Raw genomic sequence first — 115,343 nt, 5'->3', positions numbered from 1 at the left:
CTGCTGGTGGCGACGCCGTTTGTGCCAGGCCTGGGCGAACTGATGCTGGCCTACACCGCCTATCAACTGACGGACGAAGTGGTCGAGGGTATCGTCGATCTGGCCGAGGGCCATTTTGCCGAGTTTGCAGAACAAGTCATCAGCGTGCTGGAAAGCGTCGTCCAACTGGGCGCATTTGCGGCGGGTGGCGCAATCGGTAATGTCGCGCGAGCGAAACTCTCACCGTTCTTCGAGGGGCTGAAACCGGTGCAATTGGCAAACGGTGAGACGCGTTTGTGGAACCCTGACCTGACCCCGTACCAGCGACCCGATGTAGTTCTTGCGGCTGACGCCCAGCCGGATGGACAAGGTATTTACCAGCATCAAGGCCGGCGCATCTTGCGCCTGGACGATCAACACTTCGAAGTGCTGGACGACCCGGTCACAGGGCAACAGCGCATCCGCCATCCGCAGCGGTTCGATGCCTATGCACCGACACTGCGTCACAATGATCAGGGTGCCTGGGTCTGTGAAACGGAAAACCCGCGCGAGTGGGAAGGTTCGACATTGATGAGGCGCATTGGTCATACAACCGATGCCTTCAGCGACACGCAACTGGAGCAGATCCGTCAGATCAGCGGTACCGAAGAAGCCGAGCTGCGCCGGATGCACATCGAGCACGCCCCGCCCCCCCCCCTGCTGACCGACACCCTGCAACGCCTGGGGGCACCGGTGAATCCGCCTCCTGCGCTGCCCCCGGAAATGGCCGCACTTTTCAGCGGCTATCCCGAATTGCCTGAAACCGTCGCGCAAAAGATCTTCGCCGGTGCCACCCCGTCGGAGCGCCAGCAAATGACCCGGCACAAGCGCCTGCCCTTGCGCCTGAAAAGCCAGGCCCGGGAGCTTCAGTTCGAGACCCAGGCGGTCCGCGCCGCCCACGGCCTGTACGACGACGCGTTGGTCAGCGGCGATACCGAACGCCTGGTGCTGGGCACCTTGCGCATGCAAACCGATATCTTCGGCAAGCTGCGCATCGAAATCCGCCAGGGCACGTTCGACGGCGAACTGCGCTGCAGCGCCGGACCCGAGGATGCAACACAAGTACGGGTCATGGTTCGCGACGAATCCGGAAAATATGCAGTGCGTGACGCCGAGGACCGTCAGATCCATGCAGCCGATGATCTTCTTCCCGCGCTGCTCCAGGCCATGGGCGGGGATGGACTGAGAGCGTTGGGATATCGACCGGGCGATACCGGGCTCTTCAAGCAATGGGTCATTGCCAAGATCGAGACGCCGGGCGAGCGCCGGACAGTTCTGGCCACGCCACCGATTCGTACCGTGGCCGAGCATGAGACCGTGCTGTTGGTGCGCGGTGCCGGGACCAGCCGTTCAGGCGCGACACTGCACGAACGGATTCAAGACCTGCATCCACATTTCAGCGAAAACGAGGTAGACATTTTTGCCCAGGCCCTGATCGAAAAGGGCGAGCCGATGAAACTTCTCGACGAACAGGAAAAAGACCTCGACGAACTACGCCGGACTGTCGAACTCTGGGAGCATCAATTCGCCGGGCTGGATGCCGATAATCCGATGCCGCTACGCGGCACGCGCCTGCACATTGCAGAGCGCCTGCTTGAGTGTTTCGAGCGAAAGAACAGTGAACTCGGCAACCGTGCCAATCCGGATGGCTATGCGCTGGATCTGTCACGGGAGCTTTCATCCGTGGATCTGGAAGCCTCATGGCCAAAACGACCGGAGCTGAAAAAATTCCTGGATAAAGTGACGGTACTGAAGCTCGACAACACGCGCTTCAAGGCAACGCCGGATGGCTTGCTGCAAGACTTCCCCAATCTGCGCGAACTCAGCGCCCGGCGTTGCGAGCTGAAGACGCTACCCGACAGGATCGGCGCCATGCAGCGGCTGGAACGCCTGCAGTTGAGCGACAATGCCATTGTGCTTGATGCCGATGCAGTCCAGCGCCTCAAGCCACTGACCTATCTGGAAATACTCAGGCTCGATAACAACCCCTTGGCGATGGCGCCGGACATTGGGCGCATGCCCAGGCTCAAGCTTGTGGCCTTGAAAAACACCGGCCTGACCACCTGGCCCGACGGCACCCTGGGCAAAACCCGACCAAGGGGTTTTCTCCTGGACCTGCGGGACAATCCTCTCGGCGTTATTCCCGAGGTAGTGCCCGGCAGACCGCAGGCCTGGGTCATTGCCCGAACCCGACTCAACGTCGGTGATTTGTCAGAGACGAACCAACTGCAATACCAGGATATTCGTCACTCAGTGGGATTGCCTCCCGAGCCTCTGGTGATTTCTATCCCGGCGAATTACGGGGCCACTGCCAACGATTGGGCCAATGTACCGGGGTTGGGAGTAGAACGGATCAGCACTTTCCAGGAACTGTCCGACGACCCCCGGTCCCATGCGTTTATCGAAGTCCTGATCAACCAGGAACACTCGTCTGACTCTGTCGCTGGTGGCCCTGCTCGCCAGCAATTGGTACAGCGCATGGCACGCATGCTCGATGCCGTGCATATCGACACTCAGCTGCGCGAGCAGCTCTACACCATGGCCATCGCCCCCGTCGATTGCGCCGATGCCGGCGCGCAATTGTTCAACAGCATGGGCATTCGCGTACTCGCCTCCGAGGCCTATTCATTCACCACTGACCGTGCAGCGCTTCAGCGCAAACTGGTGACCCTGGCCAAAGGTGCCGCACGACTGGATCACGTCAACGAAGTTGCCCGGGCCGATGTCGCCAGTCGTGGCGGCAACCCTGATGACGTTGAAGTCTACCTGGCGTACCAGACCGGTCTCGCCTCGCGATTGAACTTGCCGTGGCAATCGCAAGGCATGTTGTACCGACCGGTTGCCGGCGTAACTGACGCCATGATTGATCAGGCGTACGACACGGCTCTGGCCTTGGGTGAAGGCGATGGCCTGATCAACACGATGCTTGAACAGGATTTCTGGGAGCACTACTTGCGTGAAACCTGGCCGACTGAAAAGGAGGCGAACAAACGACTGTACCAGAGCAAATACGAGAAACTGGAGACCCTGCGTACAATCCAGCTTCAGTGGCTCGAGGCGACGCAGGACGTTCGCAAAGCCGACCTGCGCAACCAGCTCAAGGTACTCATGAACGATCTGCCGGTGCTGCCCACGGTAGTGTTTGCCGATGAGCCGATCAGCGAAGCAAGCTTCGACCGAATGCTCGTCGACCTCGGTAACAACGAAAAAGAACTGGCGAGACGCCTGACCCGAGAGGCCCTGCGCAAAGCTGGCCAATAATGGCCAAAGGCAGCCTGACCCATCAGGCTGCCGCACATCAAGGCGCTGCCGCGATGAATATCACTCGCACATTGCCGTAATAAACACCTGGTTTGTATCCGCCGGCGGGCACTTTCGGCTGGATCTCCAGCGGGAAGCGTCCACCGGCCCTGGCCTGGGCTGCCGATACCACTTCGCGCGGTTGCGGATCATGGCTCAACTCCAGGCCATTGAAACTGACGCGCAAAGAGATGTTCTGCTCGTCGCGCCCGTTGGACAAATAGGGTTCGGCTTCCAGCCGTGCCTCGATCGCGCTGGAGTCATGCTTGACGTCGAAGTTCTTGCGCATCCCCTCCAGGGTTTTGCTGTGAATGTTCCATGGTAATATCTGTTCGCGATGTATCCAGTCCGTTTCGGCCGGGATCACGTAAAACCCCAGTGTCGGAATGTCCACCGAGACATAGAACCGGTGTTCTTCCCGCGCCGCGAACGCCAGGGAACCCGCCAGCGCCATCACGCCAGCGCACATGCCGATGGCTGATTGCTTGATCATGTCTGCTACCTGCTACGTCAAAAACAAAATCGCGAGCAAGCACATGCCACTCGCCCCTGCGCTGTTACTGGCTGGCAATGCGCAACGCTTTTTTCGACGCGCCCTCGACCAGATTGAAACGGTACTCACGACCGGGTTTCTTTTCGAATTCGAAGGTTTTTCCCGCCAGAACGTGATGCTTGGTGACCGGCTCACACTCGGTTTCGTTTTTCAGCGAGCAGTTGCGAAACTCATCGATCAGCACCACGGTGTTGCCGTTGTTACGCAAGCGGTAAACACTGGCGCTGTCATCGATTACGCTGTCGAAGCGGCTGTTTTTCGGACGTACGAAAAACACCGTACCGAAACCGGTCATGACGTTGACCCCCGCCGACAAGTTCTCTTTGTAGGCTTCGCGCTCTTCACTCGACACGGCGAACTCGTCTTCTTTCTCCGGCACCACCGGCACGAAACGCACGCGAAAATAACGCTCGGTGTCACGGTCGCCCATGTGTAACAGGCGCGTGCCCTGCATGCCCTTGGCCGGCACGATCAGTCGCGCGGGGCTGGCCATCAAGCCATCCCGGCCACTACCGTCCGCTTGCGTCCTGACCGGTATTTCCTGGTGACCACCCTCGGCGTCGTAAACGATTTCGAGGATGTTGACCTTGACGAACGCCGTGCTGTCACCGCTGTTGAACACGCGCTTGAGGTAGGTGCTCTTCTCCCCGTCCAGATAGTCATACACCGTGCCGACGTTAATCTGCGGTCCGGCCGAAATGGCCAGGGAAAAACCGCTCAAACCCATCAACAGCAACAAACGCTTCATATCCATGAACCTCTTCACATTGAACAAAACACAACCTCCCTGTATCGATACGCGGCCCATCAGACTTCCGAGTCCCAGATCACCGTGACCCGACCTGCATAGTTGCCACCTCTGCCGGGCTGCAACATGAATTCCATAACGTATGGCGGTACTTCGAAATGCAGGATGCCGGGTGCCCTGTCCACGAAAAAGCCGGGCTGGAACTGTTGCGCGTTGGCTTGTCCGGTACGCAAGCGACGCCGCTTGACCGGTTGCCCGGACATATCGGTCAAGCCATCGGGCAGGCTGACGCTGACTTGCAGTTCCACCGCGTACTTGGTGACGGGGTCTCGAATCTGGCAATCGGTGACAATCCCTGGCGTCTCGCACTCCAACTGCATCTTGAAACGCGACGAGGCGGAGATCTTGAACGTCTGGTCTCGGAGCAGGCTCACTGGCCGACGCCCGGCCTGCAACCAGCTTTGCCAGCCGCCCGCCGGAACCAGTTGGACGTTTTCACCACCGGGAGGAATCTCTACCTGGAGGGTGTGCTCAACATCGAGATTGAAGTTGATGGTCAGGCTGTCATCGCTGGGCAACATGATGTCGCCCATGTCGAAATCACGTCCGGGACCGACCCCGTAGGTGTGGCTGCCGACATAGCGTCCCGGGGACATTTTCAGCGGATTGGGGGTGCGCAGCTCGTAGCCGATCTGAAACATGTCATAGCGCAGGCTTTCAATCCGGTAAGCGGCCGTCGGGACACAGCTACTGCCTGGTCGCGTCAACCAAAAAAACGAACGCCACGTCGGTTCGACAAACATGCCTCCGGTGTAGCCACAGGGTGCGGGCGGATAAGTCCAGTTGTACCCACTCCACAGCATCGCGTGCGCGTCCGGATTACTGTCGGGCGCGCCCTCACCGATGATGTTTTGAACCCGGTCCGGCAGGTAGTAGCGGCCGCCAATCGATGCTATGCGCACCTGCAATATCGACGGCTCTCCGGTCTCTTGATGAACAACCTGTAGTGACGCCCACTCGGTCGGGGGCTTGAACATCGCACCTTTGCGCATATCGCTGTGCCGGGCTTCGATCGGGCCATTGGAATTGAATTCGATCGGCACCTGGATGCTGAAGATGGATAGCCCTTCGCAAAATGTCGGGTAAATGGAGCAGTGCCCGGTATACGGCGTCGTATTGATAAATTCGTTACGCATCGGGTTGCCCGGATCAGGCTTGAATGAAGCCGTGACCTCAATGGAGGCGGCCTGCGCCGACACCGAAACCACCAGACTGAAAAGCGCCACGAAAGAACGTAACAACCACCGTTCAATCCCATTGCAAGTCTTCACACTAAAACTCCCTGTAAAAATGACCCGTGTGGCGAACATCGGCCAAGGATGGCGGCGTGCTTGATCGCAGCGCGCACCTTCAGATTTCCGAATCCCAATACACCTTGACAGTGCCCGCATACCTGCCGCCGCTACCGGGTCGCAGCATGCCTTCCATCGAATGGGGCGGTACTTCGAAATGCAGGGTTCCCGGTGCTCGATCCACATAGAAACCGGGTTTGAAATACAGCTCATTCCCCGCACCCGTCTTCAGTCGCAAACGCCTCACAGGTTGTCCGGAAAGGTCGGTTATGCCATTGGGCAGGCTGACAAAGACGAACAGCTCGACTCGTCTGTTCAACTCGGAGTTTTCCAGTGCGCATTCGTTATTAATTCCAGGCCCGCAATCTATTAGCATCTTGAAACGTGACGACGCCGAGATGTTGAAGGTCTGATCGCGGAACAGGTTCACCGGACGCCGCCCTGCCTGCAGCCAGCTCTGCCAGCCACCGGCGGGCACCAGCTGGATCCTTTCGCCGCCGGGCGGAATCTCGACTTTGAGGGTGTGCTGAACATCCAGCACGAAATCCAGGGTCAGGTCCGAGTCGTTCGGAATCATGACATCGCCAAAGTCGAAGTCTCCGTTAGGGCCCAGGCTATAACTCAAGCTTCCGGTATATAGTCCCGATGACATGCCTAGCGGGTTGGGCGTACGCAGTTCATAGGCAAAATCCAGATAGTCATAGGTGATGGCCGGGATTGGAAAATTGGCCACTTTTACGCAAGCGCGTTCATCTGGGGTTTTCCAGAAAAAAGCGTACGTTGTCGCCCCGAGAAAACCCATCCCAGTGGTTGTACAGGGGGGCGCTGGATACACCCAGCCTGCGCCTTTCCACAACCGACCGTGGCCTTCCGCTGGACTCGAGGCTCCGGTCAGATTGGCGGCCGTATCACTCAAGATATAATTGGAACCAACGCCGGAAATACGTACTTCGACTGTTTCAACGTCCCCCGTTTCCGCATTGATGACCGTCAATGAACGCCACCCCCCCGGCACCTTGAACATTGCGCTTTCGCGCGGTCCGGCATCGGCTTGAATCAGCTTGTTTGATACGACGCGCGTCATCAACCGGATGCTGAAGGTATCGCTATTACGGCAGATATCCGGGTAGTCCCCACAGTAGCCAGTGGATGGTGTCTGATTGATAAACTTGTTGCTTTGCGGGTTCGCGGAATCAGGTGTGAACAACGCCCTGATTTCATGATTCACCGCCTCGGCCGGTGTCGCCACAAACAACGCCAGCACGCACAGCCATTGCGGCATCCAAGTCTTGAGATTCACCATTCAACTGGCCTCCTGTCGAGTAAATGAGGCATCCGCCAAGGTGTCCGGCGTGCAACGCAAATCCCCGATCATCAAGACGTTGTTTTCACTGCGGTGTTTGTCGGTATCGAGCCGGAACTGGCACAGCAACTGATCGGCGTAACGCACTTCCAGGGTTGGCGAACCGGCATGCATTTCCATCGAGAAGAAGCCATCGACTTCACTCACGCCACGGCTGGCGTGGTTGATCACGTGGTGGCCCTTGAGCGGCCGGCCTTGCGGGTCGATCAGGCGCCCCAGCACGGTCAGGGTTTTCATTACGCGGACCTTGCGGTACTCCACGCCGCCCTTGTTCAGGTGATAGCGAGTACGACCCGGTTCGATACTGGCCGCCGGCGCGTGATTGCCTTCGAAGTCGAAGCTCACCGAACTGTTTTTGTAGGCGGTGAGCGGAATGAAATTGCGCCCCGGGCGCAACGCCGCGCTACCACCGCTGAGGTCGTCGGCCCGCAAGGCGATGCCGTCGATATCGGACTCGACGTCGACGATCATCCCCGCCCCTCGCCCCTGATGCTGACTCGTCAGGGCCATGCGTTGAGCACCGACGATCACCGAACTGTCCAGGTTCAAGCCTCCGGTGTAGTTACCGTTGAACGACGAACGCTGGATAAATCCGTCGCCGTTGATGGCATCGGTGCGAAAGTTCGCCAGGCTCGACAAGCCGACGCCATAGGTGTCGGTGAGCGCGGTCACCAAGACGTTTTGCAGTACGTGGTCTTGCAGGTCTTGGCGAAAACCGATGGAGCCATTGTTGTCACGGCTGCCATCACGGGCGGTGCGACTGCCGATGCTGCCGGAGATCTGCTGGCCCGGACGACCCAACGCCATATTGATACTCAGGTCGACCCCACGATTGCGCGCATTGCCGCTGCTGTAGCTGCCCGGACGATCAAACAGCGACAACCGCCAGTTGGCATCGCTGCCAAACAACTCGGTGCGCTGCGCCCAGCCCAGATCAACACCGACACCTTCAACGTTGCCTTCACTGTGCGAGACCCGCGCATTGAGCGAACTCTTGCGGCTGATCCGATGGTTCAACGCCAGCGATGAATTGCTGGTCTCGCCAGTGAACACATTGCGTTGGCGCACACGAGTGCCGTCGGGCAGCGTGTCATAGGTGTTGGTGGTGTCCAGCCAGCTGCGGTTGTGGCTCACCACCAGACTGCCGGAGCCATAGTTGTACAGCGCCTGCAAATCGACGCCGGTGCCGTGGTCTTCGGTCTGATAAACGTTGGCATACAGGCTGACGCTGTTGGCCAGGCTCCAATCGATGGAACTGCCATACTGCAGCGTGTTGCGAACCTGCCGCGCGGACAGCCCGAGAATCACCCGTGGGTGCAGCAGATAGTTGATCGCAGCGCCTGCCGTCGCGTCGCCACTGTCCTGCTGGTCCCAATTACTGAGCAGTTTGCTTTCCTGCCCGGCGAACAGGTTGTAGCGCCAGCGCTCATCAAAGTTGCGCCAGTTATTCGGCTTATAGATCAACTCCTGGGTGGTGGACGTCACCTGACCGTCTTCGATCAGCCGCACTTCCACCTCATAAATACCGCCGGGCAAGGGTCGCGTATCGAGCGTTTGCAAACCCGCCGGCACCGACTGGGTGTTGATCAGCAAACCATCGCGATAGATCTCCACGGAGCCCTGACGGTTGGCCGTGACGTACACCGGATACACGCTGGGCTTGGGGCTGTCGATCGCCAGACTGTCGGAGCTGCCATACATCACCCCCACAGCGGTATCAGGGCTGGTCCCGAATGAGCGGGGCTGGCGCGTCAGGCCTTCGGAGTTGGGGGTGAAGTAACCCAGACGAAAAAAGCTCCCTTCCAGTTCGCGCTGTGTGTAGAGCTCATGCACGGCGTGATAAAGCTTGTCGTCCGGGCCGCCAAGGCGAGACAGTTGCATGTTGAAGGCCTGTGTCCAGTTGCCCAGGCTGCCGCTGGCCTCCAGGCCAAAACGACCGCCCAGGTCCTGGTCCTGGCCGCCGTTGAGATTGAGCTGGTTACGCACCATCAGGCCGCTGCTGCCGCCTTGCGGTTGCTCGTAATAACGTTTGGCTTCGCTGTCGCGCTCGGCATTTTCGGTGACGATCGACAGCAATGAATTTTCAAGGTTGTAGTGCGCCGCCAGCATTTGCTCCGGGCATTGCCCGCTACATGAGCCAAGCGCCACGCCGGGTTTGAGAATATCGGCCCAGGCTTCGCGCTCACCTGCACTGAAGCGGCTTTCGCTGGTATCGGTGAAATCGAGCAACGTCACCCGGTCATCGCGGGACAACACAATCATCGCCTCGCCGAGGGGTTGCTGGTCGAGCTCGACCCGAACCGCCAGCGGTACATCGAAGAAATGTTCTTCGAATTCGGCCGGCAGGCCCTTGGCCTGTGCCAGCAAACTTCGTGGCGTGTTATCAATGGAAGTGGGCGCCGCAAATGCACTGCTACATAACAGCAGCGCAAGCGCCGCCGCGATGGGCGTCATCGGGAACATGAACGAATACTCTGATTACGAAGAAGTCAAAACACGGTCGACAAACCGGAAAGTTTGCCGACCGGGTACGTTACCTGGAACAAGTAAGCGTATTAGTGTCGAAAGTCTTGTTTAGACAGAAGGCTCAACGACCAACATGACAACACCGGTGTATTCGCCTGCATCAGGTTTGCCGCTGGTGATTGCACTGATTTTGAAAGGTGCGCGGTAGCGTGTATTGGAATCAGTATCTCCGACAACTTCCTGCGAAGTGGTATTCAATGTCTTGCCATTGAGCTCGACTTTCAAATCAATGGTTTTACTACCGGCGATCAACTTTGGAACGCCTTCGAGTCGTGCGTTGACCTTACCGGCGGTGTGAAGGACGTCAAAGTGCCCGTCGACGGTTTTCATGGCGTCGATGCCTGGGTTGTAGCTCATGTCCTGATCCTTGTTGACCAGGTCGAAATCAACCGGCACCGCGTAGAAGTCATCGGAGTTGACAGTTGCCTTCAAACTGATGGAGTGCCGGGCTTCGGTGGCGGCAAACGCCATCGAGGAACTCAGGGCCAGAACAGCCAGGGGAGCAGCAAATGCGATTTTCTTGAACATCTTTCAGTACCTGTCTTTAAAAAGGATGGTGTGCTGAAAGTTCATGTTGAGTAAAAACTGTCACGAGCAGCCATTTGCCCAGCTGAACTTTCAACGCCGAAAGATGATCGACCAATTGTTCTTGAAAGTAAGCAGGAAGGTTCCTGCGAATGCGTAGCCAAAGTGCCATTAACGCAGAAAGAAAAAAGCAGAAAAACATATAAAGCGAATGTTTGACTGTAAGAGAAATACTACAAATAGCGTTTTAACAGCATGACCTGCGAGATATTAACCAAGTAGCGTCTGTAAGACTAATACCACACTACCCGTAAACAGTGGACAAGGACAATAGATTAGAGAGTTAACACTAATCTTGACCTTTTGACCCGCTCCGCTGATCACTATTTTTTGGGGTTTGACGCTGATTTCCATTTTGCAGTCAGGAGTGGCCGCTGGTCGGGAGGGCTTGCCATCCGCTTAAGATATATCTTAAGTTACATCTAAAGACGACGAGAGAACGCAAAAATGAGAGACCATCATTCCCCCCACCGCGAACACGGCGACGGCCGTGACGGCTTCGAGAAACGCTCCCCCCGCGAACGCGGTGGCCGCGGCCCCCGGGTGTTTGCCCCCGGTGACCTGAAATTGTTGCTGCCGGCCTTGATCGCCGAACAGCCGTGCCACGGCTACGACCTGATCCGCCAGATCGAAGGCATGTTCGAGGGCGCCTACTGCCCCAGCCCTGGGGTGATCTACCCGACCCTGACGTTCCTGGAAGAAAGCGAACTGATCCTGGGCGACGCCGAAGGCGGGAAAAAACGCTACACAATTACCGACGCCGGACGTCTATTCCTGCAAGAGCAAGCCGTTGCACTGGATGGCGTGCGGATGCGCATCGACGTCAGCAAGCGTTCGCTGCGCGGCCATGATCGTCCGGCGGAAATCCACGAAGCGGTGCATAACCTGCGCCACGCCCTGCAAATGCATCATGGGCGCTGGAGCCCGGAAGAAATCCTGCGGGTCCGTGACCTGCTCAACGACACCGCCAAGGCCATCGTCGACGGCCCCGCCGTTCAACCCGTTCAGGAGAAAGCCGAATGACTGAAGTGATCAGCACCATTCACCGTGTCATGCACGAAATCAAACGCCGTCGCCTGGAGGTGTTGCGCGTGGTCGACCTGACCCCGCGCATGCGCCGGATTACCCTGGGTGGCCCGCAATTGGCAGGCTTCGTCAGCCTGGGCACGGACGATCACGTCAAACTGTTGTTCCCGCAGAACGCCGAGCAGGCTGCCGCTCTGGAAACCCTGGTGCTGGGCGCCGGCAAGGACAACGGCCCGCTGCCGGAAATGCGCGACTACACCCCGCGCCGCTACGACCTCGATAGCCTGGAACTGGACATCGACTTCGTGCTGCACGGTGACGGCCCTGCCTCGACCTGGGCGGCGCAAGCCCAACCGGGGCAGTTCCTGCACATCGGCGGACCGCGGGGTTCGATGATCGTGCCGGACATCTTCGACAGCTACTTGCTGATCGGCGACGAAACCGCCCTGCCCGCCATCGCCCGGCGCCTGGAAGGCCTGGCGGCCAACCGCCGTGCACTGGTGATCGTGGAAGTGGAGAACGGCAAGGAGCAGCAAGTGCTGCACAGCGCGGCCGAGGTCAATGTGATCTGGGTATTGCGCGAAGGCGGCAAAGAACATTTGTTGAGCACCGTGCGCCAAATCAAGGTGCCAACCGGCAGCCTGTACGCGTGGGTGGCGACTGAGAGCAAAGTGTCGCGGCAGATTCGGCGGGTGTTGCTGGATGAGCATGGGCTGGACGAGCAGTTCGTCAAGGCGGTGGGGTACTGGAAACTGGATGACAGCGCCGAGGAGTGATTGGCGTCACTATGTGGCGAGGGGGCTTGCCCCCGTTGCGCCGCGAAGCGGCGCTAAAACCTGCGACCGGTGGTGGCCTGGCACACCGCGTTTACCTGTTTTGCGACTGCTTCGCAGCCGAACGGGGGCAAGCCCCCTCGCCACAAAAAAGCATTCCACAGCGCCATAGCCGTGGTTACCTTCGAGCCCGCCACCGATCCACCCCGATCACCACCAACGCAATCACCAAAAACCCCGCCAACAACCCGCCTGCATTGATGAACACCTGTGGATAACCCAGTTTGTCCACATCCACGAAGGGATACGGATAAACCGCCAGCAGATGCCCGCGCCACAGCGCATAGGCAAAGTACAGCAGCGGATAAATCACCCACACCGCGATATGCCACAGGCGCAGGGTGCCCTTGGGCACATAGGCCCACCAGTACCCCAGGAACAGCAGCGGCACGATGTCGTGCAACAGTTCATCGGCCAGCCATTGCCAGCCTTCGGGATGCCACAGGTGGCGCAGCAGCAGGTTGTAGGCGAGGCTCACCACGGCGATGCTCACCGCGATCGCACTGCTGACCCAGGGCTGCAGGAACCAGCGGCGCGCGGCTGACTCGCGGGATGTCCATTCACAGGTCAGCACGGTCGCCACCAGGGTATTGGTCAGCACGGTGAAGTAGCTGAAAAAGCTCATCAGCCCGCCGATCAGACTGGCACCCAGCGTCCAGCGTGAATGGAAAATCAGGTACATCTGGATGCTCAAACCCGCCCAACCGAGCGTGGCAGCCACGGCCACAAAATGACGGCGAAATCCGGACGGGGCGATCATGTTCAAAGCGGTCGCTTGGTACGCATCAACTTCACGTACAGGCGTTCGACCTTCTCCCGCGCCCACGGGGTTTTGCGCAGGAACGTCAGGCTCGACTTGATGCTCGGGTCGCTCTTGAAGCAGCGGATATCGATACGCTCGGCCAGCCCCGACCACTCGTAGTGATCAACCAGTGCGTTGAGGATCTGTTCCAGCGTCACGCCATGCAGCGGGTCGGTGTTGTGTTCGGTCATGCCGGGCCTTCATGCAGAGAGGGAATTGGAAGCCGCGCACCTTAGCCGAGGGTTTCGTCGGGTGGAAGCGATCTATCAAATGTAGGTGATCTTGGGATGCTGGAATCCTGTAGGAGCGAGCTTGCTCGCGAAAAACGCAACGACGCCGCTGGTATCTGGTTTGACGCGTTATCGTTCACGACCATCGCGAGCAAGCTCGCTCCTACAAAGAGCTGACTGTTACCGATTCCGAAAGGCTGCATGTCAGCAAAAGCGCTTTCTCTATTTGTAACAGAACATTATCCTTGCGCCCGCCTTGGCTGAAACGCTTCTGCACCGAGCTTTACGCCGCTGTTTTCGTTATTCCCCCAGAAAAAGATCAAGAACTTCCTCTCTATGCCTGATTTTAAAACTCCGCGAGACAGCGCTGTCTCAACATCTTTTGCCAGTCCAAACGCCTTGGCGCTGATCGGCGGCCTCACGGCGCTGGGCCTCGCCTCCTGCGTTCAAGCCGCGCCTGCCTTCGATAGCGACTCACCGTGGATGCTCGGTGACTGGAACGGCACTCGCACCGAACTTGCGGAAAAAGGCTACGACTTCAAAGTCGATTACACGGGTGAAATGGGCAGCAACCTGCATGGCGGCTACGACCACGACCGCACCGCGCGCTACAGCGACCAGTTCGGCCTCGGTACGCACCTGGATCTGCAGAAAATCCTCGGCTGGAATGACGCCGAGTTCCAGCTGACCCTCACCGAACGCAGCGGCAACAACATCAGCAATGACCGCATCAACGACCCGCGTGTCGGCGGCTTCACCTCGGCTCAGGAAGTCTGGGGCCGCGGCCAGACCTGGCGCCTGACGCAGATGTGGTATCAGCAGAAATTCCTCGATGAAAAACTCGACATCAAGGTCGGCCGATTCGGTGAAGGCGAAGACTTCAACAGCTTCCCCTGCGACTTCCAGAACCTGGCGTTCTGCGGCTCCCAGGTCGGCAACTGGGCGGGCGACATCTGGTACAACTGGCCGGTCAGCCAATGGGCGCTGCGGGTCAAATATCACCTGACGCCAGAGCTTTATGCACAGGTCGGCGCGTACGAGCAGAACCCGTCGAACCTTGATCGCGACAACGGCTTCAAGCTCAGCGGCAGCGGTACCCAGGGCGCGGTCCTGCCGGTGGAGCTGGTGTGGACGCCGAAACTCAACGGCCTGCCAGGCGAGTACCGCGCCGGTTACTACTACAGCAGCGCCAACGCCACCGATGTCTACAAGGACAGCAATGGCCAGCCTGCCGCCCTGAGTGGCGAAGCCTACCGCAGCGCGTCGAGCAAGCACGGCGTGTGGCTGGGCCTTCAGCAGCAGGTCACCAGCCTCGCCAGCGACCACTCTCGCGGCCTGAGCCTGTTCGCCAACGGCACGATGCACGACAAGAAGACCAACGCCATCGACAACTACGTCCAGGCCGGCCTCGTCTACAAAGGCCCGTTCGACGCGCGCGCCCGGGATGACATCGGCTTTGCCATGGCCCGCGTCCACGTCAACCCGGCCTTTCGCAAGAATGCCGAGGCGACCAACCAGGCCAATGTCGTCTTCGACTACGACAATCCGTCCTACCTGCCGCCCCAGGACACCGAATACAGCGCCGAGCTCTATTACGGCGTGCACGTGACCAACTGGCTGACCGTGCGCCCGAACCTGCAATACGTCCGCCATCCCGGTGGCGTGAACGAGGTCGATGACGCGCTGATCGGCGGGATCAAGGTCCAGTCGTCGTTCTAAAAAACACCACAAAACCCCTGTAGGAGCTGGCTTGCCAGCGATGGTCGTCAACGATAACGCTGCGAACCTGATTCCCCGCGGCGTTCTCGGGTTTTTCGCGAGCAGGCTCGCTCCTACAGGACCACACCGTTTTTTTATGAACCCTGCCCGCGCCGGATCGTCATCTACAGTGAACTTGCGCGGGACTCTATGAAACGTCACGGAGAATCACACTATGAGCACTGATAGTGCCTTGAGTCGAAGCCGTCTGTTGCCGACCCTGCTCGGCATTCTGCTTCTGCTGATGGGCCTGGCCATGCTGGCCGGGGGGATCAAGCTGAGCATGCTTGGCGGCTCGCTGTATTACCTGCTGGCCGGTATCGGCTTCGCGCTGAGCGGCGTGTTGCTGATCGCCGCGCGCCGCGCGGCGCTGGGCCTGTACGCACTGGTGCTGTTCGCCAGTACCGTCTGGGCGCTGTGGGAAGTCGGCCTGGATTGGTGGCAACTGGTGCCGCGCCTGGCGCTGTGGTTCGCCCTCGGCGTGGTGATGCTGCTGCCGTGGTTCCGTCGTCCATTGCTGATCAACGGCCCTGCCCCCATGGGCACTGGCGCCTTGGGCGTGGCCGTGGTCCTGGCTGGCGCCACCGCCTTGGCCAGCCAGTTCACCCATCCGGGCGAGACCCTCGGCGAGTTGGGTCGTGACTCGACTGACATGACCAGCACTGCACCGCAGATGCCCGAAGGCGACTGGCAGGCCTATGGCCGCAGCGAATTCGGTGACCGCTATTCGCCGCTCAAGCAGATCACCCCGGCCAACGTCGGCAAGCTGCAAGAAGCCTGGCGCATCCAGACCGGCGATCTGCCAACCGCCGATGACCCGGTGGAACTGACCAACGAAAACACCCCGCTCAAGGCCAACGGCATGCTCTATGCCTGCACCGCCCATAGCAAGGTGCTGGCGCTGGACCCGGACACCGGCAAGGAACTGTGGCGTTTCGACCCGCAGATCAAGAGCCCGGTGGGCTTCAAGGGCTTCGCCCACATGACCTGCCGTGGTGTGTCGTACTACGACGAAGCGGCCTACGCCCAGTCTGAAAACGCTGCCTCCGCAGTGATTTCCGAGGCCGGCAAAGCCGTCGCCCAGGCCTGCCCGCGTCGCCTGTACCTGCCAACCGCCGATGCACGCCTGATCGCACTCAACGCCGACACCGGCAAAGTCTGCGAAGGTTTCGGGAAAAACGGCGTGGTTGACCTGACTCAAGGCATCGGCCCGTTCACCCCCGGTGGCTACTACGCCACCTCGCCCGCAGCGATCACTCGTGACCTGGTGATCATGGGGGGCCACGTCACCGACAACGAGTCGACCAACGAGCCATCCGGCGTGATCCGTGCCTTTGACGTACACGACGGTCATCTGGTGTGGAACTGGGACAGCAACAATCCCGATGCGACCGAACCGTTGCCAGAGGGCGAACACTACAGCCGCAACTCGGCCAACATGTGGTCGCTGGCCAGCGTCGACGAAAAACTCGGCATGGTCTACCTGCCACTGGGTAACCAGACCCCTGACCAGTGGGGCGCAGACCGCACCCCGGGCGCCGAGAAGTTCAGTGCCGGCCTGGTCGCGCTGGACCTGGCCACCGGCAAGGTGCGCTGGAACTACCAGTTCACTCACCACGACCTGTGGGACATGGACGTCGGCAGCCAGCCAACCCTGCTGGACATGAAAACCGCCGACGGCATCAAGCCGGCTGTGATCCAACCGACCAAGCAAGGCAGCCTGTACGTACTCGACCGTCGCGACGGCACGCCGATCATCCCGATCAAGGAAATCCCGGTTCCGCAAGGCGCCGTGAAAGGTGACCACACCGCGCCGACCCAGGCCCGTTCCGACCTGAACCTGCTGGCCCCGGAATTGACCGAAAAAGCCATGTGGGGCGCCAGCCCGTTCGACCAGATGCTGTGCCGCATCCAGTTCAAGGAACTGCGCTACGAAGGTCAGTACACCCCGCCGTCGGAACAGGGCAGCCTGATCTATCCGGGTAACGTCGGCGTCTTCAACTGGGGCGGCGTTTCGGTCGACCCGGTTCGCCAGATGCTGTTCACCAGCCCGAACTACATGGCCTTCGTCTCGAAAATGGTGCCTCGCGCCGAAGTCGCGGCCGGCAGCAAGCGCGAGAGCGAAACAGCGGGCGTGCAACCGAACACGGGCGCGCCTTACGCAGTGATCATGCACCCGTTCATGTCGCCGTTCGGCGTACCGTGCCAGGCTCCGGCCTGGGGCTACGTCGCCGGCATCGACCTGACCACCAGCAAAGTCGTGTGGAAACGCAAGAACGGCACCAGCCGCGACAGCTCGCCACTGCCAATCGGCCTGACACTTGGCGTGCCAAGCATGGGCGGCTCGATGGTCACCGCCGGCGGCGTCGGCTTCCTCAGCGGCACGCTGGACCAATACCTGCGCGCCTATGACGTCAACACCGGCAGCGAGCTCTGGAAATCGCGCCTGCCGGCTGGCGGTCAGGCGACGCCGATGACCTACACCGGCAAGGACGGCAAGCAGTACGTGCTGCTGGTCGTCGGTGGCCACGGCTCACTGGGCACCAAGATGGGTGACTATGTGATTGCGTACAAGCTGGCGGAATAAGTTTCAGCGGCAGTAAAACCAAAGGCGACGCCCGTGAGGACGTCGCCTTTTTTTGTGCCACACAGCTCCCCCCTGTGGGAGCGGGCTTGCTCGCGAAAGCGGTGTGTCAGACAACATTTGCATCGACTGACACACTGCATTCGCGAGCAAGCCCGCTCCCACATTTTGACCGCGCACAGCCATGGTTCAGCTAACCTGTCTCTGCGCTGAACACGTCTGCGAAACACCGCGTTGCAGAAAATGACCGTTGAAACCACCGCCAACCTGCCCCATCTAAGACCCATACCCATTGCGCAGGTGCCCCCATGAGCGACCAGCAGGAATTCCCCGAAGACCCGAGCGAATACGCCGATCCGGTAAACGCACCGCAGCACAAACCTGGCAAAGGCCTGGCCCTGCCTGGCCAGAACCTGCCGGACAAGGTCTACATCATCCCGATCCACAATCGGCCGTTCTTCCCGGCCCAGGTGCTGCCGGTCATCGTCAACGAAGAACCGTGGGCCGAGACCCTGGACCTTGTAGCCAAGTCCGAACACCACTCCCTGGCCCTGTTCTACATGGACACGCCCCAGGAAGACCCACGCCACTTCGATACCTCGGCCCTGCCGCTCTACGGCACGCTGGTCAAGGTGCACCACGCCAGCCGCGAAAACGGCAAGTTGCAGTTTGTCGCCCAGGGCCTGACCCGCGTACGCATCAAGACCTGGCTCAAGCATCATCGCCCGCCGTACCTGGTGGAAGTCGAATACCCGCACCAGCCCACCGAGCCGACCGACGAGGTCAAGGCCTACGGCATGGCGCTGATCAATGCGATCAAGGAACTGCTGCCGCTGAACCCGCTGTACAGCGAAGAGCTGAAGAACTACCTCAACCGCTTCAGCCCCAACGATCCGTCGCCGCTGACCGACTTCGCCGCCGCCCTGACCTCGGCCACCGGTAGTGAACTGCAGGAAGTGCTCGACTGCGTGCCCATGCTCAAGCGCATGGAGAAAGTCCTGCCGATGCTGCGCAAGGAAGTCGAGGTCGCGCGCCTGCAAAAAGAGATTTCCGCCGAAGTTAACCGCAAGATCGGTGAACATCAGCGCGAGTTCTTCCTCAAGGAACAACTCAAGGTCATCCAGCAGGAGCTGGGGCTGACCAAGGACGACCGCAGCGCCGACCTCGAACAGTTCGAACAGCGGCTGGTGGGCAAAGTCTTGCCGGCGCAGGTGCAGAAACGCCTCGAAGAGGAAATGAACAAGCTGTCGATCCTCGAGACCGGCTCGCCGGAATATGCGGTGACCCGCAATTACATCGACTGGGCGACCTCGGTGCCGTGGGGCGTGTACGGCGAGGACAAACTCGACCTCAAGCACGCGCGCAAGGTGCTGGACAAGCACCACGCCGGCCTCGACGACATCAAGGACCGCATCCTCGAATTCCTCGCGGTCGGCGCCTACAAAGGCGAGATCAGCGGTTCCATCGTGTTGCTGGTGGGTCCGCCGGGCGTGGGCAAGACCAGCGTCGGCAAGTCCATCGCCGAATCCCTGGGCCGGCCGTTCTACCGCTTCAGCCTCGGCGGCATGCGCGACGAAGCCGAGATCAAGGGACACCGCCGCACCTACATCGGCGCCCAGCCGGGCAAACTGGTGCAGGCCCTGAAAGACGTCGAAGTGATGAACCCGGTGATCATGCTCGACGAGATCGACAAGATGGGCCAGAGCTACCAGGGCGACCCGGCCTCGGCGCTGCTGGAAACCCTCGATCCGGAGCAGAACGTCGAGTTCCTCGACCACTACCTCGACTTGCGTATGGACCTGTCGAAAGTGCTGTTCATTTGCACCGCCAACACCCTGGATTCGATTCCCGGCCCGTTGCTGGACCGGATGGAAGTGATTCGCCTGTCGGGCTATATCACCGAAGAAAAGGTCGCCATCGCCAAGCGTCACCTGTGGCCCAAGCAGCTCGAGAAAGCCGGCGTGTCCAAGGGCAGCCTGAGCATCAGCGACAGCGCGCTCAAGGCGTTGGTCGACGGTTATGCCCGTGAAGCCGGCGTGCGCCAGCTGGAAAAAAACCTCGGCAAACTGGTGCGCAAAGCGGTGATGAAACTGCTCGACGATCCAAAGGCGGTGATCAAGCTTGGCCCGAAAGACCTCGAAACGTCCCTCGGCAAACCGGTGTTCCGCAACGAGCAGGTGCTGTCGGGGGTCGGCGTGATTACCGGCCTGGCCTGGACCAGCATGGGCGGCGCGACCCTGCCGATCGAAGCCACGCGCATCCACACCCTCAACCGTGGGTTCAAGCTCACCGGACAACTGGGTGACGTGATGAAAGAGTCGGCGGAGATCGCCTACAGCTACGTCAGCTCGCACCTGAAGTCCTATGGCGGCGATCCGAAGTTCTTCGACGAAGCCTTCGTCCACCTGCACGTGCCGGAAGGCGCCACGCCGAAAGACGGCCCGAGCGCCGGCGTGACCATGGCCAGCGCCCTGCTCTCGCTGGCACGCAACCAGCCACCGAAAAAAGGCGTGGCCATGACCGGTGAGCTGACGTTGACCGGGCATGTACTGCCGATTGGCGGGGTGCGCGAAAAGGTGATTGCGGCGCGGCGGCAGAAGATTTTCGAACTGATTCTGCCGGAGGCCAACCGGGGGAATTTCGAGGAACTGCCGGAGTATCTGAAGGAAGGCATGACCGCGCACTTTGCCAAGAAGTTTGCGGATGTGGCGAAGGTGTTGTTCTGACGTTCCTGTAGCGCCTGTACCTGCGCTATCGCTGGCAAGCCAGCTCCTACAGGTTTTCTACCGCCGCCCTCTGTAATTGGATGGACTCGCCCAAGCCGAGGCGTCAATGCGCCACGGTGGCAGTCTAAACAGCCAACGACAGCGAGGGCGAGTCCATGAAAAATCATAGTTCGTTTGATCAATCCGTGTCTTCTTCCGATTTGTCGGCCTGCACAACCTTGGCGGTCGACTTGGCCAAACAGGTCTTTCAGGTCGCCGGTGAAGATATCCTCGGCCAGGTGCGCTACGAGCAGCGGATCAAGTCGCGCGAGGCGTTTTATGATTTTCTCCGACAGTTGCCGGCGCATGTCGTGGTTTTGATGGAGACCGGTCCGGGTGCCCAGGCCTGGGCCCGGCAGCTGCAAGAGCAAGGTAATCCGGTGCGGATTCTTCCAGCCGGTTTGGTGGCCACACATCGCAGCGGGCCTAAAAATGATCGCAACGATGCGCTGGCGATTCTGCGGGCCAATCGCGATGAAAAAATCTGCGCAGTACCGGTCAAAAGCGTTGCGGCGCTGGCAATGCAGGCGTTGCATCGTGCCCGCCAGGGCTATGTGCGTCGACGCACGGCCCTCAGTAATCAGATGCGCGGCCTGCTGCTTGAGCACGGCGTAGCCTTGGCACAGGGCGATGTTGCGATCAGCCAGAAAATCCCGCGGGTGCTGGAAGATGCCACCCAGCCGGTGCCGGGCCTGCTGCGTGAGCTGATCGACGAACTGTTGGCCGAGTGGCGCCATTTGGGCGAGCGCATCAGCGTACTGACGGGACGCCTGGAAGTGGCCGCCAACGCTGACATGACGGCGAAGCGGCTAATGACTGTGCGCGGCATCGGCCCGGTCACTGCCACGGCACTGGTGGCCAAGGAAACCAAGCCTGAGCGATTTCCCAATGCCCGCAAGTTTGCCGCGTACTTTGGCATGGTGCCTGACCAGCACAGCAGCGGGGAGACGGTCCGGTTGGGGGGCATGACCAAGCGAGGTGATGCTTATTTACGCAGCCTGATGATCCAGGGAGCCCATGCGGTGCTGCAACAACTACGACCTGATTCCCAGCAACCCGATGACCGCCGCTTGTTGCACTGGATGAGCCGGTTGGGCCGTAAGGAGGCTGCGATCAGGCTAGCCAACCGCAACCTGCGAATCGTCTGGGTGCTTCTACAGAATGACCAGACTTATCGTCGCCACGCGGGTGATGGCCAGCCAGCGACGATGGGCCACTGAGCGACAGAGTTCTGCCACCGAGGTACTAACCGTCTGACCCTCTGCTGAAAAAAATTGACCCCAGGTAAGACCGGCGTGGATTGATGCCTAAGCTCCTACTGGCCTTCGAGGCCTGACTGTAATCGGCATACCACGAGCTTTTCCAATTTTGGCCAGAAGCCGAAGACGGCTTCCACGAATAGGCCTAATACATAGATGCAACGGGGCAGCGGTTTTTCAAAAGCGGGTAGACAGTGGGGGCGAGTCCATACATAGGAGCTGGCTTGCCAGCGATGGCGTCAGCCCGAACGACACCGTCCCCCGCTGTCACAATTTGTCTCATCTCGGTTATGCTCGCCGTTCGTCGTGAACGCCGGAGCCACTGACCCTATGTCCCCCATTCGCCTGTTTGTCCCCCTCGCCCTCGCCTTGCTGGCCGCTTGCGCCACGCAACCGAAACACAACGTGACCGTGGAAAAACAAAGCGAATGCCCGGTGCAGCTCAGCAATGGGCAAAACCTGATCCTGACCCTGCCGAGCAATCCGACCACGGGCTATCGCTGGGCGATCCAGGATTCCGCCGGCGGTGTCTTGCACGCCCTGGGACCAGAGGTTTATCGAAATCCGGAAGATGCTGGCATCGTCGGCTCAGCCGGGGTCTCGACCTGGCGTTTTCAGGCCTTCGCCCCCGGCACCGGACGCTTGCGCCTGACCTCGCAGCAGCCATGGGCGCCGGAAGTGTTGCCGGTGGATTCCTTCGACTGCGCGATCTCGGTTAACTGACCGTGGGCTGGCTGATTCTGGCGCTGATGGGCGCGGTGACCTTTCTCTATGGCGTGAGCGTACATGCCTCCCTGCTGTGTCTGCTGGTGAAGCCTCTGCCCGTATTGGCCCTGCTCGGCTGGCTGCATGACGCACCACCAGGCGAGTATCGGCGCTGGATCAGCCTGGGGTTGATCTTCTCCCTGCTCGGGGATGTGTTGCTGGCGTGGCCGGGTGATTTGTTCGTGTTTGGCCTGGGTGCATTTCTGGTTGCTCATCTGGCCTATCTGAAAGCCTACTTGAGCGATTGCCGGCGTCTGGCGCTGCTGCCGCTGATCACTGCCCTCAGTGTGGGTGCAGTGCTGCTGGGAATCCTGATCAGTCATGGACTGGGGCCATTGCTGGTTCCGGTGATCGTCTACGGCCTGGCGATCAGCGCCATGCTCTGGCGCGCGCTCGCAAGGCTCGGCAGTGATGTGCCCAAGCGTTCGGCGCTATTGGCGGCGGCAGGTGCGGTGGCCTTTGTGTTTTCTGACAGCGTGATCGGCATCAGCCGGTTTGTGGTGCCGTTCGACGCAGCGCCTTATGTGATCATCCTCAGTTATTGGCTGGGGCAATGGGGGATCACTGCCTCGGCATTTTCCCAAAGATCACGCTAACCCCTGTGGCGAGGGGGCTTGCCCCCGTTGGGCTGCGCAGCAGCCCCAAAACCATTCAATCGAATAGTTTCAGATACACCCGATCAGCCGGAATTACGACGGCTACGCCGCCGAACGGGGGCAAGTCCCCTCGCCACAGGTGCCCCGCCAGCATTCAAACTGCGTCAGCCCCGCCGCTTTATCAGACAACCCGCGCATCCCCGCGCCAACTTGGCTAAAATGCCGGCCTTTTCCACCTACACCGCTGGAACCGCCGTGAGCAAAGAACCCGATCGCCTTTTCGCCCAGCCTTTGGCCCAGGTGCCTGACTTCGCCTTCAACGAGGACGTGGTGCGGGTGTTCCCGGACATGATCAAGCGTTCGGTGCCGGGTTATCCGACCATCGTCGAAAACCTCGGCGTGCTCGCCGCGCAGTTCGCCCAGCCGGGCAGCGTGCTCTACGACCTGGGTTCGTCGCTGGGCGCCGTGACCCAGGCCCTGCGCCGCCACGTGCGCACCGACGGTTGCCGCGTCATCGCTGTGGATAACTCGGCGGCCATGGTTGAACGCTGCCGCGAATACCTCAACGGCCAGGATTCGATGTTCCAGGAGTTGCTGCCGGTCGAAGTGATCGAAGGCGACATTCTTGCCCTGGAGTTCCAGCCAGCCTCGGTGGTCGCGCTGAACTTCACCCTGCAATTCATTGCCCCGGACCAGCGCACGGCATTGCTCGCGCGCATCCGTCAGTCGCTGTTGCCCGGCGGAGCCCTGATCCTCTCGGAAAAACTGCGCTTCGAAGACGAGCAGGAGCACGCGCTGCTCACCGATCTGCACATCGCCTTCAAACGCGCCAATGGCTACAGCGAGCTGGAAATTGCCCAGAAGCGCAGTGCCATCGAAAACGTCATGAAGCCCGACAGCCTCGAAGAACACCGCGAACGCCTGCTGGCCGCCGGATTCTCGAAAGTCGTGCCGTGGTTCCAGTGTCTTAACTTTGCCTCGTTGATTGCCTTGCCATGATTGATCTATCTCCCCTCGCCCGCCGACTGGCCGGAACCCCGCTGGCCGATTGGGCCAACACCCTGCAAGCGCAACTCGACAAGAAAATGGAGAAGGGCCACGGCGACCTGGAACGCTGGCAAAGCGCGCTGGACGCCCTGCCGAAGATACAGCCGAGCGAAGTCGATCTGCTCAATGGCTTGAAGCTCGACACCGATTGCAGCGACGAGACCCGCGCGCAAATGCGTTCCGCGCTGATGGGCCTGTCGCCATGGCGCAAGGGGCCGTTCGACCTGTTCGGCGTGCACGTCGACACCGAATGGCGCTCGGACTGGAAGTGGTCGCGGGTCGCCCCGCACCTGGATCTGAAAGGCAAGCGCATCCTCGATGTCGGCTGCGGCAACGGCTATTACATGTGGCGCATGCTCGGCGCCGGTGCCGACAGCGTGATCGGCGTAGACCCGAACTGGCTGTTCTTCTGCCAGTTCCAGGCGGTGCAGCGCTACCTGTCCGAGCCGAACGCCTGGCACCTGCCCTTCCCGTTCGAAGACCTGCCGCCAAACCTCGAAGGCTTCGACACGGTGTTTTCCATGGGCGTGTTCTACCACCGCCGCTCGCCCATCGAGCATTTGCTGGCGCTGAAGGATTGCCTGGTCAAGGGCGGCGAGCTGGTGCTGGAAACCCTGGTGGTCGAAGGCGACAAGCATCAGGTGCTGGTGCCGGAAGACCGTTACGCGCAGATGCGTAACGTGTGGTTCCTGCCGTCGGTGCCGGCGCTGGAGTTGTGGCTGCGCCGTGCCGGGTTCACGGATGTGAAGTGCGTGGATGTGAGCACCACCACGATCGAGGAACAGCGCGGGACGGAGTGGATGAAGTATCAGTCGCTGAGTGACTTCCTCGATCCCGAGGATCACAGCAAGACCGTTGAAGGGCTGCCGGCGCCGATGCGGGCGGTGATTGTCGCCCGCAAGTAAACGCCAATCTCCCGATCAACGGAGATCAAAATGTGGGAGCGGGCTTGCTCGCGAAGAGGGCGTGTCAGTCAACATTAATGTGTCTGACCCAGTGCTTTCGCGAGCAAGCCCGCTCCCACATGGGTTCGGTGATCAGTCTGCAGGTTTGGCGCGCCGCGCCTTGAAGAACTCGCTGAGCACCGCCCCGCATTCCTCCGCCAACACCCCACCCTCATACAACACCCGATGATTCAAAAAGCCCTGGGTAAAGAACTGCCCCTGGCTCTGTACGATCCCGGCTTTCGGCTCCAGCGCGCCATACACCACCCGGGCAATGCGCGAATGCACGATCAAGCCTGCGCACATGCTGCACGGCTCCAGCGTCACATACAGCGTACTACCCGGCAGACGATAGTTGCTCACGGCCTCGGCGGCGGCGCGGATCGCGACCATCTCGGCGTGGGCACTGGGATCGCTGGTGCTGATCGGGCAATTGAAGCCGCGACCGATGATTTCCCCATCCTGCACCAGCACCGCGCCCACCGGCACTTCGCCGAGGGCGGCACCCTGGGCGGCCAGGGCCAGGGCTTCACGCATGAAGTCGCGATCACGGCTGCGGTCGATGATGGCGGCGGGTCGAATCTGACGCATCACGCCACCTCGATGGCGGCCATCAGGCCGGTTTCCATGTGATCGATCACATGGCAGTGGAACATCCACACACCAGGGTTATCCGCCACCAGCGCCACTTGTGCGCGTTCGTTCTTGCCCAGCAGGTAGGTGTCGGTGAAGTACGGTATGACCTTGTGCCGGTTCGAGGCAAGGACCTTGAAGCTCATGCCGTGCAGGTGAATCGGGTGTTGGTACTGGGTCATGTTCTTCAATTCGAAAATGTAGCTCTTGCCCTTCTCCAGCTTGGCGATCGGCCGGTCGGCGCAAGTCTTGTCGGTGATGTCCCAAGCCTTGCCGTTGATCTGCCACAGGCTCGGCGGCTTGCCGTTGTCGACGTTGACCGACACCGAACCCACCCATTCGAAATTGAAGTTGAGTTTCTCGGCATTGGCCAGGTCCGGCTCCGCGATTGGATTGGCCGGCAATGCCGGCGGCCATTCGGTCGGCGCGTCGGTATTGGTCACCGAACGCAAGGTGCCCAGGCGCACCGGACCGTTGCGCAGGGACAACTCCTCACCGGCCGCTGGCGCCTTGATCGCCAGGCAAATGCGCATGCCCGGACCGAGCCAGTACTCCTTACCGAGCGGACGCGGCTCGATCGGATTGCCATCCAGCGCGTAGATCTGCGCTTCGACGCCGGGAATGTTCAGGCGATAGGTCAGGGTGTTGTCGAGGTTGAGAATGCGCACCCGGGTAATCTGCCCCGCCGGCAAATCAATCACTGCCTGCGGCACACCGTTGATCGTCGCCAGGCGCCCCGCCGTACCGCCACGGGCCGCTTCCCGGGGAATGCTGAACTCGACGAAATTGCCGACGTCGTCGACATGCCAGCTCTTCAGGCTCAAGGTCTTTTCGTACTTGAACCCGGTGGGTTCGCGCTCCTCGATGATCAACGGGCCGACCAGGCCACGGCCGAGTTCTTCGCTGCTGTTCACATGCGGGTGATACCAGTAGCTACCGGCATCCGGCACGCGGAATTTGTAATCGAAGTATTCGCCCGGCAGCACCGGCAATTGCGAGACGTAGGGTACGCCGTCCATTTCCAGCGGCAGGCGGATGCCATGCCAGTGAATGGTGGTCGCCACCGGCAGGTGATTGATGAAGCGCACCCGCAGCCATTCACCCTGGCGCACCCGCAACTCGGTGCCCGGCGCCGACGGGCCGAACGCCCAGGCCTCGGTCTTGTGCCCCGCCACCAGTTCGACGTCCAGCGGTGCGGCAATCAGCTCATAGTCGTGACCGGCATCCGCGTCGGCCATCTTGCCCAGCCAGTAACGCGACGCACCACCTGCCCCCACGCCAACGACTACAAGACCGGCCAGGCCACCGAGGATTTGGCGACGGGTAAAGGACATGAACTCAACTACCTCACTTGAACGCGGCAGGCCCTGGGCCCGCAAAAGGCGAATACGATACACCCGCAGTTGTGAAAGAAACAGCAAAGCGGGCGCGGCGACGGGCCGCAGGAAGCTACCGCAGTAATGCAAAAAGCCGTGTGAACTCAGGTTCACACGGCTTTTCATCCAACGATCAACCCCTCAGGGCCGGCGCGGGATCACTCCCACTCAATGGTCGCCGGCGGCTTGCTCGACACGTCGTAAGTAACGCGGGAGATGCCTTCGATTTCATTGATGATGCGGCCGGAAACGGTTTCCAGCAGTTCGTAAGGCAGGTGAGCCCAACGCGCGGTCATGAAGTCGATGGTTTCCACGGCACGCAGGGCCACGACCCAGGCGTAACGACGGCCATCGCCCACCACGCCAACCGATTTCACTGGCTGGAACACCACGAACGCCTGGCTGACCTTGTGGTACCAGTCGGCCTTGCGCAGTTCTTCGATGAAGATGTGGTCGGCGCGACGCAGCAGGTCGGCGTATTCCTTCTTCACTTCACCGAGGATGCGCACGCCCAGGCCCGGGCCCGGGAACGGGTGACGGTAGACCATGTCGTACGGCAGGCCCAGTTCCAGGCCCAGACGACGGACTTCGTCCTTGAACAGCTCGCGCAGTGGCTCGACCAGTTTCAGGTTCATCTCTTCCGGCAGGCCGCCCACGTTGTGGTGCGACTTGATCACGTGGGCCTTGCCGCTTTTCGCGCCAGCCGACTCGATCACGTCCGGGTAGATGGTGCCCTGAGCCAGGTACTTGATGTTTTCCAGTTTGTTCGACTGGGCATCGAATACGTCGATGAAGGTACGGCCGATGATCTTGCGCTTCTTCTCCGGGTCGGCTTCGCCGGCCAGGTTGTCGAGGAACTGATCTTCGGCGTTGGCGCGGATCACCTTGACGCCCATGTTCTCGGCGAACATGGCCATCACTTGCTCGCCTTCGTGCAGGCGCAGCAGGCCGTTGTCGACGAAGACGCAGGTCAGCTGGTCGCCGATGGCCTTGTGCAGCAGCGCGGCAACTACCGAGGAGTCAACACCGCCGGACAGGCCGAGCAGCACGTTGTCGGTGCCGACCTGGGCGCGAACCTGGGCGATGGCGTCTTCAGCAATCTTCGACGGGGTCCACAGGGCTTCACACTCGCAGATGTCGAGGATGAAGCGCGACAGGATGCGACCGCCTTGCTTGGTATGGGTCACTTCCGGGTGGAACTGCACGCCGTAGTAGCCACGAGCATCGTTGAACATACCGGCAATCGGGCAGCTCGGGGTGCTGGCCAGGATGTGGAAGTCTTCCGGCATGCGGGTGACCTTGTCACCGTGGCTCATCCACACGTCGAGGCCGAACAGGCCGTCGGCGTCGATGTGGTCTTCGATGCCGTCGAGCAGGCGGCTCTTGCCGACCACGTCTACGCGGGCATAACCGAACTCACGCAGCTCGGAACCTTCAACCTTGCCGCCCAGTTGCTCGGCCATGGTCTGCATGCCGTAGCAGATACCGAAGACCGGCACGCCCAGGTCGAACACCGCTTGCGGGCAGCGCGGGCTGTTGGCTTCGTGGACCGACTCCGGGCCGCCGGCGAGGATGACGCCTTTAGGAGCGAATTCGCGGATCGCATCTTCGTCCATGTCGAACGGATGCAGTTCGCAATACACGCCGATTTCACGCACGCGGCGGGCGATCAGCTGGGTGTACTGGGAACCGAAGTCGAGGATCAGGATGCGGTGGGCGTGAATGTCGAGGGCCATGATTCAGTCTCGTCTAAAAAATTCGGAAACAGTCGTGATTCAGAAACAACTCGGGGCTGAATAAAACAGCCCCGGTTGCTTAGCGTGTTGCTTGAAGGCTCAACCTACGCGGTAGTTTGGCGCTTCCTTGGTGATCTGCACGTCGTGAACGTGGGACTCGGCCATGCCAGCGCCGGTGATCCGCACGAACTCAGGCTTGGTGCGCATTTCTTCGATGTCGGCACTGCCGGTGTAGCCCATCGAGGAACGCAGGCCGCCCATCAACTGGTGGATGATCGCGCTCAGGGTGCCCTTGTACGGAACACGCCCTTCGATGCCTTCCGGAACCAGCTTCTCGGCGCCTGCCGAGGAGTCCTGGAAGTAACGGTCGGAGGAACCCTGGGCCTGGGACATGGCGCCCAGCGAACCCATGCCGCGATAAGCCTTGTACGAACGGCCCTGGAACAGTTCGATCTCGCCCGGTGCTTCTTCGGTACCGGCGAACATCGAGCCCATCATCACGCAGGAAGCACCGGCCACGATGGCCTTGGACAGGTCACCGGAGAAACGGATACCGCCGTCGGCGATCAACGGTACGCCAGTGCCTTCAAGGGCAGCGGCGACGTTGGCGATGGCGCTGATTTGCGGCACGCCGACACCGGCGACGATGCGAGTGGTGCAGATCGAGCCAGGGCCGATACCGACCTTGACCGCGTCAGCGCCAGCTTCGGCCAGGGCCTTGGCGGCAGCGCCGGTGGCGATGTTGCCGCCGATGACCTGCACTTCAGGGAAGTTCTGCTTGACCCAACGAACGCGGTCGATCACGCCTTTGGAGTGACCGTGAGCGGTGTCGACCACCACCACGTCAACGCCGGCAGCGACCAGCGCGGCAACGCGATCGCCGGTGTCTTTACCGGTGCCGACTGCTGCGCCAACACGCAGACGACCTTGATCGTCCTTGCTGGCCAGCGGGTAAGCCTTGGCTTTCTCGATGTCGTTGACGGTCATCATGCCCTTGAGGGCAAATTTGTCGTCGACGATCAGCACGCGCTCGATGCGGTGCTTGTGCAGCAGCTCGCGAACATCGTTCTTGTCGGCGCCTTCCTTGACCGTGACCAGGCGCTCTTTAGGCGTCATCACTTCACGGACAGTGGCTTCCAGACGGTTCTCGAAACGCACGTCACGGGAGGTGACAATGCCGACCAGGTCGCCATTGTGCAGCACCGGAACGCCGGAGATGTTGTGCATGCGGGTCAGTTCGAACAACTCGCGCACGGTGGCATCGGCGACGATGGTGATCGGGTCTTTGACCACACCAGCTTCGTAACGCTTGACCTTGCGGACTTCGGCAGCTTGCTGCTCGATGGTCATGTTCTTGTGGATGATACCGATACCACCTTCCTGAGCCATGGCGATTGCCAGACGGGCTTCAGTGACGGTGTCCATGGCAGCGGAAACCAGTGGAATATTCAGCTCGATGCCACGGGTAAGGCGGGTCTTGAGACTGACTTCGTTAGGAAGCACCTCGGAATAACCGGGCACTAGGAGAATGTCGTCGAATGTCAGAGCTTCTTGGCTGATACGCAGCATCGCGGGGGCTCCCGAGCGGGAAAATGGAAGCGCGCCATTATAGTCAGACACCCCCTCGGGTTCAATGTAAAACTCTGTCTATTATTGGCATTACTGATGTACGGGATGATATTGCTGCTTTTCTGTAGGAGCGAGCTCGCTCGCGATGGTCGTTAACGATAACGCGGGGAGTCTGGTTCCCCGCGGTGTTCTTGAGTCCATCGCGAGCAAGCTCGCTCCTACAGGTGTTCAGAGTTCGACTTTCACCCAACTGACAGGTTGATCGAGCCAATCGGCGAATTCGTCGAGAAAGCTCTGTTTGAACCCGGCTTCGGCCCAGTTGTTGAAGATGAAACCAAGGTTGGAGAATCCACACTCCTGCAGAAACAGGAAGCCGTTGATGTCGTCTTCATGCCCGCACTCCGGGCAGGTGAAGTTATCGGTGCGCCCCGGCATCCAGTCTTCCAGGCTTTCGAACAGGGCTTCACCGACTTCCTTGCGGCACTCGGCGCAGCCCGCTTCTTCAAGGAAACCCTTGGCTGGCGTGTAGATGCAGCGCTTGGTGACGATCTCCAGACCGTTGACCGCTTCGCCGAACGGCAGGGCCTCCGGGTGCAGGACCACGGCGCGGGCACCGTCGCCGATGGCATAAGCCATGCGATTGCCGGTGCGGCCGCAGGTGGTCAGTTCTTCCTCGATGATGTTCTTGCGCACCAGCCAGCGCACAATCGCCCGGGCCCGAGGCTCGTGCACCGGCAGGGTGGAGATTTTCGGCACGATGATGCTTTGCGAATTCATGGGGTACAGGCCTGAAGAATGACCTGTAGGAGCGAGCCTGCTCGCGATGGACTCAAGAGCACCGCGGGGAACCAGACTCCCCGCGTTATCGTTAACGACCATCGCGAGCAGGCTCGCTCCTACAGTGAAATGTGGCGAGCCTATAGAAGGTATAGGCCCGCCATAGCTGTTTTTACAGTTCTACGACAACCGCCTGCGAAGCACGGGTCGCCTTGGCGCGGGCGGCTTCGATCGACTCGTCGCGCGCCAGGGCCACGCCCATGCGGCGCTGGCCGTTGACTTCAGGCTTGCCGAACAGGCGCAGCGCGGTATCCGGCTCGCTCAGGGCAGCGCCCAGGTTGGCGAAAGCAGTCTGGGTCGACTGCCCTTCCACCAGGATCACCGCCGAGGCCGATGGCCCGAACTGACGGATCAACGGAATCGGCAGACCCAGAATCGCGCGGGCGTGCAGGGCGAACTGCGACAGATCCTGGGAAATCAGCGTGACCAGACCGGTATCGTGCGGACGCGGCGAGACCTCGCTGAACCACACCTGATCACCCTTGATGAACAGCTCGACGCCGAACAGACCACGGCCACCCAGGGCTTCGGTCACGGCTTTGGCGACACGCTCGGATTCAGCCAGGGCAATCGGGCTCATGGCTTGCGGCTGCCACGACTCCTGGTAGTCGCCCTTCTCCTGGCGGTGGCCGACCGGCGCGCAGAACGTGGTACCGCCGACGTGGCGTACGGTCAGCAGGGTGATTTCGTAGTCGAAATCGATGAAACCTTCGATGATCACGCGGCCTTTACCGGCGCGGCCACCTTCCTGGGCGTAGTCCCAGGCTTTCTGCACGTCATCGACGCTGCGCAACAGGCTCTGGCCCTTGCCCGAGGAACTCATGACCGGCTTGACCACGCATGGGAAACCGAGGTCTTCGACGGCCTTGCTGTAGTCCTCGAAGGTGTCGGCAAAGTGGTACGGCGAGGTCGGCAGGTCCAGCTCTTCGGCGGCCAGGCGACGAATGCCTTCGCGGTTCATGGTCAGCTGCGCGGCGCGGGCGGTCGGGATCACGGTGAAGCCTTCGGATTCCAGCTCCACCAGGGTCGCGGTGGCGATCGCTTCGATTTCCGGCACGATGAAGTGCGGCTTCTCGGCTTCGATCACGGCGCGCAAGGCAGCACCATCGAGCATGTTGATCACGTGGCTGCGATGCGCCACCTGCATGGCCGGCGCGTTGGCGTAGCGGTCCACGGCAATCACTTCAACGCCCAGGCGTTGCAGCTCGATCACCACTTCCTTGCCCAACTCGCCACAGCCACACATCAATACGCGGGTCGCGGTGGGCGACAATGGAGTTCCGATACGGGTCATCTGAAGGTCCTCAAGGAGCGGATCATCGAGGGACGCGTCGCCATGCGCGCTTCCCATGGGGAGAAAGCGCGGCATTTTACATGAACTTCAGCTGACGACAGCCTGTTTGCGCAGGCGCCAGGCCATGATCAGCCACACCGCGGTGACCCCGGCGAATTTCGAGCCCAGGGCGGTGAGGATCACCCCCGGTGTAAGGGCGTCGATCATGCCGAAGAAGATAAAGGTATCGAGGGGAATGCTCAGGGCCGAACTTATCCACAGGCGATCATGCAGCGGGCGTTTGGTGATGCTGAACACCAGCCAGTCGATGCACTCGGAAACCGCGAACGCCGTGGCGCTGGCCAGGGCGATGGACGGATCGGAGGTGATGTAAGACAGCACCAGCGCCACCAGCATCGCCACGAGGGCGCCATGGCCAAAGCGGGCTTGCACCATGTCGCGCAGGATAAACACCAGACCGCCCCAGGCCGACCAGATGATGTCCAGGTGTGGCGCGGTGGAGAAGGCGAAGTTGATCAGCACGACGCTGCTGATGTAGGCGATCAGGAAGAGCATGGGGGGGTGAAAGTACCTGTCAATTTTGTGCACAGGATACTTCATCTTCGGTACACAAATAACCTGTGGCGAGGTGATTTTGTGGCGAGGGGGCTTGCCCCCGTTCGGCGGCGTAGCCGTCGCAAATCCGGCTAATCGGGTGTATCTGAAGCTATTCGATTGAATGGTTTTGGGGCTGCTTCGCAGCCCAGCGGGGGCAAGCCCCCTCGCCACAAAAGCCCCTGCCACTCAGCGATCGGATTTGGAAGGGAGCATCCACACCAACCCACTGGCCTTGGCCCGCTCATGACACAACCCCAGCACCTTGCGCCGCTCGTCGTTGTCCATGCGGCTCCAGCGGGTGATTTCTTCCACCGTACGCTGGCAACCGGTGCAGATGTCATCGTCGTCCAGCGCACAGATATTCACGCAGGGCGATGCTACCGGGCGTTCGGTGGCGGTCATTGTTCCTGCTCGACCAGGTCGCGGGCATAACGCTGCGAGTTGTGCACGTAGTGAGCAGCGCTGGCCTCCAGCATCTTGATTTGCGGCTCGGTCAATTCGCGCACCACTTTGCCGGGCGAGCCCATGACCAGCGAGCCGTCCGGAATTTCCTTGCCTTCGCCGATCAGCGAGTTGGCGCCGATGATGCAGTTCTTGCCGATCTTCGCGCCGTTGAGGATCACTGCGTTGATGCCGATCAGGCTGTTATCGCCGACGGTGCAGCCGTGGAGCATGGCGTTGTGGCCGATGGTCACGCCGGTGCCGATGGTCAGCGGGTAGCCCATGTCGGTGTGCATCACGGTGCCGTCCTGGACGTTACTGTTCTTGCCAATCAGGATCAGCTCGTTGTCGCCGCGCAGCACGGCGTTGAACCAGACGTTGGCGCCCTCTTCCAGCTTGACCTTGCCCACCAGCACGGCATTGGGTGCGACCCAGCTCTGTGGATGGGTTTCGACGCGGGCGTCGCCCAGGCGGTACTTCATTGTTGTATTCCTCAGGGCTCAGGCAGGGCCATTCGAATGATGGCTTCAGATATTGATAAAGCTTTTGGGAGGTTGGTGCAGGCTGATTTTGGCGTCATACAGCAGGTTGATCAACTCGACGATCATGATCGCCGTCAGCCCCCAGATCTTGTATTCGCCATAGCGATAGCTCGGCACGTACCAGCTGCGGCCCTGATAATCGATGCGATGGGTATGTTCGCGGGGGTCTTTGCGGAAGAATTCCAGGGGCACGCTGAACACCGCGGCGATCTCGGCATCGTTGGCCCGGTATTCGACGAAATCCGGAATCACCCCGACATAGGGCGTGACCTGGATGCCATGCAGGCTGATCAGCGGGCTGAGCGGGCCGATCACCTCGACCAGTCCCGGCGGCAGGCCGATCTCTTCTTCGGCTTCGCGCAGGGCGGTGAAAATAAGATCGGGGTCTTCCGGGTCACGACGCCCGCCGGGAAAGGCGACTTCGCCACCATGGGTCGAAAGGCCGCTGGCACGCAGGGTCAACACCAGCTCAGGTTCGTCACTGCGAGTGATGGGCACTAGCACCGCGGCCTCGGGAAAACGACGGTCGGTCTCCAATATGCGTGGAGTGTAGTGACTAACCCGATGCAGTAGCTCGTCCAGCATGAGTGTTCTCGATCTGTGCCTTACCCGGCATCATGCACCAATCGCTGCGGCCGCCCAACCCCCGCAACAGCCCCATGTCGCGAAACGACAACTTGCCGACCGGCACCGCCGCACGCCAAGATAGGCGCAGCATTCAGGAACCCCAGCATGAAATTTTGCAGCCAGTGCGGTAACCCGGTGACCCAGCGCATTCCCGAAGGCGATTCGCGCCTGCGTTTTGTCTGCGACAGCTGTCAGGCCATTCACTACCAGAACCCCAACATCGTCGCCGGTTGCGTGGCGACCTGGGGCACCCAGGTGTTGCTGTGTCGACGGGCCATCGAGCCACGACGCGGTTACTGGACCCTGCCCGCCGGTTTCATGGAGAACGGCGAGACCATCGAGCAAGCGGCCATTCGCGAAACCGCCGAGGAAGCCTGCGCCCGGGTGCGCAACCTGAACATCTATACCCTGATCGACGTGCCACACATCAGCCAGGTGCATGTGTTCTTCCGCGCCGAGTTGGCGGACCTGGATTTTTCTGCCGGCCCCGAGAGCCTGGAAGTGCAACTATTCGACGAAGCGGACATTCCATGGGATGAGCTGGCTTTCCGCACAGTGGGCCGTACCTTAGAATGCTTCTTCGCTGACCGGCGGACCGAGGTCTATCCCGTACGGTCTGAATCGATCCCTCCGCTTGCTCAGCCTGCCATTATTTGATGCCGTATTGCTATCATTCGTAGCCGCTGAAAATCGCAGCCTGCGGCAGCTCCTACAAAAACATCTATAAATAAATAGTCGCGACACCTCCTGGGGAATCGTTTCAATGCGCTGGTTGCTTGCCCTGTTCTGCTTGTCGTTCGTCACGGTGTCCCAGGCTTCTGCCGTGGAAACCCTGAACGGCAAGGTCATCGAGAAAATCCTGGTTCTCAAGTCGTCCCATCAATTGCAATTGATCAATGACGGCAAGCCGCTCAAGACCTATCGCATTTCCCTGGGCAAGCGTCCCAAGGGCCCGAAACTGATGGAAGGCGACAAACGCACCCCGGAAGGCTTCTACTGGGTCGACTGGCGCAAGGTCAGTGATAAATTCAACCTGGCGATGCACATTTCCTACCCGAACATCAGCGATTCGGCCCGCGCCCGCCGTGAAGGTGTCGAGCCTGGCGGCATGATCATGATCCACGGCACCCCGGACACCGAAGACACCCCGGAAGACCTGTTCCACACCCTGGACTGGACCGACGGCTGCATCGCCATGCGCAACATGGACATGCGCGAAGTCTGGAACCTGGTGCCGGACGGCACGATGATCGAAATTCGTCCGTAACATTCCGGATAAGCGGGGGCTTCTGTGGCGAGGGGGCTTGCCCCCGTTGCACTGCGAAGCAGTGCTTAAAGCTGCAACCTAGGTCCACCAGACTCACCGGGGTGGCTGATTTTACGACTGCTTCGCAGCCGAACGGGGGTAAGCCCCCTCGCCACAGGTCCTCGCACTACCTTCTGTCGCCATCGCAAAAATAAATTCCAAAGATCGCAGCCAGCCGCAGCTTCTGCAGGGTGAATACCATTTCGCTCCGCGGGAGCGGCCGCAGGCTGCGATCGTTGTCGCTTTAAACCCCACCACTAATACCACTTCAAACCAACCCGCATCCAGCAGACCACAGCCGGCTCGTTTCCCTTCGCCAGCGGTAAAGCACTGGCGTTGACATGGTATTCAAGTGGTATTAGTTTTCGCCCATTCACGGGCAAAAACATTCCAACATCCGCCCCGGACACTCGCCATGAACGACCTACAGGCCCTGCGCCCCGACGACACCCAACCCACGCCGTTGTACCTGCAACTGGCGCGCAATCTGGAAGCGGCAATCCATGCCGGCCAGTGGAAAGCCGAACAGGCCATGCCATCGGAGCGCAATCTGAGCGAGACGCTGGGCATCTCCCGCGTCACCGCCCGCAAGGCGCTGGAAGTGTTGTTCGATCAAGGCCTGATCCGGCGCAACCAGGGCTCCGGCACCTTTATCACGCCGCGCCTTGAACAACCGTTGTCGCGCCTGTCCGGCTTCAGTGAAATGCTCCGTCTCAAGGGTTTCGTGCCCAGCTCGCAATGGCTGGAGCGGGAAATCACCCTGCCGACCCACGAAGAGCTGATCCGCCTCGGCCTGTCGCCCAACGACAAAGTTGCGCGCCTCAAACGCCTGCGCAAGGCCGACGACACGGTCATGGCCATCGAGATGAGCACCCTGCCCGCCTCGATCATTGCCAAGCCGCAAATGGTCGGCGACTCCCTCTACGAATTCCTCGACGGCATCGGCAAACCAATTGTCCGCGCCTTGCAGCACATCCAGGCGATCAACGCCTCGGACGAGTTCGCCGCGCTGGTCGGTATCGCCCCCGGCACCGCGATGTTGCTGATGACCCGGGTCGGCTACCTGGAAGACAACACGCCCATCGAAGTCACCGACACCTATTGCCGCAACGACTACTACGACTTTGTGGCAGAGCTTCGCCGTTAGAACGCTGCACCGCGAAACCGCCAAACCAGAGAACCGATCATGTCCGAAGACAACATCCTCACCGCCCACGGCTGGGTTCGCGGCCGACTGGTCCACGAACACGGCAAAGTCGTGTCGATCGAAGGCGTGCCCTGCGATCCGGCGGACAACGATCTGCCGTACCTGCTGCCGGGCTTCATCGACCTGCACGTTCACGGCGGCGGTGGCAAAGACATCATGGAAGGCGCGCCAGCCTTCGAAACCATCACCCGAACCCACGTGCGCTTCGGCACCACCTCGCTGCTGGCCACCACCATGACCGCACCGAGCGACGAAATCTCGCGCGTGCTCAAGGCCGTCGGCGAATTCTCTGAGCAGCGCCCCAAAGGCAGTGCCCGGGTGCTCGGCGTGCACCTTGAAGGTCCGTACATCAACCCCGGCAAGCTCGGCGCGCAACCCAACTTCGCCCATACGGCGCTGATGGCTGAAGTCGAAGCGTACCTGGCGCTCGCGCCGATCCGGGTGATCACCATCGCCCCGGAAATCGCCGGTCACGATGCCTTGATCCGTGACCTCAGCAGCCGTGGCATTCGCATGCAGATCGGCCACACCCTGGGCAGTTACGAGGAAGGCGTCGCCGCGCTGGAAGCCGGCGCCAGCAGCTTCACCCACCTCTACAACGCCATGAGCCCGCTGCATCACCGCGAGCCGGGGATCGTCGGCGCGGCGCTGGCCCACGCCAAATACGCCGAACTGATACCGGATTTACTGCACGTGCACCCCGGCGCCATTCGCGTGGCCCTGCGCTCGATCCCGTGCCTGTACTGCGTCACCGACTCGACCGCCGCCGCCGGCATGCCCGACGGCGAATACAAACTCGGCAGCCACACCGTGACCAAGTGCCTGGGCGGCGTGCGCCTGCCCGACGGCACCCTGGCCGGCAGCACCCTGACCATGGATCAGGCCCTGCGCAACCTGGTGAAGATCGGCCTGCCCATCGCCGAAGCCTCGCAGCGCTTGTCGCAATTCCCCGCCGACTACCTCGGCATCACCGAACGCGGGCGCCTGCAACCCGGGGCCTGGGCCGACTGCGTGCGGCTGGATCGCTCACTGAAACTGACCGCCGTCATGGTCGAAGGAGAAGACATTGACTTCAAAAATGCTTGAAGAGGCGCTGTCCTCGTTCGAGGCCGTGCAAGCCCAACTGCAAACACTCGACCCGCAGATGATCGAGATCGCCGGGCGCCTGCGCCGTCAGCCGCCGCAAGTGGCCATGACCGTGGCACGCGGCAGCTCCGACCACGCCGCCAGCTACTTCGCCTACCTGACCATGCAACTGCTGGGCATCCCGGTGGCGTCGCTGCCGATGTCGGTGGTGACCATGCAGCAGGCACCGCTGAAGGTCAGCGGCCAGGTGGCATTCGCCTTCTCGCAATCGGGGCAAAGCCCGGACCTGGTGAACAGCCTGCGCCTGTTGCGCAAGCGTGGCGCCTTGAGCATTTCGCTGGTCAATGCCGAAGACTCACCACTGGAAGCCGCCTGCGAATTCAGCCTGCCGCTGTGTGCCGGCACCGAAAGCAGCGTCGCCGCGACCAAGAGCTTCATCGCCACCCTCAGCGCCAGCGCCCGGCTGATTGGCCACTGGAAAGAAGACGCCGAACTGCTCGAGGCCGGTGCTGCCTTGCCCGATGGCCTGCGCCACGCCGCGCAACAGGACTGGAGCCTGGCCATCGACGCCTTGCGCGATTGCCAGCGGCTGATGGTGATCGGCCGTGGTGCCGGTTTTGCCATTGCCCAGGAAGCGGCGCTCAAGTTCAAGGAAACCTCGGCGATCCAGGCCGAAGCCTTCAGCAGCGCCGAAGTCCGTCACGGCCCGATGGCCTTGATCGGCGACAACTACCCGCTGCTGGTGTTTGCCCCACGGGGTGCCGAACAGGCCGGTTTGCTCAGCCTGGCCGCCGACATGCGCCAGCGCGGTGCCCGTGTCCTGCTGGCCGCACCGGATGACGTATTCGAACGCGACCTGCCCCTGACCTGCGCCGAACACCCGGCCCTCGACCCGATTCTGGCGATCCAGAGTTTCTACGTGATGGCCGCCGGCCTGGCCATGGCCCGTGGCATGGACCCGGACCAACCGCGACACCTGAGCAAAGTCACGCGTACGCACTGAACGCCCCCCTGTAGGAGCGAGCCTGCTCGCGATGGACGTCAACGATGACGCGTTCTTCCTGAATGCACGCGTTGTTCTCAGGTTCTTCGCGAGCAAGCTCGCTCCTACAGTGGGCGATCTGATCTGAACTTTTTATGAGACCGAGCCATGCACAACAACAATAAAGAGCTGACTTTAAGCGCCCCGCTCAGCGGCCCGGTGCTCACGCTCGCCAAAGTCCCGGACCCGGTGTTTGCCAGCGGCGCCATGGGTGACGGCATCGCCATCGATCCGCTCAACGACACCCTCCACGCCCCCTGCGCCGGCGTGGTGGTGCATGTCGCCCGCACCGGTCACGCGGTGACCCTGCGTGCCGACAACGGCGCGGAATTGCTCCTGCACCTGGGCCTCGACACGGTCGAATTGCAGGGCCAGGGTTTCTCGATGCTGGTCAAGGAAGGCGCGCGCGTCACCAACGGCCAGCCGCTGCTGCGCTACGACCTGGACAAGGTCGCGCAACAGTGCAAGAGCCTGGTCAGCCTGTTGATCCTCACCAACAGCCAGGACTTCCAGGCACGGCCCATCACGTTGAAATCGGTGAAAGTGGGCGAGCCGCTGCTGCACATCATTCGTCGACAGAAGTCGAGCGCGCAGGTCGATGCCGAGTTTGTCGGCGTCGAGATTGTCGGCCATGTGCGCATTGCTCACCGGGGCGGTCTGCATGCGCGGCCGGCTGCGTTGATCCGTCAGACCGCGCAGGGTTTCAAAAGCAAATCGCAGCTGCATTTCGCCGGCAAGTCGGCCACCTGCGACAGCCTGATCGGCCTGATGGGGCTGGCCGTCGGCGAGCAGGCGGAGGTCCAGGTCAGTTGCCAGGGCCCGGACGCCGAAGCCGCGCTGCAAGCCTTGCTGACTGCGCTGTCCACCGCCCTGGCCGAAGACAGCCACGCCGCCGCGCCAGCCACGATTGCCCAACTCAATCGCCCCGCCGAAGCCGGTGTGTTGCATGGCGTCTGCGCAGCACCCGGCCTGGTCGGCGGGCCGCTGTTTCGCCTGAATGCGATCAGCCTGCCGGTGGATGCTGGCAATCATGATCCGCAGCAACTACAAGTGTTGGACGCGGCACGGAGCCAGGTGCGCGGCGATATCGAGCACACGCTGGCCCTGGCGAAAAAACACAAGGACACTGCGGAAGAGGCGATTTTCGCCGCGCACCTGGCGCTGCTCGAAGATCCGGCCTTGCTGGACGCCGCCAGTCAATCTGTCGCCCTGGGCACGGCCGCGACTCACGCCTGGAGCCAGGCCATCGACGCGCAATGCGAGGTCCTCCAGCAAACCGGTAGCACGCTGCTGGCCGAACGCGCCAACGACCTGCGTGACCTCAAGCAACGGGTGCTGCGCGTGTTGCTCGGCGATACCTGGCATTACGACGTACCGGCCGGCGCCATCGTCGCCGCCCATGAACTGACCCCCTCCGATTTGCTGCAACTGAGCCAGCAAGGGGTCGCCGGGCTGTGCATGGCCGAAGGCGGCGCGACCTCCCACGTGGCGATTCTGGCCCGGGGTAAAGGCCTGCCATGCATGGTCGCACTGGGCTCGACCTTGCTTGATCAGCAACAGGGGCAAGCGGTAGTGCTGGACGCCGACGGCGGCCGCCTCGAACTGACTCCCAATGCCGAGCGCCTGACCGACGTACGCCAGTTACAGCAACAACAGCAACAACGCCGGGCCGAACAACAGGCCCAGGCGCACACTCCGGCGCTGACCACCGACGGCCTGCGCATCGAAGTCGCCGCCAATGTGGCGTCCAGTTCGGAAGCGACGGACGCACTGGCCAATGGCGCTGACGGCGTCGGCCTGTTGCGCACCGAATTTCTCTTCGTCGACCGCCACACCGCTCCGGACGAACAGGAACAACACCAGGCTTATCAAGCGGTGCTCGATGCCATGGGCGACAAGTCGGTGATCATCCGCACCATCGACGTCGGTGGCGACAAGCAACTCGACTACCTGCCACTGCCCGCCGAGGCCAATCCGGTGCTCGGTCTGCGCGGCATTCGCCTGGCCCAGGTTCGTCCTGAACTGCTCGACCAGCAACTGCGCGCGCTGCTGCACCTGAGCCCATTGTCACGCTGCCGGATCCTGCTGCCGATGGTCACTGAAGTCGATGAACTGCTGCACATCCGCCAGCGCCTCGACGCCTTGTGCGGTGAGCTCGGCCTGGCGCAACGCCCGGAGCTGGGGGTGATGATTGAGGTTCCGGCCGCCGCGCTGCTGGCCGAGCAACTGGCCGAACACGCGGACTTCCTGTCCATCGGCACCAACGACCTGTCGCAATACACCCTGGCCATGGACCGCGACCATGCCGGTCTCGCCGCCCGCGTCGATGCACTGCACCCGGCGCTGCTGCGCTTGATCGCCCAGACCTGCGCCGGTGCAGCACAGCACAACCGTTGGGTGGGCGTGTGCGGCGCCCTGGCGTCCGATCCATTGGCCACGCCGGTGTTGATCGGCCTGGGGGTCAGTGAGTTGTCGGTGAGCCCGGTACAGATCGGTGAAATCAAGGACCGCGTGCGTCATCTCGACGCCAGCGAATGCCGGCGCATCAGCCAGGGCCTGCTCAAGCTGAGCAGCGCCAGCGCGGTGCGTCACGCCTGTCACCAGCATTGGCCTCTGAGCTAAAGAACAACAAGAATCCACGGAGAAGCGCCATGTACCAACTTTTCATTGAAGGCCTGCAACGCCTCGGCCGCGCGCTGATGCTGCCGATCGCGATCCTGCCGATTGCCGGCCTGCTGCTGCGCCTGGGCGATACCGACCTGCTGAACATCGCGATCATCCACGACGCCGGCCAGGTGATTTTCGCCAACCTGGCGATGATCTTCGCCATCGGCATCGCGGTCGGTTTCGCCAAGGACAACAACGGTACGGCGGGGCTCGCCGGGGTGATCGGTTACCTGGTGATGATCGCTACGCTCAAGGTGCTCGATCCGAGCATCAACATGGGCATGCTCGCCGGGATCGTCAGCGGCCTGATGGCCGGCGCGCTGTACAACCGCTTCAAGGACATCAAGCTGCCGGAATACCTGGCGTTCTTCGGTGGCCGGCGCTTCGTGCCGATTGTCACCGGCTTCGCTGCCGTCGGTTTGGGCGTGGTGTTCGGCTACATCTGGCCGCCGATCCAGCACGGCATCAACAGCTTCGGCACGCTGATGATGGAGAGCGGCAGCTTCGGCGCGTTCATCTTCGGCGTGTTCAACCGCCTACTGATCGTCACCGGCCTGCATCACATCCTCAACAACATGGCGTGGTTCGTGTTCGGCAATTTCACCGACCCCACCACCGGTGCGCTGGTAACCGGCGACCTGTCGCGCTACTTCGCCGGCGACCCGAAAGGTGGCCAGTTCATGACCGGCATGTTCCCGATGATGATCTTCGGCCTGCCTGCCGCCTGCCTGGCGATGTACCGCAACGCCCTGCCGGAGCGGCGCAAGGTCATGGGCGGGATTTTCCTGTCGATGGCACTGACCGCGTTCCTGACCGGTGTGACCGAGCCGATCGAATTCGCCTTCATGTTCCTCGCGCCACTGCTGTTTCTGCTGCATGCGTTGTTGACTGGCCTGTCGATGGCCATCACCAATTCGCTGAACATTCATTTGGGCTTCACCTTTTCCGGCGGCCTCATCGACATGATCCTCGGCTGGGGCAAGTCCACCAACGGCTGGCTGGTGCTCCCGGTGGGCGTGGCGTATGCCGTGATCTATTACGTGGTGTTCGATTTCTGCATCCGCCGCTTCGACCTGAAGACACCGGGCCGCGAAACCAGCGCCACCGCCCCGCAGGTTGCAGTGGCCGACAATGAACGCGCCGGGGCTTACATCAAGGCCCTGGGCGGTGCCGAGAACCTGATCACCGTCGGTGCCTGCACCACGCGTTTGCGCCTGGACATGGTGGATCGCAACAAGGCTTCGGATGCCGATCTGAAAGCACTCGGCGCCATGGCCGTGGTGCGTCCGGGCAAGGGCGGGAGCTTGCAGGTGGTGGTCGGGCCGATGGCTGATGCCATTGCCGATGAGATTCGCCTGGCAATGCCGGCACTGGGGCGCGCCATCGTGTCGTCACCGGCCGCAGAAGTCGACGCGCCGAAACCTGCCACCGTGACGACACCTGAGGCGCAGCAATGGCTCAATGCCCTGGGCGGTGGCAACAACGTGCTGCAACTCGATTGCATCGCCATGACCCGCATTCGCCTGCAACTGGCCAACGGCAAGGCCCTGTCGGAGTGTGATTTGAAAGTGCTGGGTTGCCAGGGTGTGAGTCAGCTGGACGGCGGCATCTGGCATCTGCTGATAGGCGACAAGGCACCGAGCTTGAGTGATGCGCTGGAAGCGTTGGTCAATCGCAGTGAGGTGAATGCCAAGGTTTAGCACCTGATTGCCGGCCTCCATCGAACCAATGTGGGAGCGGGCTTGCTCGCGAAGAGGGAGTGTCAGTCAACATCAATGCTGGCTGACCCGCCGCCTTCGCGAGCAAGCCCGCTCCCACAGTTTTGATCGGTGTACATTCGTTGAACGGCAGGCAACAAAAAACCCGCTGAAATCACTCTCAGCGGGTTTTTCATTTCAGCGGCGCAGAATCAGAAATCCTCCAACCGCCACACTTCATAAGCCGGAGTCTCGTAGGGATGGCTCTGTTTCAGAGCCGCCACCACCGAGCGAATCAACTCATCCGCCACCACCAGCTCGACCTTCCATTCCTCGACCTGTTCGACCTGCCCTGCCTCGCCAATGAACGGCTGACTGCCGTCCAGTGGGCGAAACTGGCCAGTGCCAAGCACCTGCCAAGCACAGTGGTCATAGTCACCGATTCGACCGCCACCGGCAGCGAATACGGCACTCTTCACGTCTTCGACGTGACTGGTTGGAACAAAAAAGCTGAGCTTGTACACAGCGCTTAGTTCACCCAAACCCGAGCATTACGGAACATGCGCATCAGCGGTGCATCTTCGTTCCACTCATCCGAGCGCCACGAGTTCTGCACGGCGCGGAATACACGCTCCGGGTGCGGCATCATGATGGTCACGCGACCGTCGCGGCTGGTCAAACCGGTGATCCCGCGCGGCGAGCCGTTCGGGTTGGCCGGGTAGCTTTCGGTGACCTTGCCGTGGTTGTCGACGAAACGCATCGCCACGCAACCGGACAGATCGGCTTCCAGCAGTGCTTCTTCGCTGGAGAACTCGGCATGGCCTTCACCGTGGGCGATGGCGATCGGCATGCGCGAACCGGCCATGCCCTGCAGGAAGATCGAGTTCGACTCCTGGATCTGCACCATGGCAACACGGGCTTCGAACTGTTCGGAACGGTTACGCACGAAGTGCGGCCAGAACTCGCTGCCCGGGATCAGCTCGTGCAGGTTGGACATCATCTGGCAACCGTTGCACACGCCGAGGGTGAAGCTGTCGTTGCGTTCGAAGAAACCCTGGAACGCATCGCGGGCACGGCTGTTGAACAGTGCGGACTTGGCCCAGCCTTCACCGGCACCCAGTACGTCGCCGTAGGAGAAACCGCCGCAGGCAACCATGCCCTTGAACTCGTTCAGGTCGACACGGCCGGCCAGAATGTCGCTCATGTGCACGTCGATCGCGTTGAAACCGGCGCGGTCGAACGCAGCCGCCATTTCCACCTGACCGTTAACGCCCTGCTCACGCAGTACGGCAACCTGTGGGCGAATGCCTTTCTTGATGTAAGGCGCGGCGATGTCCTGGTTGACGTCGTAGCTCAGCTTGACGCTCAGGCCCGGGTTGTCTTCTTCCAGCAGCACATCGAACTCTTGCTCGGCGCAGTCGGCGTTGTCACGCAGACGCTGGATCTGGTAGCTGGTCTCGGCCCACTGACGCTGCAGCAGACGACGCTGACCTTCGAACACGGTTTCGCCGTTGAAGGTGATGCTGATCTCGCCGTTGTTCATCGGCTGGCCAACCACCGATACGCAATCACCCAGACCGGCAGCGCTGAACTGCGCGAGGATGTCCGGAGTGGCGTCCTGGCGAACCTGGATCACCGCACCCAGTTCTTCGTTGAACAGGATCGCGGCGATGTCGGCGGAGGTTTCTGCCAGGCCGTCGAGGTTCAGGCTCAGGCCGCAGTGACCGGCGAACGCCATCTCGACAACGCTGGTCAGCAGACCACCGTCGGAACGGTCGTGGTAAGCCAGCAGGTGACCGTCGGCGTTGAGACCCTGGATCACCGCGAAGAAGGCTTTCAGGTCTTCGGCGTCATCGACGTCCGGAGCCTGGCTGCCGAGCTTGCCGTGAACCTGGGCGAGGATCGAGGCGCCCATGCGGTTCTGGCCACGACCGAGGTCGATCAGGATCAGGTCGGTGGTGCCCTTGTCCATGCGCAGTTGCGGGGTCAGGGTCTGACGGATGTCAGTCACTGGCGCGAAACCGGTCACGATCAGGGACATTGGCGAAGTGACGGACTTGTCCACGCCTTCATCGTTCCAGCGCGTGGCCATGGACATCGAGTCCTTGCCCACTGGAATGGTGATGCCCAGCTCAGGGCACAGTTCCATGCCGACCGCTTTCACGGTGTCGTACAGACGCGCGTCTTCACCCGGGTGACCGGCAGCGGACATCCAGTTCGCCGACAACTTGATGTCGGAGATCTTGCCGATGCGCGATGCCGCGATGTTGGTCAGGGTTTCGCCGATGGCCATGCGGCCCGACGCCGGAGCGTCCAGCAGTGCCAGCGGAGTACGCTCGCCCATGGCCATGGCTTCACCGGTGTAGACGTCGAAGCTGGTGGCGGTAACGGCAACGTCGGCCACCGGCACCTGCCACGGGCCGACCATCTGGTCACGAGCAACGAGGCCGGTGATGGTGCGGTCGCCGATGGTGATCAGGAAGCTCTTGCTGGCCACGGCCGGGTGATGCAGGACGCGCTCGACGCAGTTGGCGATGTCCAGGGTCGACGGATCGAAATCGTCGCCCAGTTCATTTTCACGAACCACCGAACGGTGCATGCGTGGCGCCTTGCCCAGCAAGACTTCCAGTGGCATGTCCACCGGGCTGTTGCCGAAGTGGCTGTCGGTCACGGTCAACTGCGGTTCGGCAGTGGCTTCGCCGACCACGGCAAACGGGCAGCGCTCGCGTTCGCAGATCGCCTTGAAGCGCTCGAAGTCCGCCGGGCCGACCGCCAGAACGTAACGTTCCTGGGATTCATTGGACCAGATTTCGTGCGGGGCCATGCCCGGCTCGTCGTTTGGAATGTTGCGCAGTTCGAAACGGCCACCGCGGTCGCCGTCGTTGACCAGTTCCGGGAAGGCGTTGGACAGGCCGCCCGCACCCACGTCGTGGATGAAGCTGATCGGGTTCTTGTCGCCCAGCTGCCAGCAACGGTCGATGACTTCCTGGCAGCGACGTTCCATCTCAGGGTTTTCGCGCTGTACCGAAGCGAAGTCCAGGTCTGCCGAGCTGGTGCCGGTGGCCATGGAGGAAGCCGCGCCGCCGCCCAGGCCGATCAGCATCGCCGGGCCGCCGAGCACGATCAGCTTGGAGCCGACCAGGATCTCGCCTTTCTTGACGTGTTCTTCACGGATATTGCCCATGCCGCCAGCCAGCATGATCGGCTTGTGGTAGCCGCGAACTTCGTCACCGTGCGGGGTGGTGATCGACTGTTCGAAGGTACGGAAGTAGCCGGTCAGGGCCGGACGACCGAATTCGTTGTTGAACGCAGCGCCGCCCAGCGGGCCTTCGATCATGATGTCCAGCGCGGTAACGATGCGCTCAGGCTTGCCGTACGGCACTTCCCACGGCTGTTCGAAGCCCGGGATCTGCAGGTTGGACACGGTGAAACCGGTCAGGCCAGCCTTTGGTTTGGCACCGCGACCGGTCGCGCCTTCGTCGCGGATCTCGCCACCGGAACCGGTGGATGCGCCCGGGAACGGGGCAATCGCGGTTGGGTGGTTGTGGGTCTCGACCTTCATCAGGATGTGCACCGGCTCCTGCACCGCGCCGTACTGGCGGGTCTCAGGGTCCGGGAAGAAGCGACCGGCCACGGAGCCGACGATCACCGAAGCGTTGTCCTTATAAGCCGACAGGACACCTTCGCTGTGCATCTGGTAGGTGTTCTTGATCATGCCGAACAGGCTTTTTTCCTGGCTCTGGCCGTCGATGTCCCAACTGGCGTTGAAGATCTTGTGACGGCAGTGCTCGGAGTTCGCCTGGGCGAACATCATCAGTTCGATGTCATGCGGGTTGCGCTTCAAGCCGACGAAGGCGTTGACCAGGTAATCGATCTCGTCTTCGGCCAGGGCCAGGCCCAGCTCGGTGTTGGCTTTTTCCAGCGCGGCGCGGCCGCCGCCCAACACGTCGATGGCGGTCAGGGGTTTCGGTTCGGCGTGGCTGAACAGGCCGGCGGCCTGTTCGAGGTTGCCCAGGACGATCTGGGTCATGCGGTCGTGCAAACCGTCGGCGATCAACCGGGCTTCAGCGTCGCTGAACTGGCCGGCCACGTAGAACGCGATACCGCGTTCCAGGCGCTGGATTTTCGCCAGGCCACAGTTGCGAGCGATGTCACTGGCCTTGCTCGACCACGGCGAAATGGTGCCGAAACGTGGCAGCACCAGAAACAGACGACCGGTCGGTTCTTGTACCGGAACACTTGGACCGTACTTCAGAAGGCGCGCAAGCACCTGCTGTTCGTCGCCGTTCAGGACGCCGGTAACTTCGGCGAAGTGAGCGAATTCAGCATACAGGCCACTGACAGCCGGAACCTTTTGGCTCAGTTGCTCAAGGAGCTTGCTGTGGCGAAAGGCAGAAAGGGCAGGAGCGCCGCGCAGGATCAACATCTTCGGGACAGCCTCGGGAAGGGGTGTGCTTTGAGGCCGTGCATTCTAGCCTAAACAGCCCGCGACATCACCCGAAACGCTACGCACGGTTGCACTCGGGTGTCGATCTGTGTTTCTGCCTCGAAAGTCAGGTTAATTGCACCTATGCCGATCGCTTATTTTTACTGTAACAAAATGCAGACAAGGCCCATTCCTGCGGGGTTTCGGCCGGTTTTGTGATCTCTAGCAGACAACCCCCTTGCTGTCGAGATATGGCGCCCGTGGTCCTTTGCGTATACTGCGCAGATGTTTTCCCCAACGGCTTTGCGTCCGCGGTACGCCAAATGGCTGATCGCAACCGGACTCTTCCTGATGCTCGGTGGCTGTGTTGATAAACCCAACACGCTTGAGCGCGTAAAGGAGGATGGTGTACTGCGGGTGGTTACCCGAAACAGCCCCGCCACCTACTTTCAGGATCGCAACGGTGAAACCGGCTTCGAATACGAGCTGGTGAAGCGCTTCGCCGACGATCTGGGGGTCGAGCTCAAGATCGAGACCGCCGACAACCTCGATGACCTGTTCAACCAGGTCGGCAAGCCCAATGGCCCGGTGCTGGCGGCTGCCGGCCTGGTCAGCAGCGAAGAGCGCAAGAAGCAGGTGCGCTTCTCGCACTCCTATCTGGAAGTCACCCCGCAGGTCATCTACCGCAACGGCCAGTCACGGCCGACCGATGCAAAGGATCTGGTGGGCAAGAAGATCATGGTGCTCAAGGGCAGCACCCATGCCGAACAACTCGCGCAACTGAAACAGAAATTTTCCGGCATCGAATACGAAGAGTCTGACGCAGTCGAGGTCGTCGATCTCCTGCGCATGGTCGATGAAGGCCAGATCGACCTGACGCTGGTCGACTCCAACGAAGTGGCGATGAACCAGGTGTACTTCACCAACATCCGGGTCGCCTTCGACCTCGGTGACGCCAGCAACCAGAGTTGGGCCGTTGCGCCAGGCGACGACAACAGCCTGCTCAACGAAATCAACGAATACCTCGACAAGGTCAAGAAGAACGGCACCCTGCAACGCCTCAAGGACCGCTACTACGGGCACGTCGACGTCCTCGGCTACATGGGCGCCACCACGTTTGCCCAGCACTTGCAGCAACGCCTGCCCAAGTACGAACAGCACTTCAAGTCGTACGCCAAGAAAGAGAAAGTCGACTGGCGCCTGCTGGCGGCCATCGGCTACCAGGAGTCGCTGTGGCAGCCGGCCGTCACGTCCAAGACCGGCGTGCGCGGCCTGATGATGCTGACCCAGAACACCGCGCAGGCCATGGGTGTGTCCAACCGCCTGGACCCCAAGCAGAGCATCATGGGCGGCGCCAAGTACCTGGCCTACATGAAAGACCAGCTCGACGATTCGATCCAGGAACCGGACCGTACCTGGTTTGCCCTGGCAGCCTATAACGTCGGCAGCGGTCACCTGGATGACGCACGCAAACTGGCGGCCAAGGAAGGGTTGAACCCGGACAAATGGCTGGATGTGAAGAAAATCCTGCCGCGCCTGTCGGAAAAGAAGTGGTACAGCAAGACCCGTTACGGCTACGCCCGTGGCGGCGAACCGGTGCATTTCGTGGCGAACATCCGTCGCTACTACGACATCCTGACCTGGGTCACGCAACCGCAGCTCGAAGGCGATCAGGTCGCCGAGGGCAAACTGCTTGTGCCGGGGATCGACAAGAGCAAGCCGGCGCAGGAGCCTGCGCCGCTGTAGGAGCGAGCTTGCTCGCGATGGGCGTCAACGATAACGCGAAAAACCTGATGCCCCGCGGCGCCCTCAGGTTTTTCGCGAGCAAGCTCGCTCCTACCGGGCGGCCGCCAGAATCAACGCCTTCATCTCCGAAACAGCCGACTTGAAGCCAACGAACAGCGCATGGGCCACCAGCGCATGGCCGATGTTCAACTCGTTGATGCCCTTGATCGCCGCCACGGCCTCAACGTTGTGATAGTGCAGGCCATGGCCGGCATTGACGATCAGGCCCTGGGCCAGGCCGAAGGCCACGCCATCGGCCACGCGCTTGAGCTCTTCAGCGACTTCGGTCAGCGTCTCGGCATCGGCGTAACGACCGGTGTGCAGCTCGATGGCCGGTGCGCCAACGCGACGGGAGGCTTCGATCTGACGCTCGTCGGCGTCAATGAACAGCGACACTTCGGAGCCGATCTTCGACAGGCGCTCGACCGCTGCCTTGATCCGCGCTTCCTGCCCCGCCACGTCCAGGCCGCCTTCGGTGGTCAGTTCCTGACGGGTTTCCGGCACCAGGCAAATGTGCGCGGGGCGGATGCGTTCGGCGAACTGCATCATTTCCTCGGTGACGCCCATTTCGAAGTTCATGCGGGTTTGCAGCACGTCCTTGAGCAGCAGCACGTCGCGTTCCTGAATGTGTCGACGATCTTCGCGCAGGTGCACGGTGATGCCGTCGGCGCCCGCCTCTTCCGCGTCCAGTGCTGCCTTGACCGGGTCCGGGTAACGGGTGCCCCGGGCCTGACGCAGGGTGGCAACGTGGTCGATGTTCACGCCAAGAAGAATACGGGTGCTGGTGGTCACGGAAAACGCTCCAGAAGAAGAGAAAGTTCGGTGCACAGCATACATGGGGAATTTACGGTTTTCGAAACAACTCGCGGGAAACCAGCGGCCGGCCACCCAGATGCACGGCCAATGCCTGGCGCATCAGACGCTTGGCAGCCGACAAGGCACCCGGCGCACTCCAGTCGGCTTCAGCCATGGCCAACAGCTCGGCGCCATTGAACAGGCCAGGCTGCAGCAGATAGACCCGCTCCAGCCCCGCATCCACTTGCAAACGGTAGAGACCGTCCGGCGCGATGGGCTGATCATGGATATCACCGGTCAGGGAAAAACCGTAGCCGAGGTCATCGAGCAAGCGCCACTCGAAGGAGCGCAGCAAGGGCTCCAGCGGCCGACCTTCAGCCAGCGCCAGCAAAGTGGCGGCGTAATGATCGAACACCGAGGGGAGCGGATCTTCAGCGGGCAACAGGCGAATCAGCAACTCATTGAGATAAAGCCCACTGAACAGCGCCTCGCCACTGAGCCAGGTGGAAACCCCGGCACTTTCCATGCGCCCGACATTCTTCAGCTCGCCCCTGCCCCGAAACTCCACTTCCAGTGGCACGAACGGTCTCGCCAGCGTCCCGGCCTTGCCCCGCGCACTGCGCAACACCGCCCGCAACCGACCTTGCGGCGTCAGGAAGTCCACCAGCGCACTGTTTTCACGGTAAGCGCGGGAGTGCAGGACGTAGGCGGGTTGGGGGATGGGTTGGGACATGGAGCTCTCAATGAACTGTAGGAGCGAGCTTGCTCGCGATGGTGGGTAACGATAACGCGGGCATTCTGAATGAACACGGCGCTTTCAAGTCCATCGCGAGCAAGCTCGCTCCTACAGGGGGCCTTGCGAAGTATTACAGATCGCCATAACCCAACGAACGCAACGCACGCTCGTCATCGGACCAGCCACCCTTAACCTTGACCCACAGGTTGAGCATGATCTTGGAGTCGAACAGCAGCTCCATGTCTTTGCGCGCTTCGGTGCCGATGCGCTTGATGCGCTCGCCCTTGTCGCCAATGATGATTTTCTTCTGGCCATCGCGCTCGACGAGAATCAAGGCATGGATGTGCAGGGTCTTGCCCTGCTGCTTGAACTCTTCGATTTCAACGGTGATCTGGTACGGCAGCTCGGCGCCCATCTGGCGCATGATTTTCTCGCGCACCAGTTCAGCGGCGAGGAAGCGGCTGCTGCGGTCGGTGATCTGGTCTTCCGGGAAGAAGTGATCGTTTTCCGGCAGGTGCTCGGCGATCACTCGCTCCAGTGCGTCGAGGTTGTGCCCGTGTTGCGCGGAAATCGGGATGATCTGTGCATTCGGCAACTGCTCCTGCAACCAGCTCAGGTGCGGCATCAGTTCGGCTTTGTCTTCGATGCGATCGGTCTTGTTCAGCGCCACGATCAGCGGGCCGGTCACGTACTGGACGCGCTCGAGAACCATCTGGTCTTCGTCGGTCCACTTGGTGCGGTCGACCACGAAGATCACCACGTCAACGTCTTTCAACGCCGCCGAAGCGGTCTTGTTCATGTAGCGGTTCAGGGCCTTCTCGCCACCCTTGTGCATACCGGGGGTGTCGACGTAGATCGCCTGCACATCGCCCTCGGTCTTGATACCGAGCATGTTGTGGCGGGTGGTTTGCGGTTTGCGCGAGGTGATCGCCAGCTTCTGACCCAGGATGTGGTTCAGCAGCGTGGACTTGCCCACGTTCGGACGGCCGACGATGGCAACATAGCCACAGCGAGTTGCGTTTGTATCAGTCATTGCCATTCTCCACACCCAGGGCAATCAGTGCTGCGGCGGCCGCTACCTGTTCGGCAATACGACGACTCACACCCTGACCTCGGCTTTTTTCATTCAGTAAGATGATTTCGCATTCGACGAAGAACGTCCGGCAATGCGGCTCACCCTGGATATCCACCACTTCGTAACGCGGCAGCTCACAACCACGGGACTGCAGGAACTCCTGCAGGCGGGTCTTTGGATCTTTGTTGGTGTCGACCAGCGTCAGGCCTTCGAACTCGCCGGCCAGCCAGGCAAGTACGCGCTCGCGGGCCATTTCCATGCCGGCATCGAGGTAGATCGCACCGATCAGCGCTTCGAGGGCATCGGCCAGAATCGACTCGCGACGGAAACCGCCACTTTTCAACTCGCCCGAGCCCAGGCGCAGGTATTCGCCCAGATCGAAACCACGGGCCAGTACGGCCAGGGTCTCACCTTTCACAAGGCGCGCGCGCAAACGCGACAACTGGCCTTCGCGGGCCAGCGGAAAACGCTCGAACAGCGCCTCACCGGCGACGAAGTTGAGGATGGCGTCGCCGAGGAATTCCAGGCGTTCGTTGTTACGCCCGGCAAAACTGCGGTGAGTCAGGGCCAGGACCATCAGTTCCTGATCCTTGAAGGTGTAGCCGAGCTGACGCTCTAGACGGCTTAAGGAGACGCTCACGGTTTACCCACGCTGAGTTCGTGGCTGGATTCCACCGCCATCGCCGTGAGGCGGCGCAGGCTTGGGACAATTAACGCTGTGTTCAAAAATAACGTCCTGAATATCATTGGCTTCATGCGTTCGGCCCCGAATGTGTCGGTTCCAGAAATGCATTCGGCGCTGTGTTCAACAGCGCCGTGTTTGATTACTTGATCAGGCCAACCCGCGAGAAATTCGGCAGGTGACTGAGTTTGGGTTCCGGCCAGCTCATCCAGACCGCAAAGGCCTTGCCGACGATATTCTTGTCGGGAACCATGCCCAGCAGATCCTTGGGAATGTTTGGATCATCCCAGTAGCGACTGTCGTTCGAGTTGTCGCGGTTGTCGCCCATCATGAAATAATGCCCGGCCGGCACGGTCCACGAATGGTCCGGCATGGCGCGGTAGCGGCTCATTTCCTTGCGGATCATGTGCTCGGCCGCACCGAGTTTTTCCTTGTAGAGCTCAGCGCTGCCCAGCGTGCCCGGCTCGGAGCCGACCAGTTGTTCGGCAATCGATTGACCGTTGACGAACAGGTGCTTGTCGGCGGTGTAGCGAACCGTGTCGCCCGGCAGGCCGACTACACGCTTGATGTAGTTGACGTTCGGATCGCTCGGGTAACGGAACACCATGACATCGCCGCGCTGCGGATCACCGACTTCGATGACTTTCTTGTCGATCACCGGCAAGCGGATCCCGTAGGAAAACTTGCTCACCAGGATGAAGTCGCCGACATCCAGGGTTGGCTTCATCGAACCGGAAGGAATCTGGAACGGTTCCACCAGGAACGAACGCAGCACCAGCACGATGAACAACACCGGGAAGAACGACTTGCCGTATTCAACCAGCAACGGCTCCTTGTTCAGTTTCTCGACCACGACCATGTCTGGCTGGCTGACGCTGCCCTGATAGGAAGCGATGGCGGCACGCCGACGCGGGGCCAGGATCAACAGATCGAGCAACGCCAACAGGCCGCAGACAAACACGGCGATGACCAGCAACAGCGGGAAATTTAGTGACATAGGACCTAACTATCCAACCTGAGCACTGCAAGGAAGGCTTCCTGTGGAATTTCCACGTTGCCGACCTGCTTCATGCGTTTCTTACCGGCCTTTTGCTTTTCCAGCAGCTTTTTCTTACGGCTGACGTCACCACCGTAGCATTTGGCCAATACGTTCTTTCTGAGCGCCTTGACGGTTGTCCGCGCCACAATCTGCCCGCCAATGGCGGCCTGGATTGCCACATCGAACATCTGCCGCGGAATCAGTTCTTTCATTTTCTCGGTCAACTGGCGACCTTTGTAGTGCGAGTTGTCACGGTGCACGATCAGCGCCAGGGCATCGACCTTGTCGCCGTTGATCAGCACGTCCAGTTTTACCAGGCTGGCCGATTGGTAACGATCGAAATGGTAGTCCAGAGAAGCATAGCCGCGACTGGTGGATTTCAGACGATCGAAGAAGTCCAGCACCACTTCGTTCATCGGCAAGTCGTAGGTCACTTGTACCTGCGAACCGAGGAACAGCATGTCGACCTGCACACCACGTTTTTCGATGCACAGGGTAATGACGTTACCCAGGTGCTCTTGCGGCACAAGAATATTGGCGCGCACGATCGGCTCACGCATGTCTTCGATGGAAGACAGGTCCGGCAGCTTGGACGGGTTATCGACGTAGATCGTCTCGCCGGTCTTGAGCAGCAGCTCGAAGATTACCGTCGGCGCCGTGGTGATCAGGTCCAGGTTGTACTCTCGCTCCAGGCGCTCCTGGATGATTTCCATGTGCAGCATGCCGAGGAAGCCGCAACGGAAGCCGAAGCCCAGTGCGTCGGAGCTTTCCGGCGTGTATTGCAGCGACGAGTCGTTGAGGGTGAGCTTTTGCAGCGCCTCGCGGAAGTCTTCGAAGTCGTCGGAGCTGACCGGGAACAGACCGGCGTAAACCTGCGGCTGGATACGTTTGAAGCCTGGCAGTACATCAACGTCCGGCGTCGAGCTCAGGGTCAGGGTGTCGCCCACTGGCGCACCGTGAATGTCCTTGATGCTGGCGATGATGAAGCCCACTTCACCGGCCTTGAGGTCAACGGTAGGGGTGTGTTTCGGGTTGAATACACCGACGCTGTCCACGAGGTGGATCTTGCCGGTGGACTTGACGAGGATCTTGTCGCCCTTCTTCACGCGGCCGTGGCGCACGCGGACCAGGGAAACAACGCCCAGGTAGTTGTCGAACCAGGAGTCGATGATCAACGCTTGCAGCGGATCTTCGTAGTTGCCGGTCGGTGCAGGAATGGTGGCGACCAGGCGCTCGAGCACTGCGTCGACACCCAGGCCGGTCTTGGCCGAGCACTCGACTGCGTCGGTGGCATCGATGCCGATGATTTTTTCGATTTCTTCTTTAACACGGTCCGGATCGGCCTGTGGCAGGTCGATCTTGTTCAGCACCGGCATCACTTCCAGGCCCTGCTCGATCGCCGTGTAGCAGTTGGCAACCGACTGTGCTTCAACGCCTTGACCGGCGTCGACCACCAGCAGCGCGCCTTCACAGGCAGCCAGCGAACGGCTGACTTCGTAGGTGAAGTCAACGTGGCCGGGGGTGTCAATGAAGTTCAGCTGGTAGTTGATACCGTCTTTGGCTTTGTAATACAGAGTAACGCTGTGCGCCTTGATGGTGATCCCGCGCTCGCGCTCGAGGTCCATGGAGTCCAGGACCTGGGCTTCCATTTCGCGCTCGGCCAGGCCGCCACACATCTGGATGAAGCGATCGGCCAGCGTCGACTTGCCATGGTCAATGTGGGCGATGATGGAGAAATTGCGGATATGACTCAAATCACTCACGGATCAACACTCAAAAAGGCTGCAGGCATAGCCCGCCGAAAAATAGCCGGGAATTGTACCTGATCCACGGCACAAGCGTCACGTTCGCAGGTCAGACGGCACCTACAAAAACGCCCCGGTCTTGCGACAAGGGCGTTTTTTATCGTCAAAACGGTCGGAAAATACCCGCCATCAACCAGCTCGACGCAGCAACCAGAGCCCCGCCACGGCACAAATACCCGCCGGCACCAGCACCGAAAGCAGCGGTGGGAAGCCGAACACCTGGCTCGAAGGGCCCAGCAGATCCTGCACGATGCGGAAGGTGAAGCCCACCAGCACGCCGGTGAACACCCGTTGACCCAGGGTCACCGAACGCAGGGGACCGAAGATGAAGGAGATCGCCATCAACACCAGGGCGGCAGTCACCAGCGGTTGCAACACCTTGACCCAAAATGCCAGCCAGTAGCGGCTGTTGCTCAACCCCTGGTCCGCCAGGTAGTGGATATAACTCCACAGACCGCTGATCGACAGCGACTCCGGCACCATGACCACTGTGTTGAGCAACTGCGGGCTCAAGGTGATTTCCCAGCGCTCGTTCGGGGTCGAAACCACTTCGGTGTTGCGCTCGTGGAACAGCGTGGTCGTGACGTCCGTCAACTGCCAGTGATCGGTGTCGAACTCGGCACGCTTGGCGAAGCTCGCCGACAGCATGTGCCGTTCATTGTCGAAACGATAGCGGGTCACGCCGTACAGAATGCCATTGGGCTGCACCGAGTTGACGTGAATGAATTCATCGCCCTGACGGTGCCACAGGCCGTGCTTGGCGCTTTGTGCATCGCCACTGCCCTGGGCCAGCGAGCGATTGGCCTGCGCGGCGGTTTCAGCGGGTGGAGCGACGTACTCGCCGATCAGCAGACCGGCCAGCATCAGTACCAGCATCGGTTTCATGACCGCCCAGACGATCCGGCCGATCGACACACCGGCGGCGCGCATGATCGTCAACTCACTGTTGCTGGCCAGACTGCCCAGCCCGATCAGGCAACCGATCAGCGCGGCCATCGGCAGCATCTCGTACATCCGGCGCGGCGCGGTCAACAACACATAACTCAGCGCATCGACCAGGGTGTAGGTGTCGGTGACTTCACCCATCTCGTCGATGAAGGCAAACAGTGTCGCCAGGCCAAGAATGATCCCGAGCACCGCCAGGATCGCCATGAACACGCTGCTACCAATGTAGCGATCCAGCTTAACCACGGGCCACCTCCAGCGCGCTGCGGCGACTCGCCCTCTTCAATCGCAAGGGTTCCCAATAGAGCAAGCCCAGGCCAATGGCCAGGAAAATCCCGTGCACCCACCACAAGCCCAGCACCGCGGGGATCTTGCCCTTATCAAGGGCACCGCGGGCGGCAATCAGAATGGTCAGGTAAGCCATATAGAGAAGAATCGCCGGCAGTAATTTGAGGAATCGGCCCTGACGCGGGTTGACCCGCGACAGCGGCACCGCCATCAGGGTCACGATGAACACCAGCAATGGCAGGGAAATGCGCCATTGCAACTCGGCGCGTGCACGAATGTCTTCACTGCCGATCAAACTACTGGTCGGCATCGCGTCACGGTCGGTGACTTCGTCGCTGACGTCCGGTTTTGGCAGCAATACACCGTACTCGTCGTACTTGATCGCCCGGTAGTCAGCCTGACCCGGACTGCCGTCATAGCGATAGCCGTTATCCAGGATCAGGTATCGGTTGCCGTCCGGACGAATTTCCTGACGCCCCTTTTCCGCGACCAGGACAGAAATCCCGCGATCCTTGTTGTTGGAACTGATGTTCTTTTGCGAAATGAACACGCCACCCAGATTGACGCGGTCATCCGACATGCGCTCGGTGTAGGTGACCCGGGTGCCGTCACGCAGGGCCTGGAAACGCCCCGGTTCCAGGGTATCGAATTCAGTCAGGGCATCCTGCTTGTTCAACAGCAGTTGAAACTGGTTGGCCCCCTGTGGCGCCAGGCTCAGGCTCAACCACGCCACCACGAGTGCAACCAGGGTGGCGGGAAACATGGTCATCCAGACCAGCCGTTGCTGGCTCATGCCGGTGGCCGAGAGCACGGTCATTTCGCTTTCGAGGTACAGGCGCCCGTAGGACAACAGGATCCCGAGAAACAGCCCCAGCGGCAGGATCAGCTGGAGGAATCCCGGCAGGCGAAAGCCCATGATCAGGAACAGCGAACCCGGATCCAGCAGGCCCGAGGCCGCCTGGGCGAGGTATTTGATGAAGCGACCGCTCATGATGATGACCAGCAGCACGGCACTGACGGCGCTCAAGGTCAACAGGACTTCGCGGGATAGATAACGGAAGACGATCAAACCAGACACTCCAGGGTTGTCAGGCTAAGGCGGCCAAACAAGCAAACGTATCGGACAGCCCGCAAGACAGAGCCGCCGAAAAAAGATGGCGCATTATCCTGTGATTGGGTGCGCCTGTCACTTCGCAATGCATGCAGGAGCCAGCTTGCTGGCGATGGTCGCCAACGATAACGCGAAGAACCTGAAACCCTGCGGTGGTCTTGGGTTCTTCGCGAGCAAGCTCGCTCCTACAGTGACCGACAAAACCGCGAAGATCGTACAACCGAGGGTTGTCAGCCGCCGGTAGCGAGGTTCAAACTGCGGCCTTTGTCGCCGGTCGATCCTGGCGCCGTTCTGTTTATAAGCAATCGACGCACATAAGGTGTCGGGCGCTTGCGTGATAACCATCAATTCAGGGACCCGGACATGGAAATGGTTGTAAAAAGCGTCAACCCGGAAACGTTGAAGACCGCCACGCTCGTGGTCTCCGTCGGCGAAGGCCGCAAGCTCGGCGCCGTTGCCAAACAACTCGACGAACTGAGTGGCGGCGCCATCAGCGCTGTGCTCAAGCGCGGCGACCTGGCCGGCAAGGTTGGCCAGAGCCTGTTGCTGCACAGCCTGCCGAACCTCAAGGCCGAGCGCGTGCTGCTGGTGGGCGTGGGCAAGGACGACGAACTGGGTGACCGCCCGTTCCGCAAAATCATCGCCGGCATCCTCAATACCCTCAAGGGCCTGGGCGGTAGCGATGCGGTACTGGCCCTGGATGAAGTGGTCGTCAAAGGCCGCGACAGCTATGGCAAGACCCGCCTGCTGGCCGAAACCCTGGTGGACGGCGAGTACTCCTTCGACCAGTTCAAGAGCCAGAAAGCCGAACCCCGCGCCCTGAAGAAAATCACCCTGCTGACCATCAAGGCCGCCCAGGCTGAAGTACAGCGCGCCGTGACCCATGCCACCGCCATCGCCAATGGCATGGCCTTCACCCGTAACCTGGGCAACCTGCCGCCAAACATCTGCCACCCGACCTTCCTCGGTGAACAGGCCAAAGACCTCGGCAAAGAGTTCAAGGACCTGAAAGTCGAAGTCCTCGACGAGAAGAAGATCAAGGCACTGGGCATGGGCTCCTTCTACGCCGTGGGCCAGGGCAGCGCCCAGCCTCCGCGCCTGATCGTCATGCAATACAACGGCGGCAAGAAATCCGAGAAGCCTTACGCACTGGTCGGCAAAGGCATCACCTTCGACACCGGCGGTATCAGCCTCAAGCCGGGCGCCGGCATGGATGAAATGAAGTACGACATGGGCGGCGCCGCCAGCGTGTTCGGCACCTTGCGTGCCGTGCTGGAACTGAAGCTGCCGATCAACCTGGTGTGCATCCTGGCCTGCGCCGAGAACATGCCGAGCGGCAACGCTTCGCGCCCTGGCGACATCGTCACCACCATGAGCGGCCAGACCGTGGAAATCCTCAACACCGACGCCGAAGGCCGTCTGGTGCTGTGCGACGCCCTGACCTACTCCGAGCGCTTCAAGCCGCAAGCGGTGATCGACATCGCCACCCTGACCGGTGCCTGCGTGGTTGCCCTGGGCTCCCACACTTCGGGCCTGCTGGGCAACAACGACGAACTGATCGGCCAACTGCTGAGCGCCGGCAAGGCTGCCGACGACCGCGCCTGGCAACTGCCGCTGTTCGATGAGTACCAGGAACAGCTTGACAGTCCATTTGCCGACATCGCCAACATTGGCGGCCCGAAAGCCGGCACCATCACCGCGGCCTGCTTCCTGTCGCGCTTCACCAAGAACCTGAACTGGGCGCACCTGGACATCGCCGGTACCGCCTGGACCAGCGGCGGCAAGGACAAGGGCGCCACTGGCCGTCCGGTTCCATTGCTGACCCAATACCTGCTGGACCGCGCCAAAGCCTGAAACCAATGACCCTTGGCGGCGTAGCTTTCGGGCTGCGCCACCAAGGGCTCAGGAACCGCAATGACCAAAGTCGACTTCTATATCCTGCCCAGCGCCGATCCTTCGGCACGGCTGGATTTCGCCTGCAAGCTCACCGAAAAAGCCTGGCGCATGGGTCACCGTGTCTACCTGCATTGCAGTGACACCGCCCAACGCAACGATCTCGACGCACGCCTCTGGACCTTCAAGGGTGAAAGCTTCGTGCCCCACGGCCCCGCCGAAAGCGAGCCGGATGGCTTGATTGTCCTGGGTCTGGGTGACGATTGCGGGCAGCATCAGGACCTGCTGGTCAATCTCGACCTGAAAGTCCCGGCCTTCGCCAACAAGTTCGCCCGGGTGGCGGAAGTGGTGGTGGAAGACCCGACGATTCGCCAGGCCGCGCGGGAGAGTTTCCGTTTCTACCGCGAACAGGGCTATCCTCTGCAAGATCACCGTTTACAGCGACTCTGAGCCTGCCAATGGACACTCCAAAACCGCTGCAACAGTCCGCGCACCTGCTGGACGACCTTGAGTCGATCCGCCAATTGCTCGGCGATGACAACCTGCAACCGCCCCTGCTGACCGACACGGTCGAGGACGGCGACCAGGAACAGATTCCCATGTTGTTCGACGCCGTGAGCGAGCCTTCGTCGCCCGTCGAACCGACCGCGCCTGCCGCAATCGTTGAACCGGTCGCCGCCACTGCACCGGCGCCCGCCGTCAGCAAGAACCCGGATGACCTGTTGCACCTGGACAGCGAATTGCGCGCAGCCGCACAGTTGATCATGCAAGACGTGATCGACGATTTCGCCCCGCACATCGAGACCGAAATCAAACGCCGCCTCAGTGCACGCCTTGAGCGATTGTTGAGCCAGTACAACGACTGACGGGACACAGACAAACTGTGGCGAGGGGGCTTGCCCCCGTTCGGCTGCGAAGCAGTCGCAAATTCAGGCAATCTGGTGCAACTGAAAAAGCAAGGGGTCGCTTCGCAACCCAACGGGGGCAAGCCCCCCTCGCCACAAAAAGCGTCCTCGCCACAACTTCTCTGGTCAGATGCTCAAGTAACGCCCGATCAACGCAATCCCACTCGCCAGCACCAGCCAGGTCACCAGGCGCACGAATGCTTCGCGAGACAAGCGCATGCTCAACCGTCGCCCCGCCCACAACCCCAGCGCCATGGCCGGCAACAGACACACCGCCAGCACCAGCAGCGGCAAATCGGCATACACCCCGGCGATTACAAACAGGCTCAACCGCACCACGGTGCTGCAACTGATCAACGCACTTTGGGTCGCGCGGGCCGCCTCCTTGGGCAAACGGCTGTTCAGATAGATCGCATAGAGAAAGCCACCGCTGCCAAACAACGCGCCAAACATTCCGCCCACCGTCCCCATGGGCAGTGCCCAGGCGGCGGACAACTGCGCCGGACGTGCTTTTACCCACAGGCTGTAAATCGCATAGGCGCTGATAAACAGTCCCATCAACAGCAGCAACAGGTCGGACTTGAGGTTCAGCAGGAAAATCACTCCCAGAGTGCACCCCACCGCCATGCAAGGCAGTAACCGCAACAGCTCCGGCCTCGCCACATCGCGCCGCGAAGGCAGCAGATTGCCGAATGCCGCGACAAAATCGAGCAACACCAGCAACGGCACGATTTTCGACAGCGGCATGAACAGAATCAGGATCGGACCCGCCACCAGCGCGGTGCCGAAACCGGCGACGCCGAACACGATGTAGGCCAAAGCGATGCCCGCGCCGATGACCAGCCAGTCCAGCGGGCCGAAGGGCCACTGGTTCAACAACGTCAATACGCTCATTGAAGCGTTCCTCTACTTTAAGTTCGCTGACTTTAGCCATCGCTGAGCGTTGCGACTAATATCATCAAAGCTACTAACCCATCTCAAAAAGGCATGCCTTGTGCTTTCAATCCGGCAACTGCGTTACTTCGTTGAAATCGCTGAATGCGGCAGTTTCGGCGCCGCAGCCGAGCGCCTGTTCATCGCCCAGTCGGCCCTGAGCCGGCAAATCAAGGACATGGAAGTCCTCCTGCAAACCCCACTTTTCGAACGTACTGCGCGGCGACCTCAGCTCACACCTGCGGGTGAGTCTTTTTTACCCCGTGCCAAAAACCTGTTGAGCGAGCTGATCAAGGCCAGCGACATGGCGACCAGGATCGGCAACGGTCAACACGGCACCTTACGCTTGAGCCATTCCAGCACTGTGCCCATGAGCGGCCGACTACTGCGCAGCGTCGGCCGTTATCTCGAACATCATCCCGGCGTGTCCCTGGACATCGCTCAGATGTCTTCCGAGGCGCAGCTGCAAGAATTGGCAGACGGCCGACTCGACATCGGCCTATTGCGCTTGCCAGTGCTCCGTCAGTGTGAAGAGGTGCAAATCGACCCGCTCTACGACGAACCTCTGCTGGTGGCAGTCCCGCCCGATCACTGGCTGGCCAGGGACAAATCCGGGCGGCAGATCAACCTGGGGCAGCTACGCGACGAAGCGTTTATTTCCATCCCTCATCCCCAGCGAGGTGGTCTTAGCTACCTGTCTGCCGAGTTGTGCATGCGCCAAGGCTTCTTTCCCAAAGCCGCTCGGGTAATTTCGCGTAAAACCACGCAGCTGCAACTGATCCAGGCGGGATTTGGTATCGCTCTCTTGCCGGAATCGATGCAAGACATTGCGCCACCCAACGTTCATTTCCTGCCTTTGGCAGACCCCGGCAGTCATAGCAGCGTCGCTCTGGCGTACCGCAAACACCCGACGGCACTGGTTCAACAGTTCCTCGAACATTTGGTGATATAGGGGTCGTGCATTCACTTGAAGAATGCCTTTAAACTGCGCCCCATGATTAAAGATCCCTTTGCAAGACTCGGCCTGGACCGCGAAGTCCTGACCGTCAGCCAGCTCAACGGCCGCGCGCGGGTGTTGCTCGAAGACGTGTTCAGCAACATCTGGGTCGAAGGCGAAATCTCCAACCTCGCCCGCCCGGCGTCGGGCCACGTGTACTTCACCCTCAAGGACAGCGGCGCCCAGGTTCGTTGCGCGTTGTTCCGGCAGAACGCGGCACGGGTTCGCCAGGCACTGAAGGACGGGCTCGCGGTCAAGGTGCGCGGCAAAGTCTCGCTGTTCGAAGGGCGCGGCGATTACCAGTTGATCCTCGACACCGTGGAGCCGGCCGGCGATGGCGCCTTGCGCCTGGCCTTCGATGCACTCAAGGAAAAGCTCAGCGCCGAAGGCCTGTTCAGTGCCGAGCGCAAGGTGCCGCTGCCGGCGCACCCGCAACGCGTCGGCATCATCAGCTCGCCTACCGGGGCGGTGATCCGCGACATCATCAGTGTGTTCCGCCGTCGCGCACCGCAGGTGCAGTTGACCCTGATCCCCACCGCCGTACAGGGCCGCGAAGCCACCGCGCAGATTGTCCGCGCCCTGAAACTGGCGGATGCCCGCGGTTTCGACGCACTGATCCTGGCCCGGGGTGGCGGTTCGCTGGAAGACCTCTGGTGCTTCAACGAAGAAGCCGTGGCCCGCGCCGTAGACGCTTGCGTGACGCCGATTGTCAGCGCGGTTGGCCATGAGACCGACGTATCGATCAGCGACTTCGTCGCCGACGTGCGCGCGCCCACCCCTTCCGCTGCCGCCGAATTGCTGGCACCGGACTCCAGCGACCTGGTACGTCGGGTCGAAAGCCTGCACCGCCGGCTGGTGATGCGCATGCGTGACCGCCTGATGCGCGACCGCCTGCGCCTGGAAGGCATTTCCCGGCGCCTGCGTCATCCCGGCGAGCGCCTGCGCCAGCAAGCGCAGCGCCTGGATGACCTGGACATGCGCATGCGCCGCGCCTTCGAGCGCAGCCTCAACACCCGCCGCGAACGCTTGATCCGCCTGGAAACCCGTTTGGCCGCACAACATCCAGGCCGGCAACTGGCAATGCTGCGCCAGCGCCTCGACAGCCTGGCCGAACGCCTGCCACGCGCCATCCGCGAAGGGCTGAAGAACCGTCGACTGCAATTGCACAGCCAGATGCAGACACTGCATGTGGTCAGCCCGCTGGCGACCCTCGGCCGCGGCTACAGCATTTTGCTGGACGAGCGTGGCAACGCGATCCGCAACGCCGCGCAAACCCATACCGGCCAGCGCCTCAAGGCCAAACTGGGCGAAGGCGAACTGCAAGTACGGGTCGAAGACAATCACCTGACGCCTGTCACCCTTTCTTTACTGGATTGATCCATGCCGCGTTTCTTTGCTCCGTTGCTGTTGCTGTGCCTGACCTTCAACGCCCACGCCGACAGCTACATCACCCGCCTGTTGAACAAACCGGTGCCGGGCGGCGTTGCCGTGCTGGACCTGGGCACATCGGCCCAGGCACCAAAAGCCACTTACCAGGGCAAACCGGTGCTGGTGGTCAAGGAACAGAACAACTGGCTGGCCATCGTCGGTGTGCCGCTGACCGTCAAGCCAGGGGCTCAATCGGTCAGCAGTGGCGGTCGTAATTTGAGTTTTACGGTGGGCAACAAGAACTACCCGGAACAACGTATCACCCTGAAGAACACCCAGCAGGTCAATCCGGACCCGGAGAATCTCAAGCGCATCGAGCGTGAGCTGGCCGAGCAGATTGCCGCTTACCGCACGTTCAGTCCCAACACCCCGAGCAACCTGCTGCTGGACAAACCGGTGAACGGGCCGCTGTCGAGCAAGTTCGGCGTGCGTCGTTTCTTTAACGGTGAAGAGCGCAACCCTCACGCCGGCCTGGACTTCGCCGTGCCGGCCGGAACACCGATCAAGACCCCGGCTGCCGGCAAGGTGATCCTGATAGGCAACTACTTCTTCAATGGCAACACGGTGTTCGTCGACCACGGCCAGGGCTTCATCAGCATGTTCTGCCATATGTCGAAAATCGACGTGAAGGTGGGGCAACAGCTGGCGCGCGGTGGCGTGGTCGGCAAAGTAGGTGCGACTGGCCGCGCGACTGGGCCACATATGCACTGGAATGTCAGCCTGAACGATGCGCGGGTCGATCCGGCTATCTTCATTGGTGCGTTTCAACCCTGAATTTTCGTTGAGGCCATTGGCCTCTTCGCGAGCAAGCCCGCTCCCACAGGTACAGCGCAATCCCTGTGGGAGCGGGCTTGCTCGCGAAGGCGGCATTCCAGCCACCAGAAAACCCCAGGCCGCCCCATCACTCAATTGCGCACCGCTCAAACCTCGCGCAAAAAACAAGATCATCGAAACCAATTGAAGCAATAAAATCTCGATAAATACCCGTTCACGAGTATTCCTCTCAATTTTTTTCGACTGCTTGCCAACCTCCCCCCTCGCGGTTAGGGTTGAAGGCATGAAAACCTTTCACACCCTCATTCAGCTCCGCCAGCACCGCAGCCTGTGCCTCGTCAGCGCACGACTGCCGGGCTGAATCGTGGTGCCTCGTCCCAAGCGTTACTCCAAGAACTTTTGATCCACCGGCAGGCCGCCTTTTTTCGGCCCACACAATAAGGATTTCCCGATGAGCATGCTCAAAGACCCGTCTTCGAAATACCGCGCGTTCCCGACCATCGACATTGCGGACCGCACCTGGCCATCGAAAACCATCACCGCCGCGCCAATCTGGTGCAGTTCCGACCTGCGCGACGGCAACCAGTCGCTGATCGAGCCGATGGACGCCGTCAAGAAGCTGCGCTTCTGGAAAACCCTGGTGCAGGTCGGCGTGAAGGAAATCGAAGCATCGTTCCCGGCCGCGTCGCAAACCGACTTCGACTTCGTTCGTACCCTGATCGAAGGCAACCACATCCCGGACGACACCACCATCCAGGTGCTGACCCAGGGCCGTGAAGACCTGATCGAGCGCACCTTCGAATCCCTGCGCGGCGCGAAGAAAGCCATCGTTCACCTGTACAACGCGACCTCCCCTTCCTTCCGCCGCATTGTCTTCAACCAGGACAAGGACGGGGTCAAGGCCATCGCCGTCAGCGCGGCCAAGCTGTTCGTCAAGTACGCGGCCATGCAGCCGGACACCGAGTGGACCTTCGAGTACTCGCCAGAAACCTTCAGCGCGACCGAAATGGAGTTCGCCAAGGAAGTCTGCGACGCGGTGATCGAAGTCTGGAACCCGACGCCCGAGCACAAGATGATCCTCAACCTGCCGGCCACCGTCGAATGCGCGACCCCGAACATCTATGCCGACCAGATCGAATGGTTCGGCCGTCACATCAACCGTCGTGACAGCGTGATCATCAGCCTGCACACCCACAACGACCGTGGTACTGGCGTTGCGGCCACCGAACTGGGCCTGATGGCCGGTGCCGACCGTGTCGAAGGCTGCCTGTTCGGCAACGGCGAGCGTACCGGTAACGTCGACCTGGTGACCGTCGCCCTGAACATGTACACCCAGGGTCTCGACCCGCAACTGGACTTCTCCGACATCGACGGCGTGCGCAAAGTCGTCGAAGAGTGCAACCAGATCCAGGTGCACCCGCGTCACCCGTACGTCGGCGACCTGGTGCATACCGCGTTCTCCGGCTCGCACCAGGATGCAATCCGCAAGGGCTTCGCCCAGCAGAAATCCGATGCATTGTGGGAAGTACCGTACCTGCCGATCGACCCGGCCGACATCGGCCGCAGCTACGAGGCAGTCATCCGCGTCAACAGCCAGTCGGGCAAGGGCGGCATCGCCTACCTGCTGGAACAGGAATACGGCATCAGCCTGCCGCGTCGCATGCAGATCGAGTTCAGCCAGGTCGTGCAGCGTGAAACCGACCGCCTGGGCCTGGAAATGACCGCCCAGCAAATCCATGCGCTGTTGCACAGCGAGTACTTGCAGGCCAACACCCCGTACGCGCTGGTCAGCCATCGCCTGCAGGAAGAAAACGGTCACAGTGCCGTCGAAGTGGAAGTGGCCAGCAAAGGCCAGGGCGAAACCAACCTGCACTGGCGCGGCAAGGGCAACGGTGCTCTGGAAGCACTGGTGGCCGGCCTGCCGATTCCGGTGGAAATCATGGACTACAACGAGCACGCCATCGGCGCGGGCACCAATGCCAAGGCCGCGGCCTACATCGAACTGCGTGTGAACGGTGAGCGTGCGGTGCACGGCGTCGGCATCGACGAAAACATCACCACGGCCAGCTTCAAGGCCCTGTTCAGCGCACTGAACCGTTCGCTGAGCCAGCCGGAAGCGAAAGCGGCGTAAGCTGTCAGCCGAAAAGCAAAAGGCCCCGGGGCGTACACCTCGGGGCCTTTTTTTGCCTGTCTGTTTTGTGTTGTCTGAACCGGCCCCTTCGCGAGCAAGCCCGCTCCCACAGTTGACCATTGTGAACACAAATCTTGTGTACACCCACATACCCTGTGGGAGCGGGCTTGCTCGCGAAGAGGCCCTGTCAGGCACCGAAAATACTAGGTGAACTCAAAGGTATCGGCATCCAGATTCGCCGGAAACCGCTGCCGATACGCCGCCAACTCCGCCGCATCCAGCGTCACCTTGAACACCCCATCCGCCTCGCCGGTGCTCAGCAACATCTCACCCTGAAAATCCAGCACCTGACTGTCACCGGTGTACGCAAAACCCTTACCGTCGGTGCCAATGCGATTCACCGCCGCCACATAACACAGGTTTTCAATCGCCCGTGCAGGCAACAAACGATTCCAGTGCTGGCGTCGCGCGCCCGGCCAGTTCGCGGTGTACAACAACAGGTCAGTGTCCTGGGCATCGCGACTCCACACCGGGAAACGCAAGTCGTAGCAAATCAGCGGCCGTACTCGCCAGCCCTTGAGCTCGAACTGCACCTGGCGCTCGCCGGGGGTGTAGTGGTTGTGCTCGCCGGCCATGCGGAACAGGTGGCGCTTGTCATAGTGCAGCACCTCGCCGTCCGGGCGTGCCCACAACAGGCGATTGCGATGACTGCCGTCGGCGGCCTTGACGATCACGCTACCGGTAATCACCGCATCCAGCTTCGCCGCCTGAACCCGCAGCCATTTGCTCGTCGGGCCGTTTTCTGCTTCGGCGAGAGCCTCTGACTCCATGGAGAAACCGGTGGTGAACATCTCCGGCAGGATGATCAGGTCGGCGCCGCGAGCCTGTTCCAGCAAAGGCTCGAAATGCTCAAGGTTGGCTTGACGGTCGTGCCAGGCCAACGTCGTCTGGATCAGCGCCACGGTCAGCTTCGGCAAGGCACTCAGATCACGCATAGTTTTTCCGCTGCTTCACGCAGCGTCTCCTCGCGTTTGGCGAAGCATAGCCGCACCAGGCGCTGGCCTTCTGGCGGCGTCTGGTAGAACACGGAAATCGGAATACTCGCCACGCCATGCTCGCGCGTCATCCACAGGGCCATCTCGACGTCATTGAGGTCCGGACGGATCTGCGAGTAATCGACCAGCTGGAAATAGGTGCCGGTCACCCGGGTGAAACTGAAACGCGACGGCGCCAGCAGATCGCAGAACAGATCGCGCTTGGCCTGATAGAAAGCCGGCAGCTCTTCGACGTGCTCAGGATGCTCGGCCATGAAATCGGCCAAGGCATATTGCAGCGGCGTCACGCCACAAAAATTCACGTACTGGTGCACCTTGCGCAATTCCGCCGTCAGGGCCGCAGGCGCGACCACATATCCGGTTTTCCAGCCGGTGACGTGGTAGGTCTTGCCGAAGGAGCTGACCACGAATGCACGCTGATACAGCTCCTCATGGGCCAGCACGCTGACGTGGGGCACGCCGTCATACACCAGGTGCTCGTAGACTTCGTCGCTGATCACATAGATATCGCGATCACGGATCAACGCTGCCAACTGGTCGAGTTCGGCACGACTGATCAACGCACCACTAGGGTTGTGCGGGGTGTTGAGAATGATCATCCGCGTGCGCGGGCTCAGTGCTTGGGCAAGCTTCTCGAAGTCGATACTGAAATCGTTCAGGCCCAATTGCACATGCACGCAACGACCGCCGGCCAGCTCTACCGAGGGCTCGTAGCTGTCGTAGGCCGGGTCAAACACGATGACTTCGTCGCCGCTGTGGATAACCGCCTGAATGGCACAGAAGATCGCTTCGGTCGCGCCGGGGGTGACCGTCACCTCGGTATCCACATCCACCTGCACGCCATAGCTGCGGGCGATCTTCGCCGCGATCTGCTGACGCAATATCGGCAACCCGGTCATTGGTGAATATTGATTATGGCCGTTGGCGATATGCCGGCCTACCGCATCGCACAGGGCCTGCGGGGCCGCGAAATCGGGAAAGCCCTGGGACAGATTGAGCGCGCCGGTCTGTGCCGCGAGCTGAGACATCTGCGTGAAGATAGTGATGCCGACATTCGGCAGCTTGCTGGTGATCATCGGTGGTTCCCTGCTCTACACCCGGCTCTACGGCGGCGCGGGGAGTCCGAGGATAGCCCAAACGGCAGGCATGAAAAAGGGCGCCTTATAGACGCCCTTCTTCATTTGATCACCGCTGTACCTTGTGGCGAGCGGGCTTGCCCGCGCTGGGTCGCGAAGCGGCCCCAATCCTGCAATCTAGGTGTGTCTGGCAGACCGCACTTGCAGGTATTGCGACTGCTGCGCAGCCGAACGGGGGCAAGCCCCCTCGCCACAACAAGCCTCCCACACAAGAGAGTGTGAGGGCTTGGAATCAGCGCTTGTCGCGGCGCTTCTTGTCGGCCTTCTTGTGGTGCGACATCAAGCGACGCTTCTTGTTGACCTGACGGTCGGTGAGCGTGTTCTTGTTGCCTTCGTACGGGTTCTCGCCACCCTTGAACTCGATGCGGATCGGCGTACCGACCAGCTTCAGAACACGGCGGTAAGTGTTTTCCAGATAGCGCACATACGACTTCGGCACTTTCTCGATCTGGTTACCGTGGATCACGATGATCGGCGGGTTCGCGCCACCAAGGTGGGCATAACGCAGCTTGATCCGACGGCTGTTGACCATCGGCGGCTGATGCTCGCTGACCGCGTCTTCGAGGATCTGGGTCAGACGGCTGGTCGGCCAGCGGGTAACCGCGGACTTGAACGAGTTCTGTACCGACGCGTAGAGGTTGCCCACGCCAGTGCCGTGCAGGGCCGAGATGAAGTGGATGTCGGCGTAGTCGACGAAGAACAGTCGACGCTGCAGCTCGACCTTCACGAAGTCGCGCTCGCTCGGCGTCATGCCGTCCCACTTGTTGATCGCGATGACCAGCGCACGACCCGACTCAATGGCGAAGCCCAGCAGGTTGAGGTCGTGGTCCACCACGCCTTCGCGGGCGTCCATCACGAAGATCACCACGTTGGCGTCTTTGATCGCTTGCAGGGTTTTGACCACGGAGAACTTTTCGACTTCTTCGTGGATCTTGCCGCGCTTGCGCACACCGGCGGTGTCGATCAGCGTGTACTTCTCGTCGTTACGCTCGAACGGGATGTAGATACTGTCGCGGGTGGTGCCGGGTTGGTCATAGACGATTACCCGGTCTTCGCCGAGCATGCGGTTGACCAGGGTCGACTTGCCGACGTTCGGACGGCCGATGATCGCGATCTTGATCCCGTCTTTTTCGCTTGGGCCAGGAATGCGCTTGGCTTCCTCGCCTTCGGCGACGACTTCTTCCTCGCCTTCTTCCAGCTCGTCGTCGTCCTTCGGGAAGTCACTCAGGGCGATTTCCAGCATCTGGGTGATGCCACGACCGTGAGCACCGGCGATCGGAATCGCATGGCCCATGCCCAACGGAGCGAATTCGGCGCGGGCCATTTCAGGGTCGATGTTGTCGACCTTGTTGGCAACCACAAAGGAACGCTTGTTACGTTTACGCAAATGCTCGGCGATCATCTGGTCGGCGGCGGTGAAACCGGCCTTGGCATCTACCAGGAACAGCACGACATCTGCTTCTTCGATGGCCAGCAGCGACTGCTCGGCCATCTTTTCGTCCATACCGTGTTCGTCACCGGAGATACCGCCGGTGTCGATCAGAATGTAGGAACGCCCTTGCCACTTGGCCTCACCGTACTGGCGATCACGGGTCAGACCGGACAAGTCGCCGACGATGGCGTCACGAGTCCTGGTCAGGCGGTTGAACAAGGTGGACTTGCCGACGTTTGGTCGGCCCACCAGGGCGATTACGGGAACCATGCGGCTCTCCACTTCGTTATTTCAGAAAATACAAAAGCCGCTGCGAGGCAGCGGCTGGTGCTCGGGGGCAATCACTGAATGCTTTTCTGTGGGAGCGAGCCTGCTCGCGAAAAACGCCAAGGCACCGCGTTCATTCAGGCTATCAACGTAATCGTTGACGTCCATCGCGAGCAGGCTCGCTCCCACATTTCCACACAAGTGAAGCCGCTTGGGGTTAAAACCCAAGCATAGTCGTTACTTAATGGTCAGGGCTTCCAGTTTGCCGCTGTTGCCATACACATAAATCGTGTCACCCACCACCAGCGGACGGGCACGCAGGCCGTCGCTGTCGATGCGCTCACGGCCGACGAAACGGCCGTCCACTTGACTCAGCAAGTGCAGGTAACCTTCCAGGTCACCGACTGCAACGTAGCTGGAGAACACTTCCGGGGCCGACAGTTGACGACGGGCCAGCGAATCGTTGCTCCACAAGGCTGTGGTGGAACGCTCGTCGACGCCTTCAACGGTGCCCGAAGACAGGCTTACGTAGACGGTGCCAAAACCCTGGGCGACACCGGCATAGCTGGAAGCATCGCGCTGCCAGAGCTGACGGCCGCTTTGCAGGTCCAGAGCGGCAACGCGCCCTTGATAACTGGCGACATACAGCGTCTCGCCCGACAGCAGCAAGCCACCGTCGATATCGACCACACGCTCCAGCTCCGAACGACCTTGCGGGATCGCTACGCGCTGTTCCCAAACCGGTACGCCGTTGGTGATGTCCAGGGCAACCACTTTACCGGTGGACAGGCCAGCCACCGCGAGGCGGTTGGTCACGATCGGCGCACTGGTGCCACGCAGGGTCAGTACCGCAGGCGTGCTGTCATAGATCCAGCGACGGTTGCCGGTGGCGGCATCCAGGCCGATCAGACGATCATCCTGGGTCTGAACCACCACAACGTCACCGTTGTTGGCTGGTGGTGCCAGCACTTCGCTGGAAACGCGAGCGCGCCACTTTTCTTCACCGTTGATGGCGTCCAGGGCAACGATTTCACCCTTGATCGTACCGATGGTGAGCAGACCGTAACCTACGCCAACGGCGCCGGAGACAGGCAGCTCAAGGTCTTTCTTCCATTTGACGTCGCCGGTGTTGCGGTCCATTGCCATCAACACGCCAGTGACGTCGGCGGCATAGATGGTATCGCCATCGATGGCCGGAACCAGCATGTTGTAGGTTTCGCCCTGACCGTCACCGATCGAACGACTCCATTGCTTTTGCAGAACCACTTCTTCCTTGAAGTCGGTCAACTCGGCCGGAGGCAATTCTTTTTTGCTGTTGCTGCTGCAACCCGCGGCCAACAAGGCCAGGGCCAGCAATGCTGCATGTTTCCAACGAATCACGTCACGCATCCCCTTTGGCCAGGTCGTCCAGCTTGATTTGCAGGCCACCGACCGCCGCTTCATCCGACAGTGCCGCCTTGGCTTTTTGATACGCCGTGCTCGCTTCATCGGTACGACCCAACTGCACCAGCAGGTCGCCCTTGAGCTCTTCGCGAGTGGCCAGGAATGCCTTGTCGGCATCGCCTTCGAGAAGCTTCAGCGCTTCGTCGGCCTTGTTCTGCGCGCCGAGTACCTGGGCCAGACGCTGACGGGCGATTTCGCCCAGCGCCGGGTTGGCCGGCTTGTCGACAATGGCCTTGAGCTCGCTGGCCGCGTCGTCCAGCTTGCCGCTGTCGACCGCTACTTTAGCCACGAACAGGCTGCCGTACTGCGCGTAGGCGCTGCCGCCGAACTCGCTGTTGAGCTTGCCGGCCAGGTCCGAAACACGGGCCGCATCAGGCTTGCCATCAGGCGTCAACGTGGTTTCGAGCAATTGCTGATAGAGAATCGAGGCGCCTTGCGACTGATTGCTCTGATACTTGTGGAACGCCTGCCAGCCGAACACGATGACCAGCGCCAACAGGCCGCCAGTAACCAGGGGCTTGCCGTTGCGTGACCACCAATCCTTCAAATCCGCCAGCTGTTCGTCTTCGGTACTCGACACCCCAATACTCCTTAATCGCTAATTCGGCTGTTTAGACAGCTTCAACCCTGCACGACGCAGGTGGCCAGGTGTGCAGCAAGCGCATCCCAGGCAATGCTTTGTTGTTCGCCCTGGCCACGCAGGGGTTTGAAACCTACCACTTGCTGGGCCATTTCGTCGTCACCGAGGATCAGCGCATACAGCGCGCCGCTCTTGTCGGCCTTCTTGAACTGGCTTTTGAAACTGCCGGCGCCGGCATTCACTTGCAGGCGCAGGTTGGGCAACTGATCACGAACGCGTTCCGCCAGGGTCAGGCCGGCCAGTTCGGCGGCCTCACCGAAGGCGCAGAGGTAAACGTCGACCTGGCGGGAGATCTCTTCCGGGATCTGCTCCAGGGTTTCCAGCAGCAGCACCAGGCGCTCGATACCCATGGCGAAACCTACGCCAGCGGTCGGCTTGCCGCCCATCTGCTCGACCAGGCCGTCGTAACGACCACCCGCGCACACGGTGCCCTGGGCGCCGAGTTTGTCGGTGACCCATTCGAAAACGGTCTTGCTGTAGTAATCCAGCCCGCGAACCAGCTTCGGGTTGATCACGTAAGGAATGCCGGCAGCATCCAGGCGAGCCTTGAGGCCCTCGAAATGCACACGGGATTCTTCGTCGAGGTAGTCGGCCATTTTCGGCGCATCGACCAATACCGCTTGAGTGTCGGCGTTCTTGGTATCAAGAACCCGCAGCGGGTTGGTTTTCAGGCGACGCTGACTGTCTTCGTCGAGCTTGTCCAGATGCGCCGAGAGGTACTCGACCAGCGCTTCACGGTAGCGACCACGGGACTCGCTGGTGCCCAGGCTGTTGAGCTCGAGCTTGACCGCATCGCGGATGCCCAGCTCGCCCCACAGGCGCCAGGTCAGCACGATCAGCTCGGCGTCGATGTCCGGACCGTCGAGGTTGAACACTTCGACACCGATCTGGTGGAACTGGCGATAGCGGCCTTTCTGCGGACGCTCGTGGCGGAACATCGGGCCGATGTACCAGAGCTTCTGCACCTGGCCACCGCCGGTGATGCCGTGCTCCAGCACTGCGCGCACACACGCCGCCGTGCCTTCAGGGCGCAGGGTCAGGGAATCGCCGTTGCGGTCGTCGAAGGTGTACATCTCTTTTTCGACGATGTCGGTCACTTCACCGATGGAGCGTTTGAACAGCTCGGTGAACTCGACGATCGGCATGCGGATCTGCTTGTAACCGTAGTTATCCAGCAGGCGCGAAACGGTGCCTTCGAAATGACGCCACAGGGGAGTCTGTTCGGGCAGGATGTCGTTCATGCCACGAATGGCTTGCAGAGACTTGCTCACTTTAAATCCTTAAATTCGTTCGGCGCGTCGTCGGGATCAGCCGCGCGCAATAACGGCAGCGTCAGCTTCGACCTTTTCGGCCGCTTTCTGGCGGATCAAGCGTTCAAGCTCATCCACCAGATTGTCATTCGTCAGTTTCTGCGACGGCTTGCCGTCGATGTAAATCAGGTTGGGCGTGCCGCCGGTCAAGCCGATATGGGCTTCCTTGGCTTCACCCGGGCCGTTGACCACGCAGCCGATTACCGCGACATCCAGCGGCACCAGCAGGTCTTCGAGGCGCCCTTCCAGCTCGTTCATGGTCTTGACCACATCGAAATTCTGCCGCGAGCAGCTCGGGCAGGCGATGAAGTTGATGCCACGGGAACGCAGGTGCAGGGACTTGAGAATGTCGTAGCCGACTTTCACTTCCTCGACCGGGTCGGCCGCCAACGAGATGCGGATAGTATCGCCAATCCCTTCGGCGAGCAGCATACCGAGGCCCACGGCGGATTTCACCGTGCCTGAACGCAAACCACCGGCTTCGGTGATGCCCAGGTGCAGCGGCTGGACGATTTCCTTGGCCAGCAGGCGGTACGCTTCGACGGCCATGAACACATCGGAGGCTTTCACGCTGACCTTGAAATCCTGGAAGTTCAGGCGCTCAAGGTGCTCGACGTGACGCAAGGCAGACTCGACCAGCGCCGCCGGGGTCGGCTCGCCGTATTTTTTTTGCAGGTCTTTTTCCAGGGAACCGGCGTTGACGCCGATACGGATCGGAATCCCGCGGTCACGGGCGGCATCGACCACCGCACGCACGCGGTCTTCGCGACCGATGTTGCCCGGGTTGATCCGCAGGCAATCAACACCCAGTTCGGCTACGCGCAAAGCGATCCTGTAGTCGAAGTGAATGTCGGCAACCAAGGGGACTTTGACAAGCTGCTTGATCTTGCCGAAGGCTTCGGCGGCGTCCATGTCCGGTACGGAGACCCGCACGATATCGACGCCGGCCGCTTCCAGGCGATTGATTTGCGCGACAGTGGCCGCGACATCGTTGGTGTCGCTATTGGTCATGCTCTGCACAGCGATAGGCGCATCGCCGCCAACAGGCACGTTACCGACCCAGATCTTGCGGGATTCGCGACGTTTGATTGGAGATTCGCCGTGCATGACTTATTGACCCAACTTCAGGCGAGCAGTCTCGCCACTGGTGAACGGAGCGACATCAACCGGCTGGCCGTTGTAGCTGACCTGAGCGCCGCGGGCAAAGCCCAGGCGCACGGCGAACGGTGGTTTGCCATTGACTGCAAGGCTGTCGCCTTTGCGTTTGAGACCGCTGAACAGCACCTTGCCGCTACCGTCGGTCACTTGTGTCCAGCAATCTGAGGTGAACTGCACCTGGACCTGGCCTTGACCGGCCACTGGCGCGGCTGCCGCTGGAGCAGGAGCGACGGGGGCTACCGGTGCAGTCACCACCGGGGCCGTGGCGGCAGGAGCTGCCGGAGCCGGAGTTGCCGGGGTCACTGGCGCTGCCACAACGGGCGCGGTGGCGTGTACGGGCGCGGCTGGATTGGCCGGTGCTACGGGGGCGGCTGGTGCAGTCGCCTGGGTTTCCACCGGTGCTTCAGTTGGAGCATCGGCCTGTGGCAGCGCGAGGGCGGTTCCGCCTTCGGCCTGACCTTCCACGACGGCCTGGTCTTCCGGCTCGTCCAGCGGATGAATCTGTGTCGTACCGTCGGCGCCTTCGACTTCCACGTGCTCTGGTGCCAGGCCGATCAGGTCCTTGGTGCGCATCGAGGTCTGATCCTGCCACCAGACGAAACCGCCGCCAATCACCGCGACCAGCAACAGCAGGCTGACGATTCGCAAAATGGTGTGGGAAACCCGAACCGGCTCTTCAATACGGCCCAGGCTGTGAACATTGCTGCCCTGGGAGTCGGTACCGGTGGATTGATCGAATTGCTGGACCAGAACGGCCTGGTCCATACCGAGCAATTTGGCATAGGCGCGAATGTAACCGCGGGCAAAGGTATGCCCGGGCAGCTTGTCGAAAGCGCCGGCTTCCAGATTGCTCAGGGAAGTGGTGGTGAGGTTGAGCTTGAGGGCCACTTCGGCCAGCGACCAGCCATTGCTTTCGCGGGCCTGGCGCAAGGTCTCACCGGGGTTTACGCGATTCGCTGCTACAACTTCGGGATGCGCCGCTTTCATCATTGCTCCGACAGGTATTGCTGATATTCCGGCGTACCGGGATAGAGTCTTTTTAGTTGCAGGCCTTTGCTTGCGGCCTTGTCGCGATCATCAAACACTTTTGCCAGCCGAACGCCGAGCAATAGACTACGTGCATTTTGCTCGGCGAGCAGGCTAAAACGATCGTAGTAGTCACGCGAGGGCACATAATGCCTGTCTTCGTAAGACAACTCAGCCATTTCCAGCAATGCACGAGGCTGTTGGCGGTTCAGGCGCAGGGCTTTTTCCAGTTGCTGCCGGGCCAGCTCACGCTCCCCCAGCATCGAAGCGGTCATGCCAAGGTTTTCGAAGACCCGTGAACGCTCAGGATACAGGGTATCGGCGGCGGCCTGCTGAAAGCGCTCGTAGGCTTCCTTGTAACGCTGTTGCTCAAACAGAAAACTGCCGTAGTTGTTGAGGATTCGTGCATCGGCGGGACGGGAAGACAGCGCCTTGCGGTAATGCTCGTCGGCCAGTTCCGGCTCCATTTCGGCCTGGAACACCAACCCCAGCGCAGCGTTGGCATCCGCATCCGAGCCATCCAGCTCCAGCGCCTTCTTCAACGGCACTTTTGCCCGCTCGGTCATGCCCTGCTGCAGATAACCGATGCCCAGCTGCACATACGCCTCGCGCGCTTCATCACGGCCCTTGCTGGTCTTCATCGGGTTGTAGTCACCCGAAAGCACGCAGCCAGCACACAGGCTGGCCAACAGCAAAAGCAGCGCAAAGCGCAGGGACATAGAGATCCTCTCTTAATTGTTGTTCGCAGTGCTCGAAGCAACATCGCTGTCGGCGTTCAATTCACGCACGGCGATATAACGTTCGCTGCGACGGGTGCGATCCAGCACCTGCCCTACCAATTGACCACAGGCCGCGTCGATGTCTTCACCACGGGTGGTGCGCACGGTGACGTTGAAACCGGCATGATGCAGCTGATCCTGGAAACGACGAATGGCGTTGTTGCTCGGCCGCTCGTACCCGGAATGCGGGAACGGGTTGAACGGGATCAGGTTGATCTTGCACGGGATGTTCTTGAGCAGCTCGATCATTTCGACCGCGTGCTCGACCTTGTCGTTGATGTCCTTGAGCAAGGTGTACTCGATGGTCAGCACGCGCTTTTCGCCCAGGGACGACATGTAGCGCTGGCACGACTCGAGCAGCATCTTAAGCGGATACTTCTTGTTGATCGGCACCAATTGGTTACGCAATGCGTCATTCGGTGCGTGCAGGGACAACGCCAGGGAGACGTCGATGTGCTTGGACAGCTCATCGATCATCGGCACCACGCCGGAGGTCGACAGGGTCACACGGCGCTTGGAAATGCCGTAGCCCAGGTCGTCCATCATCAGATGCATGGCCGCGACGACATTGTCGAAGTTCAGCAGCGGCTCACCCATGCCCATCATCACCACGTTGGTGATGGCACGGTCGACGGTTGCCGGGACGCTGCCAAAGGATTTGTTGGCAATCCACACCTGGCCGATGACTTCGGCGGCGGTGAGGTTGCTATTGAAGCCTTGCTTGCCGGTGGAGCAGAAACTGCAATCCAGGGCACAGCCTGCCTGGGACGAAACGCACAAGGTGCCGCGTTTGCCCTGGGGAATGTACACGGTCTCGACGCAGCTACCGGACGCCACGCGCACCACCCACTTACGGGTGCCGTCACTGGAGATGTCCTCGCTGACCACTTCCGGACCACGGACCTCAGCAACAGCCTTGAGCTTTTCGCGCAAGACCTTGCTGACGTTCGTCATGGCGTCGAAATCATCGACACCAAAGTGGTGAATCCATTTCATTACCTGACCGGCACGGAAACGCTTCTCCCCGATTGAGTCGAAGAATTTTTCCATTTCCAGCTGAGTCAGACCCAGCAGGTTAGTTTTTACAGTCGATGTAGTCATGGATTCACCTTCACTCTTAAGCCAATGCTTAGCGAGTGGTTACTTCAGTAGCTGCGAAGAAGTACGAGATTTCGCGAGCGGCAGCGGCTTCGGAGTCCGAACCGTGCACAGCGTTGGCGTCGATGGAATCAGCGAAGTCAGCGCGGATGGTGCCGGCAGCAGCTTCTTTAGGGTTGGTAGCGCCCATCAGCTCACGGTTCAGAGCGATAGCGTTCTCGCCTTCCAGAACCTGAACGACAACCGGGCCGGAGATCATGAAAGCAACCAGGTCGCCGAAGAAACCACGAGCGCTGTGCTCAGCGTAGAAGCCTTCAGCTTCAGCTTTGGACAGTTGCTTCAGTTTCGAAGCTACAACGCGCAGGCCAGCTTTTTCAAAACGAGTGGTGATCTCGCCGATCACGTTTTTAGCAACGGCGTCAGGCTTGATGATGGAGAAAGTACGTTGAACAGCCATGGTGTAACTCCAGAAACGGTAATTTACGAAAAATTAAACCCGCGAATTATACGCGGGTTCTCGGGTATTGCCTAACCTGCGGCGTGGCTCAGTCGCGTTCTTCGATCCAGTTGGCCTGAATGGCCTCCAGGATCTTTTCGCCACAATGCTCAGGCTTGTCGTCGAACTCGGGCAATTCCATCACCCATTTGCGCAGATCGACGAAGTTGACCGACATAGGGTCCACGTCGGGCTTGCTTTCAGCCAGCTGGATCGCGATCTCCAGCACATCAGTCCACTTGAGTTTCATGACAATTCCTTGAATCAGTGCGGTGCTTCGGCTGCGTGGTTGAGCGAGTACTTCGGAATTTCGACGGTCAGGTCTTCGGTACCGACCTTGGCCTGGCAGCCCAGGCGGGACTCGCGCTCAAGACCCCAAGCCTTATCAAGGTAGTCTTCTTCCAGCTCGTCAGCCTCTTCCAGCGAGTCGAAACCCTCGCGGATGATGCAGTGGCAAGTGGTGCAGGCACAGACGCCGCCGCAAGCACTTTCCATCTCGATGTGGTGTTCGTGGGCCAGTTCGAGGATGGAGGTACCGGTTTCGGCCTCAACAACCATGCCTTCAGGGCAGAACTTCTCGTGTGGCAGAAAAATGACCTGCGGCATCGTTATTCCTCAATCTCGTTCAGGTTGCGGCCCGCCAGCGCGGCTTTCACGGTCGAATCCATACGACGGGCGGCAAAAGCGTCGGTCACTTGCGACAGACGCTTGGTCTGCTGCTCGATGGCGAAACCATCGGTACCTTTCATCAGTTCGGTCAGTTCCTGCACCTGCATGTCGATGACCATGCGTTCTTCCGCGTCGAGCAAGCGCTCGCCATCGACTTCAAGCGCAGCCTGCACGGCCTCAACCAGACGCTGGGCATCGACCTGCTGCTCGCGCAATACGCGGGCAACCTTGTCGTCGTTGGCGTGCTGGAACGAGTCCTTGAGCATCTTGGCGATTTCGCCGTCGGTCAGGCCGTAGGACGGCTTGACCTGGATGCTGGCCTCGACGCCCGAACCCAGCTCACGCGCGGAGACGCTGAGCAGACCGTCGGCATCGACCTGGAAGGTCACGCGAATCTTCGCCGCGCCAGCCACCATCGCCGGAATACCGCGCAATTCGAAGCGTGCCAGGGAGCGGCAGTCGCTGATCAGCTCGCGCTCGCCCTGCAACACGTGGATCGCCATGGCCGACTGGCCGTCTTTATAAGTGGTGAAGTCCTGGGCGCGGGCGACGGGGATGGTGGTGTTGCGCGGAATCACCTTCTCCATCAGGCCGCCCATGGTTTCCAGGCCCAGGGACAACGGAATCACGTCCAGCAGCAGCAGCTCATCGCCGTCGCGCTTGTTGCCCGCCAGGGTATCGGCCTGGATCGCAGCGCCGATGGCCACCACTTGATCCGGGTCGATTTCGGTCAGTGGCTGACGACCGAAGGCTTCCGCCACGGCTTCGCGAACACGCGGCACACGGGTCGAACCGCCAACCATGACGACCGCATGTACGTCTTCCAGCTCGACACCGGAATCACGAACAGCGCGACGGCAGGCTTTCAGGCTGCGCGCGACCATCGGTTCGATCAACGCATCGAAGGCTTCGCGGGTCAGCTTGGCTTTCCAGTCGCCGTGGGCCACTTCGACCGATGGGGCATTGGTCAGCGCTTCTTTGGCCGCACAGGCGGTTTGCAGCAGTTGACGCTGCGCACCCGGATCGAGATCGGCGGACAAACCGGCGCTCTCGATGATCCAGCCAGCAATGGCGTGGTCGAAGTCATCACCGCCCAGGGCGCTGTCGCCACCGGTAGCCAAAACCTCGAAGACACCGCCGGTCAGGCGCAGAATCGAAATATCGAAGGTACCGCCGCCCAGGTCGTAAATCGCGACCAGGCCTTCGGCGTGCTGGTCCAGACCGTAAGCCACGGCTGCCGCGGTCGGCTCATTGAGCAAACGCAGCACGTTCAGACCGGCCAGCTTGGCCGCGTCCTTGGTGGCTTGACGCTGAGCGTCGTCGAAATAGGCCGGAACCGTGATCACCGCACCTACCAGTTCGCCACCCAGGGTCGCTTCAGCGCGCTGACGCAGGACCTTGAGGATATCGGCAGAGACTTCGACAGGGCTTTTCGGCCCCTGGATCGTCTCGATGAACGGCATGTGCGACTCGCCACCGACAAAGCGGTACGGCAACTGATCACCAAGCTGCTTGACGTCGGACAGACCACGACCCATCAAGCGCTTGACCGACAGCACGGTGTTCAAGGGATCGGTAGCGGCAGCCAGTTTGGCGGATTCGCCAACTTCGACGCGATCAGCGTGATAGCGCACGGCAGACGGCAGGATGACCCGCCCTTCTGCGTCGGCAAGCGGCTCGGAAAGACCACTGCGCAATGCAGCGACCAGCGAATTGGTAGTGCCCAAGTCGATCCCCACAGCCAGGCGACGCTGGTGCGGTTGAGGACTTTGGCCGGGTTCGGCGATCTGCAGTAGGGCCATCGTTATCAGGACTTATCTGTATATCAGGCGTGCGACCGGAGCGGCACTGGGTTAATCGTCGAGGCGCTCTTCTAACTGGCGCACTTCGTAGGTGAGCTTGTCGAGGAACTGCATGCGCCGCATCAGGCGTTCGGCCTTTTCGCGTTGCGCGGCATCGTTCCAGCAAGCTGCGAAGCTTTGGTTCAGTTCATCCTGGGCAGCCTTCAGGCGACGCTTGAAGACGGCAACGCCCTTGAGGTCGGCGCTGTCCTGCAGGTCTTCGAGCTCTTCACGCAACTCCATCTGCTGCAGAAGAAACTCCGGATCATGCACCGTGACCTCCAGCGGCAGCTCGCCACCATTCAAGGCGAGCAGGTAACGCGCGCGCTTGGGTGGGTTCTTGAGCGTCTGGTAGGCCTCGTTGAGGCTCGCGGATTGCTCTAGCGCCAGCCGCTGCTCACGCTCGGAAGCGTCGGCAAAGCGGTCCGGATGAACACTGCGCGCCAACTCACGGTAGCGCGTAGCCAGCTGGTCGAGGTCCAGATCGAAACTCGGTTGCAGCTCAAATAAAGCGAAATGACAAGGAGTTCCCACGACAAGCCTCAGATGTTGAAGCTTTCGCCGCAGCCACATTCACCGCGCACGTTGGGGTTGTTGAACTTGAAGCCTTCGTTCAACCCTTCCTTGACGAAATCGAGCTCGGTGCCGTCCAGGTAGGCCAGGCTTTTCGGGTCGATAATCACTTTTTCGCCGTGACTTTCGAACACCTGGTCCTCTGCAACCACCTCGTCGACAAACTCCAGCACGTAGGCAAGGCCGGAACAGCCCGTGGTGCGAACACCCAGACGAATCCCTTCACCTTTGCCGCGCCCGTCGAGGGAGCGCCGCACGTGTCGAGCAGCCGCTTCTGTCATGCTGATAGCCATCGGTGACTCCTTACTCGTCGCCAAAACTCGAAAATCAGATCAAGCCTTTCTTCTGCTTGTAATCGCGAACGGCGGCCTTGATGGCGTCTTCAGCGAGTACCGAGCAGTGGATTTTCACTGGCGGCAAGGCCAGTTCTTCAGCCAGCTGGGTGTTCTTGATGGTTTCCGCTTCGTCCAGGGTCTTGCCCTTCATCCACTCGGTGGCGAGGGAGCTGGAAGCGATAGCCGAACCGCAGCCGTAAGTCTTGAACTTGGCATCTTCGATGATGCCGGCTTCGTTGACCTTGATCTGCAGGCGCATCACGTCGCCGCACGCCGGCGCGCCGACCATGCCGGTGCCGACATCAGGATCTTCCGCGTCCATCTTGCCGACGTTGCGCGGGTTTTCGTAGTGGTCGATGACCTTTTCGCTGTAAGCCATGATTCTCAATCCTCACTCATCAGGGCCGCTCTTGAGACCCTGTAGTTGCGCTGCGTTTACTGCCGCGCTGCTACAGGACCTGTATCCGGCGGCTTCTATAGTTAGTGTGCCGCCCACTCGATCTTCGAGATATCGACGCCGTCTTTGTACATGTCCCACAGCGGCGACAAAGCGCGCAGCTTGGTAACGGCCTCGCAGACTTTCTGCGCGGCGTAATCGATTTCTTCTTCGGTGGTGAAGCGGCCGAAGGTGAAGCGGATCGAGCTGTGCGCCAGTTCGTCGTTGCGGCCCAGGGCGCGCAGTACGTACGAAGGTTCCAGCGAAGCCGAGGTGCAAGCCGAACCGGACGAAACCGCCAGATCCTTGAGCGCCATGATCAGCGACTCGCCTTCAACGTAGTTGAAGCTCAGGTTCAGGTTGTGCGGAACGCGGGCGGTCAGGCTGCCGTTGACGTACAGCTCTTCCAGGTGCTCGACCTGCTTGTAGAAGCGGTCGCTCAGGGCCTTGATGCGCACGTTCTCGGCAGCCATGTCTTCCTTGGCTACGCGGAACGCTTCACCCATGCCGACGATCTGGTGAGTGGCCAGGGTACCGGAACGCATGCCACGCTCGTGACCGCCACCGTGCATGGTCGCTTCGATACGTACGCGCGGCTTGCGGCTTACGTACAGGGCGCCGATGCCTTTAGGACCGTAGGTCTTGTGGGCGGAGAACGACATCATGTCGACTTTCAGCTTCTGCAGGTCGATCTCGACCTTGCCAGTGGACTGAGCAGCGTCGACGTGGAACAGGATGCCCTTGGAACGCAGCAGTTCGCCGATCGCTGCGATGTCGTTGATGGTGCCGATTTCGTTGTTCACGTGCATGACCGAAACCAGGATGGTGTCGTCGCGCAGTTCGGCTTCGATCATCTCCGGGGTCACCAGGCCATCAGTGCGAGGCTCGATGTAGGTCACTTCGAAGCCTTCACGCTCCAGTTGGCGCATGGTGTCGAGGACAGCCTTGTGCTCAATCTTGGTGGTGATCAGGTGCTTGCCTTTGGTGGCGTAGAAATGTGCCGCACCCTTGATTGCCAGGTTGTCGGACTCGGTGGCACCGGAGGTCCAGACGATTTCGCGCGGATCGGCATTGACCAGATCAGCCACCTGACGACGAGCGTTTTCGACGGACTCTTCAGCTTTCCAGCCGAACACGTGGGAACGGGACGCCGGGTTACCGAAGTTTCCGTCGACCAGCAGGCATTCACTCATCTTTTGCGCGACACGCGGATCAACCGGGGTAGTCGCAGAGTAATCAAGGTAAATCGGCAATTTCATGGACTATCTCCTAAATCAGGCTGGCTGGCGCGCCGTTAGCTCTGTGGCTGTCATTCGACGGCGGACGCTTCAATCTTGTCCAGGCGTGGCGCCTTGCTGTTGCAACGGCGTTGATCCTGACGCTGGGCTACTTCTTGCACCTCACGGCGAGTCACAAGGTCAGCCAAGCTGATACCGCTCAGAAATTCGTGGATCTGCAGGCTTAGATCGCACCACAAGTGGTGAGTCAGGCAGGTGTCACCTTGATGGCAATCACCCTGGCCTTGGCATTTGGTGGCATCGACCGATTCGTTCACCGCATCGATCACCTGGGCGACCTGGATGCCCTGCATGTCGCGGGACAGCTGGTAGCCGCCGCCTGGACCGCGGACGCTGGACACCAGATTGCTGCGGCGCAATTTGGCGAAAAGCTGTTCGAGGTAGGACAGGGAGATGCCTTGGCGCTCGGAGATATCGGCCAGGGACACGGGCCCGTGCTGCGCGTGCAACGCCAGGTCAAGCATGGCGGTCACGGCGTATCGGCCTTTTGTAGTCAGTCGCATGGACAATTACCACGGAGTTCGGAATGGGGCGAGTATGCAATTCCCGAGTATTTAAGTCAACTATAAGACCTAGCACTTTAGTCAGGTTTACCCGCAAAAGAGCGGCCGCATCATAGCAAAGGCTGGCCGTGCACAGCCAGTGGTACCGAGTTATCGTTCTTCGCGAGCAAGCCCGCTCCCACAGGGGACAACACAAATCCTGTGGGAGCGGGCTTGCTCGCGAAGGGGGGCGACGCGGTCTAGCTGACCTGACTCTGATCCTTGTCCTTCACACAGGCAAAGTCTTCTTCGCGCAGTTCAGGCAGATCTTTCGCACAGTAATTACTGCCCAGATCCTTCAGCGCCCCGCACATCCCCTCCAGGCGACCATCAACCGCCTGCAGATGATCGAGCAATTGGTTGATGGCACGCGCCACCGGGTCCGGCATATCTTCAGTGACGCCGTAGGCATCAAAACCGATCTTCTCGGCCATGGCCTTACGCTTGGCATCCAGCTCGACGTCGGGCTTGACGATGATCCGCCCCGGAATACCCACCACAGTGGCACCCGGCGGCACTTCCTTGGTCACCACCGCATTGGAACCGACCTTGGCCCCGGCACCGACAGTGAACGGCCCGAGTACCTTCGCGCCCGCCCCGACCACGACGCCATCACCCAGCGTCGGGTGGCGCTTGCCTTTATTCCAACTGGTACCGCCCAAGGTCACGCCCTGATAAATGGTGACGTCATCGCCGATCTCGGCGGTTTCACCGATGACGATGCCCATGCCATGGTCAATGAAGAAGCGTCGACCGACCTTGGCACCCGGATGAATCTCGATCCCGGTCAACCAGCGACCGAAGTTCGACACCAGTCGCGCCAGCCATTTCAGGTCCGCGCGCCACAACATCGACGACAAACGGTGTATCCAGATGGCATGCATGCCGGGGTAGCAGGTCAGGACTTCAAAAGCGTTACGCGCCGCCGGGTCTCGGTGGAATACGCTCTGGATATCTTCACGCAAACGCTCGAACATCATTAATCCTTCCGCTTAAGGAGCTCACCACGGGCCGCTTTTTGGGTTTCCGTGAGGATGCCACGCAAAATATTCATTTCCGCCCGGCTGACCGAGCTGCGTCCGTACAACCGGCGCAGGCGCGCCATCAAGTGCCGTGGCTTTTCCGGATCGAGGAATTCGATGGCCACCAGGGTCTGCTCCAGGTGCTCATAGAATCGTTCCAGCTCGTCCATGGTCGCCAGCTCAGCGCTTTTGACCGAAGCCACTTCTTCCTTCTCGACCTTGCTCGGCTGCCCTTGGGCTGCCAACCAGGACATGCGCACTTCATAACCCAACACCTGCACCGCCGCCCCCAGGTTCAGCGAGCTGAACTCAGGGTCTGATGGGATGTGCACGTGATAATGACATCGCTGCAGCTCTTCGTTGGTCAGGCCGGAATCTTCACGACCGAACACCAGGGCGATTTCCGCGCCCTGCCCGGCTTCCTCGACCACTTTCGTTCCGCACTCGCGGGGGTCGAGCAGCGGCCAGGGAATCCGCCGGTCGCGAGCGCTGGTGCCGAGCACCAGGTTGCAACCGACCAAGGCATCTTCCAAGGTGGCGACGACTTGCGCGTTTTCAAGGATGTCCCCGGCACCGGAAGCACGGGCATCGGCCTCGTGGTGCGGGAACAGGCGAGGCTCGACCAGCACCAGCCGCGACAGCCCCATGTTCTTCATGGCACGCGCAGCCCCGCCGATATTGCCCGGATGGCTGGTATTGACCAGGACGACACGAATGTTTTGCAGCAAGGGAGGCGCTCTCGAACACGATAATCGGGAGCGGAATCTTACAGCGCCAGCTACCGTTAAGCCATGAAAGCGAACGTCGTCCTTCTCCTGTAGAAACTTTCTGATAGAATGCCCGGCTTTCTTTAACAACCTTAGGTGACACATCCATGCAGCCCATGCTGAATATCGCGCTGCGCGCCGCCCGCAGCGCCAGTGAATTGATCTTCCGCTCCATCGAGCGCCTGGATACCATCAAGGTCGACGAAAAAGACGCCAAGGATTACGTATCCGAGGTGGATCGCGCCGCCGAACAGAAAATCATCGACGCCCTGCGCAAGGCTTACCCGAATCACTCGATCTTGGGCGAAGAGACCGGCATGCACGCCGGCACCGGCATCGAAGGCGAAGAGTACCTGTGGATCATCGATCCGCTGGACGGCACCACCAACTTCCTGCGCGGCATTCCTCATTTCGCTGTCAGCATCGCCTGCAAATACCGCGGTCGCCTGGAGCACGCTGTTGTTCTGGACCCGGTTCGCCAGGAAGAATTCACCGCCAGCCGTGGTCGCGGCGCTCAACTGAACGGTCGTCGCCTGCGCGTCAGCGGCCGCACCAGCCTCGACGGCGCCCTGTTGGGTACCGGCTTCCCGTTCCGTGACGACCAGATGGACAACCTCGACAACTACCTGGGCATGTTCCGCGCCCTGGTTGGCCAGACCGCCGGCATCCGTCGTGCTGGTTCGGCGAGCCTGGACCTGGCCTACGTGGCTGCCGGCCGTTTCGACGCGTTCTGGGAGTCGGGCCTGTCCGAGTGGGACATGGCGGCAGGTGCACTGCTGATCCAGGAAGCGGGCGGCCTGGTGAGCGACTTCACCGGCGGTCACGACTTCCTTGAAAAAGGCCACGTCGTTGCCGGCAACACCAAATGCTTCAAGGCCGTTCTGACGGCAATCCAGCCGCACCTGCCAGCCTCGCTGAAGCGCTAAGCTTCCCGCGACAGAAAAAGCACCCTTCGGGGTGCTTTTTTTATGCCTGGAAATCACCCTCAAAAACACCACACGCCCACTGTAGGAGCGAGCTTGCTCGCGATGGTCGTCAACGATAACGCGGGCATTCTGGATGAACGCGGCGCCCTCAGGTTTTTCGCGAGCAAGCTCGCTCCTACAGGGGATTGCGCTGATGCATAGATCGCGAGCACAAAAAAAAGCACCCCGCAGGGTGCTTCTTTTTAATCAGGCTTCAGCAGATCACTGAGCCGGCTCATTCTGCGACAAGATCAACTTGCCTTCCTTATCCACCGGAATCTGGTTGCCTGGATCACGATCCATGCGCACCTTGCCTTCCTTGCCATCCAGCGAATACCGCACGTCGTAGCCTACGACCTTGTCACTGATGTCGTTAACCGTGTTACAGCGGGTCTGGGTCGTGGTGTAGGTATCACGCTCCTGCATGCCTTCCTGCACCTTGTTGCCGGCATAACCACCACCGACAGCGCCCGCGACCGTGGCGATCTTCTTGCCGGTACCGCCACCGATCTGGTTACCCAGCAAACCACCTGCCAATGCACCGACCACCGTACCGGCGATCTGATGTTGATCTTTCACCGGCGCCTGCCGGGTGACCGTTACATCCTTGCACACTTCACGTGGAGTCTTGATTTGTGTCTTGACCGGCTCAACGGCGAGTACTTGTGCGTACTCCGGGCCGCTTTTAACCAGGCTGTAGGTGGCCACAGCACCCCCGGCAGTCACACCGACAGCACCCAGTACAGCACCAACCAGCATCGACTTGTTCACATGAACCTCCTGGACCATCACATGCGGAACGTGTCCGCGCTTCTCCCAGCCTTGGAGCACAAAAAAAGGCGCGAGTTCAACTCGCGCCTTTTTTGGATGACAGCCTATAAGGATTTTTCCCTCAAGGGCGGTCGTCGACTTCCTTCTCGGTATTGACCGGAGGAATCAGGTCTTCCGTACTCAGGTTCAGCCAGATCAGCACCACGTTCGCGATGTAGATCGACGAGTAAGTACCCGCCAGGACACCGATGAACAGGGCAATGGAGAAGCCAAACAGGTTGTCGCCACCGAAGAACAGCAGGGCCGCGATCGCCAGCAAGGTGGAGATCGACGTCGCCATGGTCCGCAGCAGGGTTTGCGTGGTCGAGATGTTGATGTTCTCGATCAGGCTGGCCTTGCGCAGCACACGGAAGTTCTCACGAACCCGGTCGAATACCACGATGGTGTCGTTGAGCGAATAACCGATGATCGCCAGTACCGCTGCCAGCACCGTCAGGTCGAAGGTGATCTGGAAGAACGACAGGATACCGATGGTCACGATCACGTCGTGGATCAGGGAAACGATCGCACCGACCGCAAACTTCCACTGAAAGCGGAAAGCCAGGTAGATCAGGATGCCGCCCAGCGCCATCAGCATGCCGAGGCCGCCCTGGTCGCGCAGCTCTTCACCTACCTGCGGGCCGACGAACTCGACGCGCTTGACCGTCGCCGGGTTCTCGCCGCCGACCTTCTGCAAGGCTTCGGCTACCTGGTGACCCAGTTGCGGGTCTTCGCCAGGCATGCGCACCAGCAGGTCGGTGGTGGCACCGAAGTTCTGCACGATGGCTTCGTGATAACCCGATTTAACCAGTTGCTCACGCACCTGGGTGACGTCGGCCGGACGCTCGTAGGTCAGCTCGATGAGCGTACCGCCGGTGAAGTCCAGGCCCCAGTTCATGCCCTTGGTGGCGACACTGAACAAGGCCAGCGCCGTAAGGAACAATGTGACGCCGAACGCGAAGTTGCGAACGCCCATGAAGTTGATTGTACGTAACATGGCAGCCCCTTAAATCCACAACTTCTTGAAGTCACGACCGCCGAAGATCAGGTTGACCATCGCGCGGGTCACCATGATGGCCGTGAACATCGAGGTAAAGATCCCGAGGGACATGGTCACTGCGAAGCCCTTGACCGGGCCGGTGCCCATGGCAAAGAGGATGCCGCCGACCAGCAAGGTGGTCAGGTTGGCGTCGAGAATCGCGGTGAATGCCCGGCCGAAGCCTTCGTTGATTGCCCGCTGGATGGTCATGCCCGCAGCGATCTCTTCACGAATCCGCGAGAAGATCAGCACGTTGGCGTCGACCGCCATACCCATGGTCAACACGATACCGGCGATACCCGGCAGGGTCAGCGTTGCACCCAGCAGCGACATCAGGGCCAGCAGCATCACCATGTTCACCGCCAGTGCGACGGTGGCGATCAGGCCGAAGAAGCGGTAGATGGCCATGATGAACAGCGAGACGAACAGCATGCCCCACAGCGAAGCGTCGATACCCTTGGTGATGTTGTCCGCACCCAGGCTTGGACCGATGGTGCGCTCTTCAGCGAAGTACATCGGTGCAGCCAGACCACCGGCACGCAGCAGCAGCGCCAGCTCGGACGACTCGCCCTGGCCGTTCAGGCCAGTGATACGGAACTGAGCACCCAGCGGCGACTGGATGGTCGCCAGGCTGATGATCTTTTTCTCTTCCTTGAAAGTCTGGACCGGCACGTCTTTCTCGACGCCGTTGACCATTTGCTTGGTGTAGGTGGTCACCGGACGCTGTTCGATGAAGATCACCGCCATGCTGCGACCGACGTTCGAACGGGTCGCACGACTCATCAGCTCACCGCCGTGACCATCCAGGCGAATGTTCACTTCCGGCGTGCCATGCTCGCCGAAGCCAGCCTTGGCATCAGTCACCTGGTCACCGGTGATGATCAGGCCACGCTCGATCAGCGCAGGAGGACGCTTGCCTTCGCGGAACTCGAATTCCTCGGAAGTGGCTTTCGAAGCGCCAGGCTCAGCGGCCAGGCGGAACTCGAGGTTGGCCGTCTTGCCAAGGATACGCTTGGCTTCTGCGGTGTCCTGCACGCCCGGCAGCTCAACCACGATGCGGTTGGCGCCCTGGCGCTGGACGATCGGTTCGGCAACACCCAGCTCGTTGACGCGGTTACGTACCGTGGTCAAGTTCTGCTTGATGGAGTATTCGCGGATTTCCGCCAGCTTGGCCGGGGTCATCGCCAGACGCAGTACCGCCTGACCATTGAGGTCGGCCGGAACAATGTCGAAATCGTTGAAGTTCTTGCGGATCAGCACACGGGCCTGTTCACGGCTGTCTTCATCAGCGAAGCCCAGCTGGATGGCACCGTTGAGTTGCGGCAGGCTGCGATAGCGCAGTTTCTCTTTACGCAACAGGCTCTTTACATCGCCTTCGTAGACTTTCAGGCGTGCGTCGAGGGCTTTGTCCATGTCCACTTCCAGCAGGAAGTGCACACCACCGGACAAGTCCAGACCCAGCTTCATAGGGTGCGCAGCGAGGTTGCGCAGCCATTGCGGGGTGGTTTGTGCCAGGTTCAGTGCAACGACGTAGTCATCACCCAATGCCTTGCGTACAACGTCCTTGGCCGGCAGCTGGTCTTCAGCCTTGGTCAGGCGAATCAGCCCGCCCTTGCCGTTGGCAGCCAGCGTGGCAGCCTTGACGTTGATCCCGGATTCCTTGAGCGCAACGCTCACACGATCCAGATCAGCCTGATTGACCTGCAGCGCAGTGCTTGCACCGCTGACCTGAATGGCCGGGTCATCAGGATAAAGATTGGGAGCGGAATAAATCAGACCGACCGCCAGCACCGCCAGGATCAGAATGTATTTCCACAGAGGATATTTGTTCAGCATCACGCCGCCCGTTTATGACGCGGGGCGCCTTGCGCGCCCCGTCGATTGAAGATGAAGTTGAAACTTAGATCGCTTTCAGCGTGCCTTTTGGCAGCGTGGCAGCGATGGCGCCTTTCTGGAATTTCATTTCGACGGTGTCGGAAACTTCCAGAACGACGAAATCGTCGGCCACTTTAGTGATCTTGCCGGCGATGCCGCCAGTGGTCACAACTTCGTCGCCTTTTTGCAGGCTGCTCAGCAGGTTTTTCTGCTCTTTGGCGCGCTTGGCCTGTGGACGCCAGATCATCAGGTAGAAGATGACCAGGAAACCGACCAGGAAAATCCACTCAAAACCGCCACCCATTGGGCCTGCAGCAGGTGCAGCAGCATCAGCCATGGCATTCGAGATAAAAAAGCTCATTTAGCACTCCAGTTGCAAATGTTGAATCTTGGGGTCAGAAAACTCAGTCCAAAGGCGGAACAGGTAACCCGCGTTTGGCGTAGAAGGCATCGACAAAGGCGGCCAATGTACCCTGTTGAATAGCCTCGCGCAAACCAGCCATAAGCACTTGATAATGGCGCAAGTTATGGATGGTATTGAGCATGCTTCCCAGCATTTCGCCGCACTTGTCCAGGTGATGCAGATAAGCGCGGGAGAAGTTCTGGCAGGTATAGCAATCGCAGGTCGGATCGAGCGGCGAATCATCATGGCGATGGAACGCGTTTCGGATCTTCAGCACGCCGGTATCAATGAACAGATGCCCATTGCGGGCATTACGGGTTGGCATCACGCAATCGAACATGTCCACACCGCGGCGCACACCCTCAACCAAGTCTTCCGGTTTGCCAACGCCCATAAGGTAACGAGGTTTGTCAGCCGGCATCATGCCCGGCAGATAATCCAGCACCTTGATCATTTCGTGTTTGGGCTCGCCCACTGACAGGCCGCCGATGGCCAGGCCGTCGAAGCCGATCTGGTCGAGGCCTTCCAGGGAGCGCATGCGCAGGTCCTGGTGCATGCCGCCCTGAACGATGCCGAACAGTGCCGCCGTGTTCTCGCCATGGGCTTCTTTCGAACGCTTGGCCCAACGCAGGGACAATTCCATGGAGATACGCGCGACGTCTTCGTCAGCCGGGTACGGCGTGCACTCGTCGAAAATCATCACGATGTCGGAGCCCAGGTCACGCTGGACCTGCATCGACTCTTCCGGGCCCATGAACACCTTGGCGCCGTCGACCGGGGAAGCGAAGGTCACGCCCTCCTCCTTGATCTTGCGCATGGCGCCCAGGCTGAACACCTGGAAACCGCCGGAGTCGGTCAGGATCGGGCCTTTCCACTGCATGAAATCGTGCAGGTCGCCGTGCTTCTTGATCACTTCCGTGCCCGGGCGCAGCCACAGGTGGAAGGTGTTGCCCAGAATGATTTCAGCGCCGGTCGCCTCGATATCCCGTGGCAGCATGCCCTTGACCGTGCCGTAGGTGCCCACCGGCATGAAGGCCGGGGTCTCGACGGTACCGCGCGGGAAGGTCAAACGACCGCGACGAGCCTTGCCATCAGTGGCCAGCAGCTCGAAAGACATACGACAGGTGCGACTCATACAGTTTCCTCGGGGCCCGATTCTTTAGGGGCAGTCGGCGCAGGATTACGCGTGATGAACATCGCATCACCGTAGCTGAAAAAGCGGTATCCGTTGTCGACCGCGGCCCTATAGGCAGCCATGGTTTCGGGATAACCGGCGAACGCCGAAACCAGCATCAACAGCGTGGATTCGGGCAAATGGAAGTTGGTGACCAGGGCATCGACCACATGAAACGGCCGGCCAGGGTAAATGAAAATGTCTGTATCGCCGCTGAACGGCTTGAGCACGCCATCGCGGGCGGCGCTCTCCAGGGAACGCACGCTGGTGGTCCCCACCGCCACCACGCGACCACCGCGAGCGCGGCAGGCGGCCACGGCATCGACCACGTCCTGGCCGACTTCCAGCCATTCAGTGTGCATGTGGTGGTCTTCAAGCTTCTCGACGCGCACCGGCTGGAACGTGCCAGCACCGACGTGCAGGGTCACGAACGCAGTCTCGACGCCCTTGGCGGCAATCGCCTCCATCAGCACCTGATCGAAATGCAGCCCCGCCGTCGGCGCCGCCACCGCGCCCAAACGCTCGGCGTAGACCGTCTGGTAACGCTCGCGATCGGCGCCTTCGTCCGGGCGGTCTATATAAGGAGGCAGCGGCATGTGCCCGACGCGGTCGAGCAGCGGCAACACCTCTTCAGCAAACCCCAGCTCGAACAACGCATCGTGCCGCGCCAACATCTCGGCCTCGCCACCGCCGTCGATGAGGATCTTCGACCCAGGCTTGGGCGACTTGCTGGAACGCACATGGGCCAGCACGCGATGACTGTCGAGCACCCGCTCCACCAGGATTTCCAGCTTGCCGCCAGAAGCCTTCTGGCCAAACAGCCGCGCCGGAATCACCCGGGTATTGTTGAACACCATCAAGTCGCCGGGGCGCAAATGCTCCAGCAAATCAGTGAATTGACGGTGTGCCAGGGCGCCGCTGACCCCATCCAGGGTCAACAGGCGACTATTGCGCCGCTCGGCCAGCGGATGGCGGGCGATCAGCGAATCAGGGAGCTCGAAAGTAAAGTCAGCAACGCGCATGATGGGGTGTCGTCTAGCAGGGCCGGGAAGTCTAGCGGAAATATCAAAAATTCTCCATGTACCTGATTGACCAGCGGTTATCTCATCTCTATACTTCGCCGCCATTGAGCCCTGATGGCGGAATTGGTAGACGCGGCGGATTCAAAATCCGTTTTCGAAAGGAGTGGGAGTTCGAGTCTCCCTCGGGGCACCAAAATTAAGAAAGGTCTTGCTTAGCAAGGCCTTTTTTTTCGTCCGCAATAAAGTGATTGCCACGCCGCCCACCTGTAGGAGCCGGCTTGCTGGCGATGCCTTTGACCCTGCCCTTCCACACCACCCGCACCGCCGGAACATTTCACAAGGATTCCCCCCCATGGAATTACACCTGGAAACCGTCGCCCTCTTCTCCCTCAAACTGGCTTATGAATCGGAAGATTCAAGCCCGATTTTGCGTGACGATCTGGTCATGGGTGACTACCAGCGGGATGTGTTTGAGTTGCTGGTGCGACGGGGGGATGTTGAGGGGATTCAGGTGAAGGTGGATGAGTGTGTGGGGTTGGCGTTGGAGGCTATTGGGGGTGTGGATAAGCCGTTGGGGCGGGAGTTGGGGAGGTTGGCGGGGGAGTTTGCTGGGATTCAGGCGATGGAGCAGCTTGATGGTCCGCTCATCGCGCTCAAGAGTTATTTGAATGACATTCAATGAATGAAGGTCGGTGATCTAAAAGCGGAAATGCCCAATAGCCGCCACCTTTTCCACGTCCCCTTTCCCAGGTTTTCCCCCTACTTACATTATCCAAGTCCGCCTCAAGCCAAAGCGGACAGGCGGAAATCATTTTTTAAGCCCGAGCGACCGAGCTGAAATCTAAAAAATTTCGCCAAAGGACTCCCTAGACAATTCACATCGAAAGCATTAGCGTTAGGCGTAGTGGCCAACTGCCTACTGTCAACATTTACGTAGGGTAGTCGTGTGAAATATAGAGAAAGCAAATTAGATAAAGAGCTCCGACAATGGTTCACCAACGACTACTCAAAGAGACTATTGCGACAAATAACTATCACTGAAGGTGCAATTCGCGGAATAAGCTCTCTAGACGTAACTTTTGATTATCCTATAACCGCATTTGCAGGTGCGAATGGTTCAGGAAAATCAACCATTCTTGCTTTGGCCTGCTGCGCTTACCACAACATTAAAAAAGGTTTTAAATTAGCTAAGAGAAAAAATAGCTATTACACCTTCTCAGATTTTTTCTTACAGCACACCAATGAAGTTCCACCACAAGGCATAGAGATACATTACTTCTTTGCCTTAGATTATCTTTCAAAAGACGAACGCACTCCCGACGGCAGAGGAATCGGCTATCAAATCCGAAAGAAAAACAAAGGCGGAAAATGGAATAACTATGACTCGAGAGTTCACAAGAATGTAGTCTTCTTGGGGATCGAACGAATAGTTCCACACTCCGAAAGAAGCCAGTCTCGCTCATACTCAAAATCATTTAAAAATATAGCAGCAAAAGGCTGGGAAGGAAAAGTCAAAGACACAGTAGGATTTATTTTAGGAAAAAAATACGATGAGTACATGCATCTGGAGCATGCTCGTTATAGTTTACCAGTGGTAACAGTAGGCGACCTTACCTACTCTGGCTTCAATATGGGAGCGGGCGAAAACGCGCTTTTTGAAATCTTTTCAACCATATACTCTTGCCAAGGAAACACCCTTCTAGTGCTCGACGAAATAGAACTCGGACTGCACGCAAAGGCACAACGTAACTTCATGACAAAACTTAAGGAGGTTTGTAAAGAAACTGGGACCCAAGTTATCTGCACTACTCACTCAAAGGAAATTTTTCAATGCCTGCCTGACGATGCAAGGTACTTCATAGAGTCGATCAGGGGCAAGACTAAATTAACCCCAGGAATCTCCCCTGAATTTGCCTTCGCCAAGCTTGGCGCGAAAGAAAATCAAGAACTCGATTTATTTGTAGAAGATGAGGTCGCTCGTGCGCTTGTTCAAGCATGTCTACCATCTCACATTCGGGCGCGAATCAAAATATCAGTAATTGGCTCGGCTACAGCAATAGCAAAGCAGCTTGCTGCTTTGAATGTGCGTGGAGAGGAAAGACCAACAATTGCTATATTCGATGGAGATCAAAGACCTTTACGATCCGACAATCTTAATCACGCACGCAAGATGGCGGAAAACCCTACAAAAGAGTTTGATGAGTGGTTTTCCAGCAGGGCTGAATATTTACCAGGAAATACTTGGCCAGAAGCATGGATCATACAAAAATGCATGGAAGTTCCTGCGTTTGTATCTGCTGCTCTAGATCTGGAAGAGGACCGGGTACTTGAGGTTCTTGAATATGGCTTACAGGCTGGAAAACATAATGAATTTTTCGAAATAGCGTCGCACATAGGATTGGACAAAGAGCAAGTACTACAACAAATGTGCCGTGTTATATCAAAAGAGTTCAGCGATGACCTAAAACCAATGAAAGACCTAATTGAGTCACGATTGGATTGATATTATCTTCAGCGCCCCCTATATCCGAACCACTTTTTAATCGATGACCATTGAGACTGGATTATCCAAAAAAGAATAATGAGTCCACATTCAAGCATGCCAGATCAATACCGAACATCAAAATATTTTCTAAAAAACGAACCAAGTTTACTTTAGCACAACAATATAAAATACCTGATGCAGAGGATTTCATGAATTCAAAAATACCGGTGATGATTTTTTGCGCCGCCCTCCTCCTTATGGCCGCAATTGTCACGGCATACTTAGATATGTTTGGGCTCAATCGCGTTCCCGATCAAGCCACCTGGGGAGCTTTCGGCGATTATTTCGGTGGAATTTTGAATCCGGTTTTCGCACTCTTCGCATTCCTCGGCGTGCTTTGGTCCCTTGATATACAAATAAAACAAGTGAGACAACTATCCATTGACAGGCAAGCGGAAGAGGTTCTTGTAGTTATTAAAGACATTGATTCAAGAATTAGGGAGTTAATGGAGATCGTGGTGGGAGGCGTAGGCACTGACAAATTGAAGATACATCACATGGTAGCGGAGGCCGAGCGAGGCGCTGGTGTATTAGGAAACTCTGACTCCTACACTCAATTCGTCTATATTGCCCGCCAGCCTGGTTCAATTGTAGAGTCCACAGTAAGAGAGCTGCGAAATCAAATAATTGCACTGCACAGCTTTCTGATACGACATCCGTATAGTCAAGAAGGCAAATACGCACCAATCATTGAATATTACACAACAAAAGCTAGGCACATAGTGTTAATGCTGCACGAAGTCCAGGGCTTACCAGAGGCTGTGATCCGCCACTTCAAAATTATGGATAACTAGAAGGCGAGCCGATACAAACCAGCAGTCCACACACTAAAATCAGACTTCACCCAGTAAAAAACTCAACGTCGATTATTATTCTGGATGGTAGAAAGTACAGCTTAAACGCCTGCTTCTTGCCGATGCGAATTTTAGGGATAACATCTTTTTGTGCCTAACAGCAGCCCAACACAGGCAGTATTTTAGTTAGCTCTCCCGGTGAGATATAAACCAAAGTTTCCGTCTCGGATGGTTTGGGATCGAAGCCTTTGAAGGTTGCAGCAAAACGATCTGCACGATAACCTCCCCACCGTCGCTGCCAATTCAGCGACCGGGTGTGGAAACCCGTGTAATTCAAGGCGCAACAGCGCCCCCATCATGCCTGCCGGCGCTTTTTTTATGCCTGCGGCGTGAGTTATGGCGGCTGTGCGTGGGACGTCTTCGGGCGTGCCGGTTTCCTTGATTCCCGGTTTTCCACCCTGCGCACAGCTGTCACCCATTCGTGTGGAAACGAACGTGGCAGCTCCTCATATCAAGGAGTTGGATAATGCGCAGTATCAATCCGTTTGAAATTTGGCTTTCCCCTCAACGCAGTTCCCAATCGCGTAACCCCCCCATTGCCTCTCCATCCTCGGAGGTGGCCAATGACTGAACAATCTGAACTCAAAACCATCGGCCTGACGCCTGCGATCTACTGTGCGGATCAAGCGCTGTTTCATGTCACTCGCGGGGTTCCTCTTGGTGATGCGTTGTCCATGGCTTCTGATTTTCTGTTCCTGGCTAAGACGCTCACTGAAGATGCTGCTTATGCCAGAGACACTGACCGTCATGCTTGGGCTGCGCATTATCTGACTTCGATGAGTAAGGCGTTGGTGGATGATGCGGTGAAGGTGTTGACGAGGGATCGGGATAGTGAGGTGGCGTCTAAGCGGTCGGGCGCTAAGGCCGAGGCGTAGTGGGCGAAGTGTCGGGATAGCTTTTGGTTTCAGAAGTTAGGCATTACGTTGTGAGAGCGGGCTTGGGTGCGTTAGACGGGGGCATTCAGCAGGAAATGTGAATGGCTTGCGTTTTTCGGGAGCGAGCTCGCTCCTACAAGGGACTGGGTTTCAGTTCGGCTTTTTGTGGTGGCTGGGCTGGCGCCTTCGCGGGCAAGCCCGCTCCCACAGGGATTGCGGTGAGCTGATAGGCATTATTTGGCCCAAGTGTGTGACTGGTTTGTGAATTCGGTACGCCTTTAGTATTGATGCTGGTTGGGCGGCGCTTAGCTGGACTCATTCACCTTGAGTTTTCACACCGAACAACTGGCCGGCTATCCGCCGACCGCGCTCCAATCCTTCCTCCGTTAACCAAATTGATTTTTTCCTGTTCACCGGATCACTGATGAAACCATGTTCATGCAGTCGGTTCATGACCTCGAAGTCGAACCCTTTCCAGGCGTTGCCGCTGTCGAAACTGAAGGTTGCCAACAGGGCAAGCACGGCGTCTTCAATGAGTTTGTCGTCGTATTCCATGGTCATTGCTCCGCTCATATTTACAGCTATCGTCGGGTCTGTGATGGGCGTTCCATTCCCCCTCTGGCTTCCATAAAAACATAAGAATAGTGCGTTCAACCACATGGCGCCGGTGAGTGGTCCCACGGCTGTTATAGCCAGCTTTTTCAACTGAGCAGGTATCGCCAGGCAACTGATTCAACATTGATGCTGTCTGGGCTGGCGCATTCGCGAGCAGGCTCGCTCCCACAGGGAATACGTCAACGCTTCTGCACCTGAGAAAGCCCCACACATCTGATGCTGTTTCTCCCCTGTAATGCTTGCTATACATCACCCATCGACAAGCCCTCCGGGCATTAGGCCACTGTGTGAACGCCCCTCGCGGCACTCATCTAGACTTAATGGATAGTCGTAGGCAGAACCGAACACGTCGCTTTGGTGCAGGTCGATCAACAGCCGCGTGGCAAGCTGCCCTTTATGCCCAGTAGAGGTGCGGCGAAGACCGTGCCGGGCACAACAAGATGCCCATTCAGGGTGCCCTGGCCACCGGCCTGAAATCCACGATACCGTGACGTGGTGTGAGTGCCGCAGCCGACACTTTCGGACGACCGACGACCTTCTGGTTTGTCCGTGACCGTGAGGATTGCTGAATGCCTGATGAGATGTTGCACCTGCCTGTGGTCAACAGTCTGCTGGAGCGCCATAAGGGCACCCCGGGTGCGCTGTTGCCCATTCTTCATGATATTCAGGAGCGCATCGGTTACGTCCCCGATGTCGCCGTCCCCGAGATTGCCCATGCCCTCAATCTGAGTCAGGCCGAGGTGCGTGGGGTGATCAGTTTTTACCATGACTTCCGTACCGCGCCGCCTGCGCGGCATATCCTGCGGCTGTGCCGGGCTGAGTCGTGCCAGAGTCGTGGTGCCGAGCAGCTTGCCGCGCAGTTGCGCGAGCGGCTGCAACTGGATGATCACGGCAGCAGTGCCGATGGCAGCATCAGTTTGCGTCCGGTTTATTGCCTGGGTGCGTGTGCCTGTTCGCCGGCACTGGAGCTGGATGGCCGGGTGCATGCGCGGCTTAGCGCAGAGCGGCTGGATGCGTTGCTCGATGCTTGTCGGGAGGACGCGTGATGCCGGCTTTCTATCTGCCCCGTGACTCGCTGGCCCGTGCCGTAGGCGCCGAAGAAATTGCGGCAGCCCTTATCATCCATGGCCGGGGCCGCGTTATGTCTGAGTTGCAACGCACCAGTTCGCGCGGCCTGTATTGGCTGGAACCATTGCTGGAAGTGGACACGCCGCAAGGCCGTTTCGGCTTCGGCCCACTGACTGCTGACGATGTACCGTCAGTGCTCGAAGCCTTGAAAGGCGATCCGTCTGCCCATCCGTTGGCGCTGGGCCTGGTGGAAGAGTTGCCCTATCTGAAGACGCAACAACGCCTGCTGTTTGCCCGCGCCGGCATCACCCGGCCGCTGTACATCGACGATTATCTGGATCATGGCGGTTTCGAGGGTTTGAAAAGAGCCATTGCCCTAGGTGGCGAACAGACCGCGACTGAGGTATTCGATTCAGGCCTGCGTGGCCGTGGCGGCGCGGCCTTCCCCGCCGGGATCAAATGGCGCACGGTGCACGCTACCGAGGCTGCCCAGAAGTACATCGTATGCAACGCCGACGAAGGCGACTCCGGCACTTTTGCCGACCGCATGTTGATGGAGGGCGACCCCTTCCTGCTGATCGAAGGCATGGCGATTGCCGGCATTACCGTCGGCGCCACTTTCGGCTACATCTATGTGCGCTCGGAGTATCCGGATGCTGTGGCGACATTGCGCGCAGCGCTGAACATTGCCCGAACTGCCGGTTACCTGGGCGCCAATGTCGGCGGCAGCGGCTTGGCTTTCGATATGGAAGTGCGCGTCGGTGCCGGTGCTTACATCTGTGGTGAAGAAACCGCGTTGCTGGACTCCCTCGAAGGCAAGCGCGGGATCGTCCGCGCCAAGCCGCCGATTCCGGCGTTGCAGGGTTTGTTCGGCCTGCCGACCTTGGTGCACAACGTGCTGACCTTGGCCTCGGTGCCGCTGATTCTGGCCAAGGGTGCGCAGTTCTATCGCGATTACGGCATGGGCCGTTCCCTTGGCACCATGCCCTTCCAACTGGCGGGCAATGTTCGTCACGGCGGTCTGGTGGAACGGGCCTTTGGCCTGACCTTGCGAGAACTGGTGGAAGACTACGGCGGCGGGACCGCCAGTGGCCGGCCGCTGAAGGCTGCGCAGGTGGGTGGCCCGCTCGGCGCCTGGGTGCCACCTTCGCAATTCGACACGCCGCTGGATTACGAAGCCTTCGCCGTCATCGGCGCGATGCTCGGTCACGGTGGTGTGGTGGTGGCTGACGACACCTTGGACATGGCCCACATGGCGCGTTTCGCCATGCAGTTCTGCGCCGAGGAATCCTGCGGCAAATGCACGCCATGCCGCATCGGTTCGACCCGTGGTGTCGAGGTGATCGACCGTCTGCTGGCCGCACCCGACCAGAACAGTCGCGATGCGCAGGTGATCATCCTCAAGGACCTGTGCGACACCCTGCAATACGGTTCGCTGTGCGCGTTGGGCGGCATGACGTCTTATCCCGTGGCCAGCGCTCTCAAGCACTTCCCCGCTGACTTCGGTCTGCAAGCCTCGGAGGCCGAGCAATGATCACTCTCTTCGACCCGAACACCGATATCGATTTGGGCACGCCGGCCCGCGACAGCCAGGTGCAAGTCACCCTGAACATCGATGGCCGCAGCATCAGCGTGCCCGAAGGCACTTCGGTGATGCGCGCCGCCGCGCTGCTCGGCACCACCATTCCAAAACTCTGTGCCACCGACAGCCTGGAAGCCTTCGGCTCCTGCCGCATGTGCCTGGTGGAGATCGACGGCATGCGCGGTTATCCGGCGTCCTGCACCACGCCGGTCAGCGAAGGCATGAGCGTGCACACCCAGACGCCCAAGCTCGCGACCCTGCGGCGCAACGTCATGGAGTTGTACATCTCCGATCACCCGCTGGATTGCCTGACCTGCTCGGCCAACGGCAACTGCGAGCTGCAAACCGTGGCCGGTCAGGTTGGCCTGCGGGAGGTGCGTTATGGCTATGAGGGCGACAACCATCTGGCCGAGGTGAAGGACACGTCCAACCCCTACTTCGACTACGACCCGAGCAAGTGCATCGTCTGCAACCGCTGTGTGCGTGCCTGCGAAGAAACCCAGGGCACCTTCGCCCTGGCGATTACCGGGCGCGGTTTTGAATCCCGGGTCTCGGCCGCTGGTGGGGATAACTTCCTAGACTCGGAATGTGTGTCCTGCGGCGCCTGTGTGCAGGCCTGCCCTACTGCAACCCTGATGGAAAAAAGCGTGGTCGAACTGGGCCAGCCCGAACGCAGCGTGATCACCACCTGTGCCTATTGCGGGGTGGGCTGCTCGTTCCGTGCCGAGATGAAGGGCGACAAACTGGTGCGCATGGTTCCGGACAAGAATGGCCAAGCCAACCACGGCCACTCCTGCGTCAAAGGGCGTTTTGCCTGGGGCTATGCGACCCACCCAGATCGCATCACCAAACCGATGATCCGCAAGCACATCAGCGACCCGTGGCAGGAAGTCAGCTGGGATGAAGCGGTGACTTACGCCGCCAGCGAATTCCGTCGCCTGCAGCAAAAATATGGCCGCGACTCCATTGGTGGGATCACCTCCAGCCGTTGCACCAACGAAGAAACCTATCTGGTGCAGAAACTGGTGCGCGCCGCGTTCGGCAACAACAACGTCGACACCTGTGCGCGGGTCTGCCACTCGCCGACCGGTTATGGCCTGAAGCAAACGTTGGGCGAGTCTGCTGGCACCCAGAGTTTCGATTCGGTGATGCAGGCCGACGTGATCCTGGTGATGGGCGCCAACCCCAGCGACGCCCACCCGGTGTTCGCCTCCCAGCTCAAACGCCGTCTGCGTGAAGGTGCGCGGCTGATCGTCATCGATCCACGGCGCATCGATCTGGTGGACACGGTGCATGCCCGCGCCGAGTATCACCTGGCCCTGCGCCCCGGTACCAACGTCGCCATGCTCAACGCACTGGCCCATGTGATCGTGACTGAAGGACTGCTCAACCAGGACTTTATCGATGCCCGTTGCGAACCTGGTGATTTCGCCCACTGGAGCGAGTTCGTCAGCCGCGCGGAAAATTCGCCGGAAGCCCTCGGCCCAATCTGCGGTGTACCCGCTGCCGATATCCGTGCTGCTGCGCGTTTGTATGCCACTGGCGGCAACGCGGCGATCTATTACGGCCTTGGCGTCACCGAACACAGTCAGGGCAGCACCTCGGTGATGGGCATCGCCAACCTGGCCATGGTCACCGGCAACATCGGTCGCGAAGGCGTGGGCGTGAACCCGTTGCGCGGGCAGAACAACGTGCAGGGCTCCTGTGACATGGGCTCCTTTCCTCACGAGTTGCCCGGTTACCGGCACATCTCCAACGAGGTGGTACGGGCGCAGTTCGAACAGGCGTGGAACGTCACCCTGCAACCCGATCCGGGCCTGCGCATCCCCAACATGTTCGAGTCGGCCCTGGCCGGCACTTTCAAGGGCCTGTATTGCCAGGGCGAAGACATCGCCCAGAGCGATCCGAATACCCAGCACGTCACCGCGGCCCTGTCGGCCATGGAGTGCGTGGTGGTGCAGGATATTTTCCTCAACGAAACCGCCAAGTTCGCCCACGTGTTCCTGCCGGGCAGTTCGTTCCTGGAAAAGGACGGCACCTTCACCAACGCCGAACGACGCATCTCCCGGGTGCGCAAGGTCATGGATCCGCTGGGCGGCAAGGCTGACTGGGAAGGCACGGTGGCCCTGGCCAATGCCTTGGGTTACCCGATGAATTACCAGCATCCATCGCAAATCATGGATGAGATCGCCAGCCTGACGCCCACCTTCACCAACGTCAGCTACGCCGAACTGGACCGCCACGGCAGCCTGCAATGGCCGTGCAACGCGGCGGCACCGGACGGCACGCCGACCATGCACATCGAGGAGTTCGTGCGCGGCAAGGGACGCTTCATGCTCACCGGCTACGTGCCCACTGAGGAAAAGGTCAACGCTCGCTATCCGCTGCTGCTGACCACCGGGCGCATTCTCAGCCAGTACAACGTCGGCGCGCAGACCCGGCGCACCGAAAACGTTGCCTGGCATGACGAAGACCGCCTGGAAATCCACCCGACGGACGCAGAGAGCCGTGGCATCAACGAAGGTGACTGGGTCGGCATCGGCAGCCGCGCCGGGCAGACCGTGCTGCGGGCGCGGATCACCGAACGGGTCGCGCCGGGCGTGGTGTACACCACGTTCCACTTCCCTGAGTCGGGCGCCAACGTGATTACCACCGACAACTCCGACTGGGCCACCAACTGTCCGGAGTACAAGGTCACGGCCGTGGAAGTCAGCCGCGTTTATCACCCTTCGGAGTGGCAGAAGCGCTTCCAGGAATTCAGCGATGAACAGCATCGTCTGCTCAAGGACCGGGGCCGTGGCGCCAAAGCGGAGGTACGCCGATGAGCACCGACAACCTGATCAAGATGGCCAACCAGATCGGCCAGTACTTTGCCACCCAACCGGACCAGGAACAGGCGGTGCTGGGCGTGCGCAATCATCTGCAGATGTACTGGGCGCCGAGCATGCGCAAGGAGTTGTTGGCCTGGCAGACGGAGCATAAAGGGGCGGATCTGCACCCGCTGGTGCAGGCGGCGGTGAGTGGGGCGGGTTGGGAGGCTTAGACCAGGGGAACTGTGGGAGATTCTAGGGTTGAGGAAAAGCCCTCAACCCGCTTTTGGTTAGTATTCGCTCAGCCCTTGCAGCAGGGCTAACTATTTCGAAGAGCTTGGTGGCCACGGGAGCGACCACCAAGCACTCGATATCGATCTTATTACTTTACTGCTTCACATTGTTCTCATCGAACACCCATCCAATCTTCCCCTTGTGATCTTGATCTAGTTTAAGACCCTTAGCCTCTCCTTGATTTGTTACTTTACGCAACCCGTCGAGGAATGGATTTCCATCTATACCGGCTTTTTTAGCGGACTTCAGATTATCGATAGCCGAGTCTATTTTTTTGGCCATTGAGTTTAACCTGTCTGCTTTAAAGCTTGCATGCTCATAAGAGCTCCGCCCTAATTGAGCTTTCCAGGCGTTGACCTCTACCAACTGATCAGACAAGGTCTGACGAATAGCTTTAGCATCACTCATGCTAGTTATTTTCTTATCAGCAGAAGGCTTCTGACTCTTGAGCTCCACAACCATTTCCGAGGCGCTTTGCAGTACAGTATTTATACTACGAGCCAACTTATTAATATCGCTTTTATGCACAGTTTTTTGGGCAGTATCAAAAGACATCTCCCTTAAGCCATGACTACTAGATACGTTCATCGCCACTTATCTCCAGAGTAATTTTTAAATACGCAAGGCATTTACATACAGCAGCCGCAGAACAGGTTATTGCCCCATTACAGACAGCTGAATTTGAAGCCTATAACGCAATAAAATATTTACTCTTTCAAATTTCGCTCACTTTTATAAATTCATTTCGCTGCCCCTTGGCATCCCGGCTCAGCCTGCTGGCTGAAAAAACTGTGGAAGCGGGCTTGCTCGCGAAGGCGTCAGTTCAGGCGACATTGATGTTGAATGTGCTGCCCTGTTCGGCGCCGGCAGCCGACTGGCCTGACAGCCCCTGAATGGCCGTGGTTCATCGGGGCCATTGTCGCCGGGGGCGTGTTGCTGGCATGGCCTGGCGTTGCGCGGTCTTGGTACGGCGCGGACCGGGGCGTACTTTTCTACGGCGCCGTTCCTGGGAGCCGCGATAGCCATCCTGTTTTTCGGTGAAACCGTGACCTGGGTGTTCTGGATCGCTGCCGGCTTGATGGGGCTTGGGGTGTGGATTCATCTCACACGAACATCGACACGAACCGCAAATCCACGACCACAAGCAGGTTCATGATGAGCATCACCAGCATGAACATGATTTTGAGTGGGATGGTGTGCAGCCCCATAGACATGTGCACCAACACTCACCGAAGTCCACAGTCACCCGCACTTTCCCGACATCCATCACCGCCACTCGCATTGAGCCCCCGCAGGCTGTGGCCATTTGTAACCGGCCGCAGCCATCACGTCTTTACTCGACCTCCTTCTTCCTCGACGCCGTCACGGTCACTTCAATCGCCCGCACGCTGATCGCCGCGAATGTCGCCGTCATCAGTACGCCGTTGAAGCCCAGCAGGACCGCCAGCACTCGCGAGACGCCGAGTTTGGGTACGAGCTCCCCGTAGCCGATGGTCAGGCCGGTCACGAAGGCGAAGTAGACCCCGTCATCAGGGCTCCACCCTTCCAGTTGGGCGATGATGAGGCCAAACGCAATCATCACTAACAGCAGTATCGAGAAGATCGGCCACACCACTTTGAAGTAGAACCAGACGGCTTCGTAGAATTCGTGGCGGACGTTTGCTGCATGATTGAGGTTCATATCATGGGCTTCCTGGGGTTTGCCTGACCGGCATTTGAATGCGCAGCGGTTCAATACCCCGTTCAGCTTGGCACAAGTGCTGAAAACTGCGACCGACGGGGCGTTATCTTTAGCGGGGACTATGGCAAAGATGACGCCGATGGGGCTATCCAGAAACCGCCTGACGACGATGGATTCCTGTAGGAGCGAGCCTGCTCGCGATGGACTCGAGAGCGCCGTGGTTAACCAGATAACACGCGTTATCGTTAACGACCATCGCGAGCAGGCTCGCTCCTACAAGGTTTTTGGGTTGCCCCTCAGTTCGCTTCCGTTTCCCGGATCAGCTTCTTGTTGATCTTGCCGACGCTGGTCTTGGGAATTTCGGCAACGAACTTGAACTGCTTGGGGATCGCCCATTTGTTGATGCGCCCGCCGTCGACGAAGGCTTGCAGGTGCGTCTCGAGGATCTTGCGGTCGAGGAAATGCCCCGGCTCCCCCACCACCATCGCCATCGGCCGCTCGCCCCATTGCTCGTCAGCGATGCCGACGACGGCGACGGACATCACGCCCGGGTGTTCGCTGATCAGGCTTTCCAGTTCCAGGGAGCTGATCCACTCGCCGCCGGTCTTGATCACGTCCTTGATGCGGTCCTTGATTTCCACGCCGCCGAGTTTGTCGATCGAGGCCATGTCGCCGGTGTGCAGCCAGCCGTTGTGCCACAGCTCCGCGCCTTTGTCCGGGGCGTTGAGATAGCCCTGGGTCAGCCACGGCGCGCGCACCACGATCTCGCCCAGGGACTCGCCGTCATGGGCCACGTCGTTGCCGTCGGCGTCGATGATCTTCAGGTCGACCATCGGCACCGGCGTGCCGGTCTTGATGCGGATCGGCAGTTGCGCTTCGGCGGATAGCTTGAGGTCTTCGTCGCGCAGGTACGTCAGGCACAGCAACGGGCAGGTCTCGGACATGCCGTAGCCGGCGTGTACCACCATGCCTTTGGCATTGGCTTCGCTGGCGACGCCGAGGGTCAGCGCACTGCCGCCGAGGAGCATTTTCCAGCCGTCGAAACGGGTCGCCTTGCCTTCTTCACAGTTGAGGATCATCTGCAAAATGGTCGGCACGCAGTGGGAGAAGGTCACCTTCTCTTCGCGGTACAGCCTGACCAGGCTATTGGGCTCGTAGCGGCCGGGGTAGACCTGCTTGAGCCCCATCAGGGTCGCGACATACGGCACGCCCCACGCATGCACGTGGAACATCGGCGTGATCGGCATGTACACGTCGTCGGAGCGCAGCAGCGGCTGGCCCTGATAGGCGCCCAGGGTGCCGACCGCATTGAGGGTGTGCAGCACCAGTTGCCGATGGCTGAAGTACACGCCTTTCGGGTCGCCGGTGGTGCCGGTGGTGTAGAACAGCGTGGCCACCGAGTTCTCGTCGAAATCGGGGAAGTCGTACTGGTCCGGAGCCAGGGACAACAGGTGCTCGTACTCGCCCAGCACCGGCAGCGAGGTCGTGGTCGCCTCGTCATCGGTGAGCTGCAGGTAGCCTTTTACGGTTTCCAGCCGTCCGTGGATCTGCTCGACCAGGGGCAGGAAATCGTCATGCACCAGCACCAGGTCATCCTCGGCGTGGTTCATGGTGAACAACACCTGCTCCGGCGACAGGCGAATGTTCACCGTGTGCAGCACCGCGCCGATCATCGGCACGGCAAAGAAGCATTCCAGGTAGCGGTGGCTGTCCCAGTCGAGCAGGGCCACGGTGTCACCTGCCTTGACCCCCGCTGCGGTCAGCGCGTTGGCCAGGCGGCGGATGCGCTTATTGAGCGTCTGGTAGCTGTAGCGCAGCTTGTCGGCGTAGACGATTTCCCGACCCGGCTCGTAGCGCACGCCGGACAGCAGCAGTTGCTTGATCAGCAAGGGATAGGCATAAGCGCCGTCGGCGGGCGGGATTATTTTTGTTTTCAGCATGGTTGGAGTTCCTTGTCCTTCGATCAGAACTGATCGGCTTGCAGCTCGTAGAGGCAGTCACTGCCGGCTTTGACCGATGCGCTCAACGAGTGGATACGCGGCAGCAAGCGGGCAAAGTAGAAGCGCGCGGTCGCCAGTTTGCTGGTGTAGAAATCGTCCTCGGCATCGCCGCTCATGACGGCCTTGGCCATGCGTGCCCACATGTAGGCGTACGCGGTATAGCCAAACACGTGCAGGTACTCGACCGAGGCCGCGCCGATTTCGTTCGGGTTGTTTTGGGCCCGGTCCAGCAGCCATGCGGTCAGCTCGTCGAGGCTGTCCACGGCGGCATTCAGCGGCTTGCTGAACTCGTCGAGTTCGGCACTGGCGTTGGCGGTGAAGTTGCGGATTTCCGAGGCGAACAGGCGGTAGAGCGCCCCGCCGCTGCCGACGATCTTGCGCCCGGCCAGGTCCAGGGACTGAATGCCGTTGGTGCCTTCGTAGATCTGGGTGATGCGCACGTCGCGCACCAGTTGCTCCTGGCCCCATTCGCGGATGTAGCCGTGGCCGCCGAAGATCATCTGGCCGTGAAGGGTGGTTTCCAGGCCCATGTCAGTGAGAAAGGCCTTGGCCACCGGGGTCAGCAGGGACACCAATTCTTGTGCGCGGTTGCGGGTGACTTCGTCTTCGCTGTACTTGGCGGTGTCCAGTTGCAGCGCGACGTAGCTGGAGAACGCACGACCGCCTTCGTTCAAGGCCTTCATGGTCAGCAGCATGCGGCGCACGTCCGGATGCACGATGATCGGGTCGGCGGAGTGGTCCTTGTTTTGCGCGCCGGTCGGTGCACGGCTTTGCAGACGGTCACGGGCGTATGCGACGGCGTTCTGGTACGAACGCTCGCCTTGCGCCAGGCCCTGGATGCCCACGCCCAGACGCTCGTAGTTCATCATGGTGAACATTGCCGCCAGGCCTTTGTTCGGCGCGTCGACGATCCAGCCGGTGGCGCCGTCGAAGTTCATCACACAGGTGGCTGACGCCTTGATGCCCATCTTGTGTTCGATGGAACCGCAGGACAGCGCGTTGTTGTCACCCAACGAACCGTCGGCGTTGACCAGCACTTTAGGCACCAGGAACAGCGAAATGCCTTTCGGGCCAGCCGGTGCATCCGGCAGTCGCGCCAGTACCAGATGGATGATGTTCTCGGTCAGGTCGTGCTCGCCGCCGGTGATGAAGATCTTGCTGCCGGTGACCTTGTAGCTGCCGTCGGCCTGCGGCTCGGCGCGGGTGCGGATCAGGCCCAGGTCGGTGCCGGCATGGGCTTCGGTCAGGCACATCGAACCGGTCCAGATGCCGGCGTACATGTTCGGCAGAAAGCGTTGCTTGAGTTCTTCGCTGGCGTGGGCCTTGATCGACAGGCACGCGCCGGCGGTCAGCATCGGGTACAGGCCGAACGACAGGCTGGCCGAGTTGACCATCTCTTCGACCTGCGCCGAAATAGCCTTGGGCATGCCCATGCCACCGTACTGCGGATCACCGCCGACACCCACCCAACCGCCGCCGGCGAAGGCTTGATAGGCCTGGGCAAAACCGTCCGGGGCGCTGACCGAGCCATTGCTCCAGGTGCAGCCCTGCTCGTCGGTGGCGCGGTTCAAGGGTGCGATCACTTCGCCGCTGATCTTGCCGGCCTCTTCGAGGATGGCGGCGGCGGTTTCTTCATCGATCACGTCGGCCAGGCCGGGCAATTGCGCCCAGAGCCGGGACACCTGGAAAACCTCGTTGAGTACGAAGCGCATGTCGCGCAGGGGAGCTTTGTAATCAGACATCTTGGCTTACTCGGAAGTGGTCAGGGCATGTGGCACGCCCGGACGTTCAGTGGATTCAGTGTTTTCGTCTGCCGCAACAGAACCAGGCTTGGGTGCCCGTTCGCGTAGCAGGAAGTACGACAGGGCCGGGATCAGGATCAGCGCGCCGAGCATGTTCCACAGGAACATGAAGGTCAGCAGGATGCCCATGTCGGCCTGGAACTTGATCGGCGACCAGACCCAGCACACCACGCCCGCCGCGAGGGTGATGCCCACCAGCCCGACCACGCGGCCGGTGAACGACACCGCATTGCGGTAAGCCTCGGACAGCGGCAGGCCCTGGCGCTGGAAGTGCAGTTGCACGCTGAGCAGGTACAGGGCGTAGTCGACGCCGATGCCCACGCCGAGGGCGATCACCGGCAGGGTCGCGACTTTCACGCCGATGCCCATGGCCACCATCAGGGCTTCGCAGAGGATCGAGGTCAGCACCAGCGGCAACAGCGCCACCAGCGTGGCGCGCCAACTGCGGAAGGTGATCAGGCAGAACAGCGTCACCGCCGCATACACGTACAGCAGCATGGTGCGGTTGGCTTCGCGTACGACGATGTTGGTCGCGGCCTCGATCCCGGCGGTGCCGGCGGCGAGCAGGAACTGGCGATCAGGGGTGCTGTTTTCCTTGGCGAACTTGTCGGCAATCGCCACTACCGCGTCGAGGGTCTCGGCCTTGTGATCCTTGAGGAAGGTGATCACCGGCATCAGCGAGCAGTCGGTGTTGAACAGCTCCGGCGAGTTGACCGAGGCTTGTTGCGCGGCGTAGTTGAGAACGTCCTGGTTGCGCTGGATGCTGTTGAGCTTGGGGTTGCCCTCGTAGGTGCCGGCGGTGATCTGACGTACCGCGTTGACCAGCGACGCGGTGGCCTGCACGCCCGGATACTGTTGCAGCTCCCAGGCCAGGCGGTCGGCGAGGACCAGGGTCTTGTAGTTCAGGCAGCCTTCCGGCGCGGTCTTGATCATCACCGCGAACAGGTCGCTGGACAGCGCGTAATGCTGGGTGATGTAGGCGTTGTCGCGGTTGTAGCGCGAGTCGGCGCGCAACTCCGGCGCCCCGCTTTCCAGGTCGCCGATCTTCAGGTTCAGGCTGACCACGTAACCGCCAATGCCCATCAACACCGCGACCAGCACCGCACCGGTGGCCCACTTGGCGGTGGTGAAGCGATCGAGCGCGTCCCACAGCTTGCCGAAGCCTTTGTGCTTCTCGGCGCGGTTGTCGATTTTCAGCGCACGCTCGGCGGCTTTCGCGCCCACACCGACATAGGACAGCGCCACCGGCATCAGCAACAGCGAGGTGAAGATCAGCACGGCGACGCCGATGCTGGCGGTGATTGCCAGGTCCTGGATCACCGGGATGTCGATCAGCATCAGCACCGCAAAGCCCACGGCATCGGCGAGCAACGCGGTGACGCCGGCAATGAACAGACGGCGGAAGGTGTAGCGCGCGGCGATCAGCTTGTGGGTGCCACGGGCGATGTCCTGCATGATGCCGTTCATCTTCTGCGCCGCGTGGGACACGCCGATGGCAAAGATCAAAAACGGCACCAGTACCGAGTACGGATCGATGGCGTAGCCGAGCCAGGCGACGATGCCCAGTTGCCAGACCACCGCGATCAGCGAGCAGCCGACCACCAGCAAGGTGCTGCGCACGCAACGGGTGTAGGCGTAGATGATCACCAGCGAAGTGACCACGGCCAGGCCGAAGAACATCATCACCTGGATCAGGCCGTCGATCAGGTCGCCCATGAGTTTGGCGAAGCCGATCACCCGCACCTTGTAATGGCCGCTGCCTTCTACCCCGGATTTACGCGCAGCGCTGTCGCCGGCGTATTCGATCTTGTCGCGCAACTGCTCTTCGAGCATCTGCGAGAACGCGTGATAGTTGATGCGTTGACCACCAGCGGCGGCTTTGTCCAGCAGCGGCACGATCAGCATGGTCGACTTGAAGTCGCTGGCCACCAGGCTGCCGACAATGCCGGCGCGGGAAATATTCTGGCGCAGCTGTTCGATCTGCTCAGGCTGCCCCGAATAGGTGTCGGGCATCACCGGGCCACCCTGGAAACCGTCCTCGGTGACTTCGGTCCAGCGCACGGCCGGACTCCACAGCGACTTCATCCACGCGCGGTCGACGCCTTCGGTGAGGAACAGTTGGTCGTTGACCTGCTTGAGTACGTCGAGGTATTCGGGATCGAATATATCGCCCTGGGTGTTCTCGACCACCACCCGCACCGAGTTGCCCAGGCCGCGCAGGGAAGCGCGGTTTTCCAGGAAGTTCTGGATGTACGGCTGGCTCTGCGGAATCATTTTTTCGAAGCTTGGGCGCAACTCCAGGCGAGTCACGGCCATGAAGCCCAGCACCACGGTGGCCAGCGCCATCAGCAGCATGAACAGCGGGCGGTAGTTGAACACCAGCCGCTCGAGGAGGTTGCCGGAGCGGTGGTCGAAATCCCGCAGATCGCGGATCACCGGCATGGCGTCTTGTTTGATATTGCCCATGTCTGGGTTCTCGCTCTTAGGGTTCGAGGGCTAGCGTCTGGGCGCCACGGCTGCCCGCGACCACCAACGCGCCAGCGGCGGACTGGGTGGCAGCGGACACCGGAGTCCGTGCGGGCTTGCGCACCCACTGCATCTGCGCGCCAGTGCCCTGGCTGACCAGCATCTGCCCGCCCTGGGTGAACAGGCGATAATTGCCATGGGCATCGATCAGGCCGGCGGTGATGCTGACGTGCAGGCCGCTGTCCAGTGCGGTCCAGCTCTGGCCGCCGTCGGTGCTGCGCAGCACGTTGCCGCGCAGGCCGTAGATCAGCACTTCGCCAGGCTTGCCGAGCACGCCGAAAAAGCTGCCTTGATAGGGCGTCGGCACGGCATTGAAGCGTTGGGCGCTTTCGTCCCACTTGAGCAGCAGGCCCTGCTCACCGGCGATGTACAAAGCGTCGCCGGTGGAGGCGATGGCGTTGAGGTGAAAACCCTGCGGGTTGTCGGTGCGGTCCTGGAACGGGGTCCAGGTCTGGCCGCCGTCGTCGGTGCGCAAGATCAGGTTGAACACGCCGACCACATAGCCGGTTTTATCGTTGGCAAACCAGACGTCCAGCAGCGGTTTGTCCGCGCCCTGATCGACCAGTCGTTGGCCTTCCATAGCCAACTGGGGCCATTGCTCGTTGCCCGGTTCGGCGCTGGCCAGCGCCGTGTAATGCTTGACCAGCAAGGCGCCGATCTGACGACCGTCGAGTTGCTTTTGCCAAGTCGCGCCGGCGTCGCTGCTGTGCAGCACCACGCCGTCATTACCCACCGCCCAGCCTTGGGTGGTGGTCGGAAAATTCACCGCAGTGAGGTCGGCACTGGCCGGTACGACGGCCTGTTGCCAGTGGTTTCCCGAATCATCGGAAAACAGAATATGGCCACGCTGGCCGACGGCGATCACGCGCTCACCGGCGCGGGCCATGCCGGACAACGGGCTGTTGATCGCCAAGGCGCTGACCCTGGCGGGCAGGTCCAGCACATCGACGTATTCGGCCGCTTGGCTGACGCCCTGCGACAGGCAGAGCACAACGCCAAACGCCAGCTGCAGAATATTATTTTTATACGAACACATACTGCGTCCTCTTCGGAAAACCGCGCCGAGGCACACATCCGTGTGCCTGACGTTTAAACCTCACGCCGTACAGGACATGCCGGTTGTAGGAGCGAGCTTGCTCGCGATGGGCGTTAACGATGACGCGGGGAGTCTGGTTCCCCGCGGTGTCCTTGAGTCCATCGCGAGCGAGCTCGCTCCTACAGTGCCGGTGGATCGTGCGAGCGCGTTTTTGCGGTTGGCTTAGCGAATACCGGCGCCTGCCAGGGATTCCGAAGACCACTGGGCCTTGGAGAGCGGTTCGATGTACTTGATACCGCCGTAAGGGCCGACCACGCCGTTGATGTTGTACGAACCGCCGACCAGGTCGTAGATCATGAAGGGCGTCGAATCCGGAACCTGCTTGTCGTAGCTCTGGCTCAGGAAGGCGAAGGAACCGCGATAGAGCTGGCCACGGGCGTCATATTGATCCGAGGCCAGAGCGGTCCAGCTGTCTTCGTCGAGGTAGAAGCGGCGTTTGGCGTAGATGTGACGGGCACCGGCCTTGAGGTTGCCTTCAACGACCCACACGCGATGTTTTTCCCAACGCACGAAGTCAGGTGACAGGTGGTTGGCGGTGGTCAGCGACTTCGGATCCTGCACGTAGGTCAGCTTGTAGGTGTTGTAGGGCACGATCATTTCCTGCTTGCCCACCAGCTTCCAGTCGTAGCGGTCCAGTGCACCGTTGAACACGAACACGTCATCGTAAGTGCCCGCGCCAGCGGTACCCGGGTTAGGCGTGTCGTAGGCCAGGCTCGGCGCCAGTTTCACCCGACGCTGCCCCGGCAAGTACTGCCAGGCGCGGCGCGGCTGCTGCAACGGGTTGGCGGCGTCCTTGAGCATGATCGCCTCACCGGCGCGGCGCGCAGGGCCGGTGTACGCCAGCTTCATCTGGTAGTACACGTCGGCGCTGCTGATCGGCTGCGACAGGTTTTCGTAGATCGGATAGGAGATGTTCGCTTGCCCGGTGGTCGCCAGGCTCGCCACGCCGGCCGAGTCGACGTTCCAGGAGTCGTACTTGGAGCTGATGCTGACGCCCTGGTAGCGCAACAGGAAGTTCCACATCGCTTCGTTGCCCGATTGCGGAATCGGGAACGGAATGCCCGGCAGCACGTTGTCGATGGCCAGGCCACCTTCCAGGGACTTGGCGCCGCTGGCGTTCTTCACGCCGTTATCCAGAATCGCCTGAGGCAGCGAAACGGTGCGGTGCGTCGGGAACACGTCGACACGGAACGTCGGGAAGCGCTTGGCCAGTTCTACCGTGGTTGCCGTGAGCAGGCCCTTGTACTGATCGACGTTCTTGCCGTCGATCACCAGCAGCGGTTTTTCACTGGCAAACGGATCCGGACGCATGCTGTCGCCGGCTTTGAAGCTGGCTGGCGGCGTGGTCAGGCCACCGGCATAGGCTGGGATGGAACCATCAGCGTTCCCGGCTTTTTCAGCCCCTACCTGCGTCAGGCTGGTGCCCAGTTTGGCAGCTTCCTGGGTTGAAACAGCGGCCTGTGCCTGAGCGGCAAGGACCATGGCCAGTGAAGCGGCCAACACGGTTTGTACAAATTTCATCTTG

99 protein-coding genes, 1 tRNA gene and 1 pseudogene (1 of these 101 cut by a window edge) are annotated in these 115,343 nt (G+C 60.2%); 37 read left to right on the top strand and 64 right to left on the bottom strand.

Features of this window, described 5'->3' with window-relative positions; translation table 11 throughout:
• Nucleotides 1-3,279, top strand: partial view of a dermonecrotic toxin domain-containing protein gene (locus QMK54_RS05425; protein ID WP_320402183.1) — the 3' portion only. It extends 1,371 nt beyond the left edge of the window; the window shows 3,279 of its 4,650 coding nt (coding positions 1,372-4,650); its start codon lies beyond the left edge, outside the window; its stop codon occupies nucleotides 3,277-3,279.
• Between the two features lie 37 nt (nucleotides 3,280-3,316).
• On the opposite strand, the gene QMK54_RS05420 is transcribed toward QMK54_RS05425, so the two are convergent.
• From QMK54_RS05420 to QMK54_RS05395, 6 genes are all read right to left on the bottom strand, one after another.
• A complete protein-coding gene (locus QMK54_RS05420; RefSeq protein WP_110660069.1) occupies nucleotides 3,317-3,811 on the bottom strand; it encodes a CS1 type fimbrial major subunit in 495 nt (164 codons plus the stop codon).
• Nucleotides 3,812-3,875: 64 nt separating this feature from the next.
• On the bottom strand, nucleotides 3,876-4,619 hold the full coding sequence (locus tag QMK54_RS05415) for a molecular chaperone (RefSeq protein WP_110660070.1): 744 nt from the start codon (nucleotides 4,617-4,619) through the stop codon (nucleotides 3,876-3,878).
• A 59-nt stretch (nucleotides 4,620-4,678) separates the two neighbouring features.
• On the bottom strand, nucleotides 4,679-5,950 hold the full coding sequence (locus tag QMK54_RS05410) for a hypothetical protein (protein ID WP_223595245.1): 1,272 nt from the start codon (nucleotides 5,948-5,950) through the stop codon (nucleotides 4,679-4,681).
• A gap of 79 nt (nucleotides 5,951-6,029) precedes the next feature.
• A complete protein-coding gene (locus QMK54_RS05405) occupies nucleotides 6,030-7,274 on the bottom strand; it encodes a hypothetical protein (RefSeq protein ID WP_223595243.1) in 1,245 nt (414 codons plus the stop codon).
• Nucleotides 7,275-9,797, bottom strand: coding sequence for a TcfC E-set like domain-containing protein (locus QMK54_RS05400; protein WP_320402182.1), 2,523 nt, complete (start codon nucleotides 9,795-9,797; stop codon nucleotides 7,275-7,277). It lies immediately after the preceding gene.
• 111 nt (nucleotides 9,798-9,908) lie between these two features.
• On the bottom strand, nucleotides 9,909-10,388 hold the full coding sequence (locus tag QMK54_RS05395; protein WP_110660073.1) for a CS1 type fimbrial major subunit: 480 nt from the start codon (nucleotides 10,386-10,388) through the stop codon (nucleotides 9,909-9,911).
• Between the two features lie 504 nt (nucleotides 10,389-10,892).
• Here QMK54_RS05395 and QMK54_RS05390 point away from each other — a divergent pair.
• Both QMK54_RS05390 and QMK54_RS05385 read left to right on the top strand, forming a co-directional pair.
• A complete protein-coding gene (locus QMK54_RS05390) occupies nucleotides 10,893-11,468 on the top strand; it encodes a PadR family transcriptional regulator (RefSeq protein WP_110660074.1) in 576 nt (191 codons plus the stop codon).
• Nucleotides 11,465-12,247, top strand: a complete 783-nt coding sequence (locus tag QMK54_RS05385) for a siderophore-interacting protein (RefSeq protein WP_223595239.1) — start codon at nucleotides 11,465-11,467, stop codon at nucleotides 12,245-12,247. The genes QMK54_RS05390 and QMK54_RS05385 overlap by 4 nt, the downstream gene beginning before the upstream one ends.
• 175 nt (nucleotides 12,248-12,422) lie before the next feature.
• On the opposite strand, the gene QMK54_RS05380 is transcribed toward QMK54_RS05385, so the two are convergent.
• Nucleotides 12,423-13,064, bottom strand: a complete 642-nt coding sequence (locus QMK54_RS05380) for a Pr6Pr family membrane protein (protein WP_223595343.1) — start codon at nucleotides 13,062-13,064, stop codon at nucleotides 12,423-12,425.
• 2 nt (nucleotides 13,065-13,066) lie between these two features.
• Complete coding sequence (locus tag QMK54_RS05375) at nucleotides 13,067-13,297, bottom strand: VF530 family DNA-binding protein (RefSeq protein WP_090453280.1); 231 nt, start codon at nucleotides 13,295-13,297, stop codon at nucleotides 13,067-13,069.
• A 375-nt stretch (nucleotides 13,298-13,672) separates the two neighbouring features.
• Between QMK54_RS05375 and QMK54_RS05370 the strand changes: the two genes are divergently transcribed.
• The 8 genes from QMK54_RS05370 (at nucleotide 13,673) to cmoB (ending at nucleotide 25,015) form a co-directional block, all read left to right on the top strand.
• Entirely contained in the window at nucleotides 13,673-15,055 is a 1,383-nt protein-coding gene (locus QMK54_RS05370; RefSeq protein ID WP_320402181.1) for a carbohydrate porin, read from the top strand.
• 214 nt (nucleotides 15,056-15,269) lie between these two features.
• A complete protein-coding gene (locus QMK54_RS05365; protein WP_320402180.1) occupies nucleotides 15,270-17,681 on the top strand; it encodes a glucose/quinate/shikimate family membrane-bound PQQ-dependent dehydrogenase in 2,412 nt (803 codons plus the stop codon).
• A 305-nt stretch (nucleotides 17,682-17,986) separates the two neighbouring features.
• Entirely contained in the window at nucleotides 17,987-20,404 is a 2,418-nt protein-coding gene (gene lon, locus QMK54_RS05360) for an endopeptidase La (RefSeq protein ID WP_223595232.1), read from the top strand.
• A 200-nt stretch (nucleotides 20,405-20,604) separates the two neighbouring features.
• Nucleotides 20,605-21,663, top strand: coding sequence for an IS110 family transposase (locus tag QMK54_RS05355; protein WP_320402891.1), 1,059 nt, complete (start codon nucleotides 20,605-20,607; stop codon nucleotides 21,661-21,663).
• A gap of 369 nt (nucleotides 21,664-22,032) precedes the next feature.
• Complete coding sequence (locus tag QMK54_RS05350; RefSeq protein WP_320402179.1) at nucleotides 22,033-22,425, top strand: protease inhibitor I42 family protein; 393 nt, start codon at nucleotides 22,033-22,035, stop codon at nucleotides 22,423-22,425.
• 2 nt (nucleotides 22,426-22,427) lie between these two features.
• Complete coding sequence (locus QMK54_RS05345) at nucleotides 22,428-23,063, top strand: lysoplasmalogenase (protein WP_223595229.1); 636 nt, start codon at nucleotides 22,428-22,430, stop codon at nucleotides 23,061-23,063.
• A gap of 255 nt (nucleotides 23,064-23,318) precedes the next feature.
• Entirely contained in the window at nucleotides 23,319-24,062 is a 744-nt protein-coding gene (cmoA, locus tag QMK54_RS05340) for a carboxy-S-adenosyl-L-methionine synthase CmoA (RefSeq protein WP_223595227.1), read from the top strand.
• Entirely contained in the window at nucleotides 24,059-25,015 is a 957-nt protein-coding gene (cmoB, locus tag QMK54_RS05335; RefSeq protein ID WP_320402178.1) for a tRNA 5-methoxyuridine(34)/uridine 5-oxyacetic acid(34) synthase CmoB, read from the top strand. Before cmoA ends, cmoB begins: the two co-directional genes overlap by 4 nt.
• Nucleotides 25,016-25,147: 132 nt before the next feature.
• Here cmoB and tadA read toward each other — a convergent pair whose 3' ends face one another.
• The 10 genes from tadA to QMK54_RS05285 all read right to left on the bottom strand — a co-directional run bounded on the left by tadA (nucleotide 25,148) and on the right by QMK54_RS05285 (nucleotide 34,664).
• The gene (gene tadA / locus QMK54_RS05330) at nucleotides 25,148-25,645 is read right to left on the bottom strand and encodes a tRNA adenosine(34) deaminase TadA (protein WP_110660624.1); all 498 of its coding nucleotides are present in this window, start codon (nucleotides 25,643-25,645) and stop codon (nucleotides 25,148-25,150) included.
• Nucleotides 25,645-27,021: a multicopper oxidase family protein gene (locus QMK54_RS05325; RefSeq protein WP_110660627.1), complete on the bottom strand. Its 1,377-nt coding sequence runs from the start codon at nucleotides 27,019-27,021 to the stop codon at nucleotides 25,645-25,647. Before QMK54_RS05325 ends, tadA begins: the two co-directional genes overlap by 1 nt.
• A gap of 200 nt (nucleotides 27,022-27,221) precedes the next feature.
• Nucleotides 27,222-28,799, bottom strand: a complete 1,578-nt coding sequence (guaA, locus tag QMK54_RS05320; protein ID WP_110660623.1) for a glutamine-hydrolyzing GMP synthase — start codon at nucleotides 28,797-28,799, stop codon at nucleotides 27,222-27,224.
• Between the two features lie 99 nt (nucleotides 28,800-28,898).
• A complete protein-coding gene (gene guaB, locus QMK54_RS05315; protein ID WP_008053208.1) occupies nucleotides 28,899-30,368 on the bottom strand; it encodes an IMP dehydrogenase in 1,470 nt (489 codons plus the stop codon).
• Between the two features lie 228 nt (nucleotides 30,369-30,596).
• Nucleotides 30,597-31,145, bottom strand: coding sequence for a sugar ABC transporter ATPase (locus QMK54_RS05310; protein ID WP_110660622.1), 549 nt, complete (start codon nucleotides 31,143-31,145; stop codon nucleotides 30,597-30,599).
• A gap of 172 nt (nucleotides 31,146-31,317) precedes the next feature.
• Nucleotides 31,318-32,499, bottom strand: coding sequence for a formate-dependent phosphoribosylglycinamide formyltransferase (gene purT, locus QMK54_RS05305; protein WP_126049519.1), 1,182 nt, complete (start codon nucleotides 32,497-32,499; stop codon nucleotides 31,318-31,320).
• Nucleotides 32,500-32,586: 87 nt separating this feature from the next.
• Complete coding sequence (locus tag QMK54_RS05300; RefSeq protein ID WP_320402177.1) at nucleotides 32,587-33,054, bottom strand: preQ0 transporter; 468 nt, start codon at nucleotides 33,052-33,054, stop codon at nucleotides 32,587-32,589.
• 228 nt (nucleotides 33,055-33,282) lie between these two features.
• Nucleotides 33,283-33,498 carry a DUF1289 domain-containing protein gene (locus tag QMK54_RS05295; RefSeq protein WP_223595218.1) on the bottom strand — a complete coding sequence of 72 codons (216 nt, stop codon included), beginning with the start codon at nucleotides 33,496-33,498 and terminating at the stop codon, nucleotides 33,283-33,285.
• A complete protein-coding gene (locus QMK54_RS05290; protein WP_110660618.1) occupies nucleotides 33,495-34,019 on the bottom strand; it encodes a gamma carbonic anhydrase family protein in 525 nt (174 codons plus the stop codon). The genes QMK54_RS05295 and QMK54_RS05290 overlap by 4 nt, the downstream gene beginning before the upstream one ends.
• Before the next feature lie 45 nt (nucleotides 34,020-34,064).
• Nucleotides 34,065-34,664 carry a CoA pyrophosphatase gene (locus QMK54_RS05285; RefSeq protein ID WP_320402176.1) on the bottom strand — a complete coding sequence of 200 codons (600 nt, stop codon included), beginning with the start codon at nucleotides 34,662-34,664 and terminating at the stop codon, nucleotides 34,065-34,067.
• Nucleotides 34,665-34,811: 147 nt separating this feature from the next.
• On the opposite strand from QMK54_RS05285, the gene QMK54_RS05280 reads away from it, so the two are divergent.
• From QMK54_RS05280 to nagE, 7 genes are all read left to right on the top strand, one after another.
• Entirely contained in the window at nucleotides 34,812-35,363 is a 552-nt protein-coding gene (locus QMK54_RS05280) for an NUDIX hydrolase (protein WP_110660616.1), read from the top strand.
• A gap of 106 nt (nucleotides 35,364-35,469) precedes the next feature.
• Entirely contained in the window at nucleotides 35,470-35,973 is a 504-nt protein-coding gene (locus tag QMK54_RS05275) for a L,D-transpeptidase family protein (protein WP_110660615.1), read from the top strand.
• A gap of 454 nt (nucleotides 35,974-36,427) precedes the next feature.
• A complete protein-coding gene (locus QMK54_RS05270; protein ID WP_110662647.1) occupies nucleotides 36,428-37,159 on the top strand; it encodes a GntR family transcriptional regulator in 732 nt (243 codons plus the stop codon).
• 39 nt (nucleotides 37,160-37,198) lie between these two features.
• Complete coding sequence (gene nagA / locus QMK54_RS05265) at nucleotides 37,199-38,305, top strand: N-acetylglucosamine-6-phosphate deacetylase (RefSeq protein WP_110662648.1); 1,107 nt, start codon at nucleotides 37,199-37,201, stop codon at nucleotides 38,303-38,305.
• Complete coding sequence (locus QMK54_RS05260; RefSeq protein WP_320402175.1) at nucleotides 38,286-39,308, top strand: SIS domain-containing protein; 1,023 nt, start codon at nucleotides 38,286-38,288, stop codon at nucleotides 39,306-39,308. The genes nagA and QMK54_RS05260 overlap by 20 nt, the downstream gene beginning before the upstream one ends.
• 147 nt (nucleotides 39,309-39,455) lie before the next feature.
• Entirely contained in the window at nucleotides 39,456-41,969 is a 2,514-nt protein-coding gene (gene ptsP / locus QMK54_RS05255) for a phosphoenolpyruvate--protein phosphotransferase (RefSeq protein ID WP_320402174.1), read from the top strand.
• Between the two features lie 29 nt (nucleotides 41,970-41,998).
• Entirely contained in the window at nucleotides 41,999-43,714 is a 1,716-nt protein-coding gene (nagE, locus tag QMK54_RS05250) for an N-acetylglucosamine-specific PTS transporter subunit IIBC (protein ID WP_320402173.1), read from the top strand.
• Nucleotides 43,715-43,923: 209 nt separating this feature from the next.
• On the opposite strand, the gene QMK54_RS05245 is transcribed toward nagE, so the two are convergent.
• Together QMK54_RS05245 and purL are read right to left on the bottom strand one after the other, a co-directional pair.
• Nucleotides 43,924-44,235, bottom strand: coding sequence for a YqfO family protein (locus tag QMK54_RS05245; protein ID WP_223595208.1), 312 nt, complete (start codon nucleotides 44,233-44,235; stop codon nucleotides 43,924-43,926).
• A gap of 5 nt (nucleotides 44,236-44,240) precedes the next feature.
• Nucleotides 44,241-48,137: a phosphoribosylformylglycinamidine synthase gene (gene purL, locus QMK54_RS05240; RefSeq protein ID WP_320402172.1), complete on the bottom strand. Its 3,897-nt coding sequence runs from the start codon at nucleotides 48,135-48,137 to the stop codon at nucleotides 44,241-44,243.
• 285 nt (nucleotides 48,138-48,422) lie between these two features.
• Here purL and mltF point away from each other — a divergent pair, with 285 nt between their 5' ends.
• The gene (mltF, locus tag QMK54_RS05235; RefSeq protein WP_320402171.1) at nucleotides 48,423-49,883 is read left to right on the top strand and encodes a membrane-bound lytic murein transglycosylase MltF; all 1,461 of its coding nucleotides are present in this window, start codon (nucleotides 48,423-48,425) and stop codon (nucleotides 49,881-49,883) included.
• Nucleotides 49,884-49,973: 90 nt separating this feature from the next.
• On the opposite strand, the gene pdxJ is transcribed toward mltF, so the two are convergent.
• From pdxJ to lptF, 8 genes are all read right to left on the bottom strand, one after another.
• Nucleotides 49,974-50,714, bottom strand: a complete 741-nt coding sequence (gene pdxJ, locus QMK54_RS05230) for a pyridoxine 5'-phosphate synthase (RefSeq protein WP_320402170.1) — start codon at nucleotides 50,712-50,714, stop codon at nucleotides 49,974-49,976.
• 52 nt (nucleotides 50,715-50,766) lie between these two features.
• Nucleotides 50,767-51,450: a DNA repair protein RecO gene (gene recO, locus QMK54_RS05225; protein WP_110661235.1), complete on the bottom strand. Its 684-nt coding sequence runs from the start codon at nucleotides 51,448-51,450 to the stop codon at nucleotides 50,767-50,769.
• A gap of 133 nt (nucleotides 51,451-51,583) precedes the next feature.
• Complete coding sequence (gene era / locus QMK54_RS05220) at nucleotides 51,584-52,486, bottom strand: GTPase Era (protein WP_093214366.1); 903 nt, start codon at nucleotides 52,484-52,486, stop codon at nucleotides 51,584-51,586.
• On the bottom strand, nucleotides 52,479-53,168 hold the full coding sequence (rnc, locus tag QMK54_RS05215) for a ribonuclease III (protein WP_008053221.1): 690 nt from the start codon (nucleotides 53,166-53,168) through the stop codon (nucleotides 52,479-52,481). Before rnc ends, era begins: the two co-directional genes overlap by 8 nt.
• A 184-nt stretch (nucleotides 53,169-53,352) precedes the next feature.
• Complete coding sequence (gene lepB, locus QMK54_RS05210) at nucleotides 53,353-54,207, bottom strand: signal peptidase I (RefSeq protein WP_110661234.1); 855 nt, start codon at nucleotides 54,205-54,207, stop codon at nucleotides 53,353-53,355.
• Nucleotides 54,208-54,212: 5 nt separating this feature from the next.
• Nucleotides 54,213-56,012 carry a translation elongation factor 4 gene (gene lepA / locus QMK54_RS05205; protein WP_110661233.1) on the bottom strand — a complete coding sequence of 600 codons (1,800 nt, stop codon included), beginning with the start codon at nucleotides 56,010-56,012 and terminating at the stop codon, nucleotides 54,213-54,215.
• A 171-nt stretch (nucleotides 56,013-56,183) separates the two neighbouring features.
• Nucleotides 56,184-57,245, bottom strand: coding sequence for an LPS export ABC transporter permease LptG (lptG, locus tag QMK54_RS05200; protein ID WP_223595203.1), 1,062 nt, complete (start codon nucleotides 57,243-57,245; stop codon nucleotides 56,184-56,186).
• The gene (lptF, locus tag QMK54_RS05195) at nucleotides 57,238-58,356 is read right to left on the bottom strand and encodes an LPS export ABC transporter permease LptF (protein ID WP_110662195.1); all 1,119 of its coding nucleotides are present in this window, start codon (nucleotides 58,354-58,356) and stop codon (nucleotides 57,238-57,240) included. Before lptF ends, lptG begins: the two co-directional genes overlap by 8 nt.
• A gap of 405 nt (nucleotides 58,357-58,761) precedes the next feature.
• On the opposite strand from lptF, the gene QMK54_RS05185 reads away from it, so the two are divergent.
• Genes QMK54_RS05185 through QMK54_RS05175 form a run of 3 tightly spaced genes read left to right on the top strand, consistent with a single transcriptional unit; the run spans nucleotide 58,762 to nucleotide 61,157 of the window.
• Nucleotides 58,762-60,252, top strand: coding sequence for a leucyl aminopeptidase (locus QMK54_RS05185; protein ID WP_320402169.1), 1,491 nt, complete (start codon nucleotides 58,762-58,764; stop codon nucleotides 60,250-60,252).
• Nucleotides 60,253-60,312: 60 nt separating this feature from the next.
• Nucleotides 60,313-60,741: a DNA polymerase III subunit chi gene (locus tag QMK54_RS05180; protein ID WP_110662198.1), complete on the top strand. Its 429-nt coding sequence runs from the start codon at nucleotides 60,313-60,315 to the stop codon at nucleotides 60,739-60,741.
• 8 nt (nucleotides 60,742-60,749) lie between these two features.
• Entirely contained in the window at nucleotides 60,750-61,157 is a 408-nt protein-coding gene (locus QMK54_RS05175) for a DNA polymerase III subunit chi (protein WP_320402168.1), read from the top strand.
• 165 nt (nucleotides 61,158-61,322) lie between these two features.
• Here QMK54_RS05175 and QMK54_RS05170 read toward each other — a convergent pair whose 3' ends face one another.
• Nucleotides 61,323-62,090 (bottom strand): sulfite exporter TauE/SafE family protein, encoded by a 768-nt coding sequence (locus QMK54_RS05170; protein WP_223595201.1) that lies wholly within the window; start codon nucleotides 62,088-62,090, stop codon nucleotides 61,323-61,325.
• Nucleotides 62,091-62,190: 100 nt separating this feature from the next.
• Between QMK54_RS05170 and QMK54_RS05165 the strand changes: the two genes are divergently transcribed.
• The 4 genes from QMK54_RS05165 to leuA all read left to right on the top strand — a co-directional run bounded on the left by QMK54_RS05165 (nucleotide 62,191) and on the right by leuA (nucleotide 67,459).
• A complete protein-coding gene (locus QMK54_RS05165) occupies nucleotides 62,191-63,081 on the top strand; it encodes a LysR family transcriptional regulator (RefSeq protein WP_110660287.1) in 891 nt (296 codons plus the stop codon).
• A 42-nt stretch (nucleotides 63,082-63,123) separates the two neighbouring features.
• Nucleotides 63,124-64,503, top strand: coding sequence for an exodeoxyribonuclease VII large subunit (gene xseA / locus QMK54_RS05160; protein ID WP_110660286.1), 1,380 nt, complete (start codon nucleotides 63,124-63,126; stop codon nucleotides 64,501-64,503).
• A 3-nt stretch (nucleotides 64,504-64,506) separates the two neighbouring features.
• Nucleotides 64,507-65,328: a M23 family metallopeptidase gene (locus QMK54_RS05155; RefSeq protein WP_110660285.1), complete on the top strand. Its 822-nt coding sequence runs from the start codon at nucleotides 64,507-64,509 to the stop codon at nucleotides 65,326-65,328.
• Nucleotides 65,329-65,779: 451 nt separating this feature from the next.
• On the top strand, nucleotides 65,780-67,459 hold the full coding sequence (gene leuA / locus QMK54_RS05150) for a 2-isopropylmalate synthase (RefSeq protein ID WP_110660284.1): 1,680 nt from the start codon (nucleotides 65,780-65,782) through the stop codon (nucleotides 67,457-67,459).
• 203 nt (nucleotides 67,460-67,662) lie between these two features.
• On the opposite strand, the gene QMK54_RS05145 is transcribed toward leuA, so the two are convergent.
• The 21 genes from QMK54_RS05145 to trmJ all read right to left on the bottom strand — a co-directional run bounded on the left by QMK54_RS05145 (nucleotide 67,663) and on the right by trmJ (nucleotide 86,743).
• Complete coding sequence (locus QMK54_RS05145) at nucleotides 67,663-68,454, bottom strand: amidohydrolase (RefSeq protein WP_110660289.1); 792 nt, start codon at nucleotides 68,452-68,454, stop codon at nucleotides 67,663-67,665.
• Nucleotides 68,442-69,590: a pyridoxal phosphate-dependent aminotransferase gene (locus QMK54_RS05140; RefSeq protein WP_223595191.1), complete on the bottom strand. Its 1,149-nt coding sequence runs from the start codon at nucleotides 69,588-69,590 to the stop codon at nucleotides 68,442-68,444. Before QMK54_RS05140 ends, QMK54_RS05145 begins: the two co-directional genes overlap by 13 nt.
• Nucleotides 69,591-69,882: 292 nt before the next feature.
• Nucleotides 69,883-71,352, bottom strand: a complete 1,470-nt coding sequence (gene der / locus QMK54_RS05135) for a ribosome biogenesis GTPase Der (RefSeq protein WP_110660281.1) — start codon at nucleotides 71,350-71,352, stop codon at nucleotides 69,883-69,885.
• A gap of 234 nt (nucleotides 71,353-71,586) precedes the next feature.
• Nucleotides 71,587-72,738 (bottom strand): outer membrane protein assembly factor BamB, encoded by a 1,152-nt coding sequence (gene bamB, locus QMK54_RS05130; RefSeq protein WP_223595189.1) that lies wholly within the window; start codon nucleotides 72,736-72,738, stop codon nucleotides 71,587-71,589.
• A complete protein-coding gene (locus QMK54_RS05125) occupies nucleotides 72,731-73,372 on the bottom strand; it encodes a tetratricopeptide repeat protein (RefSeq protein WP_110660894.1) in 642 nt (213 codons plus the stop codon). The genes bamB and QMK54_RS05125 overlap by 8 nt, the downstream gene beginning before the upstream one ends.
• A 41-nt stretch (nucleotides 73,373-73,413) precedes the next feature.
• The gene (gene hisS / locus QMK54_RS05120; protein WP_110660895.1) at nucleotides 73,414-74,703 is read right to left on the bottom strand and encodes a histidine--tRNA ligase; all 1,290 of its coding nucleotides are present in this window, start codon (nucleotides 74,701-74,703) and stop codon (nucleotides 73,414-73,416) included.
• 36 nt (nucleotides 74,704-74,739) lie between these two features.
• Entirely contained in the window at nucleotides 74,740-75,849 is a 1,110-nt protein-coding gene (ispG, locus tag QMK54_RS05115) for a flavodoxin-dependent (E)-4-hydroxy-3-methylbut-2-enyl-diphosphate synthase (RefSeq protein WP_003185136.1), read from the bottom strand.
• 3 nt (nucleotides 75,850-75,852) lie between these two features.
• Nucleotides 75,853-76,887 carry a helix-turn-helix domain-containing protein gene (locus QMK54_RS05110; protein WP_110660896.1) on the bottom strand — a complete coding sequence of 345 codons (1,035 nt, stop codon included), beginning with the start codon at nucleotides 76,885-76,887 and terminating at the stop codon, nucleotides 75,853-75,855.
• A complete protein-coding gene (gene pilW / locus QMK54_RS05105) occupies nucleotides 76,887-77,645 on the bottom strand; it encodes a type IV pilus biogenesis/stability protein PilW (RefSeq protein ID WP_110660897.1) in 759 nt (252 codons plus the stop codon). The genes QMK54_RS05110 and pilW overlap by 1 nt, the downstream gene beginning before the upstream one ends.
• A gap of 12 nt (nucleotides 77,646-77,657) precedes the next feature.
• The gene (rlmN, locus tag QMK54_RS05100; RefSeq protein WP_110660898.1) at nucleotides 77,658-78,806 is read right to left on the bottom strand and encodes a 23S rRNA (adenine(2503)-C(2))-methyltransferase RlmN; all 1,149 of its coding nucleotides are present in this window, start codon (nucleotides 78,804-78,806) and stop codon (nucleotides 77,658-77,660) included.
• Between the two features lie 28 nt (nucleotides 78,807-78,834).
• On the bottom strand, nucleotides 78,835-79,260 hold the full coding sequence (gene ndk, locus QMK54_RS05095) for a nucleoside-diphosphate kinase (RefSeq protein WP_007916882.1): 426 nt from the start codon (nucleotides 79,258-79,260) through the stop codon (nucleotides 78,835-78,837).
• Between the two features lie 88 nt (nucleotides 79,261-79,348).
• Nucleotides 79,349-79,549: a Fe-S cluster assembly protein IscX gene (gene iscX, locus QMK54_RS05090; RefSeq protein WP_320402167.1), complete on the bottom strand. Its 201-nt coding sequence runs from the start codon at nucleotides 79,547-79,549 to the stop codon at nucleotides 79,349-79,351.
• A 14-nt stretch (nucleotides 79,550-79,563) separates the two neighbouring features.
• A complete protein-coding gene (gene fdx / locus QMK54_RS05085) occupies nucleotides 79,564-79,905 on the bottom strand; it encodes an ISC system 2Fe-2S type ferredoxin (protein WP_060543107.1) in 342 nt (113 codons plus the stop codon).
• A gap of 2 nt (nucleotides 79,906-79,907) precedes the next feature.
• On the bottom strand, nucleotides 79,908-81,770 hold the full coding sequence (gene hscA, locus QMK54_RS05080) for a Fe-S protein assembly chaperone HscA (RefSeq protein WP_223595171.1): 1,863 nt from the start codon (nucleotides 81,768-81,770) through the stop codon (nucleotides 79,908-79,910).
• 51 nt (nucleotides 81,771-81,821) lie between these two features.
• Nucleotides 81,822-82,343 (bottom strand): co-chaperone HscB, encoded by a 522-nt coding sequence (gene hscB / locus QMK54_RS05075; protein WP_110660597.1) that lies wholly within the window; start codon nucleotides 82,341-82,343, stop codon nucleotides 81,822-81,824.
• An 8-nt stretch (nucleotides 82,344-82,351) separates the two neighbouring features.
• A complete protein-coding gene (gene iscA, locus QMK54_RS05070; RefSeq protein ID WP_003227904.1) occupies nucleotides 82,352-82,675 on the bottom strand; it encodes an iron-sulfur cluster assembly protein IscA in 324 nt (107 codons plus the stop codon).
• A gap of 34 nt (nucleotides 82,676-82,709) precedes the next feature.
• The gene (gene iscU / locus QMK54_RS05065) at nucleotides 82,710-83,096 is read right to left on the bottom strand and encodes a Fe-S cluster assembly scaffold IscU (RefSeq protein WP_028620148.1); all 387 of its coding nucleotides are present in this window, start codon (nucleotides 83,094-83,096) and stop codon (nucleotides 82,710-82,712) included.
• Between the two features lie 101 nt (nucleotides 83,097-83,197).
• Nucleotides 83,198-84,412 carry an IscS subfamily cysteine desulfurase gene (locus QMK54_RS05060; protein ID WP_008057730.1) on the bottom strand — a complete coding sequence of 405 codons (1,215 nt, stop codon included), beginning with the start codon at nucleotides 84,410-84,412 and terminating at the stop codon, nucleotides 83,198-83,200.
• A 50-nt stretch (nucleotides 84,413-84,462) separates the two neighbouring features.
• The gene (iscR, locus tag QMK54_RS05055) at nucleotides 84,463-84,954 is read right to left on the bottom strand and encodes a Fe-S cluster assembly transcriptional regulator IscR (RefSeq protein WP_007903581.1); all 492 of its coding nucleotides are present in this window, start codon (nucleotides 84,952-84,954) and stop codon (nucleotides 84,463-84,465) included.
• A gap of 239 nt (nucleotides 84,955-85,193) precedes the next feature.
• Nucleotides 85,194-85,970, bottom strand: a complete 777-nt coding sequence (gene cysE, locus QMK54_RS05050) for a serine O-acetyltransferase (RefSeq protein ID WP_223595341.1) — start codon at nucleotides 85,968-85,970, stop codon at nucleotides 85,194-85,196.
• Between the two features lie 2 nt (nucleotides 85,971-85,972).
• On the bottom strand, nucleotides 85,973-86,743 hold the full coding sequence (trmJ, locus tag QMK54_RS05045; RefSeq protein WP_103394285.1) for a tRNA (cytosine(32)/uridine(32)-2'-O)-methyltransferase TrmJ: 771 nt from the start codon (nucleotides 86,741-86,743) through the stop codon (nucleotides 85,973-85,975).
• A gap of 146 nt (nucleotides 86,744-86,889) precedes the next feature.
• Between trmJ and suhB the strand changes: the two genes are divergently transcribed.
• Entirely contained in the window at nucleotides 86,890-87,708 is an 819-nt protein-coding gene (suhB, locus tag QMK54_RS05040; protein ID WP_008053258.1) for an inositol-phosphate phosphatase, read from the top strand.
• 261 nt (nucleotides 87,709-87,969) lie between these two features.
• On the opposite strand, the gene QMK54_RS05035 is transcribed toward suhB, so the two are convergent.
• The 6 genes from QMK54_RS05035 to queA all read right to left on the bottom strand — a co-directional run bounded on the left by QMK54_RS05035 (nucleotide 87,970) and on the right by queA (nucleotide 94,070).
• Nucleotides 87,970-88,518 carry a glycine zipper 2TM domain-containing protein gene (locus QMK54_RS05035; RefSeq protein ID WP_103394284.1) on the bottom strand — a complete coding sequence of 183 codons (549 nt, stop codon included), beginning with the start codon at nucleotides 88,516-88,518 and terminating at the stop codon, nucleotides 87,970-87,972.
• 121 nt (nucleotides 88,519-88,639) lie between these two features.
• On the bottom strand, nucleotides 88,640-89,554 hold the full coding sequence (gene secF, locus QMK54_RS05030) for a protein translocase subunit SecF (protein WP_110660599.1): 915 nt from the start codon (nucleotides 89,552-89,554) through the stop codon (nucleotides 88,640-88,642).
• 9 nt (nucleotides 89,555-89,563) lie between these two features.
• Complete coding sequence (gene secD / locus QMK54_RS05025; protein ID WP_110660600.1) at nucleotides 89,564-91,432, bottom strand: protein translocase subunit SecD; 1,869 nt, start codon at nucleotides 91,430-91,432, stop codon at nucleotides 89,564-89,566.
• 64 nt (nucleotides 91,433-91,496) lie between these two features.
• A complete protein-coding gene (gene yajC, locus QMK54_RS05020) occupies nucleotides 91,497-91,832 on the bottom strand; it encodes a preprotein translocase subunit YajC (protein ID WP_007982729.1) in 336 nt (111 codons plus the stop codon).
• 43 nt (nucleotides 91,833-91,875) lie between these two features.
• The gene (tgt, locus tag QMK54_RS05015; protein ID WP_160387208.1) at nucleotides 91,876-92,991 is read right to left on the bottom strand and encodes a tRNA guanosine(34) transglycosylase Tgt; all 1,116 of its coding nucleotides are present in this window, start codon (nucleotides 92,989-92,991) and stop codon (nucleotides 91,876-91,878) included.
• A 14-nt stretch (nucleotides 92,992-93,005) separates the two neighbouring features.
• Nucleotides 93,006-94,070: a tRNA preQ1(34) S-adenosylmethionine ribosyltransferase-isomerase QueA gene (gene queA, locus QMK54_RS05010; RefSeq protein ID WP_223595169.1), complete on the bottom strand. Its 1,065-nt coding sequence runs from the start codon at nucleotides 94,068-94,070 to the stop codon at nucleotides 93,006-93,008.
• A gap of 108 nt (nucleotides 94,071-94,178) precedes the next feature.
• Here queA and QMK54_RS05005 point away from each other — a divergent pair.
• The 5 genes from QMK54_RS05005 (at nucleotide 94,179) to QMK54_RS04985 (ending at nucleotide 98,344) form a co-directional block, all read left to right on the top strand.
• Nucleotides 94,179-94,263 (top strand) — tRNA-Leu (locus QMK54_RS05005).
• A gap of 159 nt (nucleotides 94,264-94,422) precedes the next feature.
• The gene (locus QMK54_RS05000) at nucleotides 94,423-94,752 is read left to right on the top strand and encodes a hypothetical protein (protein WP_320402166.1); all 330 of its coding nucleotides are present in this window, start codon (nucleotides 94,423-94,425) and stop codon (nucleotides 94,750-94,752) included.
• 264 nt (nucleotides 94,753-95,016) lie between these two features.
• A complete protein-coding gene (locus QMK54_RS04995; RefSeq protein ID WP_320402165.1) occupies nucleotides 95,017-96,573 on the top strand; it encodes an ATP-dependent nuclease in 1,557 nt (518 codons plus the stop codon).
• A 50-nt stretch (nucleotides 96,574-96,623) separates the two neighbouring features.
• Nucleotides 96,624-97,409, top strand: a complete 786-nt coding sequence (locus QMK54_RS04990; protein WP_320402164.1) for a hypothetical protein — start codon at nucleotides 96,624-96,626, stop codon at nucleotides 97,407-97,409.
• 623 nt (nucleotides 97,410-98,032) lie between these two features.
• The gene (locus QMK54_RS04985; protein ID WP_320402163.1) at nucleotides 98,033-98,344 is read left to right on the top strand and encodes a DUF3077 domain-containing protein; all 312 of its coding nucleotides are present in this window, start codon (nucleotides 98,033-98,035) and stop codon (nucleotides 98,342-98,344) included.
• 315 nt (nucleotides 98,345-98,659) lie between these two features.
• On the opposite strand, the gene QMK54_RS04980 is transcribed toward QMK54_RS04985, so the two are convergent.
• The gene (locus QMK54_RS04980) at nucleotides 98,660-98,899 is read right to left on the bottom strand and encodes a DUF6429 family protein (RefSeq protein WP_320402162.1); all 240 of its coding nucleotides are present in this window, start codon (nucleotides 98,897-98,899) and stop codon (nucleotides 98,660-98,662) included.
• A gap of 629 nt (nucleotides 98,900-99,528) precedes the next feature.
• On the opposite strand from QMK54_RS04980, the gene QMK54_RS04975 reads away from it, so the two are divergent.
• Genes QMK54_RS04975 through QMK54_RS04960 form a run of 4 tightly spaced genes read left to right on the top strand, consistent with a single transcriptional unit; the run spans nucleotide 99,529 to nucleotide 104,652 of the window.
• A complete protein-coding gene (locus QMK54_RS04975) occupies nucleotides 99,529-100,005 on the top strand; it encodes a formate dehydrogenase subunit gamma (protein WP_223531430.1) in 477 nt (158 codons plus the stop codon).
• The gene (locus tag QMK54_RS04970; RefSeq protein ID WP_320402161.1) at nucleotides 100,005-101,561 is read left to right on the top strand and encodes a formate dehydrogenase beta subunit; all 1,557 of its coding nucleotides are present in this window, start codon (nucleotides 100,005-100,007) and stop codon (nucleotides 101,559-101,561) included. Before QMK54_RS04975 ends, QMK54_RS04970 begins: the two co-directional genes overlap by 1 nt.
• Nucleotides 101,558-104,434: a formate dehydrogenase subunit alpha gene (gene fdhF / locus QMK54_RS04965; RefSeq protein WP_320402160.1), complete on the top strand. Its 2,877-nt coding sequence runs from the start codon at nucleotides 101,558-101,560 to the stop codon at nucleotides 104,432-104,434. Before QMK54_RS04970 ends, fdhF begins: the two co-directional genes overlap by 4 nt.
• On the top strand, nucleotides 104,431-104,652 hold the full coding sequence (locus QMK54_RS04960) for a formate dehydrogenase subunit delta (protein ID WP_110660085.1): 222 nt from the start codon (nucleotides 104,431-104,433) through the stop codon (nucleotides 104,650-104,652). Before fdhF ends, QMK54_RS04960 begins: the two co-directional genes overlap by 4 nt.
• 154 nt (nucleotides 104,653-104,806) lie before the next feature.
• Here QMK54_RS04960 and QMK54_RS04955 read toward each other — a convergent pair whose 3' ends face one another.
• Complete coding sequence (locus QMK54_RS04955; protein WP_223594183.1) at nucleotides 104,807-105,301, bottom strand: hypothetical protein; 495 nt, start codon at nucleotides 105,299-105,301, stop codon at nucleotides 104,807-104,809.
• A 358-nt stretch (nucleotides 105,302-105,659) separates the two neighbouring features.
• Between QMK54_RS04955 and QMK54_RS04950 the strand changes: the two are divergent.
• Nucleotides 105,660-105,998: pseudogene (locus QMK54_RS04950) on the top strand (EamA/RhaT family transporter); the annotation flags it as partial.
• Nucleotides 105,999-106,046: 48 nt separating this feature from the next.
• Here the strand turns inward: QMK54_RS04950 and QMK54_RS04945 are convergent.
• From QMK54_RS04945 to QMK54_RS04920, 6 genes are all read right to left on the bottom strand, one after another.
• Nucleotides 106,047-106,394 (bottom strand): potassium channel family protein, encoded by a 348-nt coding sequence (locus QMK54_RS04945; protein ID WP_320402159.1) that lies wholly within the window; start codon nucleotides 106,392-106,394, stop codon nucleotides 106,047-106,049.
• A gap of 296 nt (nucleotides 106,395-106,690) precedes the next feature.
• Nucleotides 106,691-108,334, bottom strand: coding sequence for a fatty acid--CoA ligase (locus QMK54_RS04940; RefSeq protein WP_110662223.1), 1,644 nt, complete (start codon nucleotides 108,332-108,334; stop codon nucleotides 106,691-106,693).
• A 23-nt stretch (nucleotides 108,335-108,357) separates the two neighbouring features.
• A complete protein-coding gene (locus QMK54_RS04935) occupies nucleotides 108,358-110,136 on the bottom strand; it encodes an acyl-CoA dehydrogenase C-terminal domain-containing protein (protein ID WP_320402158.1) in 1,779 nt (592 codons plus the stop codon).
• 6 nt (nucleotides 110,137-110,142) lie between these two features.
• The gene (locus QMK54_RS04930; RefSeq protein WP_110661916.1) at nucleotides 110,143-112,662 is read right to left on the bottom strand and encodes an efflux RND transporter permease subunit; all 2,520 of its coding nucleotides are present in this window, start codon (nucleotides 112,660-112,662) and stop codon (nucleotides 110,143-110,145) included.
• Nucleotides 112,663-112,678: 16 nt separating this feature from the next.
• Nucleotides 112,679-113,758, bottom strand: coding sequence for a WD40/YVTN/BNR-like repeat-containing protein (locus QMK54_RS04925; RefSeq protein ID WP_320402157.1), 1,080 nt, complete (start codon nucleotides 113,756-113,758; stop codon nucleotides 112,679-112,681).
• Nucleotides 113,759-113,980: 222 nt separating this feature from the next.
• Nucleotides 113,981-115,339 (bottom strand): DUF1329 domain-containing protein, encoded by a 1,359-nt coding sequence (locus QMK54_RS04920; RefSeq protein ID WP_223594189.1) that lies wholly within the window; start codon nucleotides 115,337-115,339, stop codon nucleotides 113,981-113,983.
• Nucleotides 115,340-115,343 lie beyond the last annotated feature (4 nt).

The organism is Pseudomonas sp. P5_109 (assembly GCF_034009455.1).
Classification (GTDB): Bacteria; Pseudomonadota; Gammaproteobacteria; order Pseudomonadales; family Pseudomonadaceae; genus Aquipseudomonas.
The sequence above is the reverse complement of the archived record's forward strand: the minus strand, read 5'-3'. Positions and strand labels throughout refer to the sequence as shown.

Excerpts from the sequence above, each read along its gene's own strand:
- QMK54_RS05420 (WP_110660069.1), bottom strand. The coding sequence starts at position 3,811 with ATGATCAAGCAATCAGCCATCGGCATGTGCGCTGGCGTGATGGCGCTG.
- QMK54_RS05415 (WP_110660070.1), bottom strand. The coding sequence starts at position 4,619 with ATGAAGCGTTTGTTGCTGTTGATGGGTTTGAGCGGTTTTTCCCTGGCC.
- QMK54_RS05405 (WP_223595243.1), bottom strand. The coding sequence starts at position 7,274 with ATGGTGAATCTCAAGACTTGGATGCCGCAATGGCTGTGCGTGCTGGCG.
- QMK54_RS05400 (WP_320402182.1), bottom strand. The coding sequence starts at position 9,797 with ATGTTCCCGATGACGCCCATCGCGGCGGCGCTTGCGCTGCTGTTATGT.
- QMK54_RS05395 (WP_110660073.1), bottom strand. The coding sequence starts at position 10,388 with ATGTTCAAGAAAATCGCATTTGCTGCTCCCCTGGCTGTTCTGGCCCTG.
- QMK54_RS05390 (WP_110660074.1), top strand. The coding sequence starts at position 10,893 with ATGAGAGACCATCATTCCCCCCACCGCGAACACGGCGACGGCCGTGAC.
- QMK54_RS05385 (WP_223595239.1), top strand. The coding sequence starts at position 11,465 with ATGACTGAAGTGATCAGCACCATTCACCGTGTCATGCACGAAATCAAA.
- QMK54_RS05380 (WP_223595343.1), bottom strand. The coding sequence starts at position 13,064 with ATGATCGCCCCGTCCGGATTTCGCCGTCATTTTGTGGCCGTGGCTGCC.
- QMK54_RS05375 (WP_090453280.1), bottom strand. The coding sequence starts at position 13,297 with ATGACCGAACACAACACCGACCCGCTGCATGGCGTGACGCTGGAACAG.
- QMK54_RS05370 (WP_320402181.1), top strand. The coding sequence starts at position 13,673 with ATGCCTGATTTTAAAACTCCGCGAGACAGCGCTGTCTCAACATCTTTT.
- QMK54_RS05365 (WP_320402180.1), top strand. The coding sequence starts at position 15,270 with ATGAGCACTGATAGTGCCTTGAGTCGAAGCCGTCTGTTGCCGACCCTG.
- lon (WP_223595232.1), top strand. The coding sequence starts at position 17,987 with ATGAGCGACCAGCAGGAATTCCCCGAAGACCCGAGCGAATACGCCGAT.
- QMK54_RS05350 (WP_320402179.1), top strand. The coding sequence starts at position 22,033 with ATGTCCCCCATTCGCCTGTTTGTCCCCCTCGCCCTCGCCTTGCTGGCC.
- cmoB (WP_320402178.1), top strand. The coding sequence starts at position 24,059 with ATGATTGATCTATCTCCCCTCGCCCGCCGACTGGCCGGAACCCCGCTG.
- tadA (WP_110660624.1), bottom strand. The coding sequence starts at position 25,645 with ATGCGTCAGATTCGACCCGCCGCCATCATCGACCGCAGCCGTGATCGC.
- QMK54_RS05325 (WP_110660627.1), bottom strand. The coding sequence starts at position 27,021 with ATGTCCTTTACCCGTCGCCAAATCCTCGGTGGCCTGGCCGGTCTTGTA.
- guaA (WP_110660623.1), bottom strand. The coding sequence starts at position 28,799 with ATGGCCCTCGACATTCACGCCCACCGCATCCTGATCCTCGACTTCGGT.
- guaB (WP_008053208.1), bottom strand. The coding sequence starts at position 30,368 with ATGCTGCGTATCAGCCAAGAAGCTCTGACATTCGACGACATTCTCCTA.
- QMK54_RS05310 (WP_110660622.1), bottom strand. The coding sequence starts at position 31,145 with ATGAATTCGCAAAGCATCATCGTGCCGAAAATCTCCACCCTGCCGGTG.
- purT (WP_126049519.1), bottom strand. The coding sequence starts at position 32,499 with ATGACCCGTATCGGAACTCCATTGTCGCCCACCGCGACCCGCGTATTG.
- QMK54_RS05300 (WP_320402177.1), bottom strand. The coding sequence starts at position 33,054 with ATGCTCTTCCTGATCGCCTACATCAGCAGCGTCGTGCTGATCAACTTC.
- QMK54_RS05295 (WP_223595218.1), bottom strand. The coding sequence starts at position 33,498 with ATGACCGCCACCGAACGCCCGGTAGCATCGCCCTGCGTGAATATCTGT.
- QMK54_RS05290 (WP_110660618.1), bottom strand. The coding sequence starts at position 34,019 with ATGAAGTACCGCCTGGGCGACGCCCGCGTCGAAACCCATCCACAGAGC.
- QMK54_RS05285 (WP_320402176.1), bottom strand. The coding sequence starts at position 34,664 with ATGCTGGACGAGCTACTGCATCGGGTTAGTCACTACACTCCACGCATA.
- QMK54_RS05280 (WP_110660616.1), top strand. The coding sequence starts at position 34,812 with ATGAAATTTTGCAGCCAGTGCGGTAACCCGGTGACCCAGCGCATTCCC.
- QMK54_RS05275 (WP_110660615.1), top strand. The coding sequence starts at position 35,470 with ATGCGCTGGTTGCTTGCCCTGTTCTGCTTGTCGTTCGTCACGGTGTCC.
- QMK54_RS05270 (WP_110662647.1), top strand. The coding sequence starts at position 36,428 with ATGAACGACCTACAGGCCCTGCGCCCCGACGACACCCAACCCACGCCG.
- nagA (WP_110662648.1), top strand. The coding sequence starts at position 37,199 with ATGTCCGAAGACAACATCCTCACCGCCCACGGCTGGGTTCGCGGCCGA.
- ptsP (WP_320402174.1), top strand. The coding sequence starts at position 39,456 with ATGCACAACAACAATAAAGAGCTGACTTTAAGCGCCCCGCTCAGCGGC.
- nagE (WP_320402173.1), top strand. The coding sequence starts at position 41,999 with ATGTACCAACTTTTCATTGAAGGCCTGCAACGCCTCGGCCGCGCGCTG.
- purL (WP_320402172.1), bottom strand. The coding sequence starts at position 48,137 with ATGTTGATCCTGCGCGGCGCTCCTGCCCTTTCTGCCTTTCGCCACAGC.
- mltF (WP_320402171.1), top strand. The coding sequence starts at position 48,423 with ATGTTTTCCCCAACGGCTTTGCGTCCGCGGTACGCCAAATGGCTGATC.
- recO (WP_110661235.1), bottom strand. The coding sequence starts at position 51,450 with ATGTCCCAACCCATCCCCCAACCCGCCTACGTCCTGCACTCCCGCGCT.
- era (WP_093214366.1), bottom strand. The coding sequence starts at position 52,486 with ATGACTGATACAAACGCAACTCGCTGTGGCTATGTTGCCATCGTCGGC.
- lepB (WP_110661234.1), bottom strand. The coding sequence starts at position 54,207 with ATGTCACTAAATTTCCCGCTGTTGCTGGTCATCGCCGTGTTTGTCTGC.
- QMK54_RS05185 (WP_320402169.1), top strand. The coding sequence starts at position 58,762 with ATGGAAATGGTTGTAAAAAGCGTCAACCCGGAAACGTTGAAGACCGCC.
- QMK54_RS05180 (WP_110662198.1), top strand. The coding sequence starts at position 60,313 with ATGACCAAAGTCGACTTCTATATCCTGCCCAGCGCCGATCCTTCGGCA.
- QMK54_RS05175 (WP_320402168.1), top strand. The coding sequence starts at position 60,750 with ATGGACACTCCAAAACCGCTGCAACAGTCCGCGCACCTGCTGGACGAC.
- QMK54_RS05170 (WP_223595201.1), bottom strand. The coding sequence starts at position 62,090 with ATGAGCGTATTGACGTTGTTGAACCAGTGGCCCTTCGGCCCGCTGGAC.
- xseA (WP_110660286.1), top strand. The coding sequence starts at position 63,124 with ATGATTAAAGATCCCTTTGCAAGACTCGGCCTGGACCGCGAAGTCCTG.
- QMK54_RS05155 (WP_110660285.1), top strand. The coding sequence starts at position 64,507 with ATGCCGCGTTTCTTTGCTCCGTTGCTGTTGCTGTGCCTGACCTTCAAC.
- leuA (WP_110660284.1), top strand. The coding sequence starts at position 65,780 with ATGAGCATGCTCAAAGACCCGTCTTCGAAATACCGCGCGTTCCCGACC.
- QMK54_RS05145 (WP_110660289.1), bottom strand. The coding sequence starts at position 68,454 with ATGCGTGATCTGAGTGCCTTGCCGAAGCTGACCGTGGCGCTGATCCAG.
- QMK54_RS05140 (WP_223595191.1), bottom strand. The coding sequence starts at position 69,590 with ATGATCACCAGCAAGCTGCCGAATGTCGGCATCACTATCTTCACGCAG.
- der (WP_110660281.1), bottom strand. The coding sequence starts at position 71,352 with ATGGTTCCCGTAATCGCCCTGGTGGGCCGACCAAACGTCGGCAAGTCC.
- bamB (WP_223595189.1), bottom strand. The coding sequence starts at position 72,738 with ATGCGTGACGTGATTCGTTGGAAACATGCAGCATTGCTGGCCCTGGCC.
- ispG (WP_003185136.1), bottom strand. The coding sequence starts at position 75,849 with ATGCACGGCGAATCTCCAATCAAACGTCGCGAATCCCGCAAGATCTGG.
- QMK54_RS05110 (WP_110660896.1), bottom strand. The coding sequence starts at position 76,887 with ATGAAAGCGGCGCATCCCGAAGTTGTAGCAGCGAATCGCGTAAACCCC.
- pilW (WP_110660897.1), bottom strand. The coding sequence starts at position 77,645 with ATGTCCCTGCGCTTTGCGCTGCTTTTGCTGTTGGCCAGCCTGTGTGCT.
- rlmN (WP_110660898.1), bottom strand. The coding sequence starts at position 78,806 with ATGACTACATCGACTGTAAAAACTAACCTGCTGGGTCTGACTCAGCTG.
- ndk (WP_007916882.1), bottom strand. The coding sequence starts at position 79,260 with ATGGCTGTTCAACGTACTTTCTCCATCATCAAGCCTGACGCCGTTGCT.
- iscX (WP_320402167.1), bottom strand. The coding sequence starts at position 79,549 with ATGAAACTCAAGTGGACTGATGTGCTGGAGATCGCGATCCAGCTGGCT.
- fdx (WP_060543107.1), bottom strand. The coding sequence starts at position 79,905 with ATGCCGCAGGTCATTTTTCTGCCACACGAGAAGTTCTGCCCTGAAGGC.
- hscA (WP_223595171.1), bottom strand. The coding sequence starts at position 81,770 with ATGGCCCTACTGCAGATCGCCGAACCCGGCCAAAGTCCTCAACCGCAC.
- iscA (WP_003227904.1), bottom strand. The coding sequence starts at position 82,675 with ATGGCTATCAGCATGACAGAAGCGGCTGCTCGACACGTGCGGCGCTCC.
- iscU (WP_028620148.1), bottom strand. The coding sequence starts at position 83,096 with ATGGCTTACAGCGAAAAGGTCATCGACCACTACGAAAACCCGCGCAAC.
- QMK54_RS05060 (WP_008057730.1), bottom strand. The coding sequence starts at position 84,412 with ATGAAATTGCCGATTTACCTTGATTACTCTGCGACTACCCCGGTTGAT.
- iscR (WP_007903581.1), bottom strand. The coding sequence starts at position 84,954 with ATGCGACTGACTACAAAAGGCCGATACGCCGTGACCGCCATGCTTGAC.
- cysE (WP_223595341.1), bottom strand. The coding sequence starts at position 85,970 with ATGTTCGAGCGTTTGCGTGAAGATATCCAGAGCGTATTCCACCGAGAC.
- suhB (WP_008053258.1), top strand. The coding sequence starts at position 86,890 with ATGCAGCCCATGCTGAATATCGCGCTGCGCGCCGCCCGCAGCGCCAGT.
- secF (WP_110660599.1), bottom strand. The coding sequence starts at position 89,554 with ATGTTACGTACAATCAACTTCATGGGCGTTCGCAACTTCGCGTTCGGC.
- secD (WP_110660600.1), bottom strand. The coding sequence starts at position 91,432 with ATGCTGAACAAATATCCTCTGTGGAAATACATTCTGATCCTGGCGGTG.
- yajC (WP_007982729.1), bottom strand. The coding sequence starts at position 91,832 with ATGAGCTTTTTTATCTCGAATGCCATGGCTGATGCTGCTGCACCTGCT.
- tgt (WP_160387208.1), bottom strand. The coding sequence starts at position 92,991 with ATGTCTTTCGAGCTGCTGGCCACTGATGGCAAGGCTCGTCGCGGTCGT.
- queA (WP_223595169.1), bottom strand. The coding sequence starts at position 94,070 with ATGCGCGTTGCTGACTTTACTTTCGAGCTCCCTGATTCGCTGATCGCC.
- QMK54_RS05000 (WP_320402166.1), top strand. The coding sequence starts at position 94,423 with ATGGAATTACACCTGGAAACCGTCGCCCTCTTCTCCCTCAAACTGGCT.
- QMK54_RS04985 (WP_320402163.1), top strand. The coding sequence starts at position 98,033 with ATGACTGAACAATCTGAACTCAAAACCATCGGCCTGACGCCTGCGATC.
- QMK54_RS04980 (WP_320402162.1), bottom strand. The coding sequence starts at position 98,899 with ATGGAATACGACGACAAACTCATTGAAGACGCCGTGCTTGCCCTGTTG.
- QMK54_RS04975 (WP_223531430.1), top strand. The coding sequence starts at position 99,529 with ATGCCTGATGAGATGTTGCACCTGCCTGTGGTCAACAGTCTGCTGGAG.
- QMK54_RS04970 (WP_320402161.1), top strand. The coding sequence starts at position 100,005 with ATGCCGGCTTTCTATCTGCCCCGTGACTCGCTGGCCCGTGCCGTAGGC.
- fdhF (WP_320402160.1), top strand. The coding sequence starts at position 101,558 with ATGATCACTCTCTTCGACCCGAACACCGATATCGATTTGGGCACGCCG.
- QMK54_RS04960 (WP_110660085.1), top strand. The coding sequence starts at position 104,431 with ATGAGCACCGACAACCTGATCAAGATGGCCAACCAGATCGGCCAGTAC.
- QMK54_RS04955 (WP_223594183.1), bottom strand. The coding sequence starts at position 105,301 with ATGAACGTATCTAGTAGTCATGGCTTAAGGGAGATGTCTTTTGATACT.
- QMK54_RS04945 (WP_320402159.1), bottom strand. The coding sequence starts at position 106,394 with ATGAACCTCAATCATGCAGCAAACGTCCGCCACGAATTCTACGAAGCC.
- QMK54_RS04940 (WP_110662223.1), bottom strand. The coding sequence starts at position 108,334 with ATGCTGAAAACAAAAATAATCCCGCCCGCCGACGGCGCTTATGCCTAT.
- QMK54_RS04935 (WP_320402158.1), bottom strand. The coding sequence starts at position 110,136 with ATGTCTGATTACAAAGCTCCCCTGCGCGACATGCGCTTCGTACTCAAC.
- QMK54_RS04930 (WP_110661916.1), bottom strand. The coding sequence starts at position 112,662 with ATGGGCAATATCAAACAAGACGCCATGCCGGTGATCCGCGATCTGCGG.
- QMK54_RS04925 (WP_320402157.1), bottom strand. The coding sequence starts at position 113,758 with ATGTGTTCGTATAAAAATAATATTCTGCAGCTGGCGTTTGGCGTTGTG.
- QMK54_RS04920 (WP_223594189.1), bottom strand. The coding sequence starts at position 115,339 with ATGAAATTTGTACAAACCGTGTTGGCCGCTTCACTGGCCATGGTCCTT.